This window comes from Pseudomonas sp. DP-17, assembly GCF_022380625.1.
Classification (GTDB): domain Bacteria; phylum Pseudomonadota; class Gammaproteobacteria; order Pseudomonadales; family Pseudomonadaceae; genus Pseudomonas; species Pseudomonas nitroreducens_A.
In genome coordinates this window covers 56,328-170,195 of the sequence record NZ_JAKSXG010000016.1, presented here as the reverse complement: position 1 = coordinate 170,195, position 113,868 = coordinate 56,328, and the positions used below count along the sequence as shown (strand labels likewise).

At 64.9% G+C, this 113,868-nt stretch carries 104 protein-coding genes (2 of these 104 running past the window's edge); 59 read left to right on the top strand and 45 right to left on the bottom strand.

All coding sequences use genetic code 11. From position 1 onward, the window contains the following. The 3 genes from MJ122_RS26015 to MJ122_RS26005 form a co-directional block, all read left to right on the top strand. A protein-coding gene (locus MJ122_RS26015; RefSeq protein WP_088421165.1) for a transporter substrate-binding domain-containing protein crosses the window boundary here: on the top strand, positions 1–707 show its 3' portion. Its footprint begins 79 nt before the window's first position; 707 of the gene's 786 nt are visible here — the last part of the coding sequence; its start codon lies beyond the left edge, outside the window; it ends in the stop codon at positions 705–707. A 72-nt stretch (positions 708–779) separates the two neighbouring features. Further along, the gene (locus tag MJ122_RS26010) at positions 780–1,490 is read left to right on the top strand and encodes an ABC transporter permease subunit (RefSeq protein ID WP_239746615.1); all 711 of its coding nucleotides are present in this window, start codon (positions 780–782) and stop codon (positions 1,488–1,490) included. A 13-nt stretch (positions 1,491–1,503) separates the two neighbouring features. Next, positions 1,504–2,253 carry an ABC transporter permease subunit gene (locus MJ122_RS26005; RefSeq protein WP_239746613.1) on the top strand — a complete coding sequence of 250 codons (750 nt, stop codon included), beginning with the start codon at positions 1,504–1,506 and terminating at the stop codon, positions 2,251–2,253. 8 nt (positions 2,254–2,261) lie between these two features. Here MJ122_RS26005 and MJ122_RS26000 read toward each other — a convergent pair whose 3' ends face one another. Next, a complete protein-coding gene (locus MJ122_RS26000) occupies positions 2,262–2,885 on the bottom strand; it encodes a TetR family transcriptional regulator C-terminal domain-containing protein (RefSeq protein ID WP_088421167.1) in 624 nt (207 codons plus the stop codon). Positions 2,886–2,990: 105 nt separating this feature from the next. Between MJ122_RS26000 and MJ122_RS25995 the strand changes: the two genes are divergently transcribed. Continuing rightward, positions 2,991–4,004 carry a succinylglutamate desuccinylase/aspartoacylase family protein gene (locus MJ122_RS25995; RefSeq protein ID WP_239746611.1) on the top strand — a complete coding sequence of 338 codons (1,014 nt, stop codon included), beginning with the start codon at positions 2,991–2,993 and terminating at the stop codon, positions 4,002–4,004. Between the two features lie 96 nt (positions 4,005–4,100). On the opposite strand, the gene MJ122_RS25990 is transcribed toward MJ122_RS25995, so the two are convergent. The 3 genes from MJ122_RS25990 to MJ122_RS25980 all read right to left on the bottom strand — a co-directional run bounded on the left by MJ122_RS25990 (position 4,101) and on the right by MJ122_RS25980 (position 7,716). Beyond that, on the bottom strand, positions 4,101–4,553 hold the full coding sequence (locus MJ122_RS25990) for a transposase (RefSeq protein ID WP_088421169.1): 453 nt from the start codon (positions 4,551–4,553) through the stop codon (positions 4,101–4,103). Between the two features lie 179 nt (positions 4,554–4,732). Beyond that, entirely contained in the window at positions 4,733–6,316 is a 1,584-nt protein-coding gene (locus MJ122_RS25985) for a peptide chain release factor 3 (protein WP_017517575.1), read from the bottom strand. 128 nt (positions 6,317–6,444) lie between these two features. Continuing rightward, positions 6,445–7,716, bottom strand: a complete 1,272-nt coding sequence (locus MJ122_RS25980) for a sodium:proton antiporter (RefSeq protein ID WP_088421171.1) — start codon at positions 7,714–7,716, stop codon at positions 6,445–6,447. A 446-nt stretch (positions 7,717–8,162) separates the two neighbouring features. Here MJ122_RS25980 and MJ122_RS25975 point away from each other — a divergent pair, with 446 nt between their 5' ends. The 5 genes from MJ122_RS25975 (at position 8,163) to MJ122_RS25955 (ending at position 13,456) form a co-directional block, all read left to right on the top strand. Further along, entirely contained in the window at positions 8,163–8,879 is a 717-nt protein-coding gene (locus MJ122_RS25975) for an ABC transporter permease (RefSeq protein WP_239746609.1), read from the top strand. A 26-nt stretch (positions 8,880–8,905) separates the two neighbouring features. Further along, positions 8,906–9,844: a glycine betaine ABC transporter substrate-binding protein gene (locus tag MJ122_RS25970; protein WP_239746607.1), complete on the top strand. Its 939-nt coding sequence runs from the start codon at positions 8,906–8,908 to the stop codon at positions 9,842–9,844. A gap of 1 nt (position 9,845) precedes the next feature. Beyond that, on the top strand, positions 9,846–10,511 hold the full coding sequence (locus MJ122_RS25965) for an ABC transporter permease (RefSeq protein ID WP_017517571.1): 666 nt from the start codon (positions 9,846–9,848) through the stop codon (positions 10,509–10,511). A gap of 2 nt (positions 10,512–10,513) precedes the next feature. Continuing rightward, complete coding sequence (locus MJ122_RS25960) at positions 10,514–11,680, top strand: ABC transporter ATP-binding protein (protein WP_239746605.1); 1,167 nt, start codon at positions 10,514–10,516, stop codon at positions 11,678–11,680. Positions 11,681–12,292: 612 nt separating this feature from the next. After that, a complete protein-coding gene (locus MJ122_RS25955; protein ID WP_088421176.1) occupies positions 12,293–13,456 on the top strand; it encodes a type III PLP-dependent enzyme in 1,164 nt (387 codons plus the stop codon). Positions 13,457–13,813: 357 nt separating this feature from the next. Here MJ122_RS25955 and MJ122_RS25950 read toward each other — a convergent pair whose 3' ends face one another. From MJ122_RS25950 to MJ122_RS25940, 3 genes are all read right to left on the bottom strand, one after another. Continuing rightward, positions 13,814–15,613 (bottom strand): phosphoethanolamine transferase CptA, encoded by a 1,800-nt coding sequence (locus tag MJ122_RS25950; protein ID WP_088421177.1) that lies wholly within the window; start codon positions 15,611–15,613, stop codon positions 13,814–13,816. Between the two features lie 97 nt (positions 15,614–15,710). Continuing rightward, a complete protein-coding gene (locus MJ122_RS25945; protein WP_239746603.1) occupies positions 15,711–16,505 on the bottom strand; it encodes a tetratricopeptide repeat protein in 795 nt (264 codons plus the stop codon). 6 nt (positions 16,506–16,511) lie between these two features. Continuing rightward, positions 16,512–17,192 (bottom strand): Fe2+-dependent dioxygenase, encoded by a 681-nt coding sequence (locus MJ122_RS25940; RefSeq protein ID WP_239746601.1) that lies wholly within the window; start codon positions 17,190–17,192, stop codon positions 16,512–16,514. 201 nt (positions 17,193–17,393) lie between these two features. Between MJ122_RS25940 and MJ122_RS25935 the strand changes: the two genes are divergently transcribed. Continuing rightward, the gene (locus MJ122_RS25935) at positions 17,394–19,652 is read left to right on the top strand and encodes a TonB-dependent siderophore receptor (protein ID WP_239746598.1); all 2,259 of its coding nucleotides are present in this window, start codon (positions 17,394–17,396) and stop codon (positions 19,650–19,652) included. 180 nt (positions 19,653–19,832) lie between these two features. Further along, positions 19,833–22,382 (top strand): sulfite reductase flavoprotein subunit alpha, encoded by a 2,550-nt coding sequence (locus MJ122_RS25930; RefSeq protein ID WP_239746653.1) that lies wholly within the window; start codon positions 19,833–19,835, stop codon positions 22,380–22,382. A 196-nt stretch (positions 22,383–22,578) separates the two neighbouring features. On the opposite strand, the gene lpxO is transcribed toward MJ122_RS25930, so the two are convergent. Then, positions 22,579–23,478, bottom strand: a complete 900-nt coding sequence (gene lpxO / locus MJ122_RS25925; RefSeq protein WP_239746651.1) for a lipid A hydroxylase LpxO — start codon at positions 23,476–23,478, stop codon at positions 22,579–22,581. 130 nt (positions 23,479–23,608) lie between these two features. On the opposite strand from lpxO, the gene MJ122_RS25920 reads away from it, so the two are divergent. From MJ122_RS25920 to MJ122_RS25910, 3 genes are read left to right on the top strand one after another with little or no spacing between them, the layout of a single operon-like run. Beyond that, positions 23,609–24,364: a 5-oxoprolinase subunit PxpA gene (locus MJ122_RS25920; RefSeq protein WP_239746596.1), complete on the top strand. Its 756-nt coding sequence runs from the start codon at positions 23,609–23,611 to the stop codon at positions 24,362–24,364. Next, positions 24,361–25,038 carry a 5-oxoprolinase subunit PxpB gene (pxpB, locus tag MJ122_RS25915; RefSeq protein WP_239746594.1) on the top strand — a complete coding sequence of 226 codons (678 nt, stop codon included), beginning with the start codon at positions 24,361–24,363 and terminating at the stop codon, positions 25,036–25,038. Before MJ122_RS25920 ends, pxpB begins: the two co-directional genes overlap by 4 nt. Continuing rightward, complete coding sequence (locus tag MJ122_RS25910; protein WP_239746591.1) at positions 25,035–25,952, top strand: biotin-dependent carboxyltransferase family protein; 918 nt, start codon at positions 25,035–25,037, stop codon at positions 25,950–25,952. Before pxpB ends, MJ122_RS25910 begins: the two co-directional genes overlap by 4 nt. A 2-nt stretch (positions 25,953–25,954) precedes the next feature. Here MJ122_RS25910 and prfH read toward each other — a convergent pair whose 3' ends face one another. The 3 genes from prfH to MJ122_RS25895 form a co-directional block, all read right to left on the bottom strand. Then, positions 25,955–26,566, bottom strand: coding sequence for a peptide chain release factor H (prfH, locus tag MJ122_RS25905; protein WP_239746589.1), 612 nt, complete (start codon positions 26,564–26,566; stop codon positions 25,955–25,957). Beyond that, positions 26,566–27,702 carry an RNA ligase RtcB family protein gene (locus MJ122_RS25900; RefSeq protein WP_239746588.1) on the bottom strand — a complete coding sequence of 379 codons (1,137 nt, stop codon included), beginning with the start codon at positions 27,700–27,702 and terminating at the stop codon, positions 26,566–26,568. Before MJ122_RS25900 ends, prfH begins: the two co-directional genes overlap by 1 nt. Positions 27,703–27,911: 209 nt before the next feature. Beyond that, positions 27,912–28,394, bottom strand: coding sequence for an Lrp/AsnC family transcriptional regulator (locus tag MJ122_RS25895; RefSeq protein WP_239746587.1), 483 nt, complete (start codon positions 28,392–28,394; stop codon positions 27,912–27,914). A 135-nt stretch (positions 28,395–28,529) separates the two neighbouring features. Between MJ122_RS25895 and MJ122_RS25890 the strand changes: the two genes are divergently transcribed. Continuing rightward, complete coding sequence (locus MJ122_RS25890) at positions 28,530–29,156, top strand: LysE family translocator (protein WP_239746649.1); 627 nt, start codon at positions 28,530–28,532, stop codon at positions 29,154–29,156. A 135-nt stretch (positions 29,157–29,291) separates the two neighbouring features. Here the strand turns inward: MJ122_RS25890 and MJ122_RS25885 are convergent, their stop codons facing one another. From MJ122_RS25885 to MJ122_RS25845, 9 genes are all read right to left on the bottom strand, one after another. Continuing rightward, positions 29,292–29,954 carry a hypothetical protein gene (locus MJ122_RS25885; protein WP_239746586.1) on the bottom strand — a complete coding sequence of 221 codons (663 nt, stop codon included), beginning with the start codon at positions 29,952–29,954 and terminating at the stop codon, positions 29,292–29,294. 161 nt (positions 29,955–30,115) lie between these two features. Next, the gene (locus tag MJ122_RS25880) at positions 30,116–31,087 is read right to left on the bottom strand and encodes a peptide ABC transporter ATP-binding protein (RefSeq protein WP_088421187.1); all 972 of its coding nucleotides are present in this window, start codon (positions 31,085–31,087) and stop codon (positions 30,116–30,118) included. Then, a complete protein-coding gene (locus tag MJ122_RS25875; protein WP_017517551.1) occupies positions 31,084–32,061 on the bottom strand; it encodes an ABC transporter ATP-binding protein in 978 nt (325 codons plus the stop codon). Before MJ122_RS25875 ends, MJ122_RS25880 begins: the two co-directional genes overlap by 4 nt. A 148-nt stretch (positions 32,062–32,209) precedes the next feature. Then, positions 32,210–33,121, bottom strand: a complete 912-nt coding sequence (locus MJ122_RS25870; RefSeq protein WP_239746584.1) for an ABC transporter permease subunit — start codon at positions 33,119–33,121, stop codon at positions 32,210–32,212. A 14-nt stretch (positions 33,122–33,135) separates the two neighbouring features. Continuing rightward, positions 33,136–34,146, bottom strand: coding sequence for an ABC transporter permease subunit (locus MJ122_RS25865; protein WP_017517549.1), 1,011 nt, complete (start codon positions 34,144–34,146; stop codon positions 33,136–33,138). Positions 34,147–34,222: 76 nt separating this feature from the next. Further along, positions 34,223–35,812 carry an ABC transporter substrate-binding protein gene (locus MJ122_RS25860; protein ID WP_239746647.1) on the bottom strand — a complete coding sequence of 530 codons (1,590 nt, stop codon included), beginning with the start codon at positions 35,810–35,812 and terminating at the stop codon, positions 34,223–34,225. A gap of 5 nt (positions 35,813–35,817) precedes the next feature. Continuing rightward, positions 35,818–37,227 (bottom strand): OprD family porin, encoded by a 1,410-nt coding sequence (locus MJ122_RS25855; protein WP_239746582.1) that lies wholly within the window; start codon positions 37,225–37,227, stop codon positions 35,818–35,820. Positions 37,228–37,390: 163 nt separating this feature from the next. Next, a complete protein-coding gene (locus tag MJ122_RS25850; protein WP_239746580.1) occupies positions 37,391–38,998 on the bottom strand; it encodes an ABC transporter substrate-binding protein in 1,608 nt (535 codons plus the stop codon). Positions 38,999–39,196: 198 nt separating this feature from the next. Continuing rightward, on the bottom strand, positions 39,197–39,760 hold the full coding sequence (locus tag MJ122_RS25845; protein WP_088421192.1) for an XRE family transcriptional regulator: 564 nt from the start codon (positions 39,758–39,760) through the stop codon (positions 39,197–39,199). A gap of 178 nt (positions 39,761–39,938) precedes the next feature. Between MJ122_RS25845 and MJ122_RS25840 the strand changes: the two genes are divergently transcribed. After that, entirely contained in the window at positions 39,939–41,156 is a 1,218-nt protein-coding gene (locus MJ122_RS25840; protein WP_239746578.1) for a Xaa-Pro peptidase family protein, read from the top strand. Between the two features lie 116 nt (positions 41,157–41,272). On the opposite strand, the gene MJ122_RS25835 is transcribed toward MJ122_RS25840, so the two are convergent. The 3 genes from MJ122_RS25835 to MJ122_RS25825 form a co-directional block, all read right to left on the bottom strand. Beyond that, positions 41,273–42,850, bottom strand: coding sequence for an ABC transporter substrate-binding protein (locus MJ122_RS25835; protein WP_239746645.1), 1,578 nt, complete (start codon positions 42,848–42,850; stop codon positions 41,273–41,275). Positions 42,851–42,914: 64 nt separating this feature from the next. After that, a complete protein-coding gene (locus MJ122_RS25830) occupies positions 42,915–44,516 on the bottom strand; it encodes an ABC transporter substrate-binding protein (protein ID WP_088421195.1) in 1,602 nt (533 codons plus the stop codon). A gap of 222 nt (positions 44,517–44,738) precedes the next feature. After that, the gene (locus MJ122_RS25825) at positions 44,739–45,455 is read right to left on the bottom strand and encodes an SIMPL domain-containing protein (protein WP_239746576.1); all 717 of its coding nucleotides are present in this window, start codon (positions 45,453–45,455) and stop codon (positions 44,739–44,741) included. A 230-nt stretch (positions 45,456–45,685) separates the two neighbouring features. On the opposite strand from MJ122_RS25825, the gene MJ122_RS25820 reads away from it, so the two are divergent. The 13 genes from MJ122_RS25820 to MJ122_RS25760 all read left to right on the top strand — a co-directional run bounded on the left by MJ122_RS25820 (position 45,686) and on the right by MJ122_RS25760 (position 62,754). Beyond that, entirely contained in the window at positions 45,686–46,942 is a 1,257-nt protein-coding gene (locus tag MJ122_RS25820; RefSeq protein ID WP_088421197.1) for an ATP-binding protein, read from the top strand. Between the two features lie 24 nt (positions 46,943–46,966). Next, a complete protein-coding gene (locus MJ122_RS25815) occupies positions 46,967–47,527 on the top strand; it encodes a response regulator transcription factor (protein WP_017518181.1) in 561 nt (186 codons plus the stop codon). A 67-nt stretch (positions 47,528–47,594) separates the two neighbouring features. Then, positions 47,595–49,328, top strand: coding sequence for an ABC transporter ATP-binding protein/permease (locus MJ122_RS25810; protein ID WP_239746575.1), 1,734 nt, complete (start codon positions 47,595–47,597; stop codon positions 49,326–49,328). A 192-nt stretch (positions 49,329–49,520) separates the two neighbouring features. Continuing rightward, the gene (locus MJ122_RS25805; RefSeq protein ID WP_088421199.1) at positions 49,521–50,498 is read left to right on the top strand and encodes a M23 family metallopeptidase; all 978 of its coding nucleotides are present in this window, start codon (positions 49,521–49,523) and stop codon (positions 50,496–50,498) included. Positions 50,499–50,625: 127 nt separating this feature from the next. Beyond that, positions 50,626–50,859 (top strand): guided entry of tail-anchored proteins factor 1, encoded by a 234-nt coding sequence (locus tag MJ122_RS25800; protein WP_239746573.1) that lies wholly within the window; start codon positions 50,626–50,628, stop codon positions 50,857–50,859. 18 nt (positions 50,860–50,877) lie between these two features. After that, positions 50,878–51,312, top strand: coding sequence for a polymer-forming cytoskeletal protein (locus MJ122_RS25795; RefSeq protein ID WP_045209558.1), 435 nt, complete (start codon positions 50,878–50,880; stop codon positions 51,310–51,312). Positions 51,313–51,381: 69 nt separating this feature from the next. Beyond that, positions 51,382–52,323, top strand: a complete 942-nt coding sequence (locus tag MJ122_RS25790; RefSeq protein ID WP_239746570.1) for an AEC family transporter — start codon at positions 51,382–51,384, stop codon at positions 52,321–52,323. A 187-nt stretch (positions 52,324–52,510) separates the two neighbouring features. Continuing rightward, positions 52,511–53,305, top strand: coding sequence for a DUF2135 domain-containing protein (locus MJ122_RS25785; protein WP_239746643.1), 795 nt, complete (start codon positions 52,511–52,513; stop codon positions 53,303–53,305). Positions 53,306–53,343: 38 nt separating this feature from the next. Beyond that, positions 53,344–55,107, top strand: coding sequence for a DUF2138 family protein (locus MJ122_RS25780; protein ID WP_239746568.1), 1,764 nt, complete (start codon positions 53,344–53,346; stop codon positions 55,105–55,107). Further along, on the top strand, positions 55,107–55,736 hold the full coding sequence (locus MJ122_RS25775) for a DUF1175 family protein (RefSeq protein ID WP_239746641.1): 630 nt from the start codon (positions 55,107–55,109) through the stop codon (positions 55,734–55,736). Before MJ122_RS25780 ends, MJ122_RS25775 begins: the two co-directional genes overlap by 1 nt. Continuing rightward, positions 55,733–60,286, top strand: a complete 4,554-nt coding sequence (locus MJ122_RS25770) for an alpha-2-macroglobulin (RefSeq protein WP_239746566.1) — start codon at positions 55,733–55,735, stop codon at positions 60,284–60,286. The genes MJ122_RS25775 and MJ122_RS25770 overlap by 4 nt, the downstream gene beginning before the upstream one ends. Positions 60,287–60,289: 3 nt before the next feature. After that, complete coding sequence (locus tag MJ122_RS25765; RefSeq protein ID WP_239746564.1) at positions 60,290–61,933, top strand: DUF2300 domain-containing protein; 1,644 nt, start codon at positions 60,290–60,292, stop codon at positions 61,931–61,933. 5 nt (positions 61,934–61,938) lie between these two features. After that, positions 61,939–62,754, top strand: a complete 816-nt coding sequence (locus MJ122_RS25760) for a DUF2135 domain-containing protein (protein ID WP_088421274.1) — start codon at positions 61,939–61,941, stop codon at positions 62,752–62,754. A 101-nt stretch (positions 62,755–62,855) separates the two neighbouring features. Here MJ122_RS25760 and MJ122_RS25755 read toward each other — a convergent pair whose 3' ends face one another. From MJ122_RS25755 to gatC, 5 genes are read right to left on the bottom strand one after another with little or no spacing between them, the layout of a single operon-like run. Next, on the bottom strand, positions 62,856–63,197 hold the full coding sequence (locus MJ122_RS25755; RefSeq protein ID WP_088421275.1) for a carboxymuconolactone decarboxylase family protein: 342 nt from the start codon (positions 63,195–63,197) through the stop codon (positions 62,856–62,858). A 59-nt stretch (positions 63,198–63,256) separates the two neighbouring features. Further along, entirely contained in the window at positions 63,257–63,640 is a 384-nt protein-coding gene (locus MJ122_RS25750) for a septal ring lytic transglycosylase RlpA family protein (protein ID WP_088421206.1), read from the bottom strand. Between the two features lie 54 nt (positions 63,641–63,694). Continuing rightward, entirely contained in the window at positions 63,695–65,140 is a 1,446-nt protein-coding gene (gene gatB, locus MJ122_RS25745) for an Asp-tRNA(Asn)/Glu-tRNA(Gln) amidotransferase subunit GatB (protein ID WP_239746562.1), read from the bottom strand. A gap of 14 nt (positions 65,141–65,154) precedes the next feature. Beyond that, a complete protein-coding gene (gene gatA, locus MJ122_RS25740) occupies positions 65,155–66,609 on the bottom strand; it encodes an Asp-tRNA(Asn)/Glu-tRNA(Gln) amidotransferase subunit GatA (protein WP_239746560.1) in 1,455 nt (484 codons plus the stop codon). A gap of 19 nt (positions 66,610–66,628) precedes the next feature. Next, entirely contained in the window at positions 66,629–66,916 is a 288-nt protein-coding gene (gatC, locus tag MJ122_RS25735; RefSeq protein ID WP_017518165.1) for an Asp-tRNA(Asn)/Glu-tRNA(Gln) amidotransferase subunit GatC, read from the bottom strand. Between the two features lie 238 nt (positions 66,917–67,154). Between gatC and mreB the strand changes: the two genes are divergently transcribed. From mreB to tldD, 8 genes are all read left to right on the top strand, one after another. Next, the gene (mreB, locus tag MJ122_RS25730) at positions 67,155–68,192 is read left to right on the top strand and encodes a rod shape-determining protein MreB (RefSeq protein WP_017518164.1); all 1,038 of its coding nucleotides are present in this window, start codon (positions 67,155–67,157) and stop codon (positions 68,190–68,192) included. 92 nt (positions 68,193–68,284) lie between these two features. Beyond that, entirely contained in the window at positions 68,285–69,364 is a 1,080-nt protein-coding gene (gene mreC, locus MJ122_RS25725) for a rod shape-determining protein MreC (protein ID WP_088421208.1), read from the top strand. Then, entirely contained in the window at positions 69,364–69,852 is a 489-nt protein-coding gene (gene mreD / locus MJ122_RS25720; RefSeq protein ID WP_017518162.1) for a rod shape-determining protein MreD, read from the top strand. Before mreC ends, mreD begins: the two co-directional genes overlap by 1 nt. Positions 69,853–69,912: 60 nt before the next feature. Then, positions 69,913–70,497, top strand: a complete 585-nt coding sequence (locus MJ122_RS25715) for a Maf family protein (protein ID WP_239746556.1) — start codon at positions 69,913–69,915, stop codon at positions 70,495–70,497. A 47-nt stretch (positions 70,498–70,544) separates the two neighbouring features. After that, entirely contained in the window at positions 70,545–72,002 is a 1,458-nt protein-coding gene (gene rng / locus MJ122_RS25710; RefSeq protein ID WP_088421210.1) for a ribonuclease G, read from the top strand. 158 nt (positions 72,003–72,160) lie between these two features. Next, a complete protein-coding gene (locus tag MJ122_RS25705) occupies positions 72,161–75,979 on the top strand; it encodes a YhdP family protein (protein WP_239746555.1) in 3,819 nt (1,272 codons plus the stop codon). A 54-nt stretch (positions 75,980–76,033) separates the two neighbouring features. Continuing rightward, positions 76,034–76,882, top strand: coding sequence for a carbon-nitrogen hydrolase family protein (locus tag MJ122_RS25700; RefSeq protein WP_239746553.1), 849 nt, complete (start codon positions 76,034–76,036; stop codon positions 76,880–76,882). A 2-nt stretch (positions 76,883–76,884) separates the two neighbouring features. Then, on the top strand, positions 76,885–78,327 hold the full coding sequence (tldD, locus tag MJ122_RS25695; protein WP_239746552.1) for a metalloprotease TldD: 1,443 nt from the start codon (positions 76,885–76,887) through the stop codon (positions 78,325–78,327). 40 nt (positions 78,328–78,367) lie between these two features. Here tldD and yjgA read toward each other — a convergent pair whose 3' ends face one another. Next, complete coding sequence (yjgA, locus tag MJ122_RS25690) at positions 78,368–78,892, bottom strand: ribosome biogenesis factor YjgA (RefSeq protein ID WP_239746551.1); 525 nt, start codon at positions 78,890–78,892, stop codon at positions 78,368–78,370. Positions 78,893–79,008: 116 nt separating this feature from the next. Between yjgA and pmbA the strand changes: the two genes are divergently transcribed. Continuing rightward, the gene (gene pmbA, locus MJ122_RS25685; RefSeq protein ID WP_239746550.1) at positions 79,009–80,358 is read left to right on the top strand and encodes a metalloprotease PmbA; all 1,350 of its coding nucleotides are present in this window, start codon (positions 79,009–79,011) and stop codon (positions 80,356–80,358) included. Between the two features lie 219 nt (positions 80,359–80,577). On the opposite strand, the gene MJ122_RS25680 is transcribed toward pmbA, so the two are convergent. The 10 genes from MJ122_RS25680 to MJ122_RS25635 all read right to left on the bottom strand — a co-directional run bounded on the left by MJ122_RS25680 (position 80,578) and on the right by MJ122_RS25635 (position 87,694). Next, positions 80,578–80,850, bottom strand: coding sequence for an HPr family phosphocarrier protein (locus MJ122_RS25680; protein ID WP_088421216.1), 273 nt, complete (start codon positions 80,848–80,850; stop codon positions 80,578–80,580). Positions 80,851–80,884: 34 nt separating this feature from the next. Beyond that, entirely contained in the window at positions 80,885–81,742 is an 858-nt protein-coding gene (rapZ, locus tag MJ122_RS25675; protein WP_088421217.1) for an RNase adapter RapZ, read from the bottom strand. 2 nt (positions 81,743–81,744) lie between these two features. After that, entirely contained in the window at positions 81,745–82,212 is a 468-nt protein-coding gene (gene ptsN / locus MJ122_RS25670) for a PTS IIA-like nitrogen regulatory protein PtsN (RefSeq protein WP_017518152.1), read from the bottom strand. Positions 82,213–82,221: 9 nt separating this feature from the next. Then, entirely contained in the window at positions 82,222–82,530 is a 309-nt protein-coding gene (raiA, locus tag MJ122_RS25665; RefSeq protein WP_017518151.1) for a ribosome-associated translation inhibitor RaiA, read from the bottom strand. 78 nt (positions 82,531–82,608) lie between these two features. Continuing rightward, complete coding sequence (locus MJ122_RS25660; RefSeq protein WP_239746549.1) at positions 82,609–84,111, bottom strand: RNA polymerase factor sigma-54; 1,503 nt, start codon at positions 84,109–84,111, stop codon at positions 82,609–82,611. Positions 84,112–84,365: 254 nt separating this feature from the next. After that, a complete protein-coding gene (gene lptB / locus MJ122_RS25655; protein ID WP_017518149.1) occupies positions 84,366–85,091 on the bottom strand; it encodes an LPS export ABC transporter ATP-binding protein in 726 nt (241 codons plus the stop codon). Further along, positions 85,091–85,627 (bottom strand): lipopolysaccharide transport periplasmic protein LptA, encoded by a 537-nt coding sequence (gene lptA / locus MJ122_RS25650; RefSeq protein ID WP_017518148.1) that lies wholly within the window; start codon positions 85,625–85,627, stop codon positions 85,091–85,093. The genes lptB and lptA overlap by 1 nt, the downstream gene beginning before the upstream one ends. Beyond that, positions 85,614–86,189, bottom strand: coding sequence for an LPS export ABC transporter periplasmic protein LptC (gene lptC / locus MJ122_RS25645; protein ID WP_239746548.1), 576 nt, complete (start codon positions 86,187–86,189; stop codon positions 85,614–85,616). The genes lptA and lptC overlap by 14 nt, the downstream gene beginning before the upstream one ends. 5 nt (positions 86,190–86,194) lie before the next feature. Beyond that, positions 86,195–86,719 carry an HAD family hydrolase gene (locus tag MJ122_RS25640; protein ID WP_088421220.1) on the bottom strand — a complete coding sequence of 175 codons (525 nt, stop codon included), beginning with the start codon at positions 86,717–86,719 and terminating at the stop codon, positions 86,195–86,197. Continuing rightward, positions 86,720–87,694, bottom strand: a complete 975-nt coding sequence (locus MJ122_RS25635; RefSeq protein ID WP_017518145.1) for a KpsF/GutQ family sugar-phosphate isomerase — start codon at positions 87,692–87,694, stop codon at positions 86,720–86,722. A gap of 238 nt (positions 87,695–87,932) precedes the next feature. Between MJ122_RS25635 and MJ122_RS25630 the strand changes: the two genes are divergently transcribed. The 10 genes from MJ122_RS25630 (at position 87,933) to hisC (ending at position 95,820) form a co-directional block, all read left to right on the top strand. Next, positions 87,933–88,742 carry an ATP-binding cassette domain-containing protein gene (locus tag MJ122_RS25630; RefSeq protein ID WP_088421221.1) on the top strand — a complete coding sequence of 270 codons (810 nt, stop codon included), beginning with the start codon at positions 87,933–87,935 and terminating at the stop codon, positions 88,740–88,742. Beyond that, positions 88,742–89,539: a lipid asymmetry maintenance ABC transporter permease subunit MlaE gene (gene mlaE / locus MJ122_RS25625; protein ID WP_017518143.1), complete on the top strand. Its 798-nt coding sequence runs from the start codon at positions 88,742–88,744 to the stop codon at positions 89,537–89,539. Before MJ122_RS25630 ends, mlaE begins: the two co-directional genes overlap by 1 nt. Continuing rightward, positions 89,539–90,012, top strand: a complete 474-nt coding sequence (gene mlaD, locus MJ122_RS25620; RefSeq protein WP_017518142.1) for an outer membrane lipid asymmetry maintenance protein MlaD — start codon at positions 89,539–89,541, stop codon at positions 90,010–90,012. The genes mlaE and mlaD overlap by 1 nt, the downstream gene beginning before the upstream one ends. 11 nt (positions 90,013–90,023) lie before the next feature. Then, complete coding sequence (locus MJ122_RS25615) at positions 90,024–90,671, top strand: ABC transporter substrate-binding protein (RefSeq protein WP_088421222.1); 648 nt, start codon at positions 90,024–90,026, stop codon at positions 90,669–90,671. Then, positions 90,668–90,976, top strand: coding sequence for an STAS domain-containing protein (locus MJ122_RS25610; protein WP_239746546.1), 309 nt, complete (start codon positions 90,668–90,670; stop codon positions 90,974–90,976). The genes MJ122_RS25615 and MJ122_RS25610 overlap by 4 nt, the downstream gene beginning before the upstream one ends. 109 nt (positions 90,977–91,085) lie before the next feature. After that, positions 91,086–91,325, top strand: coding sequence for a BolA family protein (locus MJ122_RS25605; RefSeq protein ID WP_017518139.1), 240 nt, complete (start codon positions 91,086–91,088; stop codon positions 91,323–91,325). Between the two features lie 19 nt (positions 91,326–91,344). Further along, positions 91,345–92,613: a UDP-N-acetylglucosamine 1-carboxyvinyltransferase gene (gene murA, locus MJ122_RS25600; RefSeq protein ID WP_239746544.1), complete on the top strand. Its 1,269-nt coding sequence runs from the start codon at positions 91,345–91,347 to the stop codon at positions 92,611–92,613. Between the two features lie 14 nt (positions 92,614–92,627). Continuing rightward, positions 92,628–93,263, top strand: coding sequence for an ATP phosphoribosyltransferase (gene hisG, locus MJ122_RS25595; RefSeq protein ID WP_239746543.1), 636 nt, complete (start codon positions 92,628–92,630; stop codon positions 93,261–93,263). A 175-nt stretch (positions 93,264–93,438) separates the two neighbouring features. Continuing rightward, on the top strand, positions 93,439–94,761 hold the full coding sequence (hisD, locus tag MJ122_RS25590) for a histidinol dehydrogenase (RefSeq protein WP_239746541.1): 1,323 nt from the start codon (positions 93,439–93,441) through the stop codon (positions 94,759–94,761). A gap of 3 nt (positions 94,762–94,764) precedes the next feature. Continuing rightward, positions 94,765–95,820, top strand: a complete 1,056-nt coding sequence (gene hisC / locus MJ122_RS25585; RefSeq protein ID WP_239746539.1) for a histidinol-phosphate transaminase — start codon at positions 94,765–94,767, stop codon at positions 95,818–95,820. 63 nt (positions 95,821–95,883) lie between these two features. On the opposite strand, the gene algW is transcribed toward hisC, so the two are convergent. After that, complete coding sequence (gene algW, locus MJ122_RS25580; RefSeq protein WP_239746537.1) at positions 95,884–97,032, bottom strand: Do family serine endopeptidase AlgW; 1,149 nt, start codon at positions 97,030–97,032, stop codon at positions 95,884–95,886. A gap of 113 nt (positions 97,033–97,145) precedes the next feature. Here algW and MJ122_RS25575 point away from each other — a divergent pair, with 113 nt between their 5' ends. Next, entirely contained in the window at positions 97,146–97,904 is a 759-nt protein-coding gene (locus tag MJ122_RS25575; RefSeq protein WP_239746536.1) for a Nif3-like dinuclear metal center hexameric protein, read from the top strand. A 55-nt stretch (positions 97,905–97,959) separates the two neighbouring features. Here the strand turns inward: MJ122_RS25575 and mltB are convergent, their stop codons facing one another. After that, entirely contained in the window at positions 97,960–99,057 is a 1,098-nt protein-coding gene (gene mltB / locus MJ122_RS25570) for a lytic murein transglycosylase B (RefSeq protein WP_239746527.1), read from the bottom strand. 335 nt (positions 99,058–99,392) lie between these two features. On the opposite strand from mltB, the gene cysD reads away from it, so the two are divergent. Both cysD and cysN read left to right on the top strand, forming a co-directional pair. Next, positions 99,393–100,310, top strand: coding sequence for a sulfate adenylyltransferase subunit CysD (gene cysD / locus MJ122_RS25565; protein WP_045209600.1), 918 nt, complete (start codon positions 99,393–99,395; stop codon positions 100,308–100,310). A 12-nt stretch (positions 100,311–100,322) separates the two neighbouring features. Beyond that, positions 100,323–102,224: a sulfate adenylyltransferase subunit CysN gene (gene cysN, locus MJ122_RS25560; RefSeq protein WP_239746525.1), complete on the top strand. Its 1,902-nt coding sequence runs from the start codon at positions 100,323–100,325 to the stop codon at positions 102,222–102,224. 195 nt (positions 102,225–102,419) lie between these two features. On the opposite strand, the gene MJ122_RS25555 is transcribed toward cysN, so the two are convergent. After that, positions 102,420–102,860, bottom strand: a complete 441-nt coding sequence (locus tag MJ122_RS25555; RefSeq protein ID WP_088421231.1) for a DUF1043 family protein — start codon at positions 102,858–102,860, stop codon at positions 102,420–102,422. A gap of 139 nt (positions 102,861–102,999) precedes the next feature. Between MJ122_RS25555 and MJ122_RS25550 the strand changes: the two genes are divergently transcribed. The 3 genes from MJ122_RS25550 (at position 103,000) to zapE (ending at position 106,216) form a co-directional block, all read left to right on the top strand. Next, complete coding sequence (locus MJ122_RS25550) at positions 103,000–103,626, top strand: alpha/beta hydrolase (protein ID WP_239746523.1); 627 nt, start codon at positions 103,000–103,002, stop codon at positions 103,624–103,626. Between the two features lie 60 nt (positions 103,627–103,686). Then, positions 103,687–105,027, top strand: coding sequence for a tryptophan--tRNA ligase (locus MJ122_RS25545; protein WP_239746521.1), 1,341 nt, complete (start codon positions 103,687–103,689; stop codon positions 105,025–105,027). 94 nt (positions 105,028–105,121) lie between these two features. Continuing rightward, positions 105,122–106,216: a cell division protein ZapE gene (gene zapE, locus MJ122_RS25540; protein ID WP_017518125.1), complete on the top strand. Its 1,095-nt coding sequence runs from the start codon at positions 105,122–105,124 to the stop codon at positions 106,214–106,216. Between the two features lie 169 nt (positions 106,217–106,385). Here zapE and MJ122_RS25535 read toward each other — a convergent pair whose 3' ends face one another. Together MJ122_RS25535 and MJ122_RS25530 are read right to left on the bottom strand one after the other, a co-directional pair. Continuing rightward, positions 106,386–107,351 (bottom strand): hypothetical protein, encoded by a 966-nt coding sequence (locus MJ122_RS25535; RefSeq protein ID WP_239746519.1) that lies wholly within the window; start codon positions 107,349–107,351, stop codon positions 106,386–106,388. Between the two features lie 91 nt (positions 107,352–107,442). After that, positions 107,443–108,342 (bottom strand): GlxA family transcriptional regulator, encoded by a 900-nt coding sequence (locus MJ122_RS25530; RefSeq protein ID WP_162140472.1) that lies wholly within the window; start codon positions 108,340–108,342, stop codon positions 107,443–107,445. A 253-nt stretch (positions 108,343–108,595) separates the two neighbouring features. On the opposite strand from MJ122_RS25530, the gene MJ122_RS25525 reads away from it, so the two are divergent. Further along, on the top strand, positions 108,596–109,741 hold the full coding sequence (locus MJ122_RS25525) for an acyl-CoA dehydrogenase family protein (RefSeq protein WP_239746517.1): 1,146 nt from the start codon (positions 108,596–108,598) through the stop codon (positions 109,739–109,741). A gap of 53 nt (positions 109,742–109,794) precedes the next feature. Here MJ122_RS25525 and MJ122_RS25520 read toward each other — a convergent pair whose 3' ends face one another. Further along, positions 109,795–110,832, bottom strand: a complete 1,038-nt coding sequence (locus tag MJ122_RS25520; protein WP_239746516.1) for an NADP(H)-dependent aldo-keto reductase — start codon at positions 110,830–110,832, stop codon at positions 109,795–109,797. A 245-nt stretch (positions 110,833–111,077) separates the two neighbouring features. On the opposite strand from MJ122_RS25520, the gene rplM reads away from it, so the two are divergent. The 4 genes from rplM to MJ122_RS25500 form a co-directional block, all read left to right on the top strand. Next, complete coding sequence (gene rplM, locus MJ122_RS25515; RefSeq protein WP_015475857.1) at positions 111,078–111,506, top strand: 50S ribosomal protein L13; 429 nt, start codon at positions 111,078–111,080, stop codon at positions 111,504–111,506. 14 nt (positions 111,507–111,520) lie between these two features. Further along, on the top strand, positions 111,521–111,913 hold the full coding sequence (rpsI, locus tag MJ122_RS25510; protein ID WP_017518120.1) for a 30S ribosomal protein S9: 393 nt from the start codon (positions 111,521–111,523) through the stop codon (positions 111,911–111,913). Between the two features lie 249 nt (positions 111,914–112,162). Beyond that, complete coding sequence (gene petA, locus MJ122_RS25505; RefSeq protein WP_239746514.1) at positions 112,163–112,753, top strand: ubiquinol-cytochrome c reductase iron-sulfur subunit; 591 nt, start codon at positions 112,163–112,165, stop codon at positions 112,751–112,753. After that, on the top strand, positions 112,753–113,868 hold the 5' portion of the coding sequence (locus MJ122_RS25500; RefSeq protein WP_138521295.1) for a cytochrome bc complex cytochrome b subunit. Its footprint extends 96 nt past the window's final position; 1,116 of the gene's 1,212 nt are visible here — the first part of the coding sequence; the start codon lies at positions 112,753–112,755; its stop codon lies off the right edge, out of view. The genes petA and MJ122_RS25500 overlap by 1 nt, the downstream gene beginning before the upstream one ends.

Sequence of the window (113,868 nt, the reverse complement as noted above, 5' to 3'; positions counted from 1 at the left end):
CGCTCCGTTTCGCCCTGGCCGCCGAACCCTACCCGCCGTTCTCGCAGAAGCAGCCCGACGGCAGCTGGGTCGGTTTCGAGCCGGACCTGATCCGCAAGGTCTGCACCGAGATGAAAGCCACCTGCGAGATCGACGAGGTGGCCTGGGATGGCATCATCCCGGCGCTGCTGGCGAAGAAGATCGACGTGATCTTCAACTCGCTGTCGATCACCGATGAGCGCGAGAAGCAGATCGCCTTCAGCCGCCCCTACTACGACACGCCCGTCGCCGTCGCCGCGCCCCAGGCGGTGGACGTGCAGATCAGCCCCGAAGGCCTGAAGGGCAAGACCATCGGCGTGCAGATTTCCACCGTCAGCTCCAACTACCTGAAGAAGTACTACGAGAAGATCGCCGACGTGCGCTACTACGACACCCAGGACTCGGTAAACGCCGACCTGGTGGCCGGGCGCATCGACCTGATGATGGCCGACGGCATCGCCGTGGCGTCCTTCGTCAAGTCGCCGGACGCCCAGGCGGCCGGTATCGTCAACAAGGGCGAGGTGAAGTACGACCCGATCTTCGGCCGGGGCGTCGGCGCCGGCCTGCGCAAGGACGACACCGCGCTGAAGGCGAAGATGGACGAAGCCATCGGCAAGCTGCTCGCCAGCGACGATTACAAGGCGCTGTCGGACAAGTACTTCGGCATGAGCGTCGCGCCCAAGCAGTGATCCGGGCATGAGCTGAACCCGTGCCCGCTGCGGGCACGGGATGACCCTGAGCCTCCCATCCTGGAGACGGCCATGCAAAGCATCTTCGACCTGATCGGCTTCGGCCCCACCGGTTGGGGCCCGGCCCTGCTCAAGGGGCTGCTGGTCACCCTGCAGATTTCCGTTGGCGCCTTCCTGGTCGGCCTGCTGATCGGCCTGGCCGCGGCCAGCGCCAAGATCAACGGGCCACGGCCGCTGGCGATGCTCGCGCGCGGCTACACCACGCTGTGCCGGGCGGTGCCGGAGCTGCTGCTGATCCTGCTGTTGTTCTATGTCGGCTCCATGGGCCTGAACCAGTTCTTCGAATGGCTCGGCTACGGCCAGGTGAAGCTCAACGGCATGATGGTGGCCATCGTCGTGCTCGGTCTGGTGCAGGGCGCCTATGCCTCGGAAATCTTCCGTGGCGCCATCCAGTCGATTCCCTATGGCCAGATCGAGGCGGCGCGCGCCTACGGCATGCACGGCTTCGGCCTGTTCCGCCGGGTGACCCTGCCGATGATGGCGCCCAATGCGCTGGCCGGCATGGCCAACCTCTGGGTCAACCTGATCAAGGACAGCGCGCTGATCAGCGTGGTGGGCACCAACGAGTTGCTCTACACCGCCAAGCAGGCCGCCGGTTCCACCCGGCACTACCTGACCTTCTACCTCACCGCGGCGGCGCTGTATTACGTGCTCACCGTGCTTTCCAACCTGTTCGCGGGCTACCTGGAGCGGCGTTTCCGCCGCTGGATTCCGGCGGTCTGAACGAGGCGCGGCGATGAACGAACACTGGCTATTCGTCTACGGTGCCCTGTTGCTCAAAGGGCTGGGCACCACCCTGGTGATCCTGCTGATTTCCGCCACGCTGGGCTTCGTGCTGGCGCTGGGCGTGGCGCTGGCGCGGATGTCGCGCAACTTCCTGGTCTCGCGCCTGGCGCTGGCGTATACCAGCGTGATTCGCGGCACGCCGCTGCTGGTGCAGATCTACATCTTCTACTACGGCCTGGGCAGCCTGTTCGCACAGTTTCCGCTGATCCGCGGCAGCTTCCTCTGGCCGTACCTGCGCGATGGCTTCTGGTACATCGTCATCGCACTGATCCTCTCGGTCGGCGCCTATGTCGGCGAGGTGGTTCGTGGCGGCCTGAAGGCCGTGCCGCGCGGCGAGCTTGAGGCCGCTTCGGCGTTCGGCATGAACCGCACACTGGTGCTTTACCGCGTCTGGCTGCCACGGGCCATTCGCCTGCTGCTGCCGACCCTGGCAGGGGAGAGCGTGATGCTGCTCAAGTCCACCGCGCTGGCTTCCACCATCGCCGTGGTCGACCTGCTCGGCGCGGCCAACGTGGTGCGTGCGCAGACTTTCCAGGTCTATGAGCCATTGCTGCTGGTGGCGGCGATCTACATCTGCCTGACCTTCATCATCGAGGCGCTGTTCGCCTTGCTGGAGCGCGCCACGCCGGTGCGCCGCGAGGCCCGGAAGACGCCGCAACGAAGCTGGCTGGGCAAGCGCAGGCCACGCACCGCCGTGTGAACGTCTGATCAGGCATAGGCGCCGCGGCGGAGCCCTTCCACCCAGCAGCGGCTGAGTTCGAGGCCGTCGGCGGCGCTGAAGTTGGTCGGGTTCAGGCACCACTCCAGCCACAGTCCGTCGAGCATGGCGGAGAGGCCGATGGCGGCAAGACGCGGGCGCGCCACTCGGAAACCTTCGGCGCTGGCGAGTTCGCTGATGAGCTTTTCCAGGATGGCGAGGTAGCTGTGATAGCCGCGCTCGTGCGCTTCGTTCACCGGCGGCGAGTGGCGGATCAGGCTCCAGAATACCACCCAGGGGCTGAGCAGATCGGGGTCCAGCACCTGGGGCGAGAAGGAGCCAGTGAGGAAGGCTTCCATGCGTGCGGCAGGGTCGTCGCCGACCGCATCGACCTGTTCGTAGAGCGCCTGGGTGACCTCGCTGGCGAGGGTTTCATAGGCCTGCGCGACCAGTGCGTCGATGCTGCCGAAATGGTGGTTCACCAGCCCCACGGCAACGCCGGCTTCCTTGGCGATGCGGCGCACCGAAATGCCCGCGTGGCCATCGGCAACCAGGCACTTGAGGCAGGCGCGCACCAGATGGTCGCGGCGTTCCTCGGGTGTGGTGCGCTGAGCTTTCTGGCGGGGGATATCCAAGGGGCGGCGTCCTTTTGCGGCGTGCCTGAAATCGGCAAGTGGTTCCGATACTAGGAGGCACTGCCGAAGATTTCCATGGGCGATTCGGACAGAGGAGAGGATGTGATGATCGAGGATGTGTCCTTCAGCATACCGGGCGACTCGGGCGCGCAGTTGCGTGTTCAGGCGTGGCGTATCGATGGCGGCAAGCCGGGACCCAAAGTGCACCTGCAGGCGGGCGTGCATGCCGACGAAATCGCCGGGATGCTGGTGCTCCACGAACTGCTGCCGCGCCTGAGCGAGGCGTCGCGGAACGGCACGTTGAACGGCAGCGTGACGGTGGTGCCGCAGGCCAACCCCATCGGCATCGGGCAGTTCCGCCAGGGGCGCATCCTCGGTCGTCATCACGATGCGAGTGCGCGCAATTTCAATCGCGGCTTCCCCGCGTCGGCGGCGGCCCGCGGCACCCTGGACAACCTCTCGCTGTGGCAGAAGCGCCTGGCTGAACTGGCCGCCCCGGCGGACATCGTGCTCGACCTGCACACCGACGACGAGGCGCTGCAGTACGTCTACCTGCACGAGTGCTTCTGGCCCGCCGGACAGGACCTCGCCGCGGCGCTGCGCGCAGAACTGGCGATCATCTGGGAGGGCGACAGCGATGGGGCTTTCGAGGAGGTGGTGATCGCGCCCTGGCTCGCTGAACAGCGCTTCACCGGACGCCTGGTGGCCACGGTCGAGCTGCGCGGGCAGGGCGACGTCAGCGATGCGCTGGCGCGGCAGGACGCGGACGGGCTCTATCGCTTCCTCGGGGCGCGCGGCGTGGTGACGGATGCCGAGCCGTTGCCGGAATGGAAAGGTGTCGCCACGCCCATCGGCTTCATGGAAACCGTGCTAGCCCCGGTGGCGGGCGTACTGGTTTTCGAGCGCGAACTGGGCGAATGGATCGAGGCGGGCGAGCGCTTCGGTCGCATCATCGCCCGGCCCGGCGACTCGAGCAGCGAGCACATCCTGCGCGCGCCGCAGAGCGGGCTGCTCGCCACACGCTATCGCGACCGGTTGATCCCGCAGGGCGCCATCGCCGCCAAGCTGACCGGCAGTGCGCAGTCGAGCACCTGGAGCGCAGGCGCGCTCGATCCGTAACAGCGGATTGCTCTTCGTAGGAGCGAGCTTGCTCGCGAACAGATTCCGCAGCGGGGCTTGGGTTCGCGAGCAAGCTCGCTCCTACAGGGCTATACGTTACAGCCAGACGGCGTTCCAGAAGGGATAGTCTCGAAGGGATCGGACCAGGCCGGCGCGTATAGGGTTGGTGACTAAGTAACGAGCTGCTGTTTTCAGGTCTTCTTCGCGGCGGAGAGCATGATCGTGATAACCGGATTGCCAGACTTTTCCGGTGCGGCCAATCGATCTGTTCAGTGCAATTGCCGTGCGTGATTTGAGTTGCTGCATGCAACCGTCGAGATTTATATCGTCCAGCTCGATCAGGCAGTGCAGGTGATCTGGCATCAGTACCCAGGCATGGATTTCGACAGATGCGTGCTGGATGAACGAATGGATTTCCTTGGCAACCACAAGGGCGTGGCTCCACCGTCTGAAGAGGCGTTCGCGCTGTTGAGTCACTGTAGTGACGAAGTAGATCTGCCCTGGAACTGAGTGACGTCCATTGCGCAAATCCTTGCCATGAAATGCCATTGCCCAGCTCCCCCGGAATCCAGTGCCAAGGATTGCAGAGGAGGAGAGGCGTCACGGCGGGGGGGAGCGTGCTGGCCAACCGGGGGGGCCGGGTTCGCGAGCAAGCTCGCTCCTACAAAAACAGTTCGGTGTAAATGAAAACGCCCGCACAAGGCGGGCGTTTTCGAACAGCGACGAACTCAGTGGTGTTCGCGGGTGGCGCGGAAGGTGATGTCCGGCCAGCGCTCTTCCATCAGGCTCAGGTTGACGCGGGTCGGCGCCAGGTAGGTGAGATGGCCGCCGCCGTCCACGGACAGGTTCTCGAAGGCCTTGTCCTTGAACTCCTTGAGCTTCTTCTCGTCCTTGCACTCGATCCAGCGCGCGGACCAGACGTTGATCTGCTCGTAGGCGCACTCGACCTTGTATTCCTCCTTCAGGCGGCTGGCGACGACGTCGAACTGCAGCACACCGACGGCGCCGAGGATGATGTCGTTGTTGCGCTCGGGGAAGAACACCTGGGTGGCGCCTTCCTCGGCCAGTTCCTGCAGGCCCTGGCGCAGCTGCTTGGACTTGAGCGGGTCCTTCAGGCGCACGCGGCGGAACAGTTCCGGGGCGAAGTGCGGGATGCCGGTGAAGCCCAGCGCCTCGCCTTCGGTGAAGGTGTCGCCGATCTGGATGGTGCCGTGGTTGTGCAGGCCGATGATGTCGCCGGCGAAAGCCTCCTCCAGCTGCTCACGCTCGCTGGAGAAGAAGGTCAGCGCGTCGGCGATCTTCACGTCCTTGCCCAGGCGCACGTGGCGCATTTTCATGCCCTTCTCGTACTTGCCCGAGCAGATGCGCATAAAGGCGATGCGGTCGCGGTGCTTGGGGTCCATGTTCGCCTGGATCTTGAACACGAAGCCGGAGAATTTCTCCTCGGTCGGCGCCACGGTGCGCTCGTGGGCGCCACGTTCCAGCGGCTGCGGGGCCCAGTCGACGATGCAGTCCAGCACCTGGTCGACACCGAAGTTGCCCAGCGCGGTGCCGAAGAACACCGGGGTCATCTCGCCCTTGAGGAAGGCGTCCTTGTCGAACTCGTGGCAGGCGCCCTGCACCAGTTCCAGCTCTTCGAGGAAGTTGTCGTAGAGGTCGCCCAGGTGCGCGCGGGCTTCGTCGGAGTCCAGCTTGTCGATGATCTTCGTCTCGATGCGCTCGTGGCCGTGGCCCGGCACGTAGACGATGATCTTGTCCTGGGCGAGGTGGTACACGCCCTTGAAGTCGCGGTAGCAACCGATCGGCCAGGTGATCGGCGCGGCCTTGATCTTCAGTACCGCTTCGATCTCGTCGAGCAGCTCGATCGGGTCGCGGATGTCGCGGTCGAGTTTGTTGATGAAGCTGACGATGGGCGTGTCGCGCAGGCGGCAGACCTCCATCAGGGCGATGGTGCGCGGCTCGACGCCCTTGCCGCCGTCGAGGACCATCAGCGCCGAGTCCACCGCGGTCAGGGTGCGGTAGGTGTCTTCGGAGAAGTCTTCGTGGCCGGGGGTGTCGAGCAGGTTGATCATGTGCTCGCGGTAGGGGAACTGCATCACCGAGGTGGTGATGGAGATGCCGCGCTGCTTCTCCATCTCCATCCAGTCGGAGGTGGCGTGACGGTCGGACTTGCGCGACTTCACGGTACCGGCGACGGCAATCGCCTTGCCCATCAGCAGGAGCTTCTCGGTAATGGTGGTCTTACCGGCGTCGGGGTGGGAAATGATCGCGAACGTGCGGCGCTTCGCGACTTCGGCGGCTTGGATGCTCATGGATGGGTGCCTGGTCGATTCGGTGAAGACGGGCGGCGAGCGGCCCGAAAAACGCGGGATTATAGCCTGATTCGAGGCGTCGCCGGCAGACCCGGCGACGCAAGGCTCAAGGACCGTGGGGCGCGCCGTCAGTGATCGCTGTCGGCGGCGGGTTGCGCGTCTTTGTAGATACGCCGCACCAGCGGGCCGATGGACAGGCCCTGGAACAGGATCGACACCAGCACCACCACGTAGGTCAGGCTGAGGATCAGGTCGCGCTGCTCGCCCAGCGGCAGGGACAGCGCCAGGGCCACCGAGACGCCGCCACGCAGCCCGCCCCACACGAGGATGCGGATGGTGCCGGCGGGCACCTGGCGGCGGCCGTTTTCGGTCTGGCGCAGGACGACGATGGCCGGCGCCACGGTGAGCAGGCGCGAGACGAGCACCGCGCCGCCCAGGGCGAAGGCAGCGACCACGTGCAGCCAGTTGAACGGCAGCAGGAGCAGTTCCAGGCCGATCAGGGCGAACAGCAGGGCGTTGAGGATCTCGTCGATCAGCTCCCAGAACTTGTCGATGTAGCGCCGCGTCTCGTCGGACATGGCGTAGTGGCGCGCCTGGTTGCCGATGATCAGGCCGGCCACGACCATGGCGATGGGGGCGGAGACGTGCAGCCGCGCTGCCAGCGCTGCGCCACCGATCACCAAGGCCAGGGTCAGCATGACTTCCACCTGGTACTGGTCGATGCCGCGCATCATCAGGAACACCCCGTAGCCCAGCGCCGCGCCGAACAGGATGCCGCCGATGGCCTCCTGCACGAACAACCAGGCGATGGTCGAGGCAGTGGGCGTTTCGCCCGCCAGCAGGATGCCCAGCAGGATGGTGAAGACGACCACGGCGGTGCCGTCGTTGAACAGCGATTCGCCGACGATGGTGGTGGCCAGCGGCTTGGGCGCCCCGGCGGACTTGAGGATGCCCAGCACCGCGATGGGGTCGGTGGGCGAGATCAGGGCGCCGAACAGCAGGCAGTAGATGAAGTCCACGTGCCAGCCGAAGAGGGCGAAGGTGTAATAGGCCAGGTAGCCGATCACGGTGGTGGCGATCAGCACGCCGAAGGTGGCCAGCAGGCCGATGGGCCACTTGTAGTTGCGCAGGTCGGCGAGGTTCACGTGCAGGGCGCCGGCGAACAGCAGCGCCGGGAGGAACCAGGTCATCAGCACATCGGAGAAGTCGATGCGGCTGATGATCTGCTGCATCTCGACTTCCAGCACCGGGTAGCCCAGCAGAGACATGCCTTGGGCGATGAAGGAAAACACCAGGGCGGTGGCCATGACGCCGATGGTGGGCGGCAGGCGGATGAAGCGGTAATTGACGTAGGTGAGCAGGGTGGTCAGCGCGATGAACGCCGCGGCCAGATCAAGCATGGCGATGAATCTCCGTGGTAGGCAAGACGCCGGCCCCGAGTGACCTATCCATGGGTCGGGGGCACGCGAAAGGATCCCGATGATAACCGCTGAGCGAATCTGCGTACGTTCTCGCCGGGTACATCCGGCGTTGGGCAAACGGCGCGGGGTGATGGTTCAACCTGATCGCAGCTTTATTCGAAAAAAGTTCGTCCGCTACAGCCCCCGGTCCATGGGGGCTGTAGCCGAATGCACGGCTGTGCGGTGGCACAAGGATGGCAATTTTATTGAACGCAACGGCACGCACGGGGGTCCACCCCTTCGCGACACCAATCCGCAACCGCATCCGCAAGTGCTTGATTTGCGTCGCGTTTAATCACGGTCCCAGATAGGTTCCTGGACGGGATCGAGCGTCAAGTGAGTGCGGCGATGCCAGTCGCCGCGCACCCGAAGGGAGTCCCCCAACCATGGTGAAGTCCACCACGGGCAAGGCCCTGTTCGGCGTCTGCTTCGCAGTCGTTGTGCTGGCCCTGCTGATCCACTGGATCACCCCCGCCACCTTGTGGCAGTACCGCGAAGACCTGCTGTTCTACCTGCAGGCGCACCTGTTCCTGGTGTTTGTCTCCATGCTGGCCGCTGTCGCATTCGGTATCCCGGCCGGCATCCTGCTCAGCCGTCCTGCTCTGCAGGGGCAGGCTGAACGCCTGATGCAGGTATTCAACGTCGGCAACACCATCCCGCCGCTGGCCGTGCTGGCCATCGCCCTGGCGATTGTCGGGATCGGTAACGGCCCGGCGATCCTCGCGCTGTTCCTCGCCTCGTTGCTGCCCATCGTGCGCAACACCTACGAAGGGCTGCGCGCCGTGCCGGCCTCCCTGAAGGAGGCGGCCACCGGTATCGGCATGACGCCGCGCCAGGTGCTGCTGCGCGTCGAGTTGCCCAACGCGGTGCCGCTGATCATGGGGGGGGTGCGCGTCGCGCTGGCGCTGAACGTCGGGTCAGCGCCGCTGGCCTTCCTCATCGGCGCCAACAGCCTGGGCAGCCTGATCTTCCCCGGCATCGCCCTGGACGATCAGTCCAAGCTGCTGCTCGGCGCCGTGTGCACCGCGCTCCTGGCGCTGGTGCTCGATGGCCTGGCGGTGCTGTTCAGCCGCACCCTGCTGGAGCGGGGGCTGACGCAATGAAAGCGCTCGATTTCAAGGGAATCCGTATGAAACCTCTGCTCGGCGCGCTGGGCGTGCTTCTCGCCGCCATGACCGGCGTGGTGCAGGCGGCTGATGTGATCCGCATCGGCGGCAAGCCGTTCACCGAGCAGCGCCTGCTCACCGCCATCACCGCGCAGTACCTGCAGAGCAAGGGCTACGAGGTGAAGGTCACCAATGGCCTGGGCAGCACCCTGGCGCGCAGCGCGCAGGAGAGCGGCCAACTCGACCTGGTCTGGGAATACACCGGCTCGTCGTTGATCGTCTACAACAAGGTCACGGACAAGCTGGATGCCCAACAGTCGCTGGCGAAGGTCCGCGAGCTGGACGGCAGGAAGGGATTGTTCTGGCCCAAGCCCGCGCCTTTCAACAACACCTACGCCCTGGCGATGCCCGAAGAGCAGGCCGAGCAACTCGGCGTGCACAGCTTGAGCGACCTCGCCCGGGTGATGAAGGAGCAGGGCGGGAAGAAGACCCACCTGTTCGCCATGGACCCGGAATTTGCCGGGCGACCGGATGGCCTCGGGCCGATGAGCGAGCTGTACGGCTTCCACTTCACCCGCGATGACGTGCGGCAGATGGATGCCGGGTTGGTCTACACCGCGCTGAAGAATCGCCAGGTGTTCGTCGGCCTCGTCTACACCACCGATGGCCGATTGAAGGACTTCAAGCTGCGCGTATTGAAGGACGACAAGCAGTACTTCCCCTTCTACAACGCCGCCCCGGTGATGCGCGCCGCGCTGGTGGAAAAACACCCGGAACTGAAAACGCTGTTCGAGCCCCTCTCCGACCTGCTCGACGACCAGACCATGCAGGCACTCAACGCCCAGGTCGACATCGAGCAGGAACCGGTGCAGCGCGTGGCGCAGCAGTTCCTGCGCGAGCACGGCCTGCTGGGCGACAAGGTTCAGCCCCAGCAGCGCGAGCCCGAGCAGGAGGAGAACTGACATGGACTTCATGACCGTGATTTCCCGCCTGGACTGGAGCCAGGTCGGCCAGTTGACCCTGGAACACCTGATGCTGGTGTCCATCGCCGTGGGTCTGGCCATCGTCGTCGGCGTGCCGCTGGGCGTGCTGATGACCCGCTTCCGCTGGCTCGCCGGACCGCTGCAGGGCGCCGCCACCGTGGTGCTGACGATCCCGTCCATCGCGCTGTTCGGCCTGATGCTGCCGCTCTACTCGAAGATCGGCCAGGGCCTCGGCCCGCTGCCGGCGATCACCGCGGTGTTCCTCTATTCGCTGCTGCCGATCCTGCGCAACACCTACCTGGCGCTGACCAACGTCGAGCCCGGCATCCGCGAAGCCGGCAAGGGCATCGGCATGACCTTCTGGCAACGCCTGCGCATGGTCGACATCCCCATCGCCGTGCCGGTAATCCTCGCCGGCGTGCGCACCGCCGTGGTGATGAACATCGGCGTGATGACCATCGCCGCGGTGATCGGCGCCGGTGGCCTGGGCGTGCTCATCCTCAATTCCATCAGCCAATCCAACATGCCCATGCTGGTGGTCGGCGCCGTACTGGTGAGCCTCCTGGCTATCGCCGCCGACCTGCTGCTGCAGTGGCTGCAGCGTGCGCTCACCCCGAAGGGCCTGCGCCCGCAGACAGGAGACTGAACATGATCGAACTCGACCAACTGACCAAGACCTTCACCCTCAAGGACGGCAAGGAATTCCGCGCCGTGGACAAGGTCAGCCTGACCGTGGAGAAGGGCGAGATCTGCGTGTTCCTCGGCCCCTCGGGTTGCGGCAAGACCACCACGCTGAAGATGATCAACCGCATCATCCAGCCCACCTCCGGTCGCGTACTGATCGATGGCCAGGACACCCGCGAGCTGGACGAGGTGACCCTGCGCCGGCACATCGGCTACGTCATCCAGCAGATCGGCCTGTTCCCCAACATGACCATCGAGGAAAACATCATGGTCGTGCCGCGTCTGCTCGGCTGGGACAAGCAGAAGTGCAAGGAGAAGGCGCGCGAGCTGATGGCCATGGTCAAGCTCGAACCCAAGCAGTACCTGTCGCGCTATCCGCGTGAACTGTCCGGCGGGCAGCAACAGCGCATCGGCGTGATCCGCGCGCTGGCGGCCGATGCGCCGCTGCTGCTGATGGATGAGCCGTTCGGCGCGGTGGACCCGATCAACCGCGAGTCGATCCAGAACGAGTTCTTCGAGCTGCAACGCAAGCTGGGCATGACCGTCATCATGGTCAGCCACGACATCGACGAGGCGATCAAGCTGGGCGACAAGGTGGCGGTGTTCAAGAGCGGCCGGTTGCTGCAGTTCGACCATCCGGACACCTTGCTGGCGCACCCGGCGGACGAGTTCGTCAGCGCCTTCACCGGCCAGGACAGCACCCTCAAGCGCTTGCTGCTGGTGCGCGCCGAGGATGCCGCCGACAGCAGCATCGTCACCGCCAGTCCGGAGACGCCGGTGGCCGAGGCGCTGGAAAGGATGGAGGAAGATGACCGCCGCTACCTGGTGGTGGTAGACGCCAACGGCAGAGGCCTGGGCTATGTGCGCCGCAAGGAGTTGCGTCGCCAGGAAGGCGTGTGCGGCAAGTTCCTCAACGAATTCCGCGTGACCGCCAGCCACGACGAGCACCTGCGCATCCTGTTGTCGCGCATGTACGAGTTCAACAGCTCCTGGTTGCCGGTGCTGGATGCCGAAGGCCAGTTCCTGGGCGAGGTGACGCAGGAGTCGATCGCCGATTACCTGAGTTCGGGGCGCTCCCGCGGACGCAAGACGAACATCGTGTCGCCGGCGGAGGTGGCGCAGGCATCCTGAGCTCTCCTGACACCGCTTTGCCCTCTCCCTAACCCTCTCCCTGAAGGGAGAGGGGATATCCGTGCCGGCTGCTACGTTTGGCCATCCGGCTGACACAGGGCTGTCAGCGCACTCGGATAGCTCCCTCTCCCTTCAGGGAGAGGGCGGGGGAGAGGGGACGCCCAGCTCCGATTTTTCCCACTGCTGCCCTCACGAAATCCCTTCCGCATCACCCATCCCAAATCGCTGAACTCCCCCCTCTGTCATCGGTCGTTAACTGAAGTAGGACGATGATGCATAAACCCGTCGAAAGCCCCGTCCTGTGCGGTATTCCGTGCATTTTGTTGAGTATCCGAAACAGTCAACCGGCAGTGCGACAAAGGGATGCGAAAAAGCGGCAATTCAGGGTTGAACTCACGGACCTCAGGTCCTAAAGTTCGCGCCCGAACGTCCATGCTGGAAACGATCCATCCGGCTCAAGTACTGACGACGAGAGATAGCCGGTGCCCTTGACCGGTATCGGTAATGCTCGGCGACATGCCTTGGGAAGTAGGCGAACCAAAGTGGGGAAACGGATTCGACGTTCAGCTTCACCCCTACGAATAACCTGTTCTGCCATTTGGAGTCCCAACCATGTCCATCAAGGTCGAGGATTACTTCGCCCCCGAAACCTTCCAGCGTATGAAGGCGTTTGCCGACAAGCAGGAAACCCCCTTCGTCGTCATCGACAAGCAGACCATCGCCGATGCCTACGACCAGCTGACCGACTGCTTCCCGTTCGCCAAGATCTACTACGCGGTGAAGGCCAACCCGGCCACCGAGATCACCGAGCTGCTGCGCGACAAGGGTTCGAACTTCGACATCGCCTCCATCTATGAGCTGGACAAGGTGATGAAGACCGGGGTGCGCGCCGAGCAGATCAGCTACGGCAACACCATCAAGAAAGCCCGCGACATCCGCTACTTCTACGAGAAGGGCGTGCGCCTGTTCGCCACCGACTCCGAGGCCGACCTGCGCAACATCGCCAAGGCCGCGCCGGGCTCCAAGGTCTACGTGCGCATCCTCACCGAAGGCTCCACCTCGGCCGACTGGCCGCTGTCGCGCAAGTTCGGCTGCCAGTCCGACATGGCCATGGACCTGCTGGTACTGGCCCGCGACCTGGGCCTGGTGCCCTATGGCGTGTCCTTCCACGTGGGGTCGCAGCAGCGTGACATCGGCGTGTGGGACGCGGCCATCGCCAAGGTGAAGGTCATCTTCGAGCGCCTGAAGGAAGAAGACGGCATCGAGCTGAAGCTGATCAACATGGGCGGCGGCTTCCCGGCCAACTACATCGCCAAGACCAACAGCCTGGAAACCTATGCCGAAGAGATCATCCGCTTCCTCAAGGAAGATTTTGGCGACGACCTGCCGGAAATCATCCTGGAGCCGGGCCGTTCGCTGATCGCCAATGCCGGCATCCTGGTCAGCGAAGTCGTGCTGGTGGCGCGCAAGTCGCGTACCGCCGTCGAGCGCTGGGTGTTCACCGACGTGGGCAAGTTCTCCGGCCTGATCGAAACCATGGACGAGTCCATCAAGTTCCCGATCCACGTGGAGAAGGCGGGCGAGCTGGAAGAAGTGGTGATCGCCGGCCCGACCTGCGACAGCGCGGACATCATGTATGAGCACTACAAGTACGGCCTGCCGCTGAACCTGGCGGCTGGTGACCGCCTGTACTGGCTGTCCACCGGCGCCTACACCACCAGCTACAGCGCGGTGGAGTTCAACGGCTTCCCGCCGCTGAAGGCGTTCTACCTGTAAGACTTGGCTGTGATGAAAAAGCCCCGCTGATGCGGGGCTTTTTTCTTCCTGTGTGGTGCGCGTGAATCCCGTCGTGGGAGCGGACTGTGTCCGCGATGTGCCTGCCCTGCGCCATATATTCCCGCGTCGCCTTGGCGTGTGCGGGGACTTCTTGTTTCGCCCCTTCGGGCGACCCACTTTGGCAAACGACCCAAAGGGGGCAAAGGTCTTGCCCCGGACATCCGGTTTTTCGCTTGGGGCGAAAAATACCCTCGTTGAGTCGAAGCCACAGCTGGGGTAGGGGGCTTCATACCGGTTGGCAGCGGAATGAAAAACGCCCCGCAGGAGCGGGGCGCTTGTCGTGGCATCGCGGGCCGATCAACCCTCGTTGGGTTGCGGATTCACTGGTGTCTGCGCCGTGGTCGGCGCCTTGGCATCGGTGGCGATTTCCTGGGGCGCGGGCTTGTCCAGGGGCAGCTTGTCGAACTCGTGCAGGCCGTCCTTCTTGTACGGGTCGCCAATCCAGCGCGGGGCGGCGGCGAACTGCTGGTTCACCAGGCTCTTGGCCGGTTCGTAACGGTCGTAGCTCAGGCCGGCGAGGTCGGACAGGGTGTGGATCAGGTGCGAGCTGCTGTAGGAACGGTTGGCCACTGCCTGCAGGTCGCGCGGGTGGCCGGCCTGCCAGCTCGGCGAAGTCCAGACCATGAACGGAATGGTGTACATCGGCCGGGTCGGGTCCATCTCGTTGCGGCCCAGACGGTCATGGTTGCCCGAGCTGTAGACCTCCTCGCCATGGTCGGAGAGATAGAGCATGAAGCCGTTGGCATTGGCCGCCGAGTAACGCTTGATCAGGCTCGACACCACGAAGTCGTTGTAACGCACCGCGTTGTCGTAGAAGTTGTAGGTTTCCACCTGGTCATCCGACAGCGCCGAGGGAGCGCCCTGGCGGTCCTTGAAGTAGGCGAACTCGTCCGGATAGCGGTAGCGGTAGTCCATGTGCGTGCCCAGCAGGTGGACCACGATGAACTTCTTCTGCGCCGGGTCCTTCAGGGCCTTCTCGAACGGGTCGAGCACCACGCCGTCATACTGGCTGGCGTTCTGGTTGCGCTGGTTGTTCAGGTACGCCTGCTCGTCCGTCTGCTGGGAGAAGGTGGTGAGCATGGTGTTGCGCTTGGTCATCGTCTGCTGGTTGGTGATCCAGAAGGTCTTGTAGCCCGCCTGTTTCATCAGGTTGATCAGCGACGGATCGGTGAGGAATCGGTCCGGATTCTGCTCGTCGCCGAAGGTGAGGATCTGCTGCATCACCTCGATGGTGTAAGGGCGCGGCGCGACCACGTTCTGGAACACGGTCAGACCCTGGCCGCTGGCGGCCAGAGCGTCGAGGTTCGGCGTGGTGTCACGGCCATAGCCGTACAGGTGCATGTGCTGGCGGGTGGTGGATTCGCCCAGCACCAGCACCAGGGTGCGCGGCTCGTCACCGCTGCTGTCCTTGAGGTTCTGCAGGGGCGGCAGGGAGGCGTTCTGCTGCAGCAGCTTCTGCATGTTGTCCAGCTGCTGGCGGTACTGGACGTAGCCCACCACCAGTTGCCACGGCACCGCCGGTTCCATGCGCGACTGCACCTTTTCCAGCGCCTGGGCGAAGGTGCGCTCCTGGGTGACCATCTGCTTGTAGAAGGGGTAGAACAGGTTCAGCACCACCAGCAATACGGCCAGCGGCACGCGGGTATAGGCGGGCATGCTGATGGGCCGGATGCGCTTCCACAGCACCACCGCGACCACGGTATAGGCCAGCAGGGCCAGGCCCAGCCACAGGCTGAAGTACTGGCTGAAGTACTCGCCGGCCTCGGCGGTGTTCGACTCGAACATCACGAAGATGACGCTTTGCGAGAACTCCTGCTTGTAGATGCCGAAGTAGCTCAGGCCCACCAGCGAGGCGCCCCAGAGCACCAGGCCGATGATGGCGGCGACACCCTTGGTGAAGCGCGGCAGCAGCAGCGGCGGCGCGAGCCACAGGCTGCTGAGGAAGAACGCGTCGCGGAAGCCGGCAAAGCCGGTGGTGCCGCTGAACAGGATCAGCGCCTGGGTGACGCCGGAGAAGTACCAGAAGAACAGCAGGAGCCAGCCCAGGGCGGCCCAATCCACGCGTTTGCGCGCTACGGGGGATGTGGTGTTCGACACTTGCGCCTCGTCGTTACGTGGCGGCTGCCGAAAGCTCCGGCAGCCTGGTTAGCCGGCAAAACTAACAGGAGTGGCGTGAAAATTACGTCAAGGGAGTTCAGGCAACGCCCATCTGCTCGGCGAGGTGACGCAGGTCCGATTCGTCGCCCAGTTCGGCGGCGCGCTGGAAGTAGGCCAGGGTCAGCTCGTGCAGGCTCGGCGGCATGGAGGCGGCGAGTTGGTGGCGGGCCACGCGCAGGAAGTTGAGGTTTCCGTCTTCCAGCGCACGCTCCAGCCAGATACGCGCGGCCGGCAGGTCGCCGCGCTCGGCGAGCACCGTGGCGTGACTGAACTGGCCACGGAAATCGCCGGCCTCGGCCGACCGGCGGTACCACTGGTGCGCTGCGGCCAGGTCGCGCGGTACCACCAGGCCTTCCTCGTGGAAGCGCCCGACCAGATTCATCGACTTGGCATGGCCCAGTGCTGCCGCGCTCTGGTAAAGCGCCAGCGCGCGGGCGTCGTCGCGCGCCACGCCACGGCCGGTGGAGAGCAGGTTGGCGAGGTTGTACATGGCCCAGTCGAGCTTCTGCTGGGCGGCAATCGCGTAATGACGGGCGGCACCGGCCTCGTCCTTCGCGCAGCCCCAGCCGTGCTCCAGGCAGCGCCCGAGCATGTTGCGCGCCATGGCGTGGCCACGCTCGGCGGCGATGCCGAACCAGGTCAGCGCGAGGCCGACATCCTGTTCGATGCCGTGGCCGTCGAGCAGAATCTGCCCGAGCAGCGCCTGGGCCTCGAGGTTGCCTTCGCGGGCGCCGGCCACGATGAGGCGGGCTGTCTGTCGCGGATCATCGGCGAGCTGGCCGGTAAGGTCTTCGACGTTGATTTCTTCGGTGCGGCGCAGGACGAAACTCATGTCGGGTCAGACGTCCACCCAACGGCGCAGCAGGTTGTGGTAAGTGCCGGTCAGCTCGATCAGCGCCGGGTGCTCCGGCACGTCGCGGGTCAGCGCCTGGATCGACTGGTCCATCTGGAACAGCAGGGCGCGCTGGCTGTCCTCGCGCACCAGGCTCTGGGTCCAGAAGAACGAGGCGATGCGCGCGCCACGGGTCACCGGGTTGACCTTGTGCAGGCTGGTGGCGGGGTAGAGCACCAGGTCGCCGGCCGGCAGCTTCACCTGCTGGGTGCCGTAGGTGTCCTGGATCACCAGTTCGCCGCCGTCGTAGTCTTCCGGGTCACTGAAGAACAGTGTCGAGGAGACGTCGGTGCGCACCCGCTCGCGGCCGCCCTGGGTGTCGCGCACGGCGTTGTCGATGTGGAAGTCGAACGAGCCGCCGCCGGTGTAGCAGTTGAACAGCGGCGGGAAGACCTTGTTCGGCAGCGCGGCCGACTGGAACAGCGGGTTGCTCCACAGGCGCTGCAGCATGGCTTCGCCGATCTCGCGGGCCAGCGGATGCTCCTGCGGCAGTTGCAGGTTGTGCTTGGCGCGGGACGACTGGTAACCGGCGGTGACCTTGCCATCGGCCCACTCGGCCTGTTCCAGGGCGCCGCGGATACGCGTCACCTCGTCACGGGTGAAGACGCCGGGAATGTGCAACAGCATGGTCGTTTTCCATTCGCTTCGATAATTTGCCAATGATAATGATTTGCAACATTTCGCCACAACCGCCATACCCCTGCTTCCGACAGGGGGAAAGTGTAAAAGTTGTAAATCATATGCGTATGGTAATGAATGTGAATTGATACAAATTCTCAATTGCAATAAATTGCGCGGCCTTCATGAGCCCCTGGGGAGGGAGTTTCGATGTCGCGTCAATCCACCGAGTTCGCCGGCAGCAAGCCGCGCCTTCTGGTTTCCGCTGTGGGCGTGGCGATCACCGCCATGTCCGGCACCCATCTGGCCCATGCCGATGAAGCTTCGCCGAAGAAGTCCGGCCAGGATGTGCTGTCGCTCGACGCCGACACCGTGGTCGGCCAGCAGCAGGACCCGACGACCTACAACGTCGAGAAATCCTCCAACGAGAAGTACACCGCGCCGCTGCTGGATACGCCCAAGACCGTCACGGTGATCCCGCAGCAGGTGATCAGGGACACGGGCGCGCTGACCCTGCAGGACGCCCTGCGCACCACGCCCGGCATCACTTTCGGTGCGGGCGAGGGCGGCAACCCGGCGGGTGACCGTCCGTTCATCCGTGGCTTCAACGCCGAGAGCGACACCTTCCTCGACGGCATGCGCGACGTGGCCTCGCAGACCCGCGAGATCTTCAACATCGAGCAGATCGAAGTCAGCAAGGGCCCGGGCTCGGCCTACACCGGCGCCGGTTCCACCGGTGGCAGCCTGAACCTGATCAGCAAGACCGCCAGGCAGGCCGACTTCAATGACGCCAGCGTGGTGCTGGGCACCGACCAGACCCGTCGCACCACCCTTGACGTCAACCACACGCTGGGCAACAACGCGGCCTTTCGCCTGAACCTGATGAAGCACGACGCCAACGTCGCCGGCCGCGACGAGGTCAACGTCAGCCGCTGGGGCGTGGCGCCGACCATCACCTTCGGCTTCGACACGCCCACCCGCGCGACGCTGTCGTACTACCACCTGTCCACCGACGACATGCCCGACTACGGCATTCCGCTGACCCTGGCCGGGCGCAGCGAGCGCAACCCGAGCAAGCCGGTGTCCGTGGACAAGAGCAACTTCTACGGCCTGAACGACCGCGACTACCGCAAGAGCACCACCGATACCGGCACCTTCCGGATCGAGCACGACCTGAACGACAACCTGACCCTGTCCAACAGCTTCCGTCTCGTGCGCACCACCCTGGACTACATCGTCACCAACCCCGATGACAGCCGCGGCAACGTTGCCAACGGGCTGGTCTACCGCTCCTCGAAGAACCGCAACTCCACCTCCAAGGGCTGGGTCAACCAGACCGACCTGAAAGCCACCTTCGATACCGGCTTCGTCGGCCACACCCTGGTTACCGGCATGGAGTTCAGCTACGAGGACGTGCACAACCGCCCCTATGTGATCACTCCAGGCGGCGGCAGCGGCAACATCTGCACCCCATCGCTGATCGCCAGCGGCGACTGCACCAGTCTGAACAAGCCCACCCCGGGCGACCACTGGACCGGCAGCATCACCGACAGCGCGGCCTTCACCGACACCGACACCAAGACCGCCTCGGCCTACGTGTTCGACACCCTGAAGCTCAGCGAGCAGTGGGACCTCAACCTCGGCCTGCGTTACGACGACTACGAAACCCGTTCCAGCGGTTACTCCACTGGCGGCCGCGGTTCGCCCGCCGGTGATTTCGACCGCCAGAGCAACACCCACTTCTGGAACTACCAGCTGGGTGTGGTCTACAAACCGGCGCCCAACGGCAGCATCTACGCGGCCTGGTCCACCTCCAGCAACCCCAGTGGCGAGACCGCCGGCGAAGGCGGTGGCGACCTCAGCCTGGCCAATTCCAACCTCGATCCGGAGCGCAACCGCAACTACGAGATCGGCACCAAGTGGGCCTTCTTCGACGAAGCGCTGTCGCTCAATGCAGCGATCTTCCGCACCGACAAGACCAACGCCCGCGTCGCCTCGCCGGACGACTCCACCGTCCAGGTGCTCGATGGCGAGCAGCGCGTGCAGGGCGTGGAGCTTGGCTTCAGCGGCGCGCTGACGCCCAAGTGGAAAGTCTTCGGCGGCTACACCTACCTGGACAGCGAGATCCTCAAGTCCAGCGTGGCCAGCGACGAGGGCAACCGCATGCCGCAGACCGCGCAGAACAACTTCACCCTCTGGTCGACCTACGACGTGCTGCAGAACTTCACCGTGGGCGGCGGCGCCACCTACGTCGACGAGCAGTTCGGCAATACCGCCAACAGCACCATGATTCCGTCCTACTGGCGCTACGACGCCATGGCCAAGTACGTGATCAGCAAGAACGTCGACCTGCAGCTCAACGTGCAGAACCTGACCGACAAGCGTTACTTCGACCAGGTCTTCAGCACCCACATGGCGCACGTGGCGCCGGGCCGCACCGCGCTGCTGGGCGTCAACGTCCACTTCTGAGGGCGCGCCGCTCTGGCGACCCGCCCCGGCCGATGCTCCTCGGCCGGGGCTTTTCTTCGTGCGGGTTCCGCTGCTGAAGGCAAGGCCAGGGTAAAGATTGTTAAATCGGCTGCGTTTGCGAGCCATTCTCATTAAAATGCCCGCCCTGCGTGAAGGGTGTCCGAAGCTGAGGCCGCGGTGTTGAAGAAAGTCCTGTTCCAGTTGCATTGGCTGTTCGGCATCAGCGCAGGTCTGGTGCTGGCGCTGATGGGCATCACCGGGGCGATGCTGTCGTTCCAGGATGAAATCCTGCGCGCGATCAACCCCGAGAGCCTGGTGGTGGAAAAGCGCGCGGAAGGCGTGCTGCCGATGGACGAGCTGATCCGCCGGGTAGAGAGCGCCGCGCCGGGCAAGAAGGTTTCCTTCCTCTGGCTCAAGACCGAAGGTGTCGAGTCCGCGCGCCTGTTCTTCACCCCGCCGCCGGGCCAGCGCCGTGGCGAATCGCTGTATGTCGATCCGTACACTGCAGAAGCTCTGCCCGCGCCAGTGGGCGAGGGCGCCTTCATGTTCATCATGCAGTTGCACCGATTCCTCGCCGCCGGCGAGACCGGGCAGAAGATCACCGGCGCCTGCACCCTGATCCTGATCTTCTTCTGCCTCTCCGGCCTGTACCTGCGCTGGCCGCGCAAGGCGCTGAACTGGCGGACCTGGCTGACCTTCGACTGGCGCAAGAAAGGCCGTGCGTTCAACTGGGACCTGCACGCCGTAGCCGGCACCTGGTGCCTGGCGTTCTACCTCCTGGCCTCGCTGACGGGCCTGTACTGGTCCTATGAGTGGTACCGCAACGGCCTGTTCAAGCTGCTCGATGACGCCCCCGCCGGCCAGACCAAGGGCGGCCAGCGGGCGGGTGGCAAACGCGGCCCGGCTCCCGAAGGCCCGCCGCCGGTGGTGGACGCCACGGCCATCTGGAACACCATCCAGCAGACCGGCGGCTCCGCCATGACCGCCTACAACCTGCGCCTGCCGCCGGTGAAGGGCCAGCCGGCCACCGTGTTCTACCTTCTCGATGACGCCGCCCACGAGCGCGCCTTCAACGAGATGACCATCGACCCGGCCAGCGGCAAGCTGCTCAAGCATCGCCGCTACAACGACAGCAGCGCCGGCAAGCAACTGCTCACCAGCGTCTACGCGCTGCACGTGGGCAGCTACTTCGGCCTTGCCGGGCGCATCCTGATGATGCTCGCGAGCCTCTCCATGCCGCTGTTCTTCATCACCGGCTGGCTGCTCTACCTTGACCGCCGCCGCAAGAAACGCGCTGCACAAGCGGCACGCGGCGAACTGGACAACAACAGCGTCGGTGCCGATTCCTGGCTGATCGGCTACGCCAGCCAGAGTGGCCTTGCCGAACAACTGGCCTGGCAGAGCGCGGGCCAGTTGCAGGCCGCCGGGCTTCCGGTGCGCGTCGAGCCGCTGGGCAAGCTGGACCGGGCGCAGCTGGAGCAGACCCGCAACGCGCTGTTCGTGGTCAGCACCTTTGGCGAAGGCGAGGCGCCGGACAGCGCCCGTGGCTTCGAGCGCCAACTGCTCGGCCAGACTCTCAGCCTCAACGATCTGCGCTTCGCCGTCCTCGCCCTGGGCGACCGCCAGTACGAACACTTCTGCGGCTTCGCCCGGCGCATGCAGGGCTGGCTGCAGGGGCAGGGCGCGCGCCCGCTGTTCGACGGCGTGGAAGTGGACAACGGCGATGCCGCCGCGCTGCACGACTGGCAGGTGCGTCTGGCCGAACTTTCCGGAGCCGTCCCGCAAGTGGCCTTCACCGCGCCGGCCTTCGAGGTCTGGACATTGAGCGGACGTGTACACATCAACCCCGGCAGCCAGGGTGAATCCACCTGGCTGCTGCGCCTCTGCGCACCGAACGATTCGCAGATCGACTGGGCCGCCGGCGACCTGGTGGAAGTCGTCCCGCGCCAGCCGGATTTCCTCGTCGCGCGCTGGCTCGACCGCCTCGGCCTGAACGGCTCCAGCAAGGTACAGGTGGATGGCCTGACCCTGCCACTCAAGGACGCCCTGGCGGGCTGCCTGCTGCCTGGCAATCTTGAACACCTGGTCGGTCAGCATGGCCAGGCGGTTTACGACGCGCTGATCAAGCTCTCGGTGCGCCAGTACTCCATCGCCTCGCTGCGCAGCGCAGGCGCCCTGGAGCTGATCGTCCGCCAGGAGCAGCACGCCGACGGCTCGCTGGGCATCTGTTCCGGCTGGCTGACCGAGTACCTGCCCGAAGGCGGCAGCCTGCTGCTGCGTCTGCGGCGCAACCGCAGCTTCCACCTGACCGAAGACGACCGCCCGCTGATTCTGATCGGCAATGGCACCGGCATCGCCGGCCTGCGTGCACTGCTGCAGGCGAGCGTGGCCGAGGGCCGTTCGCGCAACTGGTTGCTGTTCGGCGAGCGCAACATCGCCCACGACTTCTACTGCCGCGAGGAACTCGAAGGCATGCTCGCTCGCGGCGAACTGCAGCGCCTGGACGTCGCCTTCTCCCGCGACCAGGCCGAGAAGATCTACGTGCAGGACCGCCTGCGCGCCAGCGGCGAAGTCCTCGCCCAGTGGCTCGACGACGGTGCGGTCATCTACGTCTGTGGCAGCCTGCAGGGCATGGCCGAAGGCGTCGACCGCGCCCTGCGCGAGATGCTCGGCGATGCAGAGGTCGAGGCGCTGCTGGAGAGCGGGCGTTATCGCCGCGATGTTTATTGACTTGGCGTTGGGGGTAGCCAATCGCGGACGGAGTCCGCTCCTACGCCTGGTTTGACTGGCTTTTGTAGGAGCGAAGGCGGGCGCTCCTGCAACACCGCTTGCGCTGAGCCAAAACAAAAAGGCCCCCGCATTTGCGGAGGCCTTTCTTGCTTCAGGGTCGGCTCATCTCCAGTGGCGTTTCATATCCACAGGCGGCTCATATCCACAAGAACAACGCCAGCACCGCTGCGAAGAAACCCCACTTCTGCAGGTAATACAACTTGCGGTTGCGCTTCTTCAGGGCCTTGCCCTGCAGGCGGATCTTGTACAGCGAAGCGAAGGCGCGGTTGATGCCACCGGTCTTGTCGCCCGCGTCGTTGGGGGATGCGGCCGCGGCCATCACATTGCGGCTGAACCAGCGGTTGAACGCCGTCACCCAGCCGTACTTCAGTGGCCGCTCGATGTCGCAGAAGAGAATAACCCGGTCATGCTCCGTGGTGTTCTCGGCGTAGTGGATGTAGGTCTCGTCGAACACCACCGCCTCGCCGTCGCGCCAGTGGTAGCGCTCGCCATCCACCTCGATGAAGCACCCCGGATCGTTGGGTGTCAGCAGGCCAAGGTGGTAGCGCAGCGAACCGGCGTAGGGATCGCGGTGGCGCACCAGGCGCGAGCCCGGCGGCAGCTCGGCGAACATCGCGGCCTTCACCGACGGAATCTGCCGCAGCAGTTCGGTGGTCTTCGGGCACAGGGCATCGGCGGACGGATGGCTGTCGTCGTACCACTTCAGGTAGAAACGCTTCCAGCCGGTCTTGAAGAAGGAATTGAAACCCACGTCGTTGAGCTGATCGGAACGCTTGATGCTGCCGGCGTCGCGCAGGTGCAGGGCTTCGCTGCGGATGGATTCCCAGTTATCGCTGAGCAGGCGCATTTCGGGGAATTCGTCGGTCGCCAGGTACGGGCGGCTCGGCACCTTGGAGAACAGGTACATGAGGCAGTTGATCGGCGCCAGGAAGCTGGAGTGGTCGCTCAGCTGGCGCGTGAACTTGTGGCGCACCCGCCCACGCAGATGGACATAAACGATGCTCAGGCCGAAGGCGGCTAGAATGGCGGCTTTGATCATTCGGAAGACGGATTCCTCGGGTCTAGGCGGGGAATGGTACTCCTCCTGAACCTGACTGAGTATTCTCCGAAGGCCAAAGGCCAGCGGGTGCAGTAACCTGTGTACTGATCCAGACCGGGACCGACCGATGACCGAGCGCACCACGCCAATCCTGCTGAACTGCGACATGGGCGAAAGCTTCGGCGCCTGGCGCATGGGCGACGACACCCGCGCCATGCCGCTGATCGACCAGGCCAACCTTGCCTGCGGCTACCACGCGGGCGACCCGCTGACCATGCAGCGCACCGTCCGTCTGGCGGTGGAGCAGGGCGTCAGCATCGGTGCGCACCCGGCCTACCCGGACCTCGCCGGCTTCGGCCGCCGCCACATGAGCTGTTCGCCCGAGGAAGTCCACGCCCTGGTGCTCTACCAGATCGGCGCACTGGATGCCTTCTGCCGTGCCGCCGGCACCCAGGTGGCCTACGTGAAGCCTCACGGTGCGTTGTACAACGACCTGGTGCGCGATGACGCTCTGCTCGCCGCGGTGCTCGATGCCTGCGCCGCCTACCGCAAGCGCCTGCCGTTGATGGTGCTGGCCCTGGCTGATAACAACCGCGAACTGCAACTGGCTGACGCCGCCGACGTGCCGCTGATGTTCGAAGCCTTTGCCGACCGCGCCTACCTGCCCGATGGCCAGCTTGCTCCGCGCCGCCTGCCCAACGCCGTGCACCACGAGCCGCAGCGCATCCTCGACCAGGCCCTGGCCATCGCCCGTGGGGAACCCTTCCCTGACATTGACGGCAACCCATTGCGCCTGCGCGCCGACAGCCTCTGTGTGCATGGCGACAATCCCGAATCCCTGGCGGTGCTGCGGCGCCTGCGTGGCCTGCTGGACCAGGCATGATCCGCGTCGAGCCTTTCGGCGCCACGGCGCTTCTGATCACGCTCGCGGAGCAGCCCGACGATGCCCTGCCGTTGCGCATCGCCCAACTGGCCGAGCGCCTGCACGTCGAACTGGGGGAGGCGCTGACGGATTGCGTCCCCGGCTGGACCACGCTGTTGCTGCACTACGACCTGATGCGCATCGACCTGCCGCAGTTGCAAGACCGCGTGCAGGCTGCGCTGCAGGATTGGCCCGGCGATTACCTGGCGAACGAGGCCGGGCGCCTGCATGAAATCGCCGTGTGGTACGCCGGCGAAGACCTCGCCGAAGTCGCCCGACTCTGCGGGCTCACCACCGCCCAGGTGGTCGACCTGCACGCCAGCCGCGACTATCGCGTCGGCGCCATCGGCTTCGCTCCCGGCTTCGCCTACCTCGGTGAGCTGGACGAACGCCTCGCCCTGCCGCGCCGGGCCACGCCGCGCACGCAGGTGCCCGCCGGCAGCGTGGCGATTGCCGAGCGGCAGACGGCGGTTTATCCACAGGCCTCGCCCGGTGGCTGGCATCTGCTCGGCCGCACCGCGCAACGCCTGTTCGATCCCCATCGGCAGCCGCCGTGCCCGCTGGCGGTGGGCGACCGCGTGCGCTTCGTGCCCATCGAAGAGTCGGCTTATCGCGCGGCCGGAGGCGAGCCATGAGCCTGAAGGTCATCGCCTGCGGCCCGCTCTGCCTGCTGCAGGACGGCGGCCGGCGGGGCTGGCAGCAACTGGGCGTGTCGCCCGGCGGCCCTGTGGATAAACACGCGGCGGCCTGGGCCAATCGCCTGCTCGGCAATGCGTCGGGCCGGCCGTTGCTGGAAGTCGCTTTGGGCGGGGTGGAGCTGGAAATGCAGGCGGACGCCTGGCTGGCGCTGACCGGCGCCGAGCTGCCGGCGATGCTCGATGGCGAGCCGTTGCCGGGCTGGTCGCGCTTTCGCGCAAGGGCTGGGCAACGCCTGAAGCTGGGCTTCGCCCGTGCCGGTCAGCGCGCCTATCTCGCCGTTGCCGGGGGCTTCCTGGCAGAGCCGATCCTGGGTAGCGTCGCCACCCAGACGCGGGAGAAGCTCGGCGGCCTCGCCGGCAATGGCCAGCCGCTCGCCGCCGGCGACCTGCTGGAGTGCGCAGCCCACGGCGAGCGTTTCACTCACGGTGCCAGCGTGCCCTGGCCTTATCGACCGGATTACCGCGAGACCCCAATTCTGCGCGTGCTGCCCGGTCCGGATGCTTTCAGCGAGGAGCAGCGCCAGGCCTTCTTCGAACAGCGCTGGCAGATCAGCCCGCAATCCGATCGCATGGGCGTGCGACTGCGCGGCGAGGCGCTGAGTGCGCCTCGCCGGCAATGGTCGCTGGGGATAGTCGAAGGCGCCATCCAGGTACCGCCGGATGGCCAGCCGATTGTCCTGCTGGCCGACCGCCAGAGCATGGGTGGCTACCCGCTGCTGGGCGTGCTGCACCCGCTGGACATCGGGCGCCTGGCGCAATGCCCGGCGCACAGCGAGGTGTGCTTTGCCCCGGCAAGCGTGGAACAGGCGCAGGCGGACCTGCGCTCGTTCCTGCGGTTCTTCTCCGGCTGACCTCAGCCCTCGAAGCGTTCGCCACGAAACACCCGACGCGGATTGCCGCGTTGCAGATGGTGATGCACCAGCCGGCGTTCGGCTCGCAGCTCGCTGTTCGCCTGCTCTGCGCATTCCTCCAGCTTGCGGGCAATCAGCAGCAGCGCCAGACGTTTGTTGGCATGCTGGCTGCGCTCGCTCTGGACCTTCACGCTCAGGCCGCTGGCAACATGGGTGGCGCGCACCGCCGAGTCGGTGGTGTTGACGTGCTGCCCGCCCGGACCGGAGGAGCGCAAGGTTTCGAAGCGCACTTCACCTTCGAGGCTGGCCGGTGGCGCGTTGAATCGTGCGCCGCCGAAGTACCAGTTCTTGCGCCCGTGGTTGGGCCGGTAAGGGCTGGCGCAGACCCATTGCAGGGTGCCGCTCCAGTCCTCGGCCAGGGTTGCTGCCGAGTCGCCGTTCAGCGCCAGCAGCACCGAGAGCAGGGTGCCCCGGCGCGGGCCGGCTTCTTCCTCGATCGTGCGAGCCTCGACCCCGCTGGCTTCGGCTTCGCGCAGCAGTCGCTGCAGGGCCTTGGCCACGGCCAGTGCGCATTCGTCCGGCCCCTGGGCCGCGGAAAGTTGCAGCAGGATCATCAGCAGCACTCCCCGCGGGTCTTGTAGGTCAGCACCGGCTTGAGGCGGGCCAGTATCCGCAGCAGGCCCGCTTCGCGCAGCGCGCCGACCACCGAGTCGATGGCCTTGTACGCTTCCGGCGCCTCCTCGTAGATCAACCCGCGATCACCGCAGATCACCCGGCTGCCCAGCGCGGTACGGGCCAGTTGCTCGACGCGATAGCGCGCCGAGAGACGGTCCTTGCACTCGCTGCGCATCCACTTGCGCCCCGCGCCGTGGGCGAGGGAGAACAAGCTGCGCGGGTCGGCGACCGGCTCCACCAGGTAGCTGTAGTCGCCGCGCGAGCCGGGGATGACCATCACCCCGCGATCCGCCGGCGTCGCGCCCTTGCGGTGCAGCCAGCCGTCGACGCCTTCGACTTGCGCGGGGCTGACGAGGTTGTGGGTCACGTCCAGCACCTGCGCACCATCTGCACGCAGACGGTCGAGCATGCGCAGGGCGATCAGCTGACGGTTGGCTTCGGCAAAACGCAGCGCGCCGTTGTGGCGAGTCAGGTAGTGCGCACAGTCGTCGGTGCCTTCCTCCAGGCCCTGGTGGCTGAAGCGGTCCACCTGCTCGCGCAGGATGGCTTCGCCCAGGCCGCGCGAACCGCTGTGCACCAGCAGGAGCAGGTGGCGACGGTCGAGACCGAGGGCTGCCACGGCGGCTTCGTCGTAGAGCTGATCGAGCTGCTGCAGCTCGGCGAAGTGGTTGCCTCCGCCGATGGTGCCCAGCGAGTGCTCGTGGCCGCAGGGCGGCAGAGCGAAGCCGGCAATGCGCTCGCTCCAGTCTTCGTCCAGCGGGCCGTCGAGGTTGCCCAGGCGCTTCTCCAGCTTGTCCAGGTTCAGCTTGGCGGTGGCGATATCGGTGCGCCACAGCGCCATGCCGCAGCCGATATCGTTGCCCACCAGCGCCGGATACAGGCGGCCGGTGGAGAAGAACGCCGCGCCGATCGGGTAGCCGCGCCCGGGGTGCAGGTCCGGCATGCCGGCGACCCGCTGCATGCCCGGCAGGCGGGCGGTGGTTTCAAGTTGCTGGATCGCTTTACCTTCGATCCAGGTGTCGTCCGCGGCAATCAGGGTGATGCCGGCGGACAGATTTTGGATGCAATTGCCCATTGTCCAATCCCATGAGGAATGAAACGAAAAAAGAGGATGGGGGCAGGCCGGAGCCGGGCAATGCGATGCCGCCAAAGGGGCGGCGGGGAAGCGATTACGCCAGACGCGACCTGCAAAGGGTGATCAGTGCTTGCATGATGTCTCTCCTTTGCTGTCGGTGGATGGAAGGTGGCGAATCATAGGCTCGCAGCCGCCCGCGCGCAATCCCGCTATTTCGGCAGGTGCCGCAGCGGCAGGGGGGCCGACTCCTTCACCGTCTGGATGGCGAAGTTGCTGCGGATATCGCTGACGCCCGGCAGCTTGAGCAGGGTGCCGGTGAGGAACTGCTCATAGGCGCGCAGGTCGGGCAGTACGACTTGCAGGAGGAAGTCCGACTCGCCGCTGACCAGGTGCACCGAGATGACTTCCGGCAGGTCGATCACTGCCTGGCGGAAGGCGGCGGCACTGGTGTCGCTGTGGCGTTCCACTTTCACCCCGACGAACACGGTCAGCCCCAGGCCGACTTCGTCGCGCCCCAGCTCCGCGTGATAGCCACGAATCATGCCGGCTTCTTCGAGAATGCGGACGCGGCGCAGGCAGGGGGAGGGCGACAGGCCGATCTCCTCGGCGAGCTGCACGTTGGTCAGGCGGCCGTCGCGCTGCAAGGCCGCGAGGATGCGGTGGTCATAGGCGTCCAGTTTTGGTCTTGGCATGAGTGGATACTCAATCAGCTGAAGATTGGCAGGATATGCCAATTGTGAGCGCCAAGATGGTTGAATACGCAAGCACCTGCCTCGGTCTTCAGGCATAGAATCCCTATCCGCAATGACTGCTTCGGAGTGGCTCTAGTGGATATCGGCGTGTTCCTGCTGGCCCTGGCGATGGTCTACCTGCTGCCGGGGCCCGACATGATTCTCCTGCTGCATACCGGCGCTCGCGACGGTTGTCGCGCGGCGCTGGCAACTGCGCTCGGGTTGGGCCTGGCGCGCGGCTGCCATGTGGCGTTGGCGGCGACCGGGCTCGCGCTGCTGTTCCGCACGGCGCCCTGGACCTTCGATGGGGTGCGCATCGCTGGCGGCCTCTACCTGGCGTGGATCGGCCTGCAACTGCTTCGCGCTCCGGTGGGCCTGCCGGAGGCGACCGGCGCGGCCGGGTTATCCACAGTCAGCTATCGGCGTGCATTCCGCCGGGGCTTGCTGACCAATCTGCTCAACCCCAAGGCGCTGCTGTTCTGTTCGGTGTTGCTGCCGCAGTTCACCCACCCACAGAACGGTCCTCTGGCGCTTCAGTTCGCACTACTGGGCGGCGTATTGGTAGTGGTCGGGCTGGGCTTCGACAGCTTCTATGCGGTCAGTGGCGAGCGCATGGGCCGCTGGCTGGCGCGGCACAGGGCGATGCAGCGCGTGCAGCAGTGGGGTTTCGGCGCAATTCTGCTGGGGTTTGGCGTGCGCCTGGCGTTGATTCGCGATTTGTAGGAGCGCTCCGTCGCTCGAGGGCATAGGAGCGGACTTCGTCCGCGATCGATTGCCGGCAGCTGTGAGCGGGCCTGTTGCACATCGCGGACAGAGTCCGCTCCTGCGACAGCTGCAAGCACAGTGCGAGGCCGTGCCTCAGAGGTCTTCCGGCTGGATTTTCCACAGCCGCGCCACCGAGGGCTTCTGCGGATTGCGCGCGACCACCAGCAGGCCCAGCTCCTTGCCGCGCAACTCACGCAGCAACTGCGCGCCCTTGCGTTGCTCCAGGCTCTCGGCGAGATGCCCGAGGGCGATGGCGGCCGCAGTCGGGTGCGTGGCGACCGGCACGTAGCTGCCGTCGTCGATGTCCAGCACCACATGCTTCTCTCCGGGCTCCGGAGTGGGGATGTGCAGACTGGTCTTGAGCAGCTGCGCCATGGCCTGATCGCGCTGGGTGGCCGTCAGTTGTCCCGGTGGCAGTGCCCGTTCCAGCGGCAGGAATTCGTCCCGGGGTTCGGCTTTCGGCTTTGCCGGAGGTGGCGGTGCGGGTCGCTCAGTTCTTACTGGTACAGGTTTGGCGGGCGCGGGCGGAGTCGCAGTTGGAGGAGGTGGTGTGACATCCAGCTCATCCGAGACAAGCACGTCCCAGTCGATCTCATCGAGGTCGACTTCCACCGCGGCCTTTTTCCTCGGCGCCGGCTTCTTCCGCGACTTCACCGCCGCGCGTACATCCATCCGCCGCTGACGTTTCCACTTGTGCAGCTGGACGTTGGCGACGATGGCGGTGACGAGGATGAGCAGAAGGAAGAACAGCAGCATGGAAGATCGTGGCCCTGTGGATAACGGCCACGGCGCGCAGGCGGTGGCGGGGTGCCACCCTGGCGGGATTGACTGGCTCAGGCGATAGGCCTGTTCCGGCTGCGTTGTAGGACGCAGCTGTTTCCGAAAGAGGGGCCGGCCTATGACCGGCCCGTTTCGTATCAGTTCAGGAACTGTTCCGCATGGTGGCAGGCCACCTGGCGCTCATCGAGGAGGCGCAGTTCCGGCACCTCGGTCTTGCAGCGCTCGGTCGCATAGGGGCAGCGTTTATGGAAGGCACAACCGCTGGGTGGGTTGAGCGGGTTGGGGAGTTCGCCCTGGATCTTGATCTTGGGCTTGCTCGGATCGGGGTGGATAGCCGGAGTCGCCGACAGCAGCGCCTGGGTGTAGGGGTGCAGCGGACGCTCGTAGAGCTTGTCCGCCGGTCCCATCTCCGCCGGGCGGCCGAGGTACATCACCAGCACGTCGTCGGCCACGTGGCGGACCACGGCGAGGTTGTGGGAGATGAATACGTAGGCGGTGCCGAACTCCTGCTGCAGGTCCATGAACAGGTTGAGCACCTGGGCCTGGATCGATACGTCCAGCGCCGAGGTCGGTTCGTCCGCCACCAGCACCTTGGGCCGCAGCATCATGGCGCGGGCCAGGGCGATGCGCTGGCGCTGGCCGCCGGAGAACATGTGCGGGTAGCGCTGGTAATGCTCGGGGCGCAGGCCGACCTGCTTCATCATCGCCTGCACGCGCTCGCGGCGTTCGATGCGCGACAGGCTGGTGTTGATCAGCAGCGGCTCGGCCAGCTGGTCGCCGATCTTCTGCCGTGGGTTGAGCGAGGCGTAGGGGTTCTGGAAGACCATCTGCACGTCACGGCGCAGTTGCTTGCGGGTGTCGTGGTCGGCTCCTTTCACCTCGTGGCCGGCGATCTGCAGGGAGCCGGAGGTGGGTTCTTCGATCAGGGTCAGCGCGCGGGCGAGGGTGGACTTGCCGCAGCCGGACTCGCCAACCACGGCGAGGGTCTTGCCGGCCTGCAGGTCGAAGGACACGCCGTTGAGCGCGCGGACCAGGGCGTGCGGCTTGAACAGGCCCTGGGAGATTTCGTAGTGACGGGTCAGGTCGCGGGCGGTCAGGACGGCGCTCATCGGGCCACCTCGGTATTCAGGTTGAGCGGGTAGAAGCAGCGCACCGCGCCACGCTCATGGGCTTCCAGGGCCGGGCGTACGGCGCGGCAGTTGTCCTGCACGTAGGGGCAGCGCGGCGACAGCAGGCAGCCCTGCGGACGGTCGTACTTGCCGGGGACGATACCGGGCAGGGTGGCCAGGCGCTCTTCGCCGGCGCTGTGCTCGGGGATCGCCTTGAGCAGCGCCTCGGTGTACGGGTGGGTCGGCAGGTCGAACAGCGCCGGCACCTGACCGATCTCCACTGCCTGGCCTGCGTACATCACGCAGACGCGCTGGGCGGTCTCGGCGACCACGGCGAGGTCGTGGGTGATCAGGATCAGCGCCATGCCCTGGTCGCGCTGCAGGTTCAGCAGCAGCTCCATGATCTGCGCCTGGATGGTCACGTCCAGCGCGGTAGTGGGCTCGTCGGCGATCAGCAGCTTGGGCTCGCCGGCAATCGCCATGGCGATGGCGACGCGCTGGCTCATGCCGCCGGACAGTTGGTGCGGGTAGGCGTCCAGGCGCTGGGCGGCGCCGGGGATTTCCACCCGCTCGAGCAGTTCCAGCGCGCGCTGGCGCAGCGCTTTACCACGCAGTCCGAGGTGCAGCCTGAGGACTTCCTCGATCTGGTAGCCGACGGTGAAGCTGGGGTTGAGGGCGGTCATCGGGTCCTGGAAGACCATGGCGATGTCCTTGCCGACGATGCGCCGGCGTTCGCGGCCCTTCAGGCGCAGCATGTCGGTACCGTCGAACTGCATGGTGTCGGCGGTGATGATCCCGGGTGCGTCGATCAGGCCCATCAGGGCCATCATGGTCACCGACTTGCCGGAGCCGGACTCGCCGACGATGGCCAGGACTTCGCCCTTGTCTACCGAGAGGTCGAGGCCGTCCACTACCGGGATGGCGTTGCGGTCGCCGAAGCGGACCGAAAGATTGCGCAGGTCGAGGAGGCTCATACGGCGGTCTCCATCAGGCTCTTGTTCTTTTTGTAGGAACGAGGGGGACGCCTTGGTCCTTGCTCGCGAATGGGGAACGCAGGAGATTGCAGGTCCGCGAGCGAGCTCGCTCCTGCGAAGAGCACGAAAGTATTCATCGAGTTGCTCCTCAGGCCGCGTTCTTCAGCTTCGGGTCCAGCGCATCGCGCAGGCCGTCGCCCATCAGGTTGATTGCCAGCACGCTGAGCAGGATGGTCAGGCCGGGCAGCGAGACGACCCACCAGGCGCGCTCGATGTAGTCGCGTGCGGAGGCCAGCATGGTGCCCCACTCGGGGGTCGGCGGCTGCACGCCCAGGCCGAGGAAGCCCAACGCAGCGGCGTCGAGGATGGCCGAGGAGAAACTCAGGGTGGCCTGCACGATCAGCGGCGCCATGCAGTTGGGCAGCACGGTGACGAACATCAGGCGCAGCGTGCCGGCACCGGCCAGGCGTGAGGCGGTGACATAGTCGCGGTTCAACTCGCCCATTACCGCAGCGCGGGTCAGGCGCACGTAGGCGGGCAGCGAGACGATGGCGATGGCGATCACGGTGTTGATCAGGCCGGGGCCGAGGATGGCGACGATGGCCACTGCCAGCAGCAGCGAGGGCAGTGCCAGCATGATGTCCATCAGGCGCATGATCACCGGGCCCAGGCGGGTCGGGGAGAAACCGGCGAGCAGGCCGAGGAAGATGCCGGGGATCATCGAGATCAGCACCGAGGTCAGGCCGATCATCAGCGACAGCCGCGCGCCGTGCATCAGGCGCGAGAGCAGGTCGCGGCCCAACTCGTCGGTGCCCAGCAGGAACTGCGAGTTGCCGCCTTCGAGCCACAGCGGCGGGGTGAGCAGGAAGTCGCGGAACTGCTCGCTGGGGTCATGGGGCGCGACCCAGGGCGCGAACAGCGCGCAGAACACGATGATCAGGATGAACAGCAGGCCGCCGACCGCGCCCTTGTTGCGCGAGAAGGCTTGCCAGAATTCTTTCCAGGGGGATGGGTAGACCAGACTCGGGTCGCTGGCGGGAGCTTTGGCGTTGGCATTCATGGCGTCGGCTCCGGTTAGCGTTGGTGACGGATGCGTGGGTTGGCGAGGCCGTAGAGGATGTCCACGATGAAGTTCACCAGGATCACCAGGGTCGCCACCAGCAGGATGCCGTTCTGCACCACTGGGTAGTCGCGGCGGCCGATGGCGTCGATCAGCCATTTGCCGATGCCGGGCCAGGAGAAGATGGTCTCGGTCAGGACCGCGCCGGCGAGCAGCGTGCCGACCTGCAGGCCGAACACGGTGAGCACCGGGATCATGGCGTTGCGCAGGGCATGCACGAACACCACGCGGGCCGGCGAGAGGCCCTTGGCGCGGGCGGTGCGCACGTAGTCTTCGCGCAATACTTCGAGCATCGAGGAGCGGGTCATCCGCGCGATCACCGCCAGCGGGATGGTGCCCAGCACGATGGCCGGCAGGATCAGGTGGCGCACGGCGTCCATGAAGGCGCCTTCCTCATCCGACAGCAGCGTGTCGATGAGCATGAAGCCGGTCCTGGGCTCGATGTCGTAGAGCAGGTCCAGGCGCCCGGAGACGGGCGTCCAGCCCAGGGAAACGGAGAACAGCATGATGAGGATCAGGCCCCACCAGAAGATCGGCATCGAGTAGCCGGCCAGGGAGATGGTCATCACCCCGTGGTCGAACAGCGAACCTCGTTTCAAGGCAGCGATCACCCCGGCGAGCAGGCCGAAGACGCCGGCGAACAGCAGGGCCGCCAGCGACAGTTCGAGGGTTGCGGGGAAGAGGGTGAGGAATTCGTTCCACACGCTGTCGCGGGTGGTCAGCGATTCGCCGAGGTTGCCCTGGGCGAGGTTGCCGATGTAGTCGAGGTACTGCTGGTAGAGGGGCTTGTCGAGCCCCAGGCGGTGCATGGCCTCGGCATGCATCTGCGGATCGACGCGGCGTTCACCCATCATCACTTCCACGGGGTCGCCCGGAATCAGGCGGATCAGCGCAAAGGTGAGCAGGGTGACGCCGAAGAAGGTCGGGATCAGCAGACCGAATCGGCGTGCGATGAAACTGAGCATGGTGTTTGGGGGCTCCTCACCGAGCGGCTACCCATCGGGGGTGACGATGGGCGCCGGTTTCTTATTGCTTCGCCGGTTACTGGATTCGAACGTCGGCGAAGTTGTTATTGGTCATCGGGTTGATGGTGTAACCCGAGACATTGCTGCGGCGCACATTGAACAGCTTAGGATGCGCCAGGGGAATCCACGGCGATTGTTCGTGGAATAGGGATGTCGCCTTTTTATAAAGTTCCGCCCGTTTTGCCGTGTCGTTGCTCTCACGGGCCTGCTGAATCAGCAATTCGAAGTCCTGGTTGCACCAGAACGCCTGGTTTTCTCCGGATTTCGCCGCTGCACAGGACAGGTTCGGACTGAGGAAGTTGTCCGGGTCGCCGTTGTCGCCAGCCCAGCCCAGAAGCGACAGGTCATGCTCGCCGGCCTTGGAGCGCTTGAGCAGCTCGCCCCACTCCAGCGAGCGGATCTGCAGGTCGATGCCGGCCTTGGCCAGGTCCGCCTGCATCATCTGTGCCGCAAGTGCCGGGTTGGGAATGGTCGGCGAGCTGCCGTTGCGGATGAAGATCGTCAGCTTGAGGTTTTCCGCTCCGGCTTCCTTGAGGAGCGCTTTCGCCCGCTCGGGATCGTGCGGCCAGTCTTCGAGGTCCTTGTTGTAGCCCAGCAGCGTCGAGGGGTAGGGGTTGATCGCCGGGCTGGCGGCATTGGCACCAAATACCGAGTCGAGCAGGGCCTTCTTGTCGATGGCGAGGTTGATTGCCTGGCGCACGCGCACGTCATCAAGCGGCTTATGCCGGGTATTGATCGCCACGTAGGTGGTCATCAGCGCGTCGATGCTGTCCACCGCGAGGTTCTTGTCCTGTTGCAGGGCCGGCACGTCCGACGGCTTGGGGTAGAGCGCGATCTGGCATTCGTTGCGCCGGACCTTCTGCATGCGCACGTTGGGGTCGAGGGTGATGGCGAACACCAGGTTGTCGATGGCCGGCTTGCCGCCGAAGTAGTCCGGGTTGGCGCGGTAGCGCACCTGGGAGTCCTTGGCGTAGCGGTTGAAGACGAAGGGGCCGGTGCCGATGGGCAGGTTGTTGATCTGTCCCTGCTTGCCTGCGGCCAGCAGCTGGTCGCCATACTCGGCCGAGTAGATGGAGGCGAAGCCCATGGCCATGTCGGCAAGGAAGGGCGCCTCGGGATGGCTCAGGGTGAAGCGCACGGTCAGGTTGTCGACCTTGTCCACCGACTTGATCAGCTCGCGCATGCCCATGGCGTCGAAATAGGCATAGCCGCGGTTGGCCGACTCGTGCCAGGGGTGCTTGGGATCGAGCGGGCGCTGGAAGGTCCAGAGCACATCGTCGGCGTTGAAGGCGCGGGTCGGCTTGAAGTAGTCGGTGCTGTGGAACTTGACGTCCGGGCGCAGGTGGAAGGTGTAGGTCAGGCCGTCGGGGCTGACCTCCCAGCTCTGCGCCAGGGACGGCACCAGTTCGGTGGTGCCGGGGCGGAAGCCCACCAGGCGGTTGAAGATGGTTTCCGAGGTGGCATCGTTGGTCACGGCTCCGGTGTACTGCACCACATCGAACCCTTCCGGGCTCGCTTCGGTGCAGACCACCAGGTTCTGCGCCAGGGCGGTGCCGCTGCCCAGTGCCAGCAGAAGAGGTAGCAAACGCTTGATGGGCATGCCAATGCTCCTTACAGAAGGTTGAACGGGAAGTTGCTGACCAGGCGGATCTCGTTGACGCTGCCGTCCGCCTGGTTCTGGCTGGCCAGATGTTTCATGTAGGTCAGACGGAAACTGCTGCTCTTGAGCGGGCCGCCTTGCAGCGTATAGCCGGTCGAGAGGCCGAGCTCGTGGTGCTTCTCGTCATCCATGTCGCGGACGTTGTAGCCGCTGACGCCGTTGCGGTCACCGTCGTAGTGGGTGCCGTCGATTCCCCAGCCCTTGGCGTACCAAGCCATGGTGGTCAGGCCGGGCACGCCGAAGGCGGCCCAGTCGGTGCTGTAGCGCAACTGCAGGGACTTTTCGTTGGGGCCGTTGTAGTCGGAGAGCAGGGAGTTGGCCAGGTAGATGGCAGCAGTCTCGTGGACGTAGTCGAAGTACTCATCGCCACGGATCTGCTGCCAGCCCAGCAGCACGGCATGGGCGCCGTGGGTCAGGGTGAAGGCTAGGCTGTAGGCGTCGTTGTCGATGTAGCCGGCCTTGCGCTGTCCGGTGTCGCCGGTGTGGTAGTAGTTCAGGCTGGTATTCAGCGCCAGGGTGGATGGGTCGCCCAGGTCGTGGGATGCGCCGAAGTAGTACTGGTTCCAGATGTCTTCGAAGTGCGCGCCGTAGGCGGTGAGCTTCAGCTGCTTCATCGCCTGGTAGCTGCCGCCCAGGTAGCTGAAGTGGCTGCCGGAGAAATCCCCCGCGCCATACTCGGTGGTCAGGCGCTCGCTGCCTGCGCCGGTGCGCGGGCTGGCGCGGGTGAAGCTGCCGGCCTGGACCTCAAGGCCTTCGATCTCCTCGCTGAGCAGGCTGATGCCGTCGAAGGAGGGCGGCAGGGCGCGGTTGTCGTTGATGTTGAACACCGGGTTTTCGGTCTGCTGGCGGCCGGCGCGCAGCACGCTGTTGGAAGCTCGCAGTTTCACGTTGGCTATGCCCATCTTCGACCACTGGCCGACTGCGTCGCCGTCGCTATCGGTCAGGGTGCGGGTGCCGCCGCCGGCGATGCGTCCGTGGCCGCGTTCCAGGGCGATCTCGTTGAAGGCTGCCGCATCCACGCCAACGCCCACGGTGCCCTGGGTGTAGCCGGAGTTGTATTTGAGCTGGCTGCCCTGGGTCCAGGTGTAGCGGCTGTGGGTGGGTTCGGTGTAACCGTCCTTCTTGATGTTGAAGTGAAAGCTGTCCTTCATCTGCTCGCGGGCGGCGAAGTTGCGCGTGCTGAAGGTCAGGCTCTGGCCTTCGACGAAGCCTTTGGCGCCGGCCTGGCCCTTGACCACCACTTCGCTCTCACGGCGGGTTTCGTCCGGTGGCAGGTCGCCCTCGTCGGCGAATGCCTGGCCCAACGGGGTGCCACAGACGGCAAGTGCCAGGAGGGTACGGGTGAATACGTGATGCTGCATGAGTTGCTCCTTGTTGTTGTGGGTTTTCCTAGCAACGAATGCATCCCCTCCACCCATCGGAGAGATGGGGGAGCCGGCAGGCAGAGGGGAAGGCGGGATATGCCGCCCGGTCTGTGCCGGGCTGGCGCTCAGGCGACAGTGGCCGCCGATCTCGAGTTGGCGATCAGGGCTGGTTGGCTACGCCGTAGAACGAATTGCGTCCGAAGGGGCTGATCAGGAAGCCCTGCACCGATTTGCGCATGGGCTGGTAGACGGTGGAGTGGGCGATCGGGCTGATGGGCACCTGCTGCGCGAGGAGCTGCTGGGCCTTCTGGTAGAGGGCCACGCGCTGGTCGTGGTCGGTGGTGGCCTTGGCCTGGCGCACCAGCTTGTCGTAGTCGGCGTTGCACCACTTGGAAACGTTGTTGCCGCTCACCGAATCGCAGCCGTAGAGGGTGCCCAGCCAGTTGTCCGGGTCACCGTTGTCGCCGGTCCAGCCGAACAGCATGGCGTCGTGTTCGCCCGCGTGGGCGCGCTTGATGTATTCGCCCCACTCGTAGGTGACGATCTTCGCCTTGATGCCGACCTTGGCCCAGTCGGCCTGGATCATCTCGGCCATCAGCTTGGCATTGGGGTTGTAGGGGCGCTGCACGGGCATGGCCCACAGGGTGATTTCGGTGCCTTCGGCGACGCCGGCATTCTTCAGCAGTGTCTTGGCCTGTTCCGGGTCGTAGGCCTGTCCCTTGATCGATTCGTCATAGGACCACTGCGTCGGTGGCATGGCGTTCACCGCCAGCTGGCCGGCGCCCTGGTAGATGGCGTCGATGATCGCCTGCTTGTTCAGCGCCATGTCCAGCGCGCGGCGCACGTCGGTCTTGCCCAGCGGGGCGTGGGTGACGTTGTAGGCCAGGTAGCCGAGGTTGAAGCCCGGCTGCGACGGCATGTTCAGGTTCGGGTCCTGCTTCAGCGCCTCGAGGTCCGCCGGGCGCGGATTCAGGGTGATCTGGCATTCTCCGGCCTTGAGTTTCTGCATGCGCACCGAGGCGTCGGTATTGATGGCGAAGACCAGGTTGTCGACCTTCACGTCATCGGGCTTCCAGTAATCCTGGTTGCCCTTGAAGCGGATCATCGCGTCCTTCTGGTAGCGGCTGAACACGAAGGGGCCGGTGCCGATGGGTTTCTGGTTGATCTCGCCGGGCTTGCCCTGCCTGAGCAGCTGGTCGGCGTATTCGGCGGACTGGATCACCGCGAAATTCATCGCCAGGTTCTGCACGAAGGCTGCGTCGACCTCGTTCAGGGTGAAAGTCACCGTGTGCTCGTCGAGCTTGCTGACCTTGGCGATATTGCGGTCCAGGCCCATGTCGGTGAAGTACGGGAATTCGGTGGGGTAGGCCTTGCGGAACGGCTGGTCCTTGTCGAGCATGCGGTTGAAGGTGAACAGCACGTCGTCGGCGTTGAATTCGCGGGTCGGCTTGAAGTAGTCGGTGGTGTGGAATTTCACGCCTGGGCGCAGGTGGAAGGTCCAGGTCTTGCCGTCGGCGGAGGTTTCCCAGCTTTGCGCCAGCGCCGGCTGGGCTTCGGTGCCGCCGCGCTGGAACTGCACGAGGCGGTTGAATAGGGTTTCGGAGGTGGCGTCGTAATCGGTGCCGGTGGTGTATTGACCGGGGTCGAAACCCGCCGGGCTGCCTTCGGAGCAATACACCAGGGTGGAGGCGGCCTGGGCCGCGGAGCCGGCGAGCAGCAGCCCGCCGAAGGCGAGTGCGTGCAGGGGATTACGTCGCATCTTGCGCATTGCCTGACCTCATTCTTGTTTTTCTTCAGGGGCCGGCGAACCGATGGGGTTTGCAGCCAGCCTGGCCGGACCGGTCCGGATGAGACCTGTCCCTTCATGGCCGGGCTGTGTCCGGCCACGCCGCGCCGAAGTTAAGTCAGACTGAAATCAAGTTCAACTCAAAATTCAGTGCTACTGAAAATTTCATCAGGCTGTGAATCAGGTAGCGGGGTGTTCGCCGAACAGCGGAAGGGTGGTGACGGTGAGCATTTCCGCCACGCTGTCACCGAGATTGCGCAGGCAATGACGCTTGCCAGAGTCGAAGTGGACGGAGTCGCCAGGGCCCAGCGGATAGGTGTGGCCATCGATGTCGTAGGCGATGCGCCCGGTGAGGACGTAGGCGAATTCCGAGCCATCGTGGGTGATCAGTTCGGATTCGTAGCCCACCGGAACCGTCACCTTCACCGCGTTCAACTGGTTGCCGGGGAAGCTGCTGGACAGCCGCTCGTAGCTCAGCGGCTGGCCTTCGATGGTGTAGCGCACGCGCTCGCCCTGGTGCGAATCCGGCGGAATCTGCTGCGGAGAGTCGAAGAGGGCGTTGAGCGGCACGTCCAGCGCCTTGGCGATGCTGGCCAGGGACGACAGCGAGACGCCGGTGAGGTTGCGCTCTGCCTGGGACAGGAAGCTCGCCGTCAGGCCGGATTCGGCGGCCACCTGGTTGAGGGTCTTCTTCGCTGCTCGCCGATAACGGCGCAGGCGTTCTCCGATACGATCTGCGGACATTGCTCAGGCTCTTGTGGGACGCCGGCAGCATACCAGTGTCGTCGACCGGTGAAAGCATCGAGCCATCAGCGGATGAAAAATCGGCCACAAGGATACCGGATGCCGAAAAGCCTTTGACCGGAAATTTCAGTACTGCTTAAATTTCTGGTCGTTTTATTCCATTCCTCGGGAGATTCACATGACATTGGGAGTAGGGGGCGTGAGCCCCGAGCAGGCGCTGGCGAAATTGCAGGTCATGACGGCCGGTGCTCGTCCCATTGCGCTCGAGGAATACCAGTCTCGGATCGGTCGATTGCAGCAACTGATGCAGGCGCGCGAAGTTTCGGCCGTATTCATCGACGCCGGCAGTTCGCTGGTCTATTTCACAGGCCTGAAGTGGAGCCCCAGCGAGCGGCTGGTCGGCGCACTGGTGCCGGCACGGGGCGAGGTGCGCTACATCGCCCCGGCCTTCGAGGAAGGCACGGTGCGCGATCTGCAGGTGCTGCCCGGCAGCATCAGCGTGTGGGCCGAGCATGAAAGTCCGTTCGCCCTGCTGGCCGGAATGCTTTCGGAAATCGAGGTGCGCGACGGTGCGCGGGTCGGTCTTTCCCACAGCCTGCCGTTCGGCATGTTCGAACGCCTGCGCCAGGCGACGAGCCAGGTGCAACTGGTGGACGCCGGCGCGTTGATCGACCAGTGCCGCCGCTGCAAGTCGCCAGCGGAGTTGGCGCTGATGCAGCGGGCGAAGGACATGACCCTGGAAGTGCACAAGGCTGCGGCCAGCATCCTGCGCGAGGGCATCAGCGTCACCGAGGTGACGCGCTTCATCGAGGCGGCACACCGGCAGGTCGGCGCACCGGGCTCGACCTTCTGCATCGTACTGTTCGGCGAAGACAGCGCCTTCCCCCACGGTGTGCGCCAGCCGCGCCCGCTGCAGGGCGGCGACATGGTGCTGATCGATACCGGCTGCCAGCTCTACGGCTACCACTCGGATATCACCCGCAGTTACGTTTTCGGTACGCCCAGTGCGCGCCAGCGCGAACTGTGGAACCTGGAGAAGGCCGCACAGCAGGCCGCATTCGATGCTGCCGTACTGGGGGAACCCTGCGAGCGGGTGGATGCTGCCGCACGCCGCTGCCTGGAGGCCGGCGGCCTCGGGCCGGACTATGCACTGCCGGGTTTGCCGCACCGCACTGGTCACGGTATCGGGTTGGATATCCACGAAGCGCCGTACCTGGTGCGCGGCGACCGCACGCCGCTGGACATCGGAATGTGCTTCAGCAACGAGCCGATGATCTGCGTGCCGGGGGAGTTCGGCATCCGCCTGGAAGACCACTTCTACATGACGGCGCAAGGCCCGCGCTGGTTCACCCAGCCGAGTCATTCGGTGGACGATCCGTTCGGCCTGGATGCCTGACCACGCGAACGGTCCTGCTGCGAATCCGGTGTGGGAGTAGGAGCGAACTCCGTCCGCGAGTGGTCCGCATCGCGCCGGAAGCCTATCGCGCACGGAGTCCGTCCCTGCAGGTAATCTCAGGGGCGCAATTCAACCCGCGAGAAGTTGTTGGACCCCAGCGGGCTCAGGGTGAAGCCTTTCACCTCCGGCCGCAGCACCGCGAACTGCTTCGGATAGGCCAGGGCGATCCACGGCGCTTCGCGCTGGTAGATCGCCAGCGCCTGGCGATAGAAGCCCGCCCGGGTTTCCTGGTCGGTAATGGCGCGGGCCTTGCGCAGTAGTTCGTCGAACTCCGCGTTGCACCAGCCCGCCTGGTTCTCGCCACTCTTGGCGGCGGCGCAGGAAAGGTTCGGCGTAAGGAAGTTGTCCGGATCGCCGTTGTCGCCGACCCAGCCCATGAAGATCAGGTCGTGCTCGCCCTGCTTGGCACGCTTGATCAGTTCGCCCCATTCGAATACGCGGATGTCCGCCTGGATGCCGATCTGCCCCAGGTCGTTCTGCAGCATCTGCGCGCCGATGCCGGGGTTTGGGTTGGTCGGCCCGCCGCCGGGACGGGTCCAGATCGACAGCTTGAGACCGGGCTTGATTCCCGCTTCTTCCAGCAGCTGTTTCGCCCGCGCCGGGTCGTGGGGCCAGACCTTGAGTTGCGGATCGGAGCCCCACAGTGTCGGTGGGTAGGGCGCCACAGCCAGCGTCGCGGCGCCTTCGCCGAACTGCGCGCGCAGGTAGGCGTCACGGTCGAAGGCGAGGTTGATCGCCTGGCGCACGCGCACGTCATCCAGTGGCTTGTGCCGGGTATTGATGCCGACGTAGGCGACCAGCAGCGAGTCCAGTTCCTCGATGGTCAGTTTCGGGTCCTGGCGCAGCGCGGGCACGTCGGTGGGCTTGGGGTACACGGCGATCTGGCAGTCGCCGGCCTTGACCTTCTGGATGCGTACGTTCGGATCGGGAGTGATTGCCAGCAGCAGGCGGTCGATCTTCGGCTTGCCGCCCCAGTAATCCGGATTGGCGGTGAAGCGTACCTGGGCGTCCTTCTGGTAGCGCTGGAAGACGAACGGCCCGGTGCCGATGGGCAGGTTGTTCAGCTGGTCGGCTTTTTCGGCGGCCAGCAGCAGGTCACCGTACTCGGCGGAATAGATGGAGGCGAAGCCCATTGCCAGGTCGGCGAGAAAGGGCGCCTCGGGGTGCCTGAGAGTGAAGCGCACGTGGTGGTCGTCGAGCTTTTCCACTGCGCTGATCAGGCCGGGCAGGCCCATCGCCTCGGCATAGGGAAAGCCGCGTGGCGCCAGTTTGTTCCAAGGGTGCTTCGGGTCGAGCTGGCGCTGGAAACTCCAGAGCACGTCGTCGGCGTCGAAATCACGGGTCGGGGTGAAGTAGTCGGTGCTGTGGAATTTCACACCCTGACGCAGGACGAAGGTGTACTGCAGGCCGTCGTCGCTGATCGCCCAGCTCTCTGCGAGGGCTGGCACCACGCGGGTGCTGCCGGGGGCGAACTGCACCAGGCGCTCGAAGACCGTCTCGGCGGAAGCGTCGGCGGTGGTGGCGGCGGTGTACTGGGTGATGTCGAACCCTTCCGGGCTGGCCTCGGTGCAGACCACCAACGATTGGCCGAATGCCGGCGCACAGCCGAGCAGGCTGGCCAGGGTCAGGCGGATGAGCGCTTCGCGCACGGCGGCTGCCGGAGGAAAGGGCCGCCGGGAATCCCGGCGGCCCCTGGCCTTACTTGCCTACGCTGACGCCGTAGAACGAGTTCAGCGCGAACGGGCTGATCTTGAAGTCCTGCACCGTCTTGCGCATCGGCTGGTACACCGTGGAGTGGGCGATCGGGGTAATCGGCACCTGCTCCTTGAGGATGTGCTGGGCCTGCTTGTACAGCTCGGTGCGCTTGGCCTGGTCCGGGGTGCGCTTGGCATCCTTGATCAGCTTGTCGTACGCCGGGTCGCACCATTTGGAGAAGTTGTTGCCGTCCACGGCATCGCAGCCGTAGAGGGTGCCCAGCCAGTTGTCCGGGTCACCGTTGTCGCCGCTCCAGCCGATCAGCATGGCGTCGTGCTCGCCGCCCTTGGCGCGCTTGATGTACTCGCCCCACTCGTAGGTGACGATCTTCGCCTTGATGCCCACCTTGGCCCAGTCGGACTGCAGCATCTCGGCCATCAGCTTGGCGTTGGGGTTGTAGGGACGTTGCACCGGCATGGCCCACAGGGTGATCTCGGTGCCTTCGGCCACGCCGGCCTTCTTCAGCAGTTCCTTGGCCTTTTCCGGGTTGTAGCCGGCGTCCTTGATGGTGTCGTCGTAGGACCATTGGGTCGGCGGCATGCCGTTCACGGCCAGTTGGCCTGCGCCCTGGTAGACGGCGTCGATGATCGCCTTCTTGTTCACCGCCATGTCCAGCGCTTCGCGCACTTCGAGCTTGTCGAAGGGCTTGTGGGTGACGTTGTAGGCGATGTAGCCGAGGTTGAAGCCCGGCTGCGACGGCATGCTCAGGTTCGCATCCTTCTTCAGCGCTTCCAGGTCGGCCGGGCGCGGGAAGAGGGTGATCTGGCACTCGTTGGCCTTGAGCTTCTGCATGCGCACCGAGGCGTCGGTGTTGATGGCGAAGATCAGGTTGTCGATCTTCACCTCGCCCTTGTTCCAGTAGTCGGGGTTGGCCTTGAAGCGGATCATCGCGTCCTTCTGGTAGCGACTGAACACGAACGGGCCGGTGCCGATGGGCTTCTGGTTGATGTCGGCGGCCTTGCCCTGCTTGAGCAACTGGTCGGCATATTCGGCGGACTGGATCGAGGCGAAGCTCATGGCCAGGTTCTGGATGAACGCGGCGTCGACTTCGTTGAGGGTGAACTTGACGGTGTGGTCGTCGACCTTCTCCACCTTGGCGATGTTCGCGTCCATGCCCATGTCGGTGAAGTAGGGGAACTCGGTCTGGTAGGCCTTACGGAACGGATGGTTCTTGTCGAGCATGCGGTTGAAGGTGAACAGCACGTCGTCGGCGTTGAATTCGCGGGTCGGCTTGAAGTAGTCGGTGGTGTGGAACTTCACGCCTGAACGCAGGTGGAAGGTGTAGGTCTTGCCGTCATCGGATACGTCCCACTTTTCCGCCAGGCCCGGGATGACCTGGGTGCCGCCGCGCTCGAACTGGGTGAGGCGGTTGAAGACCGTTTCGGCCGAGGCGTCGAAGTCGGTGCCGGTGGTGTACTGGCCGGGGTCGAAGCCCGCGGGGCTGCCTTCGGAGCAGTAGACCAGGTTGTTGGCGGCGTGGGCGAGCGGGGCGCTGGCGATCAGCCCAGCGGCAATCATGGAGCGGATGACGGCGTTCTTACGCATACGGACCTCTGTTTATTCTGGTTGTCATCGAGGGGCAGCCTCGTGAGCTGCGTTGCGTGAAACTATGCACGGCACATGCCGGGCGCAAGCTGCTGGCGGGGATGAGTGTAGAAGTTGTGACGCGGGTGCAAGGGAATGTCGCAATTTCGACAATGGGAACCGTGCAGTCGGGTGGCGGCGCCCCGGTCCCCGGTGGCGCCGCGCTGGAAGAGGTCGTGGGTGTTACGGCATCTGCACCTCGATCGTGCCGTCCGCGCTGACGGTGACCTGGCTGGTGCCGGCTTCTATTTCCTGCGCCGGGGCGCCGCCGTAGCTGTCGGCCTTCATCGCGGCCATGCGCATAACGGGCATCGGGCGCGGCGCGCCGGAGGTGTTCAGGTTAAGACTGACCAGCTTGTAGCCCTTGCCGCCAAGCGCATCGGTGAGCACCTGGGCGCGCGCCTTGAAGGCGTCCACGGCGCCTTTCATCATCGCGTCCTCGTTCTTGGCGCGGGTGGCGTCGGCGATGCTGAAGTTCATGCTGCCCATCTTCAGCTTGCCCAGCAGGTCTGCGGTGAGCTGGGAAAGGGCGGCGAAGTCGGTGCTTTCCAGCCGCAACTCAGCGCGCTCGCGCCAGGCGGTGATCTTCTGGCCCTTGTCGTCATACACCGGGTAACTGTTGCGGCTGCCCAGGCTGACGGTCACGCCTTTGACCTTGCGCGCCTGCTCGACCGCCGCGTTCATCGCGGTGGTGGTCTCGGCGGCCAGCTTCGCCGGGTCGGTGCCCTGGCCTTCGCTGAACAGGGTCACGTGCATCAGGTCGTGGGCGACTTCCTGGCTGACCTCGGCGCGCAGCGAAACCTGGTTGTAGCGAGGTTCGTCTGCCAGGGCTCCCAGGCTGGTGGCGCACAGGGCGATGGCGGCGGCGATGGCGGTGAAGGGTTTCTTCAGTACAGACATGGATGACTCCTTGCTCCAGAAAATGTCCGGGCCACAGCTTAGTAGAGCCAATGGCGAGGACTGTCAGACCCTTTGACGAGGATGGCGTCGAGTTCGGGTTATTGACCGGTGTCACTAAATGTTTCGGGGTTGGGCGGCCAGCGCTGGGCGTGCTGGAGTATGCTGTGGCGCTATGCCGCATAAAGGGGAGGGGGCTCTTGGCTATACTCGCGCAAATTCCGGAATTCACCATGCGCCCACCGGTTTTCCAGCTTTCCGCCAGCCGTCAGAACCTTCTGCATCTGACGCTTATCCGTATTCTCGTGCTCGCCGCCCAGGCCGGCTCCGTCGGGCTCGCCTACAAGGCCCAGCTGATCCAGCTGCCCTGGCTCGCGCTCGGCGTGACCCTCGGCGTCTCCCTCGTACTCTGCCTGGGCACCGCGCTGCGCCTGCGCGGGCCGTGGCCGGTGACCGAACTGGAATACGCCGTCCAGCTCGCCTGCGACCTGGTCATCCACAGCGTGCTGCTCTATTACTCGGGCGGCTCGAGCAATCCCTTCGTCTCCTATTACCTGGTGCCGCTGACCATCGCCGCGGCGACTTTGCCGTGGCTCTACACCATCGCCCTGGCCGGCCTCGCGCTGGCCAGCTACACGGTGCTGCTGGTGTGGTTCCACCCGCTGGAGATGGCCGCCGGGCAGCGTGACAACCTCTTGATCTACGGCATGTGGCTGAGCTTTGCCCTGGCCGCCGCGCTGATCACCTTCTTCGTTGCCCGCATGTCCGAGGCGCTGCGCCGCCAGGAGCAACTGCAGGCCCAGCGTCGCGAGGAAGGCATGCGCGATCAGCAGTTGCTGGCCGTCGCTACCCAGGCCGCCGGCGCCGCCCATGAGCTGGGCACGCCGCTGGCGACCATGAGCGTGCTGCTCAAGGAATTGCGCCAGACCAATGCGGACCAGCCGCTGTTGCAGGAAGATCTCGCCCTGCTGCAGGAGCAGGTCAAGCTCTGCAAGACCACCCTGCAGCACCTGGTGCGCGCCGCCGAGGCGGATCGTCGCCAGGCAGTGGAAGAGCAGGGCGCCAACGAATGGGTCGAAGCGGTGCTGCGTCGCTGGCACCTGATGCGTCCCGAGGCGAGCTATCGCTACCAGATGCTGGGCAAGGGCAAGGCGCCGCGGATGACCCCGCCGACCGACCTGAGCCAGGCGCTGTTGAACCTTCTGAATAACGCGACGGACGCCTGTCCGGACGATCTGGACATCCGCCTGGACTGGGATGCCAGTGAAATCTGCCTGAGCATCCGCGACCAGGGCCCCGGCGTGCCGCTGGCCATTGCCGAGCAGCTCGGCAAGCCGTTCTTCACCACCAAGGGCAAGGGTTTCGGCCTGGGGTTGTTCCTCAGCCAGGCCAGCGTGACCCGCGCAGGGGGAACGGTGAAGTTGTATAACCATGAAGATGGCGGCACTCTGACCGAGTTGCGTCTGCCCAGAAGCTATGGCGTGGCCTGATAGCCGCGCCCGCGAGGAAGTACCATGAGCGAAGAGATCCTGTTCGAAGGCGAAGAGCAGCCCCACCTGCTGCTGGTGGACGACGATGCCACCTTTACCCGCGTCATGGCTCGCGCCATGACCCGTCGCGGGTTGCGGGTGTCGGTCGCCGGCTCCGCCGAAGAAGGCCTGGCCATGGCCAAGGAAGATCTGCCCGACTACGCCGTGCTCGACCTGAAGATGGACGGCGACTCCGGCCTGGTGCTGCTGCCCAAGCTGCTCGAGCTCGACGCCGAGATGCGCGTGGTGATCCTCACCGGCTATTCCAGCATCGCCACTGCGGTAGAAGCCATCAAGCGCGGCGCCACCAACTACCTGTGCAAGCCGGCCGACGCCGACGATGTGCTGACCGCGCTGCTGTCGCAGCACGCGGACCTGGAAACCCTGGTCCCGGAAAACCCCATGTCGGTCGATCGCCTGCAGTGGGAACATATCCAGCGCGTGCTTGCCGAACATGACGGCAATATCTCCGCGACCGCCCGTGCGCTGGGCATGCACCGGCGCACATTGCAACGTAAGCTGCAAAAGCGTCCCGTGAGACGTTAAGCGATCGATAACATAAGGGAGCGCCAATGAGCGCTCCTTTTTATTTCCAGCCGTGCGAGCCGACCCCATGACCGACAGCGCCGAATACCGCGCCGCGAACGACGCCGTTCGCAACCGCTTCTTCCACCGAGTCTGGCAACTCACCGCGCTCTACTGGCGCAGCGAAGAGAAGGGCATGGCCTGGCTGCTGCTGATCGTGGTGATCGCCCTGTCACTGGTGGGCGTAGCCCTCAGCGTCTGGCTCAACAGCTGGTACCGCGACTTCTACAACGCCCTGCAGAACAAGGACCTGAACAGCTTCATCCACCTGATGCTGATGTTCTGCGGCATCGCCGCGGTGTTCATCCTCACCGCGGTGTACCGGCTGTACCTGACGCAAATGCTCACCATCCGCTGGCGCCGCTGGCTCACGGAGAAACACTTCACCGCCTGGCTGGGCGACAAGAGCTACTTCCGCCTGGAGCAGCGCGGCCACACGGATAACCCCGACCAGCGCCTGACCGAAGACCTGGACAATTTCACCAGCACCACCCTGAGCCTCGGCCTGGGGCTGATCCGCAACGTGGTCAGCCTCGTCTCCTTCTCGGTGATCCTCTGGGGCGTTTCCGGCAGCATCGAGCTGTTCGGCATCACCATTCCCGGCTACATGTTCTGGGCTGCGCTGGTCTATGCGGCGGTTGGCAGCTGGCTGACGCACCTGATCGCCCGTCGCCTGATCGGTCTGAACAACCGCCAGCAACGCTTCGAGGCTGACCTGCGTTTCGGCCTGGTGCGGGTGCGCGAGAATGCCGAGAGCATCGCCCTGTACAAGGGCGAGGACAGCGAGAAACAGCGCCTGATGGACCGCTTCCGCAATGTGTGGGGCAACTTCTGGGAGCTGATGAAGGTGCAGAAGCGCCTGACCTTCTTCACTGCCGGCTACGGCCAGATCGCCACGGTGTTTCCCTTCATCGTCGCCGCGCCACGCTACTTCTCCGGGCAGATCCAGCTGGGCGAGCTCATGCAGATCAACTCTGCCTTCGGCAATGTGCAGGAGGGCATGAGCTGGTTCATCGACGCCTATACCAGCCTTGCCAGTTGGCGCGCGACCAGTGACCGTCTGCTGAGCTTCCGCCAGGCGATGGCCGAGACTACCCAGGAATCGGCCAACATCGACGTGCGCAAGAGCGGAGCCACCCTGCAATTGCACGACCTCTCCCTGAGCCTGGGCAACGGCCGTGAACTGCTGCAGCCCACCAGCCTGGAACTGAACCCGGGCGAGCACGTGCTGATCGGCGGGCCCTCCGGCGGCGGCAAGAGCACCTTGCTGCGCGCCATGAGCGGCCTGTGGCGCTACGGCAGCGGCGTGGTACAGATGCCCGACGCACGCAGCCTGTTCGTGCCGCAGAAACCGTACCTGCCCATCGGCACCCTTGCTGAAGCGCTGTGCTACCCCGAGGCGGGCGATCGCCACGACCCCGAGCGGCTGAAACAGGTGCTGCACCTGTGCCGCCTGGACGCCCTGGTGCCGCGCCTGGACGAAGCCGATCACTGGCAGCGTGTGCTCTCGCCGGGCGAACAGCAACGCCTGGCAATTGCCCGTGCGCTGCTCTACGCGCCTCAGTGGCTGTTCCTCGACGAGGCCACTTCCGCGCTGGATGAAACCGACGAGGCCGCGCTGTATCAGGTTCTGCTCGACCAATTGCCGGGTGTGACTTTGCTCAGCATTGGCCATCGTGCCAGCCTGAAGCGCTTCCACCCGCGCCAGCTGCGCCTGGAGGAGCATCGCTTGGAGGAAATCGAGTCGGTTTTGCCGGCGTAATGGCAGTTTGATTCACTGTGAAAATGTGATCTCGTTAGTGGGAATCATCTGAAAGCATTATCAGACAGGATGATTTCTTCTTATTTTTTTACATTTTTCAGTGTTTCACCGCTGCGAAGATTTCAATAACAGGTACCCTGTGCACCCCGGCGGCTACCCCGCCGGGACCGAATGCATTCCAACGGTACCTTTATGAAGTTCCTTTCCCCGTCACGACAGGCCTTGACCCGTTCGGACCTGCGCCTGGTGGACCCGCGCAAAATCGTGCTGGTCGCCGGCTGCGCCGCGGTATCGTTCGCGGCGCTGGCATTCGCCGGCGGAATCTGGGTCGGCCGCGCCCATGGCGTGCCCGAGCCGGTGGCCGAGCCCATCGCCATGCCGGCCGCACAACCCGAGGAAGAAGCTTCCGGCGAACGTTTCGCCGCCGAGCGCATCGGCGAACTCGCCGGGCGCCTGCAGGTGCTGGAAAAGGACGCTACCTATCTGCTCCAGGCGGTCGACAGCCACGAGGAAATCGCCCGCAAGCTGGCCAAGGTCGACCCCTCCCTGGCGCCAAAGCCCAGGCCAAAGGTGGCGGCCAAGGGCGAGGGCGGCATCCTGCTGCCACCACGTCCCTGCGCGGAACCGCTACCCGGTTCGAACGACGACCTGGAACAGGGCGAGCGTTCGGCAAAATGCCTGCGCCGGGTCTTCGACCTGCTGATGGACCAGGTGGCCCGGCGCAACGCCGATTTCATGGCGATTCCTGCGCGCCGGCCGATGGACCAGGCGCGCCTGGGCTCGCCCTTCGGCAATCGCGCCGACCCGTTCAACCACCGCCTGGCGTTCCATTCCGGCCAGGACTTCTCCGCGCCCACCGGCAGCCCCATCCATGCGGCCGCCGGCGGGCGGGTGATCGTGGCGGGGCCGAACCCCTCCTATGGCAATCGCATCGAGATCGACCATGGCAATGGTCTGGTCACCCGCTATGCCCATGCCTCCAAGCTGCTGGTGAAAGTGGGCGACGTGGTGCTGCCAGGGCAGGAAATCGCCAAGGTGGGTTCGACCGGGCGCTCCACGGGGCCGCACCTGCATTTCGAAGTGCTTTACCACGGTGAATTCGTCGACCCGCAAAACTTCCTCTCTCTGGGCGGCATGGAGATCGATAGCGATGGTATGGCCTCGGACTAGAAAACCTTCTACCCGCGACCTGCTACGCGCCGACCCTTTCACTCATGCCCCCCGTCGCTCTGCTCGGTGGGCTTGGACGTTGATGCTGGCCGTGGCGCTGTGCGCAATGGCGGCGAGCGTCTGGTGGATGCGCAACCACGATGGCGGCCAGGCCCAGGCTCGCGAACATGCCGACGAGCTGCAGGCGCTGCAGGCGCAGGTCGGGCAACTGACCAGCGAGCTGGAGGAAAAGCGCCTGCAAGCCGAAGAGGAGCGCGCCAATCGCGACCAGTTGATGCGGCGGATCGACGCGATGTCCGCCGAAATCAAGAAACTCAAGACCGAGCTGGCCTTCTTCCGCCAGCAGAAGCCTGGCAAGTAGTTCGTCCGAGGAGGACCGATGTTCAGCAACAGCAAGAAGAAGGGCCCGCAGGTGTCGGTGGACAAATTCTCCAGCCTGCTTTCGGGCAACGTCGACCTGGTCGGCGATATGCAGTTCCAGGACGGCCTGAAGATCCTCGGCACGGTGAAGGGCAACGTCTGCCACAAGCCCGGTGCGGCCAGCCTGCTGGCACTCAGCGCGGAAGGACGGATCGAGGGCAACGTCAGCAGCTACGACGCGCTGATCGACGGCACCATCATCGGCGACCTCTATGTCGAGCACCTGTTGGAGTTGCACTCCAATGCGCGCGTGGTCGGCAACATCCAGTACCGCCAGCTGAGCATGGAAAACGGCGCGACGGTAGACGGCAAACTGACCCGCCTGGCCGACGGCGAAGCGCCCAGGCCGCTGGAGCTGCCGGCTCCGGTGCGGGAAGAGGAAGCCGAAGCCTGATTTGCCCCGGTGCGGTGGGTACTTAGCTTGCTATGATTGTCGCCCCACCGCCCAGACCTCTCCTGCCCCATGCTCGCACTTCTGCTCCAGACCTTCAGCATCACCGCCCCGGTCTTCGCCATGCTGTTCCTCGGAGTGCTGCTGCGCCGCGTAGGGGCGATCAACCCGGATTTCATCCAGACGGCGTCGGCGCTGGTGTTCAACGCCACCATGCCGGCGATGCTGTTTCTCGGCATCTACCACTCCGACCTGCACAGCGCGGCGCGCCCGGAAGTGCTGTTGTATTTCTGCGCGGCGACCCTGGCGGGTTTCCTGCTGGCCTGGGGCTGGGCCGCCTGGCGGGTACCGCGCGCGGATCGGGGCGTCTACGTTCAGGGTTCGTTCCGCGGCAACAACGGCATCATCGGCCTGGCGCTGGCCACCAGCCTCTACGGTGACCATGGCCTGGCGCTGGGTTCGGTCCTCGCCGCCCTGGTGATCCTCTGTTACAACACGCTGTCCTCGGTGGTGCTGGCGATCTACAGCCCGAGCATGAAGTCCGACCCGCTGAGCATCGCCCGCAACGTCATCTGCAATCCGTTGATCATCAGCGTGCTGGCGGCGCTGCCGTTCTCCTGGTTCGGTATCGGCTTGCCGAAGTGGCTGCTGACCTCGGCCGACTATTTCGCCCAGATGACCCTGCCGCTGGCGCTGGTGTGCATCGGTGGCACCCTGTCGCTGGCTTCGCTGCGCGAAAGCGGCGGGCTGGCGGTCAGCGCGAGCCTGATGAAGATGGTCTGGCTGCCGCTGATCTGCACTTTCGTCGCCTGGTCGCTGGGCTTCCGGGGCGCCGAGCTGGGCGTGCTGTTCCTCTACTTCGCCAGCCCCACGGCGGCCGCCAGCTATGTCATGGCACGCGCCGCCAATGCCAACCATGAATTGGCGGCGTCGATCATCGTCATCACCACCCTGGTGGCGGCGCTGACCACCAACGTCGGCATTTTTGTCCTGCAGTGGGGCGGCTGGATGTGACTCGGGGGAAGTCGAGATTCTTCCAAGTACCGTTGCGCAAAAAGCTACTCAGCGTGTAGGAAACCTCTGAAAGATCGCGCTGCGTCGCAACGTCACGCGAAGCCCGTTCCGCGCGTCGACAAGACCGGTTACATTTGGCTCCCCCGCTATGCACGATCAAGGAATGTTCATGCAGCTCACGCGTCGGATGGTTCGTGCCGTCTTTTTTCTGTCAGCCAGTCTCCTGGCTGCGACGGCCGCTGCCGAGCCGGGTGCAGACATTTCCAGCCCCACCGCCGGCTGGCGCTATTCCGGCCTGACCGATGACCCCAGCGTGCCCCGCGTGGCCTATCCCACGCCGCCTATCGACCGGGGTGGTTCCCGTGGCCGCAGCCTGATCGAGGGCCATCTGCGTGAAGTCTCCGCCGTAGACCGTGCCCAGCGCCTGGTGGTCAACGGCAATCCACTGCCCCTCTATACCGACGCCGAAGGCAGGTTCGTCCGCCCCTACAACTTCGGTGCGGGCAGCAACAGCGTCGCGGTCAGCAGCGACCAGGGTAGATCCCTCAAGCGCATCCAGTTCTATGAAGCCAACACGGGGCGCATCCCGCCCCGCATCCGTCTGGCGCTGGGCTGGAACGACCCCAAGGCCGAGCTCGACCTGCATATCGTCACGCCCGACGGCCAACATGCCTTCTGGGCGCGGCCACGCCTGAGCAACGGTGGCGGCCTCGACCCGGATGGCGTCGACGGCCCCGGCCCGGAAATGTTCACCATGGCCGCGCCGCTGCACGGCACCTATCTGGTTTACGTGAACTACTGGGGCAACTACAACGCCAGCCAGGGTTACAACTTCCAGGAAGGCAATCACGAGCAGGACGTGATCACCGCCGAGATCAACCTGGTATTCAACGAAAATACCGTCAACGAGAAGCGCGAGACCTTCGTGGTGCCCATGCGCACCATCGGCGATCTGGTGCTGGTGAAGACCTTCAACTACTGAATTCGCCCCTCGCAGGGATGACACGGGACAAGCGATCCATGAGCGACAACACGCCCTCCAGCAGCCAAGACAGCACTCCCACGCCGCCGATGACACCAACGCCGGCCCAGGCCCCGCGCCGTGGTCCGCTGATCGCCATCGGCGCGCTCGCCGCTGCGCTGGTCGCCGGCGGCCTGGCCCTGGCCTTCGGTCTGATCCCCGCCTTCCATTCGGCGCCGGTGGGCACCCTGGAAGCGCCGGCAAGCCCGGAAGTGGTCCGTGACCTCAAGCGCCCGGACGCGCTGATCGAGAGCGCCTCCCTCAGCCAACTGCCCAAGGCCGTGCTGGAAGTGCCGTTGCTGCGCGACGTGCTCACCGAGGACTTCGTCTTCTACTACGAGAACAATGCCGACCGCCTGGGCCTGACCGGCACGCTGCGACGCATCGTCTACGAGCACGACCTGACCCTGAAGGACAGCGTCATCGAGGAGCTGCTCGACCAGCCGTCTCAGGTTGCCCTGTGGCGCGGCGCCGATGGCCGTCTGCGCGACTTCATGGTGGTGCTCAAGCGCGGCGGCCTGGCCAAGGTGCTGGAGCCCGTGGCGAAGGTCGCGGCCGATGACACCCAGCTCAGGAAGGTCGCGGACATCCAGGTGAAAGGCAGCACCACTCCGGTCTACAGCCTGCGCTACGGCGCGGAGAAGACCCTGCTGTTCGTCTCCCGTGGCGATCAGATGCTGGTCCTGTCGAACCCGAAGATGCTCTTCCCCCATCCGGACTACGACAACCTGGGCGAGCCCGATGCCGCCGTCGCCAAGGATCTGGGCGCCGCGCTGGAAGGCGAGCCGCTGTTCGCCAAGGACTTCTCCCTGGAGCCGCTCGGCGAGCTGAAGCAGCGCATCACCCTGGGCGCCGGTGTGCTCGCCATGGGCTACCAGCGCTTCATTCCAACATTCGCCGGCGTGCGCTTCGAGCAGGGAAAGGATGGCTGGCGCAGCTACCTGGCGCTCAATGAAGTCGCCCGCCAGCCGGACCTGGACTTCACCCCTGTCTGGCAGGCCATGCCCATGGGCGCCAGCGCCTGCGTGGCGCTGCCGGTCACCCCGGGGCTGTACGACGACATGCTGGTGAAGCTGGGCGCCGAGCAGAAGATGGCCGCGGCCTTCTCCGAGCACCTGTCCGGCGCCGCCGGCCTTTGCTGGTACCCGGACTCGCGCCTGCACTCGCCACTGCTCGCGGTGAAGCTCGACGCCCCGGCCAGCCCTGAACTGGATGAGCAGTTGGGCAAGCTGTTCGGCAGCATGATCGGCGCCTACGAGGCCAATGTGGAGGGCGGCACTTTCGAGGTGGACAGTCGCGCTGAGGGCGAAGGCCACTTGTGGCAGCGCCAGGTCAGTTCGCGCTTTGGCCAGTACCCGGCCAGCGAGGCGGAGAACCCCGACCAGGTCAGCGGCAACGGTTTCTTCCGCGTCAGCCTGCTGCGCGATGGCAACACCCTGCTGTTCTCCATCGACGACAAGTTGCTGGACAAGGCACGCAACACCCTGGCCAAGCGCTATCCGCCGCTGGCCGACGTGCTGCCCAAGGACGCCCTGGTGCCCGCGTACCTGGCGCCCAAGACGCTGTCCGAGTTGCTCCAGCGCGAGACCCTGGACAGCCTGCCGCAGGACATCGAGCCGGTGTTTCGCAACGCCGCCGACACGCTGCTCCTGCCACGCCTGAAGACCCTCGCCGGCAACGGCTCCTACGCCCTGACGCTGCCGGCTGGCAGCGAGCCCGGCGGCGAGTGGGAGTGGTTGCCGCTGGACTGGAAGGCGCTGTGATCGGGAGGTCTTTCACGCTGCTGGCAGGTCTGCTCGTCGCCACGCTGGCGCACGCGACCGAGCCTGCGCTGGATGCCCGGCAGACCCAGGTGTTCCGCGCCTGGTTCGTGCGCATTGCCGAGGAGCAGCTGCGTCGCGGCCCGAATCCGCGCTGGTACCAGCAGGACTGCGCGGGCCTGGTGCGCTTCGCCGCCAACGAGGCGCTGAAGGTGCACGACGCCAAGTGGCTGCGCGCCAACGGCATGTCCAACCGCTACCTGCCGCCGGAGCTGGAGCTCACCGACGCGCAGCGCAACCTCGCGCAGACCTGGCAGCAGGGCGGCGGCAGGAGCGGCCCCTACGTCAACGCGATCAAACTCATTCAATACAACAGCCAGTTCGTCGGCCGCGACCTCAACCAGGCGCGGCCGGGCGACCTGATGTTCTTCGACCAGGGCGATGACCAGCATCTGATGATCTGGATGGGCCGCGACATCGCCTACCACACCGGCACTCGTACGGCGACCGACAACGGCATGCGCTCGGTCAGCCTGCAACAACTCATGACATGGAAGGACACCCGATGGATACCCGACGAATCCAATCCCAACTTTATCGGCGTCTATCGCTTGTCCTTCCTGACCCGATGAATGCGCTGCGCGGCATTGCCGCAGCCCTGGCCTGCGCCGGCCTGTTCGCCGCCGCGCCCGTGATCGTGCAGGCGGACGACGATGTCCCGGCGAGCGGCTACGCGCCCATGGCCGGCGAGTCGTTCTTCCTGCTCGCCGACAGCAGCTTCGCTTCCGACGAGGTGGCCAAGGTGCGCCTGGAAGCGCCGGGCCGCGACTACCGCCGCTACCGAATGGAGCCTTACGGCGGCGCCGACATCCGCGTCTACCGCATCGACCAGCCGCTGGATTTCCTCAAGCGCCAGAAGAACCTCCACCGTGTGCTGTCCGAGGGGCAGTTCAAGGGCGAGGGCCTGTCCAACACCCTGGCCTACCTGTGGGACAACTGGTACCGCAAGTCGCGTCGGGTGATGCAGCGAACCTTCTCCTACGAATCGCGCCAGCAGGTCACCGCCGTGGTGCCCGAGCTGAAGATGGGCAGCGCCATCGCCGCGCCGACGCCCTACGACGCGCAACCGCAGTACGCGCCGATTCCCGGCCTGCCGATGGTCAGTCAGTTCCGCTACCCGCTGTGGGACGCCAAGCCGATCCAGCCGCCGAAGGAAGTCACCCTCGCCGGTTCCTCCAGCGAATTCATCAACGTCGCCCCGGGCAACGTCTATGTGCCGCTGGGCAAGCTGAAGCCCGGCCTCTACCTGGTCGAAGCGCTGGTGGGCAAATACCGCGCGACCACCGTGGTGTTCGTTTCCAACAGCGTCGCGGTGAGCAAGATCGCCGGCAACGAGCTGCTGGTTTGGACCGCGCGCAAGCATGAAGGTACGCCGGTGGGCGGCGCCAAGGTGCTGTGGACCGACGGCCTGGGCGTGATGAGCAGCGGCAGCAGCGATGCCGATGGCCTGCTGCGCCTGCAGCACGTCAGCCCCGAGCGCTCCTTCGTGATCGGCGAGGACGAGGAGGGCGGTGTCTTCGTTTCCGAGAACTTCTATTACGACAGCGAAATCTACGACACCAAGCTCTACGCCTTCACCGACCGCCCGCTGTACCGTCCGGGCGACTGGGTGTCGCTGAAGATCGTCGGTCGCGAGTTCAAGAACTCCCGCGAATCGCAGTCGCCGCAGAGCGCGCCGCTGCGCCTGTCAGTGATCGACGCCGCCGGCACCACGCTGCAGACGCTGGACCTCAAGTACGACGCCAAGAGCGGCACCCACGGTCGCTTCCAGCTGCCCGCCAACGCCGTCGCCGGCGGCTACGAGCTGCGCTTCGACTATCGCGACCAGACCTACAGCAGCGCCTTCCGCGTCGCCGAGTACATCAAGCCGCACTTCGAGATTTCCCTCGACCTCGCCAAGCCGGACTTCAAGACCGGCGAGCCGGTGAAGGGCAACCTGATCCTCCTCTACCCGGACGGCAAGCCGGTGGCCAACGCGCGCCTGGAGCTCAGCCTGCGCGCCCAGCAGCTGTCCATGGTGGACAACGAATTGCAGTACCTGGGCCAGTTCCCCGTGGAGCTTTCCAGCACGCAGATCACCACCGACGATCAGGGCCGCGCTGCGCTGGACCTGCCGGCGGCGGAGAAACCCAGCCGCTACATGCTCACGGTGTTCGCCAGCGATGGCGCCGCGTACCGGGTGAAGACCAGCAAGGAAATCCTCATCGAGCGGGGCGCCGCACGTTATCGCGTGAGCGCGCCGCAGCGCTTCAGCGCCGCGGGTGACAAGGTCGAGTTCAGCTACGCTGCCGAACAGCAGACGCCGATTCAGCCGTCCGCCTACCGCTGGCTGCGCCTGGAAGACCGCAGCAGCGGCGACGGCGTGGTGGCCGATGGCAAGTTCGCGATCACCTTCGATAAACCCGGCACCTACAGCGTCGAGTTGCGCGACAAGGCCGGCCAACTGCTCGGCGGCACCGGCCACTCGGTCAGCGGCGACGGCGTGAAGGCCGTGCCGGGCACCGTGGAAATCGTCCTCGACAAGGCCGAGTACCAGGCCGGCGACGAAGCGCTCGCACTGATCACCTTCCCCGAGCCGGTGGATGACGCGCTGCTCTCGCTGGAGCGCGACAAGGTCGAGGCTACTGCGCTGCTGTCCAAGGGCGGCGACTGGCTGAAGCTGGAAAAGCTCAACCCGACCCAGTACCGCGCGCGCATTCCGGTGAAGCCGGACTTCTCGCCGAACCTGACCTTCTCCGTGCTCTACACCCGCAGCGGCGACTACAGCTTCCAGAACGCCGGGATCAAGGTTGCCGTGCCGCAGGTGGATATCGCCGTCAGCACCGACAAGGAACGCTACGAGCCGGGCGAGACGGTCACCGTCAACCTCGACACCCGCTACGACGGCAAGCCGGTCTCCAGCCACCTCACCGTGAGCGTGGTGGACGAGATGATCTACGCGCTGCAGCCGGAGATCGCCCCGGGTATCGACCAGTTCTTCTACCACCCGCGCCGCAACAACGTGCGCACCAGCGCGAGCCTCGCGTTCATCAGCTACGACGTGGCATTGCCCGGCACGCCCAGCGCGCCCGGTCGTGCCAACCGCAGCGAGCGTGGCGTGAAGGTGCTGGAGCGCCCGCGCCGCGAGGAAGTCGACACCGCCGCGTGGGAGCCGGAGCTGGTCACCGATTCCAATGGCAAGGCGCAGTTCAAATTCCGCATGCCCGACTCCCTGACCCGCTGGCGCATCACCGCCCGCGCCATGGATGACGAAGGCCAGGTCGGCCAGAAGAAGCAGTTCATCCGCTCCGAGAAACCGCTGTACCTGAAGTGGAGCGGGCCGAAACGCTTCCGCAGCGGCGACGCTCCGGACCTCGGCCTGTTCGTCTTCAACCAGGGTGAGCAGGACGCCAAGGCCGAACTGCTGATCCGCGCCAATGGCGAGGAGAAGACCCAGGCGCTGGAGCTCAAGCGCGGTGTGAATTACATCGCCCTGCCGCAGCAACCGCTCAGCGATGGCGACTGGAGCGTGGAGCTGCGTCAGGATGGCAAGGTGCGTGACAGCCTCGGCGTGCATTTCAGCCTGGTGGCCGACAGCTGGCAGGTGCTGCAGTCCAGGCCGCTGCAGGTGAACGCGCAGAACATCCCGCTGCAACTGCCGGCGGATGCCCGCGACGTGACCCTGCGCCTGGACGACAGCGCCCAGGCGCTGCTGCGCGGCAACCTCGATTCGCTGCTCGATTATCCTTGGGGCGGAGTCGAGCAGACTGCCAGCCAGTTGCTGCCGCTGAGCATCGCCTATCCGATGCTGGCCACTGGCGAGCCGCGCGTGCGCGACCGCCTGCGCCTGATCATGCAGACCAGCCGCCTACGCCTGGTACAGATGGCCGGCCCGGACGCCTACTTCACCTGGTGGGGCGGCGAAGACAACGACGCCTTCCTCACCGCCTACGCCTATTACGCCGACTGGTACGCCAGCCGCGCGCTGGAAATCCAGCTGCCGCCGGACCACTGGCAGCGCGTGCTGGAACTGTATTCCGCGCGCGCCAGCGCCACGCCGCTGCTGCAGCGCGCGCTGATCCTGGCCTTCGCCCGCGACATGCAGTTGCCGGTGCAGACCCTGGTCAGCGGCCTGCTCACCGACCTGGAGAACGCCGGCAACGGCGAGGCGGCGAAGTCCGTGAACGACTTCGACAGCGACGACAGCCTGGTCATGGGCCAGCCGGACTCCGAGCTGGGTCTGGCCGTTGCCCGCGTGCTGACGGCGAGCCTGGCCGAGCAGAGCAAGGTCGCGTTGCCGAAAGGGTTCGCCAAGCAACTGGACGCCGCGCGCCTGAAGGTCAACACCAGCGACCAGCCCTTTGCCCGCGCCGTACAGCTGTACAGCGGCACGGTGGACGCCAACCGCGCCCGCGAGCTGCTGCTCAGCCTGGCGCCGCAGCAGTCCACCGTCGAACGCGCCCTGGCGCTGACCTGGATGCAACGCGCCGTGGCCGATGCCCCGGCTGCCGAGCTGCCCAAGCCGGCGGCGGACTGGAAGGAGCGCCACAGCACCACCGGCGACGCCTTCTGGCAATGGCAGGGCAAGGACGTGCCCGCGCAGCTGGACCTGAGCGCCGCGCCTTCGCGTCCGCTCAACGCTTCGGTGACTTTCCGCAGCGCCGAAGCGCCGGCCAGCCAACTACCGGTAACCATCAAGCGCCGGCTGTTGCGCTTGGTGCCGGGCGAAGACGCATTCGCCTTCAGCGCCGAGGAGCTGGGTGACAAACCGTTGTCCAGCGACGAGCTGTACCTGGACGAAGTGACGCTGACCACCGAGCAGGCGCAGGCCCTGCGCTACGGCATGCTGGAAGTGCCGCTGCCGCCGGGGGCGGACGTCGAGCGCACCACCTGGGGCCTGCAGATCAGCGGCCTGGGCGGCGTCGAGGCGACCAGCCTGGAGCGAGCACGCAACGAGCCGGGTGACCTGTTCTACGGCGTGCCGGTGGACACCCTGGGTGGCGAGCTGCGCTTCCGCCATCTGGTGCGCTTCTCGCAGAAGGGTGAGTTCGTCCTGCCGCCGGCCCGCTACCAGCGCCTCTATGCGCCGCAGGAGCAGGCGCTGGAGCAGCAGCCGGCCCTGGCGAAGATCAAGGTCCAGTAATCCATGCGCGCGCGCCTTGCCGGGCTGATCCTGCTGTTGCCGCTGAGCGCCCTCGCGGCGCCCGGCCTGCAAGAGCAGGCACAGCTGGCCTGGCGCACCGCGCAGGGCGACGAACTGCTGCGGCTCGGGCCGCAGCAGGTGCTCGATCGCCGGCCGTTGCCGGCCGAGCTGCATGCTCCGCTGGGCAGCCTGTGGAAGCTGTTCGTCTATGCCTGGCTCAGCGACACCGGCCAACAGGAGCCGGCCTACGCGTGCCGTGGCGAAAGCAAGGAAGAGGTGTACTGCTGTTCGACAGGGCAGAGCATCGAGCGCGACGCTGCGCTGGTGAAGTCCTGCGGCCTGTACTTCCAGCCGCAACGCCTGGGCATCGACGGTTCTGTCTGGCAGCAGTACTGGCAGGCGCGCCATGCGCCGGCCTGGATCACCCAACTGGACAAATTGGCGCCGCAGACCCAAGTGCCGGTCACCGAACTGCTCGATCAACTGCAGCACCTGCCGGCCCAGGATCAGGCGCGCAAGGTGTTGCTCGATGTTAGCCTGGCCGCCGACGACGGGCGCGCTCCCGCCGCCCTGGGTGGACGCCTGCGGGTGAAGACCTGGAGCTGGGACGAAGACGGCCAGCGCGAAGGCGGCTTTGCCGGTTGGCTGATCGACGGCACGCCGCTCTGGGCGCGCGGACCGGGCACCAGCAAGACGGTTCTGGCCAAGTACGGCAGCGCCATCGGTGCCGCGCTGCCGGCGCCCTGGCCCCGCGATCCGGGGCGCTGCGTCGAGGTCGGATTGTTCAGCCGCTATCCGCTGAAGGAGGTCTATGGCGCGCGCAATCAGCCCGCAGCCGAAGGCCTGCTGACGGGCCGGCAGAGCGTGCTGTTCGCCAATGGCGTTCGACTCGAAGTGAACAGCAGCAGTGATCTTTTCCTTGAACGCGATGTGCAGGGGCCGCGTCTGACGGCCCGCCTGTCCCGCGAGGAATATGTTGCCCGCGTACTCGACCGCGAAGCTTCCGCCACGCCGCCGGAAGCAGCCAAGGCGCTGGCGGTGACCATCCGCACCTATCTGTTGCAGAACGGCGCCCCGCGCGGCGATTGCCTGAGCATCGACGACAGCAGCCAGCGCCAGCGCGTGGCGCCGCGCCCGGCCAGCGAGGCGGCGCGCGGCATCGCCGCCTGGACCGCCGATCTGGTGCTGGCCGGCGGCACCGTCACCTACCATTCGGACGAGGCGGGGCAGTCGAAACTGTCCTGGCGCGACGCCCAGGAACAGGCCGCCAAGGGCCTGCGCTATGACGCGATCCTCGCCCGCGCTTTCCCGCGCACCAGCCTCAGCCGCTGGAGCAACCCGACCGCCGCCTGCCAGCCGCTGCCCGAGGCCGAGCGTTGGCTCAAGGTGCAGCGCCGCGAGTGGCGACCACGCCTGGAAGGCGAGGCGGGTTATGAAGAGTTGCAGTCCTTCGCCGTGTGCCGGCTGAGCAGTGGCCGGCCCTACGTCGACCGCGAACGCCAGCGCATCTATGTGCGCGGCCTGTACTCCCAGCAGGACCGCCTCGACCTGGCTCATGAATACCTGCACCTGGCCTTCCAGGCGCACCCCAATGGACAAGACGAGGGCTACGTGGAAAACCTGGCCCGTCGCCTGATACTGGAATGATCAGCATGAAACTCGCCCACGTGCTCCGCCTGTCCCTGCTCGCCAGCCTGATCCCGCTGGGCGTGCAGGCCGCCGAATCGCCGATCAGCCTGGATACCCCGCTGGGCGGCTGGCGCTCGGGCGACGGCGACAAGGCCGACTTCCGGCAGACGGTGAACTACCCGGCGTCCTCGGTGAACTCGCGGGAGGACCAATCCGATACCGCGCGCATCCGCGGCGAGATCCGGGGGCTGCCCAAGGACAGCAAGGAGCCGGCGCGCCTGGTGGTCAACGGTGTGGCCATGCCGATGCGGGTCGAGGGCGACGGCAGGTTCGACCGTCCGTTCGCCTTCCCGGCGGGCTCCAACAGCGTCGAAGTCGTCAGCCCGGACGGCCAGCAGCGCAAGCGCGTGCAGTTCTACCACGGCGGCGGGGGCGGCGAAGTGGCGGCCAAGCTGCGGGTCATGCTGTCCTGGGATTCGGACAATACCGACCTCGACCTGCACCTGGTGACGCCCGATGGCGGGCACGTCTGGTACGGCAACCGCTCGCTGCCCAACGGCGCGGCCCAGGACGTCGACGTGACCACCGGCTATGGCCCGGAAATCATCGCCAGCCCGACTCCGCTCAAGGGGCAGTACCTGGTCTACGTGAACTACTACGGTGGCGGCTGGAGTTCGGACGAAAGCTCCGGTGACGTGAATGCGGCCAAGCCGCTGACCACGGCGCAGGTCACCATCGTCACGGAGGAGGGCACGGTGAACGAGAAGCAGGAGTCCTTCCTCATCCCGATGCGCCAGCCGGGCGAGCTGACACTGGTCAAGCGGTTCAGTTATCCATAAATGAATGTTCAGGCCTGCGTAGGAGCGGACTTTGTCCGCGATGGCATCCGGCGCGATTCGGACCTATCGCGGACGGAGTCCGCTCCTACGTAACGTCTGAATCAGGCGTTCTGGTCTGCCTGCCACGCCTCGATCACTTCCTGCGCCGCGCGGAAGGCATCGATGGCTGCCGGGACGCCGGCGTAGACTGCGCAATGCAGGAGCGCTTCACGAATCTCCTCCACCGTGCAGCCGTTGTTCAACGCGCCGCGCACGTGGCCTTTCAGCTCCTGCGGGCACTTGAGCGCGGTCAGCGCGGCCAGGGTGATCAGGCTGCGGGTCTTGCGCGGCAGGCCGTCGCGGTTCCACACGCCGCCCCAGGCGTGTTCGTTGACGAAGTCCTGCAGCGGCTGGGTGAACTCGGTGGCATTGCCCAGGGCGCGGTCCACGAAGGCGTCGCCCATCACTTCGCGACGAACCTGTTCGCCGGCCTTGCGGTTATCGTTGCTCACTTCTGACTCCTTCAGAGACCTTCCAGACGCACCCGGGCAGTACCGGAGCGCAGCATGTTGAGTTGTTCGGCAGCGGCTTTCGAGACATCAATGATCCGCCCGCGGCCGAATGGCCCGCGGTCGTTGATGCGCACCACGACGCTGCGGCCATTGTCGAGGTTGGTTACCCGCACCCGCGTGCCAAAGGCCAGCGTGCGATGGGCGGCGGTGAGGGCGTTCTGATTGAAGCGTTCGCCGCTGGCGGTGCGCTTGCCATGGTGGGCCTTGCCGTAATAGGACGCGGTGCCTTCGGCGCGGTAGCCGCGGCCGGAGACCTCCGTTTCGCTGTCGTAAGACGTGGTGCTACAGCCGGCCAGCAGGGCCAGGCAGCCGACGAGGGCCATGGGTCGCAGCATCGAACCTCCGGACGAAAAAACGCCGGGCAAGCCCGGCGTCGTTGAAGTGTGGGCTCAGGCTTCGAGCTTCTTCTTCAGCAGTTCGTTCACTTGTGCCGGGTTGGCCTTGCCCTTGGCGGCCTTCATGGCCTGGCCGACGAAGAAGCCGAACATCTTGCCGCGCTTGGCTTCGTCGCTGGCGCGGTACTGTTCGACCTGCTCGGCGTTGGCCGCCAGTACGTCATCCAGCAGCTTCTCGACGGCGCCGGAATCGGTGTTCTGTACCAGGTCCTTGGCCTTGATGATCTCGTCCGGCGAGCCTTCGCCCTCGGCCAGGGCGGCGAACACGGTCTTGGCCGCCTTGCCGTTGATGGTGCCGTCCTTCAAGCGCAGGATCATCTGGCCCAGGTGCTCGGCGGAAACCGGCGACTGTTCGATTTCCAGGCCGTCCTTGTTGAGCAAGCTGGAAAGCTCGCCCATCACCCAGTTGGCAGCCAGCTTGGCATCGCCACAGATGGCCTGGACCTGTTCGAAGTAGTCGGCCATCTCGCGGCTGGCGGACAGCACGCTGGCGTCATAGGCGGACAGGCCGTACTGGCTCTCGAAGCGCTCGCGCTTCTGGTCCGGCAGTTCCGGCAGGTTGGCGCGCAGGTCGTCGAGGAAGGCGCGCTCGATCACCACCGGCAACAGGTCCGGGCAGGGGAAGTAACGGTAGTCGTTGGCTTCTTCCTTGCTGCGCATGGAGCGCGTTTCGTCCTTGTTCGGGTCGTACAGGCGGGTTTCCTGCACGACCTTGCCGCCGTCCTCTATCAGCTCGATCTGGCGCTGCACTTCGTGGTTGATCGCCTTCTCGATGAAGCGGAAGGAGTTCACGTTCTTGATCTCGGCACGGGTGCCGAACGCGGCCTGGCCCTTCGGGCGTACCGACACGTTGCAGTCGCAACGCAGCGAGCCTTCGGCCATGTTGCCGTCGCAGATGCCGAGGTAGCGCACCAGGGCGTGGATCGCCTTGACGTAGGCCACGGCTTCCTTGGCGCTACGGATGTCCGGCTCGGAGACGATCTCCAGCAACGGGGTGCCGGCGCGGTTCAGGTCGATGCCGCTCATGCCGTGGAAGTCTTCGTGCAGGCTCTTGCCGGCGTCCTCTTCCAGGTGCGCGCGGGTGATGCCGACGCGCTTGACGGTGCCGTCTTCCAGGGTGATGTCCAGGTGCCCCTTGCCGACGATGGGATGGTCCATCTGGCTGGTCTGGTAGCCCTTGGGCAGGTCCGGGTAGAAGTAGTTCTTGCGCGCGAAGACGTTGCGTTCGGCGATTTCGGCGTTGATCGCCAGGCCGAACTGGCAGGCCATGCGCACGGCTTCCTGGTTCAGTACCGGCAGGGTGCCGGGCATGGCCAGGTCGATCAGGCTGGCCTGGGTGTTCGGCGCGGCGCCGAAGGTAGTGGCGCTACCGGAGAAGATCTTCGATTGGGTGGAGAGCTGTGCGTGGATTTCCAGCCCGATTACTGTTTCCCATTGCATATCGTAATCCTTCCTCAGAACCCGGCCGGTGCTTGTTTGTGCCAGTCGCTGACCAGTTGGTACTGGTGCGCGACGTTGAGCAGGCGGCCTTCCTGGAAGTACGGCGCGAGCAGTTGGACACCTACCGGCAGGCCGTCGACGAAGCCCGCGGGCATGGACAGGCCCGGAATGCCGGCGAGGTTGGCGGTGATGGTGTAGATGTCTTCCAGGTACTGGGCGACCGGGTCGTTGTTCTTCTCGCCCAGTTTCCAGGCCGGGTTTGGCGTGGTCGGGCCGAGGATGACGTCGACTTCGGCGAAGGCGCTGACGAAATCGTTCTTGATCAGACGACGAATCTTCTGAGCCTTCAGGTAATAAGCGTCGTAGTAACCGGCGGAAAGCGCGTAGGTGCCGACCATGATGCGGCGCTTCACTTCGGCGCCGAAGCCTTCGGCGCGGGAGCGCTTGTACAGGTCCTGCAGGTCCTTCGGATTCTCGCAGCGGTAGCCGTAGCGAACGCCGTCGAAGCGCGACAGGTTGGAGCTGGCTTCTGCGGGCGCGATCACATAATAGGCAGGGATCGCGTGCTGCATGTTCGGCAGGGAGATGTCCTTGACCACCGCGCCGAGCTGCTTGAGCTGCTCGACCACCTTCATCACCGCGTCGGCGATGCGGCTGTCCAGGCCCGCGCCGAAGTACTCCTTCGGCAGGCCGATGCGCAGGCCGGTCAGCGGCTTGGTCAGGCCGGCCAGGTAGTCGTCCACCGGCTGGTCGACGCAGGTGGAGTCCTTCGGATCGAAGCCGGCCATGGCGCCGAGCATCAGCGCGCAGTCCTCGGCGGTGCGGGCCAGCGGACCGCCCTGATCGAGGCTGGAGGCATAGGCGATCATGCCCCAGCGGGACACGCGGCCGTAGGTCGGCTTGATGCCGGTGAGGTTGGTCAGCGCGGCCGGCTGGCGGATCGAGCCGCCGGTGTCGGTGCCGGTGGCGGCCGGGATCAGGCGCGCGGCCACGGCGGCGGCGGAACCGCCGGAGGAACCGCCCGGCACGCGGGAGGTGTCCCAGGGGTTCTTCACCGGGCCGTAGTGGCTGGATTCGTTGGCCGAGCCCATGGCGAACTCGTCCATGTTCAGCTTGCCCAGGCTCACGGTACCGGCGTCGGCCAGGCGTTCGACGACAGTCGCATCGTAGGGCGAGACGAAGGCGTCGAGGATCTTCGAGCCGCAGCTGGTGCGCACACCCTGGGTGCAGAACAGGTCCTTGTGGGCGATCGGTGCGCCCAGCAGGGCACCGGTTTCGCCTTTGGCGCGCCGCTCGTCGGCCGCCTTGGCCTGGGCCAGCGCGCTTTCCTCGGTAACGGTGATGAAGCTGTTCAGCTGCGGGTCGAGCTGCTGGATGCGCGCGAGCAGGGCAGTGGTCAGTTCCTGGGCGGAGAATTGCTTGTCGGCGAGTCCGCGGGCGACTTCGGCGAGGGTCAATTGATGCAGCATATGTCCGTGTCCTTAGCGCTTACTCGATGACTTTCGGGACGAGGTAAAGGCCGTCTTCCACTGCCGGCGCGATGGCCTGGTAGGCTTCGCGGCGGTTCTCCTCGGTGACTTCGTCGGCGCGCAGGCGCTGCGTGGCTTCCAGCGGGTGGGCCAGGGGCTCCACGCCGTCGGTATCGACCGCCTGCATGGCGTCGATCAGGCCGAGGATGTTGTTGAGCGTGTCGGTGGTGCGCGAAATGTCAGCTTCCTCCAGGCCCAGGCGGGCGAGGTGGGCGATCTTTTCCACGTCGGAGCGTTCAAGCGCCATCGGGGTCTCCAGCTAGAGCGGCCCGGTTCGAACTGGACCTGGCCGGAAGGAATGAGGGGGCAGGGAACAGAACCCGCGGCAGACGGTCGAAGGCCGCTGGGACGGGCCTGCAGGCCCGAAAAACGAGGAATCTAGCATAAATTGGCGCCTTGCCCAAAACCCCCGTGATTGTTAGAGTTTGCCGCACTTTTTTACCCGCGCACTTTTCACCCACGCGCCACCTACGGGTTTCTTTCCAATGTTCAAAAAACTGCGTGGCATGTTCTCCAGTGATCTGTCGATCGACCTGGGCACTGCCAATACCCTTATTTATGTGCGCGAGCGCGGCATCGTCCTGAACGAACCGTCCGTGGTCGCCATTCGTAGCCATGGCAGCCAGAAGAGCGTCGTCGCGGTCGGTACCGAAGCCAAGCGCATGCTGGGTCGTACCCCGGGCAATATCGCCGCCATTCGTCCGATGAAGGACGGCGTGATCGCCGACTTCAGCGTCTGCGAGAAGATGCTGCAGTACTTCATCAACAAGGTGCACGAGAACAGCTTCCTGCAGCCCAGCCCGCGCGTGCTGATCTGCGTGCCGTGCAAGTCCACCCAGGTGGAACGCCGCGCCATCCGTGAATCGGCCCTGGGCGCCGGCGCCCGTGAGGTGTACCTGATCGAAGAACCGATGGCAGCGGCCATCGGCGCCGGCCTGCCGGTGGAAGAGGCCCGTGGTTCCATGGTCGTCGACATCGGCGGCGGCACCACCGAGATCGCCCTGATCTCCCTCAACGGCGTGGTCTACGCCGAGTCCGTCCGCGTCGGCGGCGACCGCTTCGACGAAGCCATCGTCACCTACGTGCGCCGCAACTACGGCAGCCTGATCGGCGAATCCACCGCCGAGCGCATCAAGCAGGAAATCGGCACCGCCTTCCCGGGCGGCGAAGTCCGCGAAGTCGACGTCCGTGGCCGTAACCTGGCCGAAGGCGTACCGCGCAGCTTCACCCTGAACTCCAACGAAGTGCTCGAAGCGCTGCAGGAATCCCTGGCGACCATCGTCCAGGCGGTCAAGAGCGCCCTGGAACAGTCCCCGCCGGAACTGGCTTCGGACATCGCCGAGCGCGGCCTGGTACTGACCGGTGGCGGCGCGCTGCTGCGCGACCTGGACAAGCTGCTGGCCCAGGAAACCGGCCTGCCGGTGATCGTCGCCGAAGACCCGCTGACCTGCGTCGCCCGTGGCGGCGGCAAGGCGCTGGAAATGATGGACCGTCATTCGATGGACCTGCTTTCCACCGAATAAGGTGGGAGGTCCTGTAAAGGTCGGTTGACGTTTCGCCCGCGCTGGTGAAACTTCAACCGACCTTGCACAGCTAGGAGCCGGTCATCAAACCGATATTCTCCAAAGGGCCCTCGCTGGGCGCGCGCCTGCTGGTGCTCGCCGTCCTGTCGGTCGCCTTGATGGTGGTCGATGCCCGCTTCGATTATCTGAAACCGGTACGCAGCCAGATGGGCCTCGTGCTGAGTCCCTTCTATGGCATTGCCGACTTCCCCGTTCGTGCCTGGGAAGGGGTGCGCGACCAGTTCACCAGCCGCAGCGAGCTGCTGGCCGAGAACGAGCGCCTGAAGGCCGAGCAGTTGCTGATGCAGCGTCGCCTGCAGAAGCTGGCCACCCTCACCGAACAGAACGTGCGCCTGCGCGAGCTGCTCAACTCCTCCGCCCTGGTCGACGACAAGGTGCTGGTGGGCGAGCTGATCGGTGTCGACCCGAACCCCTTCACCCAGCGCATCCTGATCGACAAGGGCGAGAAGGACGGCGTGTTCCAGGGGCAGCCGGTGCTCGACGCCAGCGGCCTGATGGGCCAGGTGGTCGAGGTCATGCCCTACACCGCTCGCGTGCTGCTGCTGACCGATACCACCCACAGCATCCCGGTGCAGGTGAACCGCAATGGCCTGCGCGCCATCGCCGTGGGCACCGGCAACCCGGAGCGCCTGGAGCTGCGCTACGTCGCCGATACCGCCGACATCAAGGAAGGCGACCTGCTGGTCAGCTCCGGCCTTGGCCAGCGCTTCCCGGCCGGTTATCCGGTGGCAGTGGTAAAGGAAGTGCAGCACGACACGGGCGGGCCCTTTGCCACCATCCGCGCCGTGCCGACCGCCAAGATGAACCGCAGCCGCTACGTGTTGCTGGTCTTCAGCGACAGCCGTACCCCCGAGCAGCGTGCCACCGATGCCGCCGAGGCCCAGGCCGAGGCCGACCGCAAGGCCGCCGAGTCAGGCACGCCGGCGCTGCCTGCACCGGGCACTCCGGCAGCCCAGTCGCATGATGGCGCGCAGTCGGCTGCTCCTGCCGCTCCTGCTGCTCCTGCTGCTCCCGCCGCGCAGCCCGTCCATCCGGCCGCTACCAATGGCGCGGCCCCTGCCGCGCCTACCGGTGCGCCGGCATCGCACCCGGATGCAAGGACCCGTCACTGATGGCGGCCCAGGGCTCGAACAACGGCTGGGCGATCTGGCTCACCCTGCTCGCAGCGTTGCTGCTGTCGGTGGCGCCGATGCCAAGCTTCATGGAGATCGGCCGCCCGCTGTGGCTGGCAATGTTCCTGACGTACTGGGTGCTCTACCTGCCGCACAAGGTTGGCATGCTCACCGCCTGGGTATTCGGCGTCGCTGAAGACGTGCTCTACGGCAGCCTGCTGGGGCAGAACGCCCTGATCCTCAGTCTGATCATCTGCCTGGTGCTGTCACTGCACCAGCGCCTGCGCATGTTCCCCATCTGGCAGCAATGCCTGGTGTTGCTGGTGGTGTTCGGTCTCGCCCAACTGGTCCAGCTGTGGATCAGTGCCCTGACCGGCAACCGCCCGCCGACCCTGGTGTTCCTCCTGCCGGCACTGATCAGCGCCTTGCTCTGGCCCTGGGTCTATACGCTGCTGCGGGCCCTGCGGCTGCGCCTGAACATCAACTGATCGCCCCCGTTGCGGGGGAATCGCCGGGCCCGCACTGCGCGGATCCGCTTCGGAGTCTCTATGGCCCAGTTGTACCTCGCTTCCAGTTCGCCGCGCCGCCGCGAGCTGCTTACCCAGATCGGCCTGCCGTTCCACATAGTGCCCGCGTCCATCGATGAAACGCCGGAGTCCGGCGAGTCCGCGCAGGCCTATGTCGAGCGCCTGGCGCGCAGCAAGGCGCTGGCCGGGCTGAACTTCCTCGCCCAGCGCGCCGACGTCTGTGTGCTCGGCGCCGATACCGCCGTGGTGCTGGACGGCCGCATCCTCGGCAAGCCCGTGGATCGTGAAGACGCCCTGGCCATGCTGCAGGCGCTGTCCGGCCGCGAACACGAAGTGTTGACCGCTGTGGCAGTGGCCGACCGGGATCGTTGCGAGGCGCGCGTGGTCAGCAGCCGAGTGACTTTCCGCGAGGTGTCCGTCGAGGAAGCCGAGCGCTACTGGGAAACCGGCGAACCGCAGGATAAGGCCGGTGGCTATGCTATCCAGGGGCTCGCGGCGGTCTTCGTCAGCCGCGTCGAGGGCAGCTACAGCGCCGTGGTCGGCCTGCCTCTTTGCGAAACCTCTGCATTGCTGGCTGACTTCTCCATTCCTAGCTGGCAGTCTTGATCGGAAAGTAGCGCTGGCAAGACTCCGGGCGCGATAAGGAAGGGCGCATGAGCGAAGAGATCCTGATCAATATCACGCCGATGGAATCGCGCGTGGCGGTGGTGGAGAACGGCGTCCTGCAGGAGGTCCACGTCGAGCGCACGCTGCGCCGCGGGATAGTCGGCAACATCTACAAGGGCAAGGTCGTGCGCGTGCTTCCCGGCATGCAGGCGGCTTTCGTCGATGTTGGCCTCGAGCGTGCGGCCTTCATCCATGCCGCGGAGATTTCCACCCGCGAGGGCAGCGCCGTGGAGAGCATCGGTGCGCTGGTCCACGAAGGGCAGAGCCTGGTGGTTCAGGTCACCAAGGACCCCATCGGCACCAAGGGCGCGCGCCTTACCACGCACCTGTCGATCCCCTCGCGCTACCTGGTCTACATGCCGCGCACCAGCCATGTCGGCATTTCCCTGAAGATCGAGGATGAACACGAGCGCGAGCGCCTCAAGCAGGTGGTCGCCAAATGCGTCGAGGCCGAAGGCATCGTCGAGCGCGGCGGATTCATCCTGCGTACGGCGGCCGAGGGCGCCGGCGAGGACGAGATCCTCGCCGATATCCGCTATCTGCGCCGTTTATGGGATCAGATCGACGCGCAGATCCAGACCGTCGGTGCGCCGACGATGATCTACGAAGACCTCTCCCTGGCCCTGCGCACCCTGCGGGACCTGGTGAACCCGCGTATCGAGAAGATCCGCGTCGATTCCCGGGAGAACTTCCAGAAGATCACGCAGTTCGTCGAAGAACTGATGCCGGAAATCGCCGACCGCCTGGAGCACTACCCGGGTGAGCGGCCGATCTTCGACCTCTACGGCGTGGAGGACGAGGTGCAGAAGGCGCTGGAGCGCAAGGTGCTGCTCAAGTCCGGCGGCTACCTGATCATCGACCCGACCGAGGCGATGACCACCATCGACGTGAACACCGGCGCCTTCGTCGGTCACCGCAACCTCGAAGAGACCATTTTCAAGACCAACCTCGAGGCGGCCACCGCCATCGCTCGCCAGCTGCGCCTGCGCAACCTGGGCGGGATCATCATCATCGACTTCATCGACATGGAAGACGAAGAGCACCGCCGCCAGGTCCTGCGGACCCTGGAGAAGCAGCTCGAACGCGACCATGCCAAGACCAACATCATCGGCATCACCGAGCTGGGCCTGGTGCAGATGACCCGCAAGCGCACCCGCGAAAGCCTGGTCCAGGTGCTCTGCGAGCCCTGCCCGAGCTGCCAGGGGCGCGGCATGCTGAAGACACCCGAGACCATCTGCTACGAAATATTCCGCGAAATCCTCCGCGAGGCGCGCGCCTACCAGGCCGATTCCTACCTGGTGCTGGCCAACCAGAAGGTCGTCGATCGCCTGCTTGACGAGGAGTCGGGCAACGTCGCCGATCTGGAGCTGTTCATCGGCCGCCCCATCAAGTTCCAGGTCGAGGCCATGTATTCCCAGGAGCAGTACGACGTGGTCCTGCTTTGAGTCGCGGGTCGCACAACGTGGAATTCCGGCAGGAGGCCGCTGTGCAATGGGGTTTTTCGGAGCTTTGCCTGACGCACACTGTCAGACCTGGTTCGACCTTGCATGGCTGGGAGGCCGCTCGATGACCCTTTGTTTCGCTTCACAGGCAGCCGACTGACATGGAACGCGCCGGCCGCCTGTTCGCCACTTCCCTGCGCATCGTCCTGGGCCTTCTGGCGCTGGGCCTGGTGCTGCTTGCGCTGTATGTCAGCCTCGGCCGGCAACTGGTGCCGCTGGTGGCGGAGTACCGCGACGAGCTGGCGCAGAAGGCCAGTGAACAGCTGGGGTTGCCGGTAACCGTCGGCGCGCTGGAGGGGCACTGGCATGCCTTCAGCCCGATCATCGTGGTGCGCGACATCCAGTTGGGTGATGGCAGCGATTCGCTGCGCCTGGAGCGCGTGCGCCTGACTCCGGATATTCTCGGCAGCGTGATGGCGCGCCAGCCGCGCATCGACAGCCTGGAGCTGGAAGGCCTGCACCTGACCCTGCGCGAGGACGAGGACGGCAAGTGGCACGCCGATGGCCTGCCCAGCCGTGGCGGCGACACCGATCCGCGCAAGCTCATCGACCTGTTGCTCACTCCGCGTCGCCTGTCGCTGATGGATAGCCAGCTGACCGTGCTGCCGCAGCAGGCCAATCCGCTGTCGCTGTCTTATGTGGGCATGACGCTGCGCAGCGGCAGCCGCCAGCGCCTCGAGGCGCGCCTGAGCTTGCCCAGCGGCGAGCCAGTGGCGGCTCGATTGGAGACCCGCCTGAACCGGGACGACTGGGCGAAGAGCTCAGTGGAGCTATACCTCAGCCTGCCTCAGGCCGACTGGGCCAAGTGGCTGCCCGAACGCCTTACCGGTGCCTGGAAGCTGTCCCAGGCCAAGGCTGGCGGCGAATTCTGGGCGACCGTCGACCAGGGCGTGCCGGTAGCTGCCGTAGCGCGCCTGAATGCGCCGAAGATCGAAGCCGCGCTGGGTGACCGCAAGCCGGTCAGCCTCAGCGACCTGGGCGTCACGCTGTTCTTCCAGAAGAAGGGTGACGACCTTGACCTGCGTGTCGCCGACCTGGCGGCGAACCTCGGCGAAACCCGCTGGGGTGAAGTGGAAATGGAGCTTTCCCGCCGCATGAAGGGCGAGGAACACTGGCAGTTGCGCGCCGACCGCCTCGACCTGACGCCACTGGGGCCGACCATCACCGCCCTGGCGCCGCTGCCGGACAAGGCCGTCGAATGGCTGGACGGCTTGAAGCCACACGGCGTGCTGCACAATGTCAACTTCGACTACTGGCCGCAACGCGAAGGCGCCGAGCGCGTGGCCTACGCCGCCAACCTGGAAAAGGTCGGCGTCAGCGCCTTCCATGACGTGCCCGCGGTGGCCAACGTCGACGGCACCTTCAGTGGAAACCTGGGCGGCGGCACGCTCGATGCCAACGCCCAGGACTTCATGCTGCACCTCGCGACCCTGTTCCCCGAGCCCTGGCGCTACCGCAGCGCTCATGCCCGGCTGTTCTTCCAGCTCAACGACGAAGCCTTCACCCTCGGCAGCCACCTGATGCAGGTGGAAGGCGAGGAGGGCACCCTCGCCGGCGACATGCTGATTCGCCTGATGCGCGACCCGGAGCTCGAGGACTACATGGATTTGCGCGTCGGCATGAGTAACGGCGACGCGCGCTACACCGGCAAGTACCTGCCCACTGTCATCCCGCAGATGAGCAAGGACCTCGCCGCCTGGCTCAAGAACTCGATCAAGAGCGGCCGCATCGAGCAGGGCTACTTCCTCTGGCAGGGGTCGCTGCAAAAACACTCGGCACCCGAGGCCCATGCCATGACCTTGTACTTCAAGGTCCACGACGGCGTGCTCGACTATCAGCCCGGCTGGCCGGGCCTGAGCAAGGCCGAGGGCGAAGTGCGCGTCGAGGACACCGGCGTCAGCATCAACGCGACCAGCGGGCAAATTCTCAATAGCCGGGTGCGCGATGTTTCGGTGGAGATCCATCACTCCAATCCGGGCGAGGTGGCCCACCTGCACGTGAACGGCGACATCGAAAGCAACCTCGTCGATGGCCTGAAGATCCTCCAGGATTCGCCGATCGGTGCGACCCACACCTTTGCCGGCTGGGAAGGCTCGGGCGACCTGAACGGCCACCTCAACCTGGATATTCCCCTGGCCAAGGGCGAGGCGAGCAAGGCGCGGGTGATAGTCGACTTCGACACCGACAAGGCTCGACTGAAGATTGCCAAGCCCGAGCTGGACCTCGAACAGGTCAAGGGCAAGTTCCGCTACGACACCGACAGCGGGCTGAGTGGGCAGAATGTCGCCGCCCTGGTGCTGGGTTCGCGCGTGACCGGCAGCATCCGCGCCGAAGGCCGCAATGGCGTACCCCGCACGCGTGTGCTGGTCGGCGGCCAGGTGCCGATCAAGACCCTGCTCGACTGGGGCAGGGTGCAGAAGCAACTGCCGGTGGACGGCCGCGTGCCGTTCCAGCTCAACCTGCTGCTCGACGGCAAGGACAGCCAGTTGCAGGTGGCTTCCAACCTGCAGGGCGTCACCATCGATCTGCCGGCGCCGCTGGGCAAGGCCGCACAGGAAACCCGCGACAGCGAATGGCGTATGACTCTGGACGGCGCCGAGCGGCGCTACTGGGCTACCTACGGTGATCGCGCCAGCCTGGCGTATGCCGCTCCGGCGGATCAGCCGCTCGCCGGCCGAGGTGTGCTGCGCCTGGGGGGCGACCCCGCCGTGCTGCCGAATTGGAACGGCGTGCAGGTGCGCGGGAAAATCGACGAGGTCGATGCCGACGCCTGGATGGCCGTCGCGAAAAAGTACTCCAACACCGGCGTCGAAGGCGCAGCGGGTCTGTTGCGTGGCGCTGACCTGCAGATCGGCCGCTTCAAGGGCTTCGGCCAGACCTTGGAAAACCTCACGCTGGACCTTGCCCGGGTCGACAGCAGCTGGCAGGTCGGTGTGGTCAGCTCGCTGGCCTCGGGAAAGGTCACCTTGCCCGACAGCAAGGTAAAGCCGATCCAGATCGCCCTGGACCGCATCGACCTGCCCAAGGGCGAGGCCATCGACTCCGAGAAGGCGGTGGAAGCGCCGGACCCACTGGCGAAGATCGACCCGCGCACGCTGCCGCCGATGGATGTGACTATTCGCCAGGTGCTGAAGGCCGGCAAACCGGTCGGCGCCTGGAGCTTCAATGTGCGGCCGACGCCCACCGGCCTCGGCTTCAATAACGTGAACCTGGACCTTCGCGGCCTGTCGGTGAAGGGCAACCTGCGCTGGGACGGCATGGAAGCCAGCGCCCGCAGTACCTTCCAGGGCCAGCTCGAAGGCAAGAACATGGGCGACGTGCTCAAGGCCTGGGATTTCGCTCCCAGCGTGACCAGCGAGCGCTTTCGCGTAGACATCAATGGCAACTGGCCGGGCTCCCCGGCGGCCCTGAACCTGCGGCGCTTCGGCGGCACCCTCGACGCCAGCCTGCGCAAGGGCCAGTTCGTCGAAGTGGAGGGCGGCGCCAACGCCCTGCGCGTGTTCGGCCTGCTCAACTTCAACGCGATCAACCGCCGCCTGCGCCTGGACTTCTCCGACCTGCTCGGCAAAGGCCTGAGCTACGACCGCGTGAAGGGCGTGCTTACCGCCACCGACGGCGTCTATTTTACCCGTGAGCCGCTGCGGCTGGACGGCCCGTCCAGCAACCTGGAGCTCAACGGCACTCTGGACCTGGCCCACGACCAGATCGACGCCAAGTTGCTGGTGACCTTGCCGGTGACCAATAACCTGCCGCTGGCGGCGCTGATCGTCGGCGCGCCGGCCATTGGTGGCGCGCTGTTCGTGGTGGACAAGCTGCTGGGCGACAGGGTCGCGCGCTTCGCCAGCGTGCAGTACAGCGTCAAGGGCCCGTGGCAGAGCCCCACCATCGCTTTCGAGAAACCCTTCGAAAAACCTCATTGAGCAGACTGGCCGGGCATCGGTTAGCATGAAACCCAGGCATTACCGGAGCTAGCCATGTCCATTGCCGTCATCCAGATGGTCAGCCAGGACGATGTCCCGGCCAATCTCGCCGCCGCCCGTCGCCTGCTCGAACAGGCCGCCGAGCGTGGCGCGCGCCTCGCCGTGCTGCCGGAAAACTTCGCCGCCATGGGCCGCCGCGACCTCGCCGAGATCGGCCGCGCCGAAGCCCGGGGGGAAGGCCCGATCCTGCCCTGGTTGAAAAGCACCGCCCGCGACCTCAGGTTGTGGATAGTCGCCGGCACCCTGCCGCTGCCGCCCGAAGGCCAGCCGGACGCCAAGGCCAATGCCTGTTCGCTGCTGGTGGACGAGCGAGGCGAAGTGGTGGCGCGCTACGACAAGCTGCACCTGTTCGACGTGGACGTCGCCGACACCCGTGGCCGCTATCGCGAGTCGGACGACTACGCCTTCGGCCGGCGCGTGGTGGTGGCGGATACGCCGGTTGGGCGGCTGGGGCTGACGGTCTGCTACGACCTGCGTTTCCCTGAGCTCTACACCGCGCTGCGCGAGGCCGGCGCGGAACTGATCAGCGCCCCTGCGGCCTTCACCGCGGTGACCGGCGCGGCGCACTGGGAAATCCTTGTCCGTGCCCGCGCCATCGAAACCCAGTGCTACTTGCTGGCAGCCGGGCAGGGCGGCGCCCATCCCAAGGGACGGGAAACCTGGGGCCAGTCGGCCATCGTCGATCCCTGGGGGCGTATCCTCGCCGAACAGGCCAAGGGTGAGGCCGTGCTGCTGGCCGAGCGCGACAGCGAGGAACAGGCGGCGGTCCGGCAGCGCATGCCGATTGCCCGGCACCGAAGATTTTTCCCGCCGGTCGAACCACGACCGGCGCGCACGGAGTGAATATGAGCGAACTGTTGTCATCCGTCAGTCAGCACCTGCTGGCCCCCGGTGGTCTGGATATCGACCAGCTGTCGCCGATCCTGCATGAGCTGAGCGGGCCCGGCATCGATGCCGCCGACCTTTACTTCCAGAGCCAGGTCTCCGAGTCCTGGATGCTGGAGGACGGTATCGTCAAGGAAGGCAGCTTCCACATGGACCAGGGCGTCGGTGTGCGCGCGCAGTCCGGCGAGAAGACCGGCTTCGCCTACAGCAACGCAATCAACCAGGAGGCGCTGATCCAGGCTGCTCGTGCCGCCCGTTCGATTTCCCGCGCTGGGCAGAACGGCAAGGTGCAGGCCTTCCAGGCCGTGGTGCCGACGCGCCTGTACGCCGGCGAGAATCCACTGGATGTGATGACTCGCGCCGAGAAGGTGGAGCTGCTGCAGAAGATCGACGCCGCCACGCGCGCCCTCGACCCGCGCATCCAGCAGGTCACCGTCAGTCTCGCGGGCGTCTGGGACCAGGTGCTGATCGCCGCGGCGGACGGCTCGCTGGCTGCGGACATCCGCCCGCTGGTGCGCTTCAACGTCAGCGTCATTGTCGAGCAGAACGGCCGCCGCGAGCGTGGCGGTCACGGCGGCGGCGGTCGTACCGACTACAAGTACTTCCTTCAGGAAGACCGCGCGATGAGCTACGCCCGCGAGGCGCTGCGCCAGGCGCTGGTCAATCTTGAGGCCGTTCCTGCGCCCGCTGGCAGCCTGCCGGTGGTGATGGGCGCCGGCTGGTCCGGCGTGCTGCTGCACGAAGCCGTGGGCCACGGCCTGGAAGGCGACTTCAACCGCAAGGGCAGCTCGAACTACAGCGGTCGTATCGGCGAGAAGGTTGCTTCCAGCCTGTGCACCATCGTCGACGACGGTACCATCGCCGGTCGCCGCGGTTCGCTGTCGGTGGACGATGAAGGCACGCCAACCCACTGCAACGTGCTGATCGAGAACGGCATCCTCAAGGGCTACATGCAGGACAAGCTCAACGCCCGCCTGATGGGCGTGGCGCGCACCGGCAACGGCCGCCGCGAGTCCTACGCGCACCTGCCGATGCCGCGCATGACCAACACCTACATGCTGGCCGGGCAGAGCGATCCGCAGGAAATCATCGCCAGCGTCGAGCGCGGCATCTACTGCGCCAACCTTGGCGGCGGCCAGGTGGACATAACCAGCGGCAAATTCGTCTTCGCCACCAGCGAGGCGTACCTGATCGAAAACGGCAGGATCACCCACCCGGTGAAGGGCGCGACTTTGATCGGCAATGGTCCGGAAGTGATGAGCCGGGTATCCATGGTCGGCAACGACCTGGCGCTGGACAGCGGCGTGGGCACCTGCGGCAAGGACGGCCAGTCCGTGCCGGTCGGTGTTGGCCAGCCGACCCTGAAGATCGACGCCATCACCGTCGGCGGCACGGGCGCCTGAGGCCGTTGCCGGTAGGGCTGGGAAGGATGGAGGCGGCCGCTCAGCGCAGGCCGCGCTTCATCTCGTCCAGCTCGCGGATGTACTTGAAGATCTTCCGCGCCGCGGCCGGAGGCTTGTTGTGAGCAGCCTCGTGCTGGGCGTGGCGGATCAGTTGGAGCAGGTGCTGGCGGTCGCTTTCCGGGTATTCGCCGAAGAAGGCGGACAGCGCTGCGTCACCACCGGTAATCAGGTGGTCGCGCCAACGCTCCAGGGCGTGGAAGCGCTCGTTGTACTGGCGGGTGGAGGTGTCTACCTGTTCCAGCAGGGCGAGGATGGCTTCGACGTCCTGGTCGCGCATCAGCTTGCCGATGAACTGCCGGTGGCGCTTCTTGGCGGCATTGGCCTTGTGCTTGGGAGCTTCTTCCAGTGCGCGGCGCAGCGGATCGGTGAGCGGCATGCGGTCGAGCATGTCGGCCTTGAGCGTGGTCAGGCGCTCGCCGAGCTCCTGCAGCGCGTGCATTTCGCGTTTTACTTGCGACTTGCTCTTCTCATCGAAGGACGAGTCGTCATCGTGAATTTCAGCCATGGCGGGGGTCTCGTTGAAAACGCCGCCATGATAACGAGTCAGGGGCCGCTTGTCCGGCCCGCGCCGGTCGCAGCCGCCTGATGGCGGGGCCGGATCATGAACAGGAGAGGCATGCAATGAGCGAACACAACCCGGCAGTGAGCCCGGAGGTCCTTCCCGAGCTGCGCGAGCAGGTCGAGCGGATCATCGCCGAGGCCACGCGGCAGGGCGCCAGCGCCTGCGAGGTGGCGGTATCGGTGGAGCAGGGACTGTCGACCTCGGTGCGCCAGGGGGAAGTCGAGACTGTCGAGTTCAACCGCGACCAGGGCTTCGGCATTACCCTCTACGTTGGCCAGCGCAAGGGCTCGGCCAGTACTTCGGCGACCGGCGCGGACGCCATTCGCGAGACCGTCGCGGCGGCGTTGGCGATTGCCAAGCACGCTTCCGAAGATGATTGCGCCGGCCTGGCGGACCCGGCGCTGATGGCGCGCGACCTGCCGGATCTGGACCTCTACCACGGCTGGTCGATCACCCCCGACCAGGCCATCGAGCGCGCGCTGGCCTGCGAGGCCGCCGCGTTCGCCACCGACAGGCGCGTCACCAAGGCCGACGGCACCACGCTGAATACCCATCAGGGTTGCCGCGTCTACGGCAACAGCCACGGCTTCGTCGGCGGTTACGCCAGTACCCGGCACAGCCTGAGCTGCGTAATGATCGCCGAACTGGAAGGGCAGATGCAGCGTGACTACTGGTACGACGTCAATCGTCGCGGTGAGCTGCTGGCCACTCCCGAATCCATCGGCCGCCGCGCTGCCGAACGCGCCGCCAGCCGCCTGGGCGCGCGCCCGGTGCCGACTGCCGAAGTGCCGGTGCTGTTCGCTCCGGAAGTCGCGGTGGGTCTGTTCGGCCACTTCCTCGGCGCTATTTCCGGCGGCAGCCTGTACCGCAAGTCGTCCTTCCTCGAAGGTGCGTTGGGCCAGCGACTGTTCCCGGAGTGGCTGACTCTGGATGAGCGTCCGCTGTTGCGCGGTGCGCTGGGCAGCGCCTCGTTCGACAACGACGGCCTGGCCACCTATGCCAAGCCCTTCGTCGAAGGCGGTGAGCTGGTCTCCTATGTGCTGGGTACGTACTCCGGGCGCAAGCTGGGCATGCCCAGCACAGCCAACTCCGGCGGCGTACACAATCTGTTCGTCAGCCATGGCGACGAAGACCAGGCAGCCCTGATCCGTCGAATGGGCCGTGGTCTGTTGGTTACCGAGCTGATGGGGCAGGGCGTCAACCTGGTGACCGGAGACTATTCCCGTGGCGCAGGCGGCTATTGGGTGGAGAACGGCGAAATCCAGTTCCCGGTACAGGAAGTCACCATTGCTGCCAACCTGCGCGATCTGTTCCGCAATATCGTCGCCATTGGTAACGATGTGGAGTACCGCGGCAACCTGCATACCGGCTCCGTGCTCATCGAAAAGATGATGGTCGCCGGCAACTGATCCGCCGCCGCGGTCGGCATTGGCCGCGGCTCCCTTCTCGCTCCGTTTCGTTGGGCAGCGCGCTGCTGGACGCGAGGCGAGCGCGATGCTCTATGGGGTAGTTTCCAGGGTTACTGCGGAGTCGCAACGACGCTAATGTGCGGCGCAGGCCGCGCCGGGGCAGATCGGTGCCTTCTGTCTGATGAGGGGGAGTGGCAGCCGGGCTGAGGGGCCGGCGCGTTACTCGCCTTCGTCGAAATAGTTGTTGATCAGGTCGACCAGTGCCTGGAGCGCTTCGTCTTCCTGTTCGCCTTCGGCGGCGAGGTGCAGGTTGGTGCCCTTGCCGGCGGCCAGCATCATCACGGCCATGATGCTCTTGCCGTCCACCGTGCTCTCGGGGTTGCGACCCACACGAACCTGACAGGGGAAACGCCCTGCAACGCCGACGAATTTGGCTGCCGCACGGGCGTGCAGGCCAAGTTTGTTGATGATGGTGACTTCGAGGGCGGGCATCGCGAGGGGCTGTCCTTTTGTTGTCTGTCGCTGCTTAGCTCAGGTCGCGGTGGCGAATCTGCACGTTGGTGAGGCTTTCCTTGAGGGCTTGACCGATCCGCTCGGCCAGGTAGGTCGAACGGTGCTGGCCACCGGTGCAACCGATGGCGATGGTCACGTAGGCCCGGTTGCTCGCGGCGAAGCGCGGCAGCCATTTGTTCAGGTAGCCGAGGATATCCTGGTACATCTCCTCGACGTCGGGCTGCGCCGCCAGGTACTCCTGCACCTCCGGCTCCAGCCCGGTGTGCTCGCGCAGTTCGGGCTTCCAGTAGGGGTTTGGCAGGCAGCGCACGTCGAACACAAGGTCGGCGTCCACCGGCATGCCGCGCTTGAACCCGAACGATTCGACCAGGAAGGCGGTGCCCAGTTCGGGCTTGTTCAGCAGGCGCAGCTTGAGTACGTCGCGCAGCTGGTAGAGGTTCAGGTTGGTGGTGTTGAGCTTGAGATCGGCCAGGTCGGCTATCGGCGCCAGCAGGTGCGATTCGTCGGCGATGGCCTCCGCCAGCGAGCGGCTGTCGGTGGTCAGCGGGTGGCGGCGGCGAGTCTCGGAGAAGCGTTTGAGCAGCGTCTCATCATCGGCATCGAGGTACAGCACGTCGCACTGGATGTGCTTGTCGCGGGCTTCCTGCAGTAGTTCAGGGAAGCGCTGCAGCTGGCTGGGCAGGTTGCGCGCGTCGATGGAGACGGCGACCTGTGGGTGCAGCAGCTCGGTGTGCAGCAGTGCGCGCTGGGCCAGGTCCGGGAGAAGGCTGGCCGGCAGGTTGTCGATGCAGTAGAAGCCATTGTCCTCGAGCACGTTGAGCGCGGTGCTCTTGCCCGAGCCGGATCTGCCACTGATGATGATCAGGCGCATGATCAGTGCCCGTTGTTCTGGAAGTCCACGACGATCCGGTACAGGTCCTCGCCGTTGGCGGCGTGACGCAGGCGGTCGCGGACGTCGGCGCGGTCGAGCATGGAAGCGATCTGCCGCAGCAGTTCAAGGTGCTCTTCGGTGGCAGCTTCGGGCACCAGCAGCACGAACACCAGGTCGACTGGCGCGCCGTCGAGGGCGTCGAAGTCTACCGGATGGTCAAGGTGCAGGATGGCGCTGATGGGCGATTGGCAGCCTGTGAGGCGGCAGTGCGGAATGGCGATGCCATTGCCGAAGCCGGTGGAGCCCAGGCGTTCCCGGGCCACCAAGCTGTCGAAGATGTCTTGGGAATCGAAACCCGGCAGCTCGCGAGCCACCAGGTTGGCGATTTGTTCGAGGACACGTTTCTTGCTGCCGCCCGGCACGTTCACGAGGGAACGGCCGGGGGTCAGGATTTGCTCAAGTCGGATCATAGAGAGGGGTTAACGAACACCAACACCTTGCTGGCGCTCGAGGTATTTTTCCTTGTGCTTGATCAGTTGGCGGTCGAGCTTGTCGGTGAGCAGGTCGATGGCCGCGTACATGTCTTCATGTTCGGCGCAGGCCACCACTTCGCCCCCGGCGATGTGGAGGGTGGCTTCAATTTTCTGCTTCAGCTTCTCGACCTCCATGATGACCTGAACATTGGTGATCTTGTCGAAGTGGCGCTCCAGTCGGCCGAGTTTCTCGCCGACATAGTCGCGCAGGGCGTCGGTCACATCCAGTTGATGTCCACTGATGTTGACTTGCATACCGCTTTCTCCTTGTTGCCCGTGTGTAAGTGGCAGGTTATGGGGCCTGCCGCCGGAACACCTTGGCGTGGATCAACGTCACACCAGCCGCTTGCGCTCGCTCGAGGGAGAGATTCCTAGGGACTCCCGGTACTTGGCGACGGTACGACGTGCCACTTGAATGCCCTGTGCCTCCAGTAAACCAGCGATCTTGCTGTCACTCAATGGCTTTTTCGGACTTTCCGCCGCGACCAGTTTCTTGATGATGGCGCGGATCGCAGTGGACGAGCACTCACCGCCCTCGGAGGTGCTGACGTGGCTGGAGAAGAAGTATTTCAGCTCGAAGATGCCACGCGGGGTATGCATGAATTTCTGCGTGGTGACGCGGGAGATGGTCGACTCGTGCATGCCCACCGCCTCGGCGATGTCGTGCAGGACCAGCGGTTTCATCGCCTCTTCGCCGTATTCGAGGAAGCCGCGCTGGTGCTCGACGATCTGGGTCGCCACTTTCATCAGCGTCTCGTTGCGACTTTGCAGGCTCTTGATGAACCAGCGCGCCTCCTGCAACTGGTTGCGCATGAAGGTGTTGTCGGCACTGGAATCGGCGCGACGTACCAGGCCTGCGTACTGAGAATTTACGCGCAGGCGCGGCATTGCTTCCTGGTTCAGCTCCACCAGCCAGCGGTCGTTGTGCTTGCGCACGATGACATCCGGTACGACGTATTCGGCTTCGCCGGATTCGATCTGCGAGCCGGGGCGCGGATGCAGCGACTGGATCAGTTCGATGGTCTCGCGCAGCTCGTCTTCCTTGAGCTTCATTCGGCGCATCAGCTGGCTGTAGTCGCGGCTGCCGAGCAGGTCCAGGTGGTCGCTGACCAGACGGATGGCCTCGGCGAGCAGGCAGGTCTTGGTCGGCATCTGGCGCAGTTGCAGCAGCAGGCATTCGCGCAGGTTGCGCGCACCGACGCCGGCAGGTTCAAGCTGCTGCACTCGACGCAGCACGACTTCCACTTCATCCATCTCCACGCCCAGTTCCGGGTCGATGGAGGCGAGAATGTCTTCGAGGGATTCGTCGAGGTAGCCGTCATCGTTGATGCCGTCGATGATGCTCAGGGCGATCAGGCGGTCCGTATCGGACATGGGCGCCAGGTTGAGCTGCCACAGGAGATGGCTCTGCAGGCTTTCGCCAGCGGTGGTGCGGGCAGTGAAGTCCCACTCGTCATCATCATTGCTGGGCAGGCTGCTGGCGCTGGTCTGGTAGATGTCTTCCCAGGCGGTGTCGACCGGCAGCTCGTTGGGGATGCGTTCGGCCCACTGGTCTTCGTCGAGGCTGTCGGCGTTGGGCGTGGTGCTTTCCTGGAAGTTGTCCTGGGAGCTGCTGGCGCTGCCGTTGGCGCCCGACTCGGCGCCGTCGGCCATGGGGTCGCTGTTGTCGTAATCCTCGCCTTCTTCCTGGCGCTCCAGCATGGGGTTGGACTCCAGGGCTTCCTGGATTTCCTGTTGGAGGTCCAGCGTCGAGAGCTGGAGCAGTCGGATGGCCTGTTGCAGCTGCGGAGTCATCGTCAGCTGCTGGCCCATCTTGAGGACTAGCGATGGTTTCATGGCTGGAACTAGGCACCTTGTTCGCTGGCGCAAAACGCGCCATATCCACGACTACGGACGCCGGGGCGCCGCGAGGAAGCAAATTATATGCCTGAGTTTGGACGCTTTGCCTAGGGGCTGTCGACCTTTCGTTACAACCCGGTTGCGGCAGGGAAAGGCAGGCAGCCGGCCAGGCCGCGGAGCGGCCCACAAGCCGCGCCACGCGTGGACGAAAGTGATGGCTGCCGCGCCCAGGCAGGGCGCGGTCCAGGGCCTTACAGGCGGAACTCGTGGCCCAGATAGACTTCCTTCACCAGGTCGTTGGCGAGGATGCTCTCGGCGCTGCCTTCGGCGATCAGCTGACCGTCGTTGACGATGTACGCCGTTTCGCAGATGTCCAGGGTCTCCCGGACGTTGTGGTCGGTGATCAGGACACCGATGCCCTTGGCCTTGAGATGATGGATGATCTGCTTGATATCGCCCACCGAGATCGGGTCTACGCCGGCGAAAGGCTCGTCCAGCAGGATGAATTTCGGCGAACTGGCGAGGGCGCGGGCGATTTCCACGCGGCGGCGCTCACCACCGGACAGACTCATGCCGAGGTTGTCGCGAATATGGTGGATGTGGAACTCCTCGAGCAGGCCCTCCAGGGCTTCCTGGCGACCGGCGCGATCAAGGTCGGCGCGGGTCTCGAGGATGGCGCCGATGTTGTCCGCCACCGACAGCTTGCGGAAGATCGAGGCTTCCTGCGGCAGATAGCCGATGCCGGCTCGCGCGCGGCCATGCATGGGCAGGTGGGTGACGTCCTGCTCGTCGATGCGCACGACGCCCTGATCGGCGCGAACCAGCCCGACGATCATGTAGAAGCAGGTGGTCTTGCCCGCTCCGTTGGGGCCGAGCAGGCCGACGATCTGTCCGCTTTCGATGTTCATGCTGACATCGCGGACGACTTGCCGGCTCTTGTAGCTCTTGGCGAGGTGCTGGGCGGTTAGCGTAGCCATTACTGCGCTTGATCCTGCTTTTTCTTGGGCTGGATGACCATGTCGATACGCGGCCGCGGCGTGGTCACCTGGGAGCCGGTGGCACGGCCTGCGTTGACGATCTGGCGCTGGGTGTCATAGACGATCTTCTCGCCTTCGAAGGTGTTGCCTTCCTGGATCACCTTGGCCTGGTCGATCAGCACGACGCGGTTCTGCGAGACGAAATACTGGATCGTCAGGCCGTAGGCCTGGGTGATCTGCTTGTCGGGCGCCGGCTTCTGTTCGAAGTAGGCGGGCTTGCCGACCGAGGTGACGACCTCGATCTCGCCGTCCTTGTTCTGCTTGAGCGTAACGGTGTTGCCAGTCAGCTTCATGCTGCCCTGGGTCACCACCACGTCGCCGCGATACACGGCCACGCCCTGCTTGTCATCCAGTTCGGCGCTGTCGGCCTGGACGCGGATCGGCTGTTCCCGGTCGGTGGGAAGGGCCCAGGCGGCAGAGCTGCCGATGGCGGCGGCGAGGCTGAAAAGAAGGGGGAGGGTGTTAACGAGCCTCATGCTGACCTCTTACGTTGGACAGCAGGAGCATCCGGCTGTCTTTCAGATACGCTTTCATGCCAACTGCCGTGGTTACACCGTTGGGCTCGGTGATTTTCACGGGCTGGTCAGTCTGCGCATAGTCCTTGTCTGGGAACACCGTCATGCGCGAGGTGTTGAGCAGGAGCGTACGTTGCTGAGCGTCGGTGCGCGCAACGCGCACGTCGTCGATCAGCTCGACCTGCTTGCCTTCGGGGGCCACTTCGGCGCGAACGCTCTGGACATGCCACGGCTGCGGCTCGTTCTCCCGGTGGAAGAAGAGATCAGGCGTGGTGACCAGGGTCACGTCGGTTGCTTTCAGGTGTTCGAGTTTGTCGGCGGTCATCTCGTAGGCGAGGGAACCGTCGACGCGGTACTGAACGCTCTTGGCGTTCACCACATAGAAATCGATGGCGTCGCTGGTCTGCGACTTGAGTTGCCGCTCGTTGAAGTCCAGGCGCACGTTCCAGTAATAGCCCAGCGCGATCAGCAGGATGGCGATCAGGGCGAGCAACAGCTTCTGTTGGAGTGTCTTGGGCATCATCGGCTCTAGAGATACGCGTTCTGGGCGGCTTCGAGGTTGCCCTGGGCGCGCAGGATCAATTCGCAGAATTCACGGGCGGCGCCTTCGCCGCCACGGGCCTGGGTCACGCCGTCGGCATGCTGGCGCACGAAGGCATCAGCGCTGGCGACCGCCATGCCCAGACCTGCGCGGCGGATGGCCGGCAGGTCGGGCAGGTCGTCGCCCAGGTAGGCGACTTCTTCATAGCCTAGACCCAGTTCGGTAAGCAACTCGTCGAGGGCGACCAGCTTGTCCTCGCGACCCTGGAACAGGTGGTCGATACCCAGGTTCTTCGCCCGGCGCTCGACCACCGGGCTCGAGCGGCCGGTAATGATCGCGGTGCGCACGCCGGAGGCCATGAGCATCTTGATGCCGTGGCCGTCCAGGGTATTGAAGGTCTTGAACTCGCCACCATCAGGCAGGAAGTAGAGCTTGCCGTCGGTGAGTACGCCGTCGACATCGAAAACCGCCAGGCGGACCGCTTTGGCGCGTTGCAGCAGGTCGGCCGTCATTCAGATGACTCCCGCGCGGGTCAGGTCGTGGACATGCAGCACGCCGACCGGATGATCCTTGTCGTCGACCACCACCAGCACATTGATCTTGTGGTCGTCCATGATCTTCAGGGCTTCGGCGGCGAGCATGTCCGGGCGGGCGGTCTTGCCGTGCACGGTCATCACCTGGTCGATGGTCACCTGGCGCACGTCCAGGCCCTTGTCCAGGGTGCGGCGCAGGTCGCCGTCGGTGAAGACCCCGGCCAGCCGGCCGTCTTCGCCCAGTACGATGGTCATGCCCAGGCCCTTTCGGGTCATTTCCAGCAGGGCGCCACTGAGCGATGTGCCGGGAGAAACCTGTGGCAATGCTTCACCCACGTGCATGATGTTTTCCACTTTCAGCAACAATCGACGGCCCAGCGCGCCGCCCGGATGCGAGAAAGCGAAGTCTTCGGCGGTGAAGCCGCGAGCTTCCAGCAGGGCGATGGCGAGGGCGTCGCCGATCACCAGGGAAACCGTGGTGGAGGAGGTCGGCGCCAGGTTCAGCGAGCAGGCCTCGTGCTCGACGCTGGCATCCAGGTTGACCGCCGCGGCCTTGGCCAGCGGCGATTCGGCGTTGCCGGTCATGCTGATCAGGGTGATGCCCAGGCGCTTGATCAGCGGCAGCAGGGTGATGATTTCCGCGGTCGAGCCGGAGTTGGACAGGGCGAGGACGACGTCGTCCTTGGTGATCATGCCCATGTCGCCATGGCTGGCTTCGGCCGGGTGCACGAAGAAGGCCGGTGTGCCGGTGCTGGCCAGGGTGGCGGCGATCTTGCGGGCAATATGCCCGGACTTGCCCATCCCGACCACGACGACACGGCCCACGCAGTTCAGCAGGAGCTCGCAGGCCAGGGAAAAATCGGCGCCGATACGCGGCAGCAGCGCGTCCACCGAGTCACGCTCGAGGCGGATAGTGCGTTGTGCCGACTGGATGAAATCGTGTTTCTGGCTCATGTTCGAAAGGCGCGGGGCAAAATGAAGTGCGAGATTATAACGGGAAAGCGGCAAAGGCTTCATCACTGGCATCTCAATGTTGAGTGCATTTTGCTGAACTGTCCCTTAACGGCGGCTTAGCAGCCCTTGGGGCGGGGCTTCGCGCGGTGTTATAGTTCGCGGCCGTTCGGCCTGCCGCGCCGTGTTCCTGCCGTGTGACAGACGGGGCAACGGACAGCGCCGTGATGAAAGGAGTTCTATGAGCACCAATGACCAATACGCGGTCGAGCTGAAGGGCCTGAGCTTCAAGCGTGGCACGCGTAAGATTTTCGATAACGTGGACATCCGCATTCCACGCGGCAAGGTCACCGGGATCATGGGGCCCTCGGGGTGTGGCAAGACCACCCTGTTGCGACTGATCGCCGCCCAGTTGAGGCCGGCGAGCGGAGAGGTGTGGGTCAACGGCCAGAACCTTCCGACGCTGGGCCGCAGCGACCTGTTCGACATGCGCAAGCAATTCGGCGTGCTGTTCCAGAGCGGCGCGCTGTTCACCGATCTCGACGTCTTCGAGAACGTGGCCTTCCCGCTGCGGGTGCACACCGAGCTGCCCGAGGAGATGATTCGCGACATCGTCCTGATGAAACTGCAGGCCGTGGGCCTGCGTGGGGCGGTGGAACTGATGCCGGACGAACTGTCCGGCGGCATGAAGCGCCGAGTGGCGCTGGCCCGCGCCATCGCGTTGGATCCGCAGATCCTGATGTACGACGAGCCTTTCGTGGGCCAGGACCCGATCGCCATGGGTGTGTTGGTGCGCCTGATCCGTCTGCTCAACGACGCGCTGGGTATCACCAGCATCGTGGTGTCCCACGACCTGGCGGAGACCGCGAGCATCGCCGACTACATCTATATCGTCGGTGACGGCCGTGTGCTCGGCCATGGGACGCCGGCCGACCTGCAGGGTCTCGACGATCCGCGCGTGCGCCAGTTCATGAAGGGCATCCCGGATGGTCCGGTGCCGTTCCACTATCCTGCTCGCGATTACCGCGCCGACCTGCTGGGAGAACGTTGATGCGCAAGACTTCACCGCTCGAGCGCGTTCGCCTGCTCGGGCGCGCTGGCCTCGATGTCCTCGAGTCGCTGGGCCGTTCGACGCTGTTTCTGGTCCACGCGATCTTTGGCCGTCGGGTGCACAGCGGCGCGTTCCAGTTGCTGGTCAAGCAATTGTACTCGGTGGGCGTACTGTCCCTGGCGATCATTGTGGTCTCCGGTCTGTTCATCGGCATGGTGCTGGCCCTGCAGGGCTACAACATCCTGGCGAGCTACGGCTCCGAGCAGGCGGTCGGCCAGATGGTCGCGCTGACGCTGCTGCGTGAACTGGGGCCGGTGGTGACCGGTCTGCTGTTCGCCGGGCGTGCGGGTTCCGCGCTGACAGCCGAGATCGGCAACATGAAATCCACCGAGCAACTGTCCAGTCTGGAGATGATCGGCGTCGACCCGCTCAAGTACATCATTGCACCGCGCCTGTGGGCCGGCTTCATCTCAATGCCGCTGCTGGCAGCTATCTTCAGTGTCGTCGGTATCTGGGGCGGAGCCCTGGTCGCCGTGGACTGGCTGGGTGTGTATGACGGTTCGTACTGGTCGAACATGCAGAACAGCGTGCAGTTCACCAAGGACATTCTCAATGGCGTGATCAAGAGCGTGGTGTTTGCCTTCGTCGTGACCTGGATCGCCGTGTTCCAGGGTTATGACTGCGAACCCACCTCCGAGGGGATCAGCCGCGCCACCACCCGTACCGTTGTGTATGCCTCCCTGGCCGTGCTGGGGCTGGACTTCATCCTGACCGCCTTGATGTTTGGAGACTTCTGATGCAAACCCGCACCCTGGAAATCGGTGTAGGCCTGTTCATTCTGGCCGGCCTGCTGGCCCTGCTGCTGCTGGCCCTGCGTGTCAGCGGACTGACCATCGGCAATTCGGGCGATACCTACAAGCTGTACGCCTATTTCGACAATATCGCCGGTGTCACCGTGCGTGGCAAAGTCACCATGGCGGGCGTCACCATCGGCAAGGTCACTGCGGTGGACCTGGATCACGACAGCTATCGTGGTCGTGTGACCATGGAGATCAACCGCGGCGTCAACAACCTGCCGGACGACTCCACCGCCTCCATCCTGACCGCTGGCCTGCTCGGCGAAAAATACATCGGCATCAGCGTCGGTGGTGATGAAGAGCTGCTCAAGGATGGCGATACCATCAAGGACACCCAGTCGGCACTCGTGCTGGAAGACCTGATCGGCAAGTTCCTGCTGAATTCGGTCAACAAAGACGACTCGAAGAAATGAGGACTCACTCCATGTTGAAAACCTTGCGCCGTGGCTTCCTGGTCCTGCTCGCGATCCTCCCGCTGTTCGCCCAGGCCGAGCAGACCGCACAGCAGGTCGTGCAGCAGACCGTCGATAACCTGCTGACGGACCTGAAAACCAACAAGGCCAGCTACAAGGCCAATCCCCAGGCGTTCTACGACACGCTGAACCGCATCCTGGGCCCGGTGGTGGATTCCGAGGGCATCGCCAAGGGCGTGATGACCGTCAAGTATTCCCGCCAGGCTTCGCCGGAGCAGATCAAGCGCTTCGAGGAAACCTTCAAGAACAGCCTGTTCCAGTTCTACGGCAATGCGCTGCTGGAGTACGACAACCAGGACATCCGCGTGCTGAACACCGGCAAGCAGGATCAGGACCGTGCTTCGGTGAACATGGAAGTGGTGGGCGGCAGCGGCGCCATCTATCCGGTGCAGTACACCATGGTCAACCAGGGCGGCACCTGGCGCCTGCGTAACGTGATCATCAACGGCATCAACATCGGCAAGCTGTTCCGTGACCAGTTCGCCGATTCCATGCAGAAGAACCGCAATGACCTGGAAGCCACCATTGCCGGTTGGGGCCAGGTGGTCGCCAAGGCCAAGGACGCTGCCAAGGGCCAGCCGGAAGGCGGCGCAGAATGACCCAGGGCAGCATCACGGAGCGCGCCGAGGGCGAACTGGCCCTCGCCGGCGTGCTGGATTACAGCACCGGCCCCGCGCTGCGCCAGCAGGGCGCCCAGCTGATCGCTGCCAGCAAGGCGAGCGCTCTGCGCCTGGATTGCTCGGAGGTGGAACATTCCAGTAGCGTCGGATTGTCGCTGCTGCTGTCCTATATCCGTGATGCACGCAAGGCCGGCAAGACGCTGCAAGTCTCCGGCATGCCCAAGGACATGCAGGAAATCGCCAAGGTTGGCGAGCTTCTGGAGATTCTGCCGTTACAGCATTGAAACAGTGAAAAGGCCCTCCGTCCGCGACTTCCCCGCCGGGGTTCGCAGGCGGGGGGCTTTTTTGTATCATGGCCGACCCGCGCGCGTAGGGCGCCGAACGAGGTTGAGCATGCAGGCCGTAGAAGTCAAAAACTTCCTGGAATCGAAACTCCCAGGTACCCAGATCGAAGTGGAAGGCGAAGGCTGCAATTTCCAGCTGAACCTGATCAGCGACGAGCTCGCCGGCCTGAGCCCGGTCAAGCGCCAGCAACAGATCTATGCCCACCTGAACGAGTGGATCGCCTCCGGGGCCATCCATGCCGTCACCATGAAATTCTTCAGCCGCGCCGCCTGGGCCGAGCGTTCCTGAGCCCACGGGGAAAATAGCAATGGATAAACTGATCATTACCGGCGGCACTCGTCTCGATGGCGAGATCCGCATCTCCGGCGCGAAGAACTCGGCGCTGCCGATCCTCGCCGCGACCCTGCTGGCGGACACCCCGGTGACCGTCTGCAACCTGCCGCACCTGCACGACATCACCACCATGATCGAACTGTTCGGCCGCATGGGCGTGCAGCCGATCATCGACGAGAAGCTCAATGTCGAAGTCGATGCCAGCACCATCAAGACCCTGGTGGCACCGTACGAGCTGGTGAAGACCATGCGTGCGTCGATCCTGGTGCTCGGCCCGATGGTCGCCCGCTTCGGTGAAGCCGAAGTCGCGTTGCCCGGCGGCTGCGCCATCGGCTCGCGTCCGGTGGACCTGCACATCCGCGGCCTCGAGGCCATGGGCGCAGAGATTACCGTCGAAGGCGGTTACATCAAGGCCAAGGCCCCGGCCGGCGGCCTGAAGGGCGCGCACTTCTTCTTCGATACCGTGTCCGTGACCGGTACCGAGAACATCATGATGGCCGCCGCCCTGGCCAATGGCCGCTCCGTGCTGGAAAACGCCGCGCGCGAGCCCGAGGTCGTCGACCTGGCCAACTTCATCAACGCCATGGGCGGTGACGTGCAGGGCGCCGGCACCGACACCATCGTGATCAACGGTGTGAAGAGCCTGGGTGGCGGTGCCAAGTACAGCGTCATGCCCGACCGCATCGAGACCGGCACCTATCTGGTCGCCGCTGCAGCCACCGGTGGTCGCGTCAAGCTCAAGGATACCGACCCGACCATCCTCGAGGCCGTGCTGGCCAAGCTGGTCGAAGCCGGCGCGCACATCACCACCGGCAGCAACTGGATCGAGCTGGACATGAAGGGCAACCGGCCTAAGGCGGTGAACATCCGCACTGCGCCGTACCCGGCATTCCCGACCGACATGCAGGCGCAGTTCATCTCCCTGAATGCCATTGCCGAAGGCACCGGCGCGGTCATCGAGACCGTGTTCGAGAACCGCTTCATGCACGTCTACGAAATGAACCGCATGGGCGCGCAGATCCTGGTCGAAGGCAATACCGCCATCGTCACCGGCGTTCCGCTGCTCAAGGGCGCCCCCGTCATGGCGACCGACCTGCGTGCTTCCGCCAGCCTGGTGATCGCCGCCCTGGTAGCCGATGGCGACACCCTGATCGACCGCATCTACCACATCGACCGTGGCTACGAGTGCATCGAAGAGAAACTGCAACTGCTCGGGGCGAAGATTCGCCGCGTGCCGGGCTAGGGCTGCGCCAGACCATGCTGACGATTGCCCTGTCCAAGGGCCGCATCCTCGACGACACCCTGCCGCTGCTCGCAGCGGCGGGCATCGTGCCGACTGAGAATCCGGACAAGAGCCGCAAGCTGATCATCCCCACCACCCTCGATGACGTACGTCTGCTGATCGTGCGCGCCACCGATGTGCCGACCTATGTCGAGCACGGTGCCGCCGACCTCGGCGTGGCGGGCAAGGACGTGCTCATGGAGTACGGTGGCCAGGGCCTCTACGAGCCGCTGGACCTGAAGATTGCCAACTGCAAACTGATGACCGCCGGTGCGGTCGGCGCGCCGGAGCCCAAGGGCCGCCTGCGCGTGGCCACCAAGTTCGTCAACGTCGCCAAGCGCTACTACGCCGAGCAGGGCCGCCAGGTCGACGTGATCAAGCTGTACGGCTCCATGGAGCTGGCACCGCTGGTCGGCCTCGCCGACAAGATCATCGACGTGGTCGACACCGGTAATACCCTGCGTGCGAATGGCCTGGAGCCCCAGGAGCTGATCGCGCACATCAGCTCGCGTCTGGTGGTGAACAAGGCCTCGATGAAGATGCAGCATGCTCGCATCCAGGCACTGATCGACACCCTGCGCGAAGCGGTGGAGTCTCGACACCGGACGTAATTCCTAGCGCGGCCGTCTGGCTGCGCCCGTGACCGCCATGGATGGCGGGAATGCCGAAAATGCAGGAGCAGCTTTTCGGCCCTATCCGTGTCATAGCCAAATTTTCTCGGGTGCCCGCACGGAAGGCTTGATAGTCTTGCGGCGCCCGAGATCATGCCAATTAAAGAGGCCAGCTATGACCGCACCCTTCGCACTCCGTCGACTCAACGCCGCCGATCCGGACTTCGCGCGTCATCTGGACCATCTGCTCTCCTGGGAAAGCGTGTCCGACGATGCAGTGAACCAGCGCGTACTGGACATCATCGCCGACGTGCGCAGCCGCGGAGACGCTGCCGTGGTGGAGTTCACCCAGCGCTTCGACGGCGTCGACGCCAAGACCATGGCTGACCTGATCCTGCCGCGCGAGCGCCTGGAGCTGGCCCTGACCCGCATCACTCCGGCCCAGCGAGAGGCGCTGGAAACGGCTGCCGAACGCGTGCGCAGCTACCACGAGAAGCAGAAGCAGGACTCCTGGCGCTATACCGAAGCCGACGGCACCGTGCTCGGCCAGCAGGTCACCCCGCTGGATCGCGCCGGCCTGTACGTGCCCGGTGGCAAGGCGTCCTACCCGTCATCCGTACTGATGAATGCCATTCCGGCCAAGGTCGCCGGCGTTGCGGAAGTGGTGATGGTGGTGCCGACTCCGCGCGGCGAGATCAACGAGATCGTCCTCGCCGCTGCCTGCATCGCCGGTGTCGACCGCGTCTTCACCATCGGTGGCGCCCAGGCCGTGGCCGCGCTGGCCTACGGCACCGAGAGCGTGCCGCAGGTGGACAAGATCGTCGGCCCGGGCAACATCTACGTCGCCACCGCCAAGCGCCACGTGTTCGGCCAGGTCGGCATCGACATGATCGCCGGCCCCTCGGAAATCCTCGTGGTCTGCGACGGCGGTACCGATCCGGACTGGATCGCCATGGACCTGTTCTCCCAGGCCGAGCACGACGAAGATGCCCAGGCCATCCTGGTCAGCCCGAACGCCGAATTCCTCGACAAGGTCGCCGCCAGCATCGAGAAGCTGCTGCCGACCATGGAGCGTGCCGAGATCATTCGCACCTCGCTGACCAACCGGGGGGCGCTGATTCTGGTCGCCGACGAGGAGCAGGCCTGCCAGGTGGCCAACCGCATCGCCCCGGAACACCTGGAACTGTCCGTGGCCGACCCGGAAAGCTGGCTGCCGAAGATCCGCCACGCCGGCGCCATCTTCATGGGCCGCTACACCGCCGAGGCGCTGGGCGACTACTGCGCTGGCCCGAACCACGTGCTGCCGACTTCCGGCACCGCGCGCTTCTCCTCGCCGCTGGGCGTGTATGACTTCCAGAAGCGTTCCTCGATCATCTTCTGCTCCGCGCCGGGCGCTTCCGAGCTGGGCAAGACCGCTTCGATCCTGGCCCGTGGCGAGTCGCTGACCGCCCACGCGCGCAGTGCAGAGTTCCGCATCCTTGACGTCAAGAGTGAATAACCGATGAGCAAATTCTGGAGTCCCTTCGTCAAGGAACTGGTGCCCTACGTTCCGGGCGAGCAGCCGAAGCTGGCCAAGCTGGTCAAGCTGAACACCAACGAGAACCCCTACGGCCCGTCGCCGAAGGTGGTCGCCGCGATCCAGGCCGAGCTGAACGACACGCTGCGACTGTATCCGGACCCGAACGCCGACCGCCTGAAGCAGACCATCGCCCACTACCACGGCGTGAAGGCATCCCAGGTGTTCGTCGGCAACGGCTCGGACGAAGTCCTGGCCCACGCCTTCCACGCGCTGTTCCAGCACGGCAAGCCGCTGCTGTTCCCGGATGTGACCTACAGCTTCTACCCGGTTTACTGCGGCCTCTACGGCATCGAGTTCGAAGCGCTGCCGCTGGACGAGCAGTTCCAGATTCGGGTGGAGGACTATGCGCGTCCGAACGGCGGCATCATCTTCCCCAACCCCAATGCGCCCACCGGTTGCCTGCTGCCGCTCGAGGCCATCGAGCGCCTGCTGCAGGCGAGCCCTGACAGTGTGGTGCTGGTAGACGAGGCGTACGTCGACTTCGGTGGCGAGACGGCGATTTCCCTGGTCAACCGCTATCCGAACCTGCTGGTGGCGCAGACCCTGTCCAAGTCGCGCTCCCTGGCAGGGCTGCGGGTTGGTTTCGCGGTGGGGCATGAGGACCTGATCGAAGCGCTGGAACGGGTGAAGAACAGCTTCAACTCCTACCCGCTGGACCGCCTGGCCTTGGCCGGCGCGGTGGCATCCTTCGAGGACCAGGCCTACTTTGAGCAGACCTGCAACGCGGTTATCCACAGCCGCGAGAAGCTGGTGGCCGAGCTCAGGACCCTGGGCTTCGATGTGCTGCCTTCCGCGGCGAATTTCATCTTCGCCCGCCACCCGCAGCGCGACGGCGCCGAACTGGCGGCTGCCCTGCGCGAGGAGGGCGTGATCGTGCGCCACTTCAAGCAGCAACGGATCAACCAGTTCCTGCGCATCAGTATCGGCACCCAGGAGCAGAACCAGGCTCTGGTGGATGCCCTGCGGTTGAAGCTGTAAGGCTGTACCGCTGCAAGAGAAACGGCGCCCGAGGGCGCCGTTTTCATTTTTTCGCGACTGGGATCAGTTGCCGTTGGGGGCGGGCGGCGGGCGCAGGCCGACTTCGGCGTTGAGCGTCACCGGCTTGCCGTTGCGCAGCACTTCGATGGTGATCTTCTCGCCCGGCTTGGTACGCGCGACCTGGTTCATCGAGCGGCGGCCATCGCTGGCGGCCTCGCCATCGATGTTCAGGATGATATCGCCCGGCAGCAGGCCGCCCTTGGCGGCGGGGCCGTCGCGGTAGACACCGGCGACGACGATGCCGGCCTTGTCCTTGAGGTCGAAGGATTCGGCCAGTTCCGGGGTCAGCGGCTGCACTTCGACGCCGAGCCAGCCACGGATCACCTGGCCGTGCTCGATGATCGACTGCATGACTTCCAGGGCCAGCTTGGTCGGGATGGCGAAGCCGATACCCTGGGAACCGCCGGACTTGGAGAATATCGCGGTGTTGATGCCGATCAGGTTGCCGTTGGCGTCCACCAGCGCGCCGCCGGAGTTGCCCGGGTTGATTGCCGCGTCGGTCTGGATGAAGTCTTCGTAGGTGTTCAGGCCCAGCTGGTTGCGGCCGGTGGCGCTGATGATGCCCATGGTGACGGTCTGGCCGACGCCGAAGGGGTTGCCGATGGCCAGGCAGACGTCGCCGGTGCGGATGCCGTCGGAGCGGCCGAGCATGATCGAGGGCAGGTCCTTGAGGTCGATCTTCAGCACCGCGAGGTCGGTCTCGGGATCGCTGCCCACCAGGCGGGCGATGGTCTCGCGGCCGTCGCGCAAGGCCACGACAATCTGGTCGGCACCGGCGGTCACATGGTTGTTGGTCAGCAGGTAGCCTTCGGGGCTCATGATCACCGCCGAACCCAGGCTCGACTCCATGCGCTTCTGCTGCGGCAGGTTATCGCCGAAGAAGCGCCGGAACAGCGGATCGTCGAGCATCGAGTTGTTCGGCTTGCTGACCATCTTGGTGGTGTACAGGTTGGCCACGGCGGGCGATGAGCGGGTCACGGCGTCGGCGTAGCTGACCGGGCCCTGCTGGATGCGGCTGAGCAGCGGAGCCTGTTGCAGGTGTACTTCCTGCTGCGGAAGGCCGACCCATTGCGGGTTATGCTGGATGATCAGTAGCGCCAACAGGACGCCAACCAGCACGGGCCAGCCGAGGAATCGCAGGGCCTTCAGCATCGAAGAAAATCCTTGGGGTTGCTTGGCCGGGGGATGGCCGATAGGGTGGCGGCCATTATACGGGCGGCGAGCCAAGAAAATAGACGCTCGCGGCCGTGTTTGGAGGAATTTCGATGGCAATCTCATTGAGCACGCTGGTCGAGGAAGCGGATCGTTTCCTCGACGCGGCGAAGATCCAGGATTACTGCCCCAACGGCCTGCAGGTCGAGGGCCGCCCGCAGGTGCGCCGTATCGTCTCCGGCGTCACTGCCAGCCAGGCGCTGCTGGATGCCGCGGTGGAAGCGGACGCCGACGTGGTGCTGGTCCACCATGGCTATTTCTGGAAGGGCGAGGACGCCCGCGTCGTGGGCATGAAGCAGCGCCGCCTGAAGACCCTGCTGAACAACGATATCAGCCTGCTGGCCTATCACCTGCCGTTGGACCTGCACGCGGAGGTGGGCAATAACGTGCAGTTGGGTCGCCAGCTTGGCTTCGAGATCGAAGGGCCGCTGGAGCCGGGCAACCCGCGCTCTATCGTGCTGGTCGGCTCGCTGGCCGAACCCATGTTGCCGAGCGATCTGGCGCTGCACGTGCGCCACGTGCTGGGTCGAGAGCCGCTGCTGGTGGATGGCGGCCAGCCGATCCGCCGTATCGCCTGGTGCACCGGTGGGGCCCAGGGCTATATCGACCAGGCGATTGCCGCTGGCGTCGATGCTTACCTGACCGGTGAAGTCTCCGAGCAGACCGTGCACAGCGCGCGGGAGAACGGTATCAGCTTCATTGCTGCCGGCCACCACGCCACCGAGCGCTACGGCGTGCAGGCGCTGGGGGATTACCTGGCCAAGCGCTTCGCCATCGAACACCTGTTCATCGACTGCCCGAACCCGGCCTGAACCTTCGGCGCGATGAAAAAAGCCGGCTCACTGAGCCGGCTTTTTCGTTCGCACCTCAGCGGTAGCCGTGGCGCTGGCGGTCGACTGCCTTGCCCAGTTCCCACACCGCCATGGCGTAGTGTGTGCTGTGGTTGTAACGGGTGATCACGAAGAAGTTCGGCAGGCCGTACCAGTACTGGTACGTATTGCCCATGTCCAGACGCAGCAGGCTGGCGCTCTGGTGGTTGCCCAGCGAGCCCTGCGGACGCAGGCCGGCGTTGGCCAGCACGCTGATCGGATACTGGGTCTTGAAACCATCTTCCAGCGAACGGGCCTGGCCAATGGCCGGGATTGCCACCGCATCGCCGGTGACCCAGCCGTGCTGCTTGAAGTAGTTGGCCACGCTGCCAATGGCATCGCGCGGGTTCCACAGGTCGCGGTGGCCGTCGCCATCGAAATCCACCGCGTATTTAGTGAAGGAGGAAGGCATGAACTGCCCGTAACCCATGGCGCCGGCATACGAGCCGCGCATATCGAGCGGGTTGTCGCCTTCCTTGCGCGCCTGCAGGAGGAACTGCTCCAGTTCGCCGCTGAAGAACTCGGCGCGGCGCGGATAGGAGAAGGAGAGCGTGGCCAGCGCGTCGATGATCCGCGTCTTGCCCATCACGCGTCCCCACCGCGTTTCCACGCCGATGATGCCGACGATAATTTCCGGCGGCACACCATAGGTGCGCGACGCGCGCTGCAGATCGGCCTCGTACTGGTCCCAGAACTGCACGCCCTTCGCCACGTTGTCTGGCGTGAGGAACTTCTTCCGGTAGCGCAGCCAGGCACCGTTCGGGCCGCTGGGAGGGGTGTAGGTCGGTGCCTGGCGATCCATCAGGCGGATCACCCAATCCAGTTCGCGGGTCTGGGCGAACAGATCCTGCAGGTCCTGGCGGTTGAAGTTGTGCTGGCTGACCATGCGATCGATGAAACGCTGGGCGCTGGCGTTGCCGGCGAAATCGCCGCGCAGCGGGGTGATCGGCTGCACCGAGCCGAACGCCGGGTGGGCGCTTGGGGTGATCAGGGTCGGAGTCTTCGGCTTCTGGGCCGGCTGTGGGGCGGGAGTCGGTTTGCTGCTGCACGCGGAGATCAGGACAAGCAGAGGCAGGGCGAAAGCGATGCGGCGCATGGGAATCTTCTGGGGACAGGAAAACGTGCCGCTATGCTAGCGCAGTGCCGGCCGCGCACAAGCCGGGAGAGCATCATGGACGTTGCTGACTCTGTTGCAGGAAAAGTCCCGAGGCTTATTCCGACATTGCATTTGGGGCTTTGCTGCGCCTCGTTCGATCCCCACGATTGCCACCCTTCAGACGCCGGCCGGAGCGCTGTCCGGACTGAGCGCGTATGGCTATATAAGTATATTTTTTCGGTATAACCCGCTCGCCGGTTAGAGCCTTGCGCTGTGATAAAGTGCGCCCTCGTCTACGGCCCGCCGGCCGTCCATAAGCAATTCCGTGAGTAGCCATGGTCGACAAACTGACGCATCTGAAACAGCTGGAGGCCGAGAGCATCCACATCATCCGCGAGGTCGCCGCCGAGTTCGACAACCCGGTGATGCTGTACTCGATCGGCAAGGACAGCGCGGTGATGCTCCACCTCGCGCGCAAGGCTTTCTTCCCCGGCAAGCTGCCGTTCCCGGTGATGCATGTCGACACCCGCTGGAAGTTCCAGGAGATGTACAGTTTCCGTACCAAGATGGTCGAGGAGCTGGGCCTGGACCTGATCACCCACATCAACCCTGATGGCGTGGCTCAGGACATCAACCCGTTCACCCACGGCAGTGCCAAGCACACCGACATCATGAAGACCGAAGGCCTCAAGCAGGCCCTCGACAAGCACGGCTTCGACGCCGCCTTCGGTGGCGCCCGCCGCGACGAGGAGAAGTCCCGCGCCAAGGAGCGCGTCTACTCCTTCCGCGACAGCAAGCACCGCTGGGACCCGAAGAACCAGCGCCCGGAACTGTGGAACGTCTACAACGGCAAGGTGAAGAAGGGCGAATCGATCCGCGTCTTCCCGCTGTCGAACTGGACCGAGCTGGACATCTGGCAATACATCTACCTGGAACAGATCCCGATCGTGCCGCTGTACTTCGCCGCCGAACGCGAAGTCATCGAGATGAATGGCTCGCTGATCATGATCGACGACGAGCGCATCCTCGAGCACCTCACGCCCGAGCAGAAGGCCAGCATCCAGAAGAAAATGGTGCGTTTCCGTACCCTGGGCTGCTACCCGCTCACCGGCGCGGTGGAGTCCACCGCTACCTCGCTGCCGGAAATCATCCAGGAAATGCTGCTGACGCGGACTTCCGAACGCCAGGGCCGGGTCATCGACCACGATGCCGCCGGTTCGATGGAAGAAAAGAAACGTCAGGGCTACTTCTAAGGTTCTCGCACCATGTCGCATCAATCCGATCTGATCAGCGAGGACATCCTCGCCTACCTGGCCCAGCACGAGCGCAAGGAACTGCTGCGCTTCCTCACCTGTGGCAACGTCGACGACGGCAAGAGCACCCTGATCGGGCGCCTGCTGCACGACTCCAAGATGATCTACGAGGATCACCTCGAGGCCATTACCCGCGACTCGAAGAAAGTCGGCACCACCGGTGATGACGTCGACCTGGCGTTGCTGGTCGATGGCCTGCAGGCCGAGCGCGAGCAGGGCATCACCATCGACGTGGCGTACCGCTACTTCAGCACCGCCAAGCGCAAGTTCATCATCGCCGACACCCCCGGCCATGAGCAGTACACCCGCAACATGGCGACCGGCGCGTCCACCTGCGACCTGGCCATCATCCTGATCGACGCCCGCTACGGCGTGCAGACCCAGACCCGCCGGCACAGCTTCATCGCCTCCCTGCTGGGCATCAAGCACATCGTCGTGGCCATCAACAAGATGGACCTCAAGGGCTTCGATGAGGGCGTCTTCGAGCAGATCAAGGCCGACTACCTGCAGTTCGCCGACAAGATCAACCTCAAGACCAATTCCCTGCACTTCGTGCCGATGTCGGCGCTGAAGGGCGACAACGTGGTCAACAAGTCCGAGCGCTCGCCCTGGTACACCGGCCAGTCGCTGATGGAAATCCTCGAGACCGTGGAAGTCGCGGGCGACCGCAACCTCGACGACATGCGCTTCCCGGTGCAGTACGTCAACCGTCCGAACCTGAACTTCCGTGGCTTCGCCGGCACCCTGGCCAGCGGCATCGTGCGCAAGGGCGATGAAGTCGTCGCCCTGCCTTCGGGCAAGGGCAGCAAGGTCAAGTCCATCGTCACCTACGAAGGCGAGCTGGAGCAGGCAGGTCCCGGCCAGGCGATCACCCTGACCCTGGAAGACGAAATCGATGTCTCCCGCGGCGACATGCTGGTGCACGCCGACAACCGTCCGCAGGTGACCGACAGCTTCGACGCCATGCTGGTATGGATGGCCGAAGAGCCGATGCTGCCGGGCAAGAAATACGACATCAAGCGCGCCACCAGCTACGTGCCGGGCTCGATCCCGAGCATCACCCACAAGGTGGACGTGAATACCCTGGAGGAGACCGCCGCCAGCGAACTCAAGCTCAACGAGATCGCCCGGGTGAAGGTCAGCCTGGATGCGCCCATCGCACTGGACGGCTACGGCCAGAACCGCACCACGGGCGCCTTCATCGTCATCGATCGCCTGACCAACGGTACCGTCGGTGCCGGTATGATCATCGCCGCGCCGCACTCGAGCCATGGCGCCTCCGTACACCACGGTGCCAATGCCCATGTAGGTCGGGAAGAGCGCGCAGCACGCTTCGGCCAGCAACCGGCCACCGTGTTGTTCAGCGGTCTTTCCGGGGCGGGCAAGAGTACTCTGGCGTATGCAGTGGAGCGCAAGCTGTTCGACATGGGCCGTGCGGTCTACGTGCTGGATGGCCAGAACCTGCGCCATGACCTGAACAAGGGCCTGCCGCAGGACCGCGCCGGTCGCACCGAGAACTGGCTGCGTACTGCCCATGTGGCCCGTCAGTTCAACGAAGCCGGCCTGATCAGCCTGTGCGCCTTCGTCGCCCCGAGCGCAGAAGGTCGTGAACGCGCCAAGTCGCTGATCGGCGCCGAGCGCCTGATCACCGTCTACGTCCAGGCTTCCCCGCAGGTCTGCCGTGAACGCGACCCACAGGGCCTGTACGCCGCCGGCCAGGACAACATCCCGGGCGAATCCTTCCCGTTCGACGTACCGCTGGATGCCGACCTGGTGATCGACACCCAGAGCCAGTCGGTGGAAGAGGGCGTCAAGGCTGTCCTCGACCTGCTGCGCCAGCGCGGCGCGATCTGATCGCACAACGCTGAACTGAAAAGGCCCCGCATCGACGGGGCTTTTTCTTTTGCTCGTGCAGGAGCTGGCCTGCTCGTGAATACTGCCTCAACGATGAGCGTCCAGCGGTTCGCGAGCAAGCTCGCTCCTGCAGGTCGTGTCGTTGCACAGACATGAAAAAGCCCCGCATTTGCGGGGCTTTCTGTGGGCGGGACTTTAGTACTTGCTCTTCAGCCCGTACGTCTCGTCCAGGGTGCCGGGGCCGTCGCCGGTCTTGGGCGCGTAGTCGCGCGGCGCTTCGTTGTTCGCCGGCGGGGTCAGGCGCTCGCGGCGCTCGGGGTATTCGTCGGCGTGCAGGGCGGCCAGCAGGCGCTGCCTGGTCTGTTCGTCCAGGGCCAGGCGCTCGGCGCCTTCGGACAGGTGTTCCTGCACATCCTGATAGCTCTGGGTGAGCTTCTTCATCAGGCTGGCGGAGGTGCTGAAGTGGGTCACCACTTCGCGCTGGTAGCTATCGAAACGATCCTGCATGTCGTCCACCTGACGCTGCAGCTTGTTCGGCGCGGCGTTGGGCAACAGGCGGGCGATCAGAAAGCCGATGCCGACCCCGACGATCAGGGCGAGTAGCGGCAGCAACCAGGTGGTGAGGGACTGTTCCACGCGAATCCTTCCTCTATAGACGGCTTTGCTTTACGTTAGCGGCTTGCACCTGTGCTTGTATACCGTGGCGAACGCATCGCCGCCTGCGCAGGTATTGAGCTAGACGAGACGACCCGCCACGGGGTCACGGAGCTGTTGTTTGACCACCCGCGAAATCCCCCTGTTCCTCGACGGTCCCGAAGGCCAGCTGGAAGCCCTGCACCTCGCCACGCCCTACGCCAAGGGCGTGGTGCTCATCTGTCATCCGCATCCGCTGTTCGCCGGCACCATGCAGAACAAGGTGGTCGCCACCCTGCAGCGCGCTGCTCGCGATGCAGGATACGCCACCCTGCGTTTCAATTTTCGTGGCGTGGGTCAGAGCGCCGGCAGTTACGCCGAAGGCCGCGGTGAGATCGACGACGCGCTGGCCGTCGCGCGCTGGCTGGCCGAGCAGCATCCGGGCCTGCCGCTGACGCTGATGGGCTTCTCCTTCGGCTCCTGCGTGGCCGGCAATGCCGCCGAGCGCCTGGAGGGGGAGGGCGCTGAGCTCGCGCAGCTGTTCATGCTGGCGCCGCCGGTGGAGCGCTTTGATGTCGACCTGCCCGAACGCTGCCCGCTGACGGTGATCCAGCCGGAGGCCGACGAAGTGGTCACGCCCGAGCGCGTCTATGCCTGGAGCGCCGAGTTGAGCAAGCCCCACGAACTGATCCGCATCCCCGAGTGCAGCCATTTCTTCCACGGCAAGCTGATCGAGCTCAAGGACCTGATACAGGCCCGGCTCGCCTAGGCCGACGAGCCGCGTTACCATCCGGCCCGCCCTTTCATTTGTGTTGATTCCTGGATTCCCATGACGACCCGTATCCTGACCGGCATCACCACCACCGGTACTCCGCACCTTGGCAACTACGCCGGCGCCATCCGCCCGGCCATCGTTGCCAGCCGCGATCCGCAGGCAGATTCCTTCTACTTCCTGGCCGACTACCACGCGCTGATCAAGTGCGATGACCCGGCGCGCATCCAGCGTTCGCGCCTGGAAATCGCCGCCACCTGGCTGGCCTGCGGCCTGGATGCGGACAAGGCGACCTTCTATCGCCAGTCCGATATTCCCGAAATCCCCGAACTGACCTGGCTGCTCACCTGCGTCAGCGCCAAGGGCCTGCTCAACCGCGCCCACGCCTACAAGGCCTCGGTGGACAAGAACGTCGAGGCCGGCGAAGACCCGGACGCCGGCGTCACCATGGGCCTGTACAGCTACCCGGTGCTGATGGCCGCGGACATCCTGATGTTCAATGCGCACAAGGTGCCGGTCGGCCGCGACCAGATCCAGCATGTGGAGATGGCCCGCGACATCGGTCAGCGCTTCAACCACCTGTTCGGCAACGGCAAGGAGCTGTTCACCTTGCCCGAAGTGGTGATCGAGGAAGACGTGGCGACCTTGCCGGGCCTGGACGGTCGCAAGATGTCCAAGAGCTACGACAACACCATCCCGCTGTTCGGCAGCGCCAAGCAGCTCAAGGACGCCGTCGCGCGCATCGTCACCGACTCCCGGGCGCCGGGTGAACCGAAGGACCCGGACAACTCGCACCTGTTCACCCTTTACCAGGCCTTTTCCACCCACGAGCAACAGGCCGCGTTCCGCGCCGAGCTGCTCGGCGGCCTGGCCTGGGGCGAAGCCAAGCAGCGCCTGTTCGAACTGCTCGACAACGAGCTGGGCGAGGCCCGTGAGCGCTACCACGCGCTGATCACGCGCCCGGCCGACCTGGAGGACATCCTCCTGGCCGGCGCCGCCAAGGCCCGCCGCATCGCCACCCCGTTCCTCGGCGAGCTGCGCGAGGCCGTGGGCCTGCGCTCGTTCCGCGAGCAGGTGCAGGTGGCGACCGAAGGCAAGAAGAAAGCCGCCAAGTCTGCCCGTTTCGTCAGCTTCCGCGAGGACGACGGCTTCCGCTTCCGCCTGCTGGATGCCGCGGGTGAGCAACTGCTGCTCTCCATCGCCTTCGCCGATGGCAAGGCCGCCGGCCAGGTGACCAAGCGCCTGCAGTCCGAAGAATTGGACCTGCACGCAGAGCTGAACGCTTTCAGCGTGCGTCTGGATGGCGAAGCCGTGGCGTACAGCCCGGAGTTCTCCACCGACGCGGAGCGCGACGCCGCCATGCACCGTCTGCGCGAGGCCCTCGCTCCGCAGGAGTGAGGCGCAGCAGGCCGGTCCGACTACCGGCCAATTGCCAAGAAACGGGGGCGCCGCTAAAGTGTGCGCCCCCGTTTTCGTTGCCTTGCTACCGATCATGACGCCTCTTCAGCGCTACCAGGAAGACCTCAAACGCCCCGATTTCTTCCACGACGCCGCGCAAGCGAACGCCGTGAAGCACCTGCAACGCCTCTACGACGACCTGGTCGCCGCCGATAAGGGCAAGACCGGCCTGTTCGGCAAGCTGCTGGGCAAGAAGTCCCAGGAGCCGGTGAAGGGCCTGTACTTCTGGGGCGGCGTCGGCCGCGGCAAGACCTACCTGGTGGATACCTTCTTCGAAGCGCTGCCCTTCAAGCAGAAGATGCGCACGCACTTCCACCGCTTCATGAAGCGCGTCCACGAGGAAATGAAGACCCTCAAGGGCGAGAAGAACCCGTTGACCATCATCGGCAAGCGTTTCGCTGACGAAGCCCGGGTGATCTGCTTCGACGAATTCTTCGTCTCGGATATCACCGACGCGATGATCCTCGCGACCCTGCTGGAAGAGCTGTTCAAGAACGGCGTCAGCCTGGTGGCGACTTCCAACATCGTGCCGGACGGCCTGTACAAGGATGGCCTGCAGCGCGCCCGCTTCCTGCCGGCCATCGCCCTGGTCAAGCAGTACACCGAAGTGGTCAACGTCGACAGCGGCGTGGACTACCGCCTGCGCGCCCTGGAGCAGGCCGAGCTATACCACTGGCCGCTGTCCGAGCAGGCCGAGCAGGCCATGACCCGCGACTTCAAGGCGCTCACCCCGGAGTGCGTGGCGGCCACCCGCGATGACGCCCTGATGATCGAGAACCGCGAGATCCGAGCGCGCATCACCTGCGATGACGTGGCCTGGTTCGAGTTCCGCGAGCTGTGCGACGGCCCGCGCAGCCAGAACGATTACATCGAGCTGGCGAAGATCTTCCACGCGATCCTGATTTCCAACGTCGAGCAGATGGGCGTGGCCAAGGATGACATGGCCCGCCGCTTCATCAACCTGGTGGACGAGTTCTACGACCGCAACGTCAAGCTGATCCTCTCCGCGGAGGTCGAGCTCAAGGACCTGTACACCGGTGGCCGCCTGGAGTTCGAGTTCCAGCGCACCCTGAGCCGCCTGCTGGAAATGCAGTCGCACGAATACCTGAGCCGCCCGCACCGTCCCTGACGGTTCGGTGAATGAAAAAGGCTGCCCGAGGGCAGCCTTTTTTGTTTGCGAGGATTGGCGGGGATCTGTAGTTGTAGGATGGGTGGCGCGGAGCGATACCCATGCTGCGGGTGCCGAGATTGATGGGTATCGCTTCGCTCCACGCCATCCTACGGACTGGGCAGTGCGCTCAGCGCTGCGCCATCTCCTGCTGCGCTTTCTTCAGCAGTTGCTGGGCGTGGGCAACCTCCAGCGCTTCCATGGCATTGATCGGCTTGATCGCCACCGCCTTCTTCAGTTGCTCCAGCGCTTTCTGCTCCTCATCTTCGCCGTAGACGTACGCCAGGGCGTTCGCATATTCGTAATGGCCGATCGGCAGGTCGTCAGCGGCACGGAAGGAGCGGGCGAAATACTGCTCCATCTTGTCCGCGCTGACCCCGTAGGTCATCTTGCCCACCAGCTTGCCGACCTTGCGGATCACGCCGGCCTCATAGCCTCCGTAGAGCGCCAGGGCAAAGGGCTGGTTCGGCTGCTTGGCCAGCAGGGCGTCCAGCTCCTTGGGAATCTCGCTGGTATAGCCGCGCTTGAGTACCACGGGTACCGGCAGGTCCTCGGCCAGGCGGGCCTTGGCATAGGCGCGACCGAACTGGGCGATGGGGTCGGCATTGAGCAGCGGGCCGGCCTCGTCGGTGTAGCTGATGACTTCTTCCAGCAAGCGCTGCTTCTCGTCCTGGTTCGGCGCGAGGAACATGGCGTACAGAACTTGCGCGAACATCCCCGGCACCTGGCCGCCGACGCCCAGCGCCAGGCCGTCCTTCTTGGCCTGGGCGAAGTCGCCGCGGAATACCTTGCGCCACACATCCTGCAGCTTCTCGGCATAGACCTGCGCCTCTTCCGGCTTGCCGCTGAGGCCCGTGCCGACGGTCACGGTCTTCTCCAGGGCTTCGGGATGTTTCGTGGCCATGGTCACCACCCAGTCCGCATCCGGGAACGGGTAGTTGGCGCCGAAACCGCGCGTCAGGCGAGGCCAGGCCTCACGCAGCTTGTCGCCGCTGTAGTCGAAGGCGTTCTGCTCGTAGGGGAAGGGTTTCCAGGTGTCGTCCGCCACAGCATTCAGGCTGAAGGCGGCCAGCAGGGCAAGCAGAAAGCGGCGCATGGCGATATCCCATTGGGTTCTTGTTGTCAGTTGCTGCCCTGATCATAGGGCGGCACCCGAGTCCGTGAACCCATCCTAGGGATGGCCTGTTTCAGGCTTCCTTCTGTTCGTACTGGCGTCGGTAATGATTTGGCGACAGCCCTGTGTGCTGTCTGAACAGGCGGGCGAAGAAGCTGGCATCGTCGTAGCCGACTTCATAGCTGATGGTCTTGATGCTCTTGCGGCTGGTAGACAGCAGGTTGCGCGCGGTCTCGATGCGCAGGCGCTGCAAATAGTGCAGCGGCTTGTCGCCGGTGGCTGCCTGGAAGCGCCGCATGAAGTTGCGAATGCTCATGCCGTGCTCGCGAGCAACATCCTCGAAGCGGAACTTGTCGCAGAAGTGTTCTTCGAGCCAGTGCTGGATCTGCAGGATGGCTGGGTCATGGTGCAGTTTCTGTCCCCCGAATCCGAGTCGACCGGGCACGTAGCTGCGCTGCACCTCGTAGAGAATGTCGCGGGCCACGCCCTGGGCCACCGTGGCGCCGCAGAAGTGTTCGATCAGGTAGATGTACAGGTCGCAGGCCGAGGTAAGGCCGCCGGCGGTGTAGATGTTGTCGCCATCCGCGATGTGTTTTTCCTGGTTGAGCAGCACCTTGGGGTAGCGCTCGGCGAATTCGCGGAAGAAGCGCCAGTAGGTGGTCGCCTCCTTGCCATCGAGTAATCCCGTCTCGGCCAGCCAGAACACCCCGGAGACCTCGCCACACAGTACGCAGCCGGCCGCATGACGCTCGCGCAGCCAGGGCATCACCTGCGGGTAGAGGGTCAGCAGTTCGTCGAAGTCGCCCCAGAAGGCCGGGAGGATGACCAGTTCCGGTTCGTCCAGGGCGCCGTGTACCGGCAGGAGATCGCCGCTGAAGCTCATCACCGGCTGGCCGTCGGGGCTGACGATGCGGGTTTCGAAGCTGGGTTGCAGACCGAGGCCCTGTTGGCGGCCGTGGCGCAGGGCGGCCATGTGGAAGAAATCCTTGGCCTGCATCAGGGTGGAGCCGAACACGCCATGGGTGGCGAGGATGCTGACGCGGCGCAGCACGCGGGAAGCTGGGTTGGGCATCGGTTCTTGTACTTCTTATGGATGTCTTGGCATGACGCTAAAGCGGTCATGATGCGGCTGGATCGTCTTATTTTTTGGCGAAAGTGTCCAGTGCAGAGCGGTTCGTGCTTGGCCTACAGTCGGCCTTCCAATAATTCCTAAAACCGATCCGCAGGTGCACCGCATGATTCCAAGAACCCTGTTCAGTTCCGATCACGAACTGTTCCGCGACAGCGTCCGCAAGTTTCTCGAACAGGAGGCGGTTCCCTTCCACGCCCAGTGGGAAAAGGACGGTCACGTCGACCGCCAGCTGTGGAACAAGGCCGGTGAGGCCGGGATGCTCTGCTCGCACCTGCCCGAGGCCTACGGCGGCATGGCGGCGGACTTCCTCTACAGCGCCGTGGTGATCGAGGAGATCGGCCGCCTGGGCCTGACCGGCATCGGTTTCTCGTTGCACTCGGATATCGTCGCGCCCTACATCCTTCACTACGGCAGCGAAGAACTGAAGCAGCGCTACCTGCCCAAGCTGGTTTCCGGCGAGATGGTGTCGGCCATCGCCATGACCGAGCCGGGCGCCGGTTCCGACCTGCAGGGCGTGAAGACCACCGCCGTGCTGGATGGCGACGAGTACGTGATCAACGGTTCGAAGACCTTCATCACCAACGGCTGGCTGGCCGATCTGGTGATCGTGGTCGCCAAGACCGATCCCAAGGCCGGCGCCAAGGGCACCAGCCTGTTCCTGGTGGAGGCCGGCACGCCCGGCTTCAGCAAGGGCAAGCGCCTGGAGAAGGTTGGCATGAAGGCCCAGGACACCTCCGAGCTGTTCTTCCAGGATGTGCGCATCCCCAAGGAAAACCTGCTGGGCAAGGATGGGCAGGGGTTCATCTACCTGATGCAGGAACTACCCCAGGAGCGGCTGACCGTCGCCCTCGGCGCACTGGCCTCGGCCGAGGCGGCGCTGAAATGGACGCTGGACTACACCCGCGACCGCAAGGCCTTCGGAAAGTCCGTCGCGGACTTCCAGAACACACGCTTCAAACTCGCGGAAATGGCCACCGAAATCCAGGTTGGCCGCGTCTTCGTCGATCGCTGCCTGGAGCAGCATCTGGAAGGCAAGCTGGACGTGCCCACGGCGGCGATGGCCAAGTATTGGACCACCGACCTGCAGTGCAAGGTGCTCGATGAGTGCGTGCAGTTGCACGGCGGCTACGGCTTCATGTGGGAGTATCCCGTCGCCCGCGCCTGGGCCGATGCCCGCGTGCAGCGCATCTATGCTGGCACCAACGAGATCATGAAGGAGATCATTGCCCGCTCGCTGTAACCTGCGCGGATGAAAAAGCCCGGCATTGCCGGGCTTTTTCGTTTGCGGGGCGCTCAGGGAGCCGGGTTCGGCTGGTCCTTATGGATCGCCTCGATGCCGGCCAGCACTTCGTCGGAGAGCTTCAGCTCGATGCTGCCGAGGTTGGCTTCCAGTTGCTCGAGGTTGGTCGCGCCGATGATGTTGCTGGTCACGAACGGCCGGCTGGTGACGAAGGCCAGGGCCATCTGCGCCGGGTCCAGGCCGTGCTCGCGGGCCAGGCTCACGTAGCGGTCGCAGGCACTGGCGGTCTGCGGATTGGTGTAACGCGTGAAGCGGCTGAACAGGGTGATCCGCGCATTGGCCGGCCGCGCGCCGCCAAAGTACTTGCCCGAGAGCATGCCGAAGGCCAGCGGCGAATAGGCCAGCAGGCCGATCTGCTCGCGGATGGCGATTTCCGCCAGGCCTACCTCGAAGCTGCGGTTGAGCAGGTTGTAAGGATTCTGGATCGACACCGCGCGCGGCCAGCCGCGCTCCTGGGCGATCTGCAGGAAGCGCATGGTGCCCCAGGGCGTTTCGTTGGACAGGCCGACATGGCGGATCTTGCCGGCGCGGACCTGCTCGTCGAGCGCCTCCAGGGTGTCTTCCAGCGCGGTGAAGCTTTCTTCCTTGTGCTGGTAACCCAATTGGCCGAAGAAGTTGGTGCTGCGCTCGGGCCAGTGCAACTGGTAGAGGTCGATCCAGTCGGTCTGCAGGCGCTTGAGGCTGCCGTCCAGCGCCGCGACGATGTTCCTGCGGTCGAGCTTCGGCTGGCCGTCACGGATGTGGCTGATGGCGTTGCCGGGGCCGGCAATCTTGCTGGCGAGCACCCAGTCGGCGCGATCACCGCGCCGGGCGAACCAGTTGCCGATGATCTGCTCGGTGCGGGTGTAGGTTGCCGCACGCGGCGGCACCGGGTACATCTCGGCGGTATCGATGAAATTCAGACCGGCGGCCTTGGCCCGCTCGATCTGGGCAAAAGCTTCGTCCTGGGTGTTCTGCTCGCCCCAGGTCATGGTCCCCAGGCAGAGGGCGCTGACTTTCAATTCGGTGCGGCCGAGCGGGCGGTACTCCATGCAGGTCTCCTCATGAAAACAAGTGCGTCATACAGTTGAAAATTCTGCCGGAATCTGCATAATTCCGCAGCCTTTCATCGGTGGGGGATGCCAAGCCTGCCGATCGATACATCTAGTCGTTACGGACGCACACCGACCCGAGCCCCAATTCGTGTCTGTCTTCGGCTGTCCTTGACTTGTCAAGGCAACCACTGTCCAGTAAGATTCGCCGTCTTATTTTCAGGCGGCCCCTGAGGCTATAACGAATGAAAACTTATACCGCGAAACCAGAAACTGTTAAGCGCGACTGGTTCGTCGTCGACGCTGCTGGCCTGACCCTGGGTCGTCTGGCTACCGAAATTGCTACCCGCCTGCGCGGCAAGCACAAGCCGGAATACACCCCGCACGTTGACACCGGCGACTACATCGTCGTCATCAACGCCGAGCAGGTTCGTGTCACTGGCGCCAAAGCTACCGACAAGATGTACTACCATCACTCGGGCTTCCCGGGCGGTATCAAGTCGATCAACTTCGAGAAGCTGATCGCCAAGGCTCCTGAGCGTGTTATCGAGACTGCCGTCAAAGGCATGCTGCCGAAGAACCCGCTGGGCCGCGACATGTACCGCAAGCTGAAAGTGTACAAGGGTGCCAACCACCCGCACACCGCTCAGCAGCCTCAAGAACTGAAGATTTAACGGGATAGCTCATTATGTCGGCGACTCAAAATTACGGCACTGGCCGTCGTAAGACCGCTACCGCTCGCGTCTTCCTGCGTCCGGGCACTGGCAAGATCTCCATCAACAACCGCTCCATCGAGCAGTTCTTCGGTCGTGAGACCGCTCGCATGGTTGTCCGTCAGCCGCTCGAGCTGACCGAGAACACCGAGAAGTTCGATATCTACGTAACCGTCGTTGGCGGTGGCGTAAGCGGTCAGGCTGGTGCGATCCGTCACGGTATCACCCGCGCTCTGATCGAGTACGACGAGACTCTGCGCAGCCCGCTGCGTAAAGCCGGCTACGTTACTCGCGACGCTCGCGAAGTTGAACGTAAGAAAGTCGGTCTGCGTAAAGCGCGTAAGCGTCCGCAGTACTCCAAGCGTTAATACAACGCTTCGAAAAAAACGCCCAGTTCCTTTGGACTGGGCGTTTTTTTATGTCTTCAATAAATCCGTGCGGCAAGGTGTCGCATCCGCGCAGGCCGCGCAGTGCAAGGGTTCCGGGGGTTACGTAACAGGCTATTACCTTGTCATCACAAGGGCTTTTCTTTACCATTTGGCGAATTTTTTGCGCGGCTCGAATTTTTACTTAAAAGCCTGATTTGAACAGGCTTGAAGCTGATGGGAGACGACTGAATGAGTAATGACGGCGTGAATGCAGGCCGGCGTCGCTTCCTTGTCGCGGCCACCTCGGTGGTTGGTGCGGCAGGAGCGGTCGGAGCTGCGGTCCCGTTCGTGGGGTCATGGTTCCCCAGTGCCAAGGCGAAGGCCGCTGGCGCGCCGGTGAAGGTCAACGTAGGGAAGATCGAGCCGGGCCAGCAGGTTGTGGCCGAATGGCGGGGCAAGCCGGTGTTCCTGGTGCATCGCACCAAGGAAATGCTCGACGCGCTGCCGACCCTCGAAGGCCAGTTGTCCGACCCTGAGTCGAAGGCTTCGGAGCAGCCGGCTTACGTCGATCCCAAGCTGCGTTCGATCAAGCCTGAGCTGGCCGTGATCGTTGGTATCTGCACCCACCTGGGCTGCTCGCCGACCTTCCGCCCGGAAGTCGCTCCTGCGGACCTCGGTCCGGATTGGAAGGGTGGCTACTTCTGCCCCTGCCACGGCTCTCATTACGACCTCGCCGGCCGCGTTTACAAGGGACAGCCCGCGCCCCTGAACCTGCCGATTCCGCCCTATACGCTGGATGGTGATGAGTTGACCATCGGTGTGGACCAGGAGAAAGCCTGATGAACAAGTTCATGGCTTGGGTCGATGCCCGCTTCCCCGCGACCAAGATGTGGGAAGACCATCTGAGCAAGTACTACGCCCCGAAGAACTTCAACTTCTGGTACTTCTTCGGCTCCCTCGCGCTGCTCGTCCTGGTTAACCAGATCCTCACCGGTATCTGGCTGACCATGAGCTTCACCCCGTCGGCGGAAGAGGCCTTCGCTTCCGTCGAGTACATCATGCGAGATGTAGATTACGGCTGGATTATCCGCTACATGCACTCCACCGGTGCATCGGCGTTCTTCGTGGTCGTCTACCTGCACATGTTCCGTGGCCTGCTGTACGGTTCGTACCAGAAGCCGCGCGAGTTGGTGTGGATCTTCGGCATGCTGATCTACCTCGCCCTGATGGCCGAGGCCTTCATGGGCTACCTGCTGCCCTGGGGCCAGATGTCCTATTGGGGGGCCCAGGTGATCATCTCGCTGTTCGGCGCCATCCCGGTGATCGGTGAAGACCTGTCCCAGTGGATCCGTGGTGACTTCCTGATCTCCGGCATCACCCTGAACCGCTTCTTCGCCCTGCACGTGATCGCCCTGCCGATCGTCCTGCTCGGCCTGGTCGTGCTGCACATCCTGGCGCTGCACGAAGTCGGTTCGAACAACCCCGACGGCGTGGACATCAAGAAGAAGAAGGACGAGAACGGCATCCCGCTGGATGGCATCCCGTTCCACCCTTACTACACCGTCAAGGACATCGTCGGTGTCGTGGTCTTCCTGTTCGTCTTCTGCACCGTGATCTTCTTCTTCCCGGAAATGGGCGGATTCTTCCTCGAGAAGCCCAACTTCGAGATGGCGAACCAGTTCAAGACGCCGGATCACATTGCCCCTGTCTGGTACTTCACGCCGTTCTACGCCATCCTGCGTGCCGTTCCGGACAAGCTGATGGGCGTCATTGCCATGGGCGCCGCCATCGCCGTGCTGTTCGTGCTGCCGTGGCTGGACCGTAGCCCGGTTCGCTCGATCCGCTACAAGGGCTGGCTGAGCAAGATCTGGCTGGTGATCTTCGCGGTGTCCTTCGTTGTCCTCGGCTACTACGGTTCGCAAGCTCCGTCTCCGCTGGGTACCACGCTGTCCCGC

Coding starts and splice junctions, on each gene's coding strand:
- MJ122_RS26010 (WP_239746615.1), top strand. CDS start 780: ATGCAAAGCATCTTCGACCTGATCGGCTTCGGCCCCACCGGTTGGGGC.
- MJ122_RS26005 (WP_239746613.1), top strand. CDS start 1,504: ATGAACGAACACTGGCTATTCGTCTACGGTGCCCTGTTGCTCAAAGGG.
- MJ122_RS25995 (WP_239746611.1), top strand. CDS start 2,991: ATGATCGAGGATGTGTCCTTCAGCATACCGGGCGACTCGGGCGCGCAG.
- MJ122_RS25990 (WP_088421169.1), bottom strand. CDS start 4,553: ATGGCATTTCATGGCAAGGATTTGCGCAATGGACGTCACTCAGTTCCA.
- MJ122_RS25985 (WP_017517575.1), bottom strand. CDS start 6,316: ATGAGCATCCAAGCCGCCGAAGTCGCGAAGCGCCGCACGTTCGCGATC.
- MJ122_RS25980 (WP_088421171.1), bottom strand. CDS start 7,716: ATGCTTGATCTGGCCGCGGCGTTCATCGCGCTGACCACCCTGCTCACC.
- MJ122_RS25975 (WP_239746609.1), top strand. CDS start 8,163: ATGGTGAAGTCCACCACGGGCAAGGCCCTGTTCGGCGTCTGCTTCGCA.
- MJ122_RS25970 (WP_239746607.1), top strand. CDS start 8,906: ATGAAACCTCTGCTCGGCGCGCTGGGCGTGCTTCTCGCCGCCATGACC.
- MJ122_RS25965 (WP_017517571.1), top strand. CDS start 9,846: ATGGACTTCATGACCGTGATTTCCCGCCTGGACTGGAGCCAGGTCGGC.
- MJ122_RS25960 (WP_239746605.1), top strand. CDS start 10,514: ATGATCGAACTCGACCAACTGACCAAGACCTTCACCCTCAAGGACGGC.
- MJ122_RS25955 (WP_088421176.1), top strand. CDS start 12,293: ATGTCCATCAAGGTCGAGGATTACTTCGCCCCCGAAACCTTCCAGCGT.
- MJ122_RS25945 (WP_239746603.1), bottom strand. CDS start 16,505: ATGAGTTTCGTCCTGCGCCGCACCGAAGAAATCAACGTCGAAGACCTT.
- MJ122_RS25940 (WP_239746601.1), bottom strand. CDS start 17,192: ATGCTGTTGCACATTCCCGGCGTCTTCACCCGTGACGAGGTGACGCGT.
- MJ122_RS25935 (WP_239746598.1), top strand. CDS start 17,394: ATGTCGCGTCAATCCACCGAGTTCGCCGGCAGCAAGCCGCGCCTTCTG.
- MJ122_RS25920 (WP_239746596.1), top strand. CDS start 23,609: ATGACCGAGCGCACCACGCCAATCCTGCTGAACTGCGACATGGGCGAA.
- pxpB (WP_239746594.1), top strand. CDS start 24,361: ATGATCCGCGTCGAGCCTTTCGGCGCCACGGCGCTTCTGATCACGCTC.
- MJ122_RS25910 (WP_239746591.1), top strand. CDS start 25,035: ATGAGCCTGAAGGTCATCGCCTGCGGCCCGCTCTGCCTGCTGCAGGAC.
- prfH (WP_239746589.1), bottom strand. CDS start 26,566: ATGATCCTGCTGCAACTTTCCGCGGCCCAGGGGCCGGACGAATGCGCA.
- MJ122_RS25900 (WP_239746588.1), bottom strand. CDS start 27,702: ATGGGCAATTGCATCCAAAATCTGTCCGCCGGCATCACCCTGATTGCC.
- MJ122_RS25895 (WP_239746587.1), bottom strand. CDS start 28,394: ATGCCAAGACCAAAACTGGACGCCTATGACCACCGCATCCTCGCGGCC.
- MJ122_RS25885 (WP_239746586.1), bottom strand. CDS start 29,954: ATGCTGCTGTTCTTCCTTCTGCTCATCCTCGTCACCGCCATCGTCGCC.
- MJ122_RS25880 (WP_088421187.1), bottom strand. CDS start 31,087: ATGAGCGCCGTCCTGACCGCCCGCGACCTGACCCGTCACTACGAAATC.
- MJ122_RS25875 (WP_017517551.1), bottom strand. CDS start 32,061: ATGAGCCTCCTCGACCTGCGCAATCTTTCGGTCCGCTTCGGCGACCGC.
- MJ122_RS25870 (WP_239746584.1), bottom strand. CDS start 33,121: ATGAATGCCAACGCCAAAGCTCCCGCCAGCGACCCGAGTCTGGTCTAC.
- MJ122_RS25865 (WP_017517549.1), bottom strand. CDS start 34,146: ATGCTCAGTTTCATCGCACGCCGATTCGGTCTGCTGATCCCGACCTTC.
- MJ122_RS25855 (WP_239746582.1), bottom strand. CDS start 37,227: ATGCAGCATCACGTATTCACCCGTACCCTCCTGGCACTTGCCGTCTGT.
- MJ122_RS25850 (WP_239746580.1), bottom strand. CDS start 38,998: ATGCGCAAGATGCGACGTAATCCCCTGCACGCACTCGCCTTCGGCGGG.
- MJ122_RS25845 (WP_088421192.1), bottom strand. CDS start 39,760: ATGTCCGCAGATCGTATCGGAGAACGCCTGCGCCGTTATCGGCGAGCA.
- MJ122_RS25840 (WP_239746578.1), top strand. CDS start 39,939: ATGACATTGGGAGTAGGGGGCGTGAGCCCCGAGCAGGCGCTGGCGAAA.
- MJ122_RS25830 (WP_088421195.1), bottom strand. CDS start 44,516: ATGCGTAAGAACGCCGTCATCCGCTCCATGATTGCCGCTGGGCTGATC.
- MJ122_RS25825 (WP_239746576.1), bottom strand. CDS start 45,455: ATGTCTGTACTGAAGAAACCCTTCACCGCCATCGCCGCCGCCATCGCC.
- MJ122_RS25820 (WP_088421197.1), top strand. CDS start 45,686: ATGCGCCCACCGGTTTTCCAGCTTTCCGCCAGCCGTCAGAACCTTCTG.
- MJ122_RS25815 (WP_017518181.1), top strand. CDS start 46,967: ATGAGCGAAGAGATCCTGTTCGAAGGCGAAGAGCAGCCCCACCTGCTG.
- MJ122_RS25810 (WP_239746575.1), top strand. CDS start 47,595: ATGACCGACAGCGCCGAATACCGCGCCGCGAACGACGCCGTTCGCAAC.
- MJ122_RS25805 (WP_088421199.1), top strand. CDS start 49,521: ATGAAGTTCCTTTCCCCGTCACGACAGGCCTTGACCCGTTCGGACCTG.
- MJ122_RS25800 (WP_239746573.1), top strand. CDS start 50,626: ATGCGCAACCACGATGGCGGCCAGGCCCAGGCTCGCGAACATGCCGAC.
- MJ122_RS25795 (WP_045209558.1), top strand. CDS start 50,878: ATGTTCAGCAACAGCAAGAAGAAGGGCCCGCAGGTGTCGGTGGACAAA.
- MJ122_RS25790 (WP_239746570.1), top strand. CDS start 51,382: ATGCTCGCACTTCTGCTCCAGACCTTCAGCATCACCGCCCCGGTCTTC.
- MJ122_RS25785 (WP_239746643.1), top strand. CDS start 52,511: ATGGTTCGTGCCGTCTTTTTTCTGTCAGCCAGTCTCCTGGCTGCGACG.
- MJ122_RS25780 (WP_239746568.1), top strand. CDS start 53,344: ATGAGCGACAACACGCCCTCCAGCAGCCAAGACAGCACTCCCACGCCG.
- MJ122_RS25770 (WP_239746566.1), top strand. CDS start 55,733: ATGAATGCGCTGCGCGGCATTGCCGCAGCCCTGGCCTGCGCCGGCCTG.
- MJ122_RS25765 (WP_239746564.1), top strand. CDS start 60,290: ATGCGCGCGCGCCTTGCCGGGCTGATCCTGCTGTTGCCGCTGAGCGCC.
- MJ122_RS25760 (WP_088421274.1), top strand. CDS start 61,939: ATGAAACTCGCCCACGTGCTCCGCCTGTCCCTGCTCGCCAGCCTGATC.
- MJ122_RS25755 (WP_088421275.1), bottom strand. CDS start 63,197: ATGGGCGACGCCTTCGTGGACCGCGCCCTGGGCAATGCCACCGAGTTC.
- MJ122_RS25750 (WP_088421206.1), bottom strand. CDS start 63,640: ATGCTGCGACCCATGGCCCTCGTCGGCTGCCTGGCCCTGCTGGCCGGC.
- gatB (WP_239746562.1), bottom strand. CDS start 65,140: ATGCAATGGGAAACAGTAATCGGGCTGGAAATCCACGCACAGCTCTCC.
- gatA (WP_239746560.1), bottom strand. CDS start 66,609: ATGCTGCATCAATTGACCCTCGCCGAAGTCGCCCGCGGACTCGCCGAC.
- gatC (WP_017518165.1), bottom strand. CDS start 66,916: ATGGCGCTTGAACGCTCCGACGTGGAAAAGATCGCCCACCTCGCCCGC.
- mreB (WP_017518164.1), top strand. CDS start 67,155: ATGTTCAAAAAACTGCGTGGCATGTTCTCCAGTGATCTGTCGATCGAC.
- mreD (WP_017518162.1), top strand. CDS start 69,364: ATGGCGGCCCAGGGCTCGAACAACGGCTGGGCGATCTGGCTCACCCTG.
- MJ122_RS25715 (WP_239746556.1), top strand. CDS start 69,913: ATGGCCCAGTTGTACCTCGCTTCCAGTTCGCCGCGCCGCCGCGAGCTG.
- rng (WP_088421210.1), top strand. CDS start 70,545: ATGAGCGAAGAGATCCTGATCAATATCACGCCGATGGAATCGCGCGTG.
- MJ122_RS25705 (WP_239746555.1), top strand. CDS start 72,161: ATGGAACGCGCCGGCCGCCTGTTCGCCACTTCCCTGCGCATCGTCCTG.
- MJ122_RS25700 (WP_239746553.1), top strand. CDS start 76,034: ATGTCCATTGCCGTCATCCAGATGGTCAGCCAGGACGATGTCCCGGCC.
- tldD (WP_239746552.1), top strand. CDS start 76,885: ATGAGCGAACTGTTGTCATCCGTCAGTCAGCACCTGCTGGCCCCCGGT.
- yjgA (WP_239746551.1), bottom strand. CDS start 78,892: ATGGCTGAAATTCACGATGACGACTCGTCCTTCGATGAGAAGAGCAAG.
- pmbA (WP_239746550.1), top strand. CDS start 79,009: ATGAGCGAACACAACCCGGCAGTGAGCCCGGAGGTCCTTCCCGAGCTG.
- MJ122_RS25680 (WP_088421216.1), bottom strand. CDS start 80,850: ATGCCCGCCCTCGAAGTCACCATCATCAACAAACTTGGCCTGCACGCC.
- rapZ (WP_088421217.1), bottom strand. CDS start 81,742: ATGCGCCTGATCATCATCAGTGGCAGATCCGGCTCGGGCAAGAGCACC.
- ptsN (WP_017518152.1), bottom strand. CDS start 82,212: ATGATCCGACTTGAGCAAATCCTGACCCCCGGCCGTTCCCTCGTGAAC.
- raiA (WP_017518151.1), bottom strand. CDS start 82,530: ATGCAAGTCAACATCAGTGGACATCAACTGGATGTGACCGACGCCCTG.
- MJ122_RS25660 (WP_239746549.1), bottom strand. CDS start 84,111: ATGAAACCATCGCTAGTCCTCAAGATGGGCCAGCAGCTGACGATGACT.
- lptB (WP_017518149.1), bottom strand. CDS start 85,091: ATGGCTACGCTAACCGCCCAGCACCTCGCCAAGAGCTACAAGAGCCGG.
- lptA (WP_017518148.1), bottom strand. CDS start 85,627: ATGAGGCTCGTTAACACCCTCCCCCTTCTTTTCAGCCTCGCCGCCGCC.
- lptC (WP_239746548.1), bottom strand. CDS start 86,189: ATGATGCCCAAGACACTCCAACAGAAGCTGTTGCTCGCCCTGATCGCC.
- MJ122_RS25640 (WP_088421220.1), bottom strand. CDS start 86,719: ATGACGGCCGACCTGCTGCAACGCGCCAAAGCGGTCCGCCTGGCGGTT.
- MJ122_RS25635 (WP_017518145.1), bottom strand. CDS start 87,694: ATGAGCCAGAAACACGATTTCATCCAGTCGGCACAACGCACTATCCGC.
- MJ122_RS25630 (WP_088421221.1), top strand. CDS start 87,933: ATGAGCACCAATGACCAATACGCGGTCGAGCTGAAGGGCCTGAGCTTC.
- mlaE (WP_017518143.1), top strand. CDS start 88,742: ATGCGCAAGACTTCACCGCTCGAGCGCGTTCGCCTGCTCGGGCGCGCT.
- mlaD (WP_017518142.1), top strand. CDS start 89,539: ATGCAAACCCGCACCCTGGAAATCGGTGTAGGCCTGTTCATTCTGGCC.
- MJ122_RS25615 (WP_088421222.1), top strand. CDS start 90,024: ATGTTGAAAACCTTGCGCCGTGGCTTCCTGGTCCTGCTCGCGATCCTC.
- MJ122_RS25610 (WP_239746546.1), top strand. CDS start 90,668: ATGACCCAGGGCAGCATCACGGAGCGCGCCGAGGGCGAACTGGCCCTC.
- MJ122_RS25605 (WP_017518139.1), top strand. CDS start 91,086: ATGCAGGCCGTAGAAGTCAAAAACTTCCTGGAATCGAAACTCCCAGGT.
- murA (WP_239746544.1), top strand. CDS start 91,345: ATGGATAAACTGATCATTACCGGCGGCACTCGTCTCGATGGCGAGATC.
- hisG (WP_239746543.1), top strand. CDS start 92,628: ATGCTGACGATTGCCCTGTCCAAGGGCCGCATCCTCGACGACACCCTG.
- hisD (WP_239746541.1), top strand. CDS start 93,439: ATGACCGCACCCTTCGCACTCCGTCGACTCAACGCCGCCGATCCGGAC.
- hisC (WP_239746539.1), top strand. CDS start 94,765: ATGAGCAAATTCTGGAGTCCCTTCGTCAAGGAACTGGTGCCCTACGTT.
- algW (WP_239746537.1), bottom strand. CDS start 97,032: ATGCTGAAGGCCCTGCGATTCCTCGGCTGGCCCGTGCTGGTTGGCGTC.
- MJ122_RS25575 (WP_239746536.1), top strand. CDS start 97,146: ATGGCAATCTCATTGAGCACGCTGGTCGAGGAAGCGGATCGTTTCCTC.
- mltB (WP_239746527.1), bottom strand. CDS start 99,057: ATGCGCCGCATCGCTTTCGCCCTGCCTCTGCTTGTCCTGATCTCCGCG.
- cysD (WP_045209600.1), top strand. CDS start 99,393: ATGGTCGACAAACTGACGCATCTGAAACAGCTGGAGGCCGAGAGCATC.
- cysN (WP_239746525.1), top strand. CDS start 100,323: ATGTCGCATCAATCCGATCTGATCAGCGAGGACATCCTCGCCTACCTG.
- MJ122_RS25545 (WP_239746521.1), top strand. CDS start 103,687: ATGACGACCCGTATCCTGACCGGCATCACCACCACCGGTACTCCGCAC.
- zapE (WP_017518125.1), top strand. CDS start 105,122: ATGACGCCTCTTCAGCGCTACCAGGAAGACCTCAAACGCCCCGATTTC.
- MJ122_RS25535 (WP_239746519.1), bottom strand. CDS start 107,351: ATGCGCCGCTTTCTGCTTGCCCTGCTGGCCGCCTTCAGCCTGAATGCT.
- MJ122_RS25530 (WP_162140472.1), bottom strand. CDS start 108,342: ATGGCCGCCCTGCGCCACGGCCGCCAACAGGGCCTCGGTCTGCAACCC.
- MJ122_RS25520 (WP_239746516.1), bottom strand. CDS start 110,832: ATGGAGTACCGCCCGCTCGGCCGCACCGAATTGAAAGTCAGCGCCCTC.
- rplM (WP_015475857.1), top strand. CDS start 111,078: ATGAAAACTTATACCGCGAAACCAGAAACTGTTAAGCGCGACTGGTTC.
- rpsI (WP_017518120.1), top strand. CDS start 111,521: ATGTCGGCGACTCAAAATTACGGCACTGGCCGTCGTAAGACCGCTACC.
- petA (WP_239746514.1), top strand. CDS start 112,163: ATGAGTAATGACGGCGTGAATGCAGGCCGGCGTCGCTTCCTTGTCGCG.